Source organism: Bradyrhizobium sp. Tv2a-2 (assembly GCF_000472425.1).
In the GTDB taxonomy this organism is placed as follows: domain Bacteria; phylum Pseudomonadota; class Alphaproteobacteria; order Rhizobiales; family Xanthobacteraceae; genus Bradyrhizobium.
The window spans coordinates 56923-170698 of the sequence record NZ_AXAI01000004.1 but is presented as its reverse complement, the minus strand read 5'-3'; the positions used below and the strand labels follow the sequence as shown (position 1 = coordinate 170698).

Annotated in this window: 104 protein-coding genes and 2 pseudogenes (1 of these 106 cut by a window edge); 43 read left to right on the top strand and 63 right to left on the bottom strand. The window is 62.4% G+C overall.

Annotated features, from left to right (window positions below; all coding sequences use genetic code 11):
- Positions 1-725, top strand: partial view of an enoyl-CoA hydratase gene (locus A3AI_RS0109420; protein ID WP_024515345.1) — the 3' portion only. It extends 46 nt beyond the left edge of the window; the window shows 725 of its 771 coding nt (coding positions 47-771); its start codon lies beyond the left edge, outside the window; its stop codon occupies positions 723-725.
- 170 nt (positions 726-895) lie between these two features.
- Positions 896-1741 carry a CmcJ/NvfI family oxidoreductase gene (locus tag A3AI_RS0109415; protein ID WP_024515344.1) on the top strand — a complete coding sequence of 282 codons (846 nt, stop codon included), beginning with the start codon at positions 896-898 and terminating at the stop codon, positions 1739-1741.
- A gap of 72 nt (positions 1742-1813) precedes the next feature.
- Here the strand turns inward: A3AI_RS0109415 and A3AI_RS0109410 are convergent, their stop codons facing one another.
- Genes A3AI_RS0109410 through A3AI_RS0109400 form a run of 3 tightly spaced genes read right to left on the bottom strand, consistent with a single transcriptional unit; the run spans position 1814 to position 6163 of the window.
- Entirely contained in the window at positions 1814-2785 is a 972-nt protein-coding gene (locus A3AI_RS0109410) for an HlyD family secretion protein (RefSeq protein WP_024515343.1), read from the bottom strand.
- Positions 2772-5111 (bottom strand): ABC transporter permease, encoded by a 2340-nt coding sequence (locus A3AI_RS0109405; protein WP_024515342.1) that lies wholly within the window; start codon positions 5109-5111, stop codon positions 2772-2774. Before A3AI_RS0109405 ends, A3AI_RS0109410 begins: the two co-directional genes overlap by 14 nt.
- A complete protein-coding gene (locus tag A3AI_RS0109400) occupies positions 5108-6163 on the bottom strand; it encodes an HlyD family secretion protein (RefSeq protein ID WP_024515341.1) in 1056 nt (351 codons plus the stop codon). The genes A3AI_RS0109405 and A3AI_RS0109400 overlap by 4 nt, the downstream gene beginning before the upstream one ends.
- A gap of 231 nt (positions 6164-6394) precedes the next feature.
- On the opposite strand from A3AI_RS0109400, the gene A3AI_RS0109395 reads away from it, so the two are divergent.
- Together A3AI_RS0109395 and A3AI_RS0109390 are read left to right on the top strand one after the other, a co-directional pair.
- Entirely contained in the window at positions 6395-9079 is a 2685-nt protein-coding gene (locus A3AI_RS0109395) for a flavin-containing monooxygenase (protein ID WP_024515340.1), read from the top strand.
- A gap of 183 nt (positions 9080-9262) precedes the next feature.
- A complete protein-coding gene (locus tag A3AI_RS0109390; RefSeq protein ID WP_156927699.1) occupies positions 9263-9676 on the top strand; it encodes a hypothetical protein in 414 nt (137 codons plus the stop codon).
- Between the two features lie 42 nt (positions 9677-9718).
- Here A3AI_RS0109390 and A3AI_RS48720 read toward each other — a convergent pair whose 3' ends face one another.
- Together A3AI_RS48720 and A3AI_RS0109380 are read right to left on the bottom strand one after the other, a co-directional pair.
- Positions 9719-9907, bottom strand: coding sequence for a heme-binding protein (locus tag A3AI_RS48720; protein ID WP_063615455.1), 189 nt, complete (start codon positions 9905-9907; stop codon positions 9719-9721).
- A gap of 34 nt (positions 9908-9941) precedes the next feature.
- Positions 9942-10193, bottom strand: a complete 252-nt coding sequence (locus A3AI_RS0109380; protein ID WP_024515337.1) for a hypothetical protein — start codon at positions 10191-10193, stop codon at positions 9942-9944.
- 152 nt (positions 10194-10345) lie between these two features.
- On the opposite strand from A3AI_RS0109380, the gene A3AI_RS0109375 reads away from it, so the two are divergent.
- Positions 10346-10936, top strand: coding sequence for an NADPH-dependent FMN reductase (locus A3AI_RS0109375; RefSeq protein ID WP_024515336.1), 591 nt, complete (start codon positions 10346-10348; stop codon positions 10934-10936).
- A gap of 154 nt (positions 10937-11090) precedes the next feature.
- Here A3AI_RS0109375 and A3AI_RS0109370 read toward each other — a convergent pair whose 3' ends face one another.
- Positions 11091-11492: a hypothetical protein gene (locus A3AI_RS0109370; RefSeq protein WP_024515335.1), complete on the bottom strand. Its 402-nt coding sequence runs from the start codon at positions 11490-11492 to the stop codon at positions 11091-11093.
- 80 nt (positions 11493-11572) lie between these two features.
- Complete coding sequence (locus A3AI_RS0109365) at positions 11573-12004, bottom strand: DUF1810 domain-containing protein (RefSeq protein WP_024515334.1); 432 nt, start codon at positions 12002-12004, stop codon at positions 11573-11575.
- A gap of 278 nt (positions 12005-12282) precedes the next feature.
- On the opposite strand from A3AI_RS0109365, the gene A3AI_RS0109360 reads away from it, so the two are divergent.
- The 5 genes from A3AI_RS0109360 to A3AI_RS0109335 all read left to right on the top strand — a co-directional run bounded on the left by A3AI_RS0109360 (position 12283) and on the right by A3AI_RS0109335 (position 16202).
- Positions 12283-13392 (top strand): DUF2778 domain-containing protein, encoded by a 1110-nt coding sequence (locus A3AI_RS0109360; protein ID WP_024515333.1) that lies wholly within the window; start codon positions 12283-12285, stop codon positions 13390-13392.
- Between the two features lie 106 nt (positions 13393-13498).
- A complete protein-coding gene (locus tag A3AI_RS0109355) occupies positions 13499-13726 on the top strand; it encodes a hypothetical protein (RefSeq protein WP_245286861.1) in 228 nt (75 codons plus the stop codon).
- Positions 13727-13986: 260 nt separating this feature from the next.
- On the top strand, positions 13987-14583 hold the full coding sequence (locus tag A3AI_RS0109350; RefSeq protein WP_051382337.1) for a L,D-transpeptidase: 597 nt from the start codon (positions 13987-13989) through the stop codon (positions 14581-14583).
- Positions 14584-14741: 158 nt separating this feature from the next.
- A complete protein-coding gene (locus A3AI_RS0109345) occupies positions 14742-15626 on the top strand; it encodes a hypothetical protein (RefSeq protein ID WP_024515330.1) in 885 nt (294 codons plus the stop codon).
- A gap of 390 nt (positions 15627-16016) precedes the next feature.
- Positions 16017-16202, top strand: a complete 186-nt coding sequence (locus tag A3AI_RS0109335; RefSeq protein ID WP_024515329.1) for a hypothetical protein — start codon at positions 16017-16019, stop codon at positions 16200-16202.
- A 197-nt stretch (positions 16203-16399) separates the two neighbouring features.
- Here the strand turns inward: A3AI_RS0109335 and A3AI_RS47335 are convergent, their stop codons facing one another.
- Positions 16400-16570 (bottom strand): hypothetical protein, encoded by a 171-nt coding sequence (locus A3AI_RS47335; RefSeq protein ID WP_156927698.1) that lies wholly within the window; start codon positions 16568-16570, stop codon positions 16400-16402.
- Between the two features lie 231 nt (positions 16571-16801).
- Between A3AI_RS47335 and A3AI_RS0109325 the strand changes: the two genes are divergently transcribed.
- The 3 genes from A3AI_RS0109325 (at position 16802) to A3AI_RS0109315 (ending at position 18941) form a co-directional block, all read left to right on the top strand.
- Positions 16802-17035: a hypothetical protein gene (locus A3AI_RS0109325; RefSeq protein WP_024515328.1), complete on the top strand. Its 234-nt coding sequence runs from the start codon at positions 16802-16804 to the stop codon at positions 17033-17035.
- A gap of 224 nt (positions 17036-17259) precedes the next feature.
- On the top strand, positions 17260-18096 hold the full coding sequence (locus A3AI_RS0109320; RefSeq protein ID WP_024515327.1) for an HD domain-containing protein: 837 nt from the start codon (positions 17260-17262) through the stop codon (positions 18094-18096).
- Positions 18097-18698: 602 nt separating this feature from the next.
- Complete coding sequence (locus tag A3AI_RS0109315; RefSeq protein WP_036047810.1) at positions 18699-18941, top strand: hypothetical protein; 243 nt, start codon at positions 18699-18701, stop codon at positions 18939-18941.
- 603 nt (positions 18942-19544) lie between these two features.
- On the opposite strand, the gene A3AI_RS0109305 is transcribed toward A3AI_RS0109315, so the two are convergent.
- A complete protein-coding gene (locus tag A3AI_RS0109305; protein ID WP_024515325.1) occupies positions 19545-20528 on the bottom strand; it encodes a cell division protein ZapB in 984 nt (327 codons plus the stop codon).
- A gap of 282 nt (positions 20529-20810) precedes the next feature.
- On the opposite strand from A3AI_RS0109305, the gene A3AI_RS0109300 reads away from it, so the two are divergent.
- Complete coding sequence (locus A3AI_RS0109300) at positions 20811-21119, top strand: copper-binding protein (protein ID WP_024515324.1); 309 nt, start codon at positions 20811-20813, stop codon at positions 21117-21119.
- A 135-nt stretch (positions 21120-21254) separates the two neighbouring features.
- Entirely contained in the window at positions 21255-21713 is a 459-nt protein-coding gene (gene greA, locus A3AI_RS0109295) for a transcription elongation factor GreA (protein WP_024515323.1), read from the top strand.
- A gap of 15 nt (positions 21714-21728) precedes the next feature.
- Here greA and A3AI_RS0109290 read toward each other — a convergent pair whose 3' ends face one another.
- The gene (locus A3AI_RS0109290; RefSeq protein WP_024515322.1) at positions 21729-22118 is read right to left on the bottom strand and encodes a hypothetical protein; all 390 of its coding nucleotides are present in this window, start codon (positions 22116-22118) and stop codon (positions 21729-21731) included.
- Between the two features lie 317 nt (positions 22119-22435).
- Here A3AI_RS0109290 and A3AI_RS0109285 point away from each other — a divergent pair, with 317 nt between their 5' ends.
- Positions 22436-22954 (top strand): septal ring lytic transglycosylase RlpA family protein, encoded by a 519-nt coding sequence (locus A3AI_RS0109285; protein WP_036047807.1) that lies wholly within the window; start codon positions 22436-22438, stop codon positions 22952-22954.
- 7 nt (positions 22955-22961) lie between these two features.
- On the opposite strand, the gene A3AI_RS0109280 is transcribed toward A3AI_RS0109285, so the two are convergent.
- From A3AI_RS0109280 to A3AI_RS0109270, 3 genes are read right to left on the bottom strand one after another with little or no spacing between them, the layout of a single operon-like run.
- Positions 22962-23924 (bottom strand): alpha/beta fold hydrolase, encoded by a 963-nt coding sequence (locus A3AI_RS0109280; RefSeq protein ID WP_036047804.1) that lies wholly within the window; start codon positions 23922-23924, stop codon positions 22962-22964.
- The gene (locus A3AI_RS0109275) at positions 23921-24760 is read right to left on the bottom strand and encodes an SDR family NAD(P)-dependent oxidoreductase (RefSeq protein WP_024515319.1); all 840 of its coding nucleotides are present in this window, start codon (positions 24758-24760) and stop codon (positions 23921-23923) included. The genes A3AI_RS0109280 and A3AI_RS0109275 overlap by 4 nt, the downstream gene beginning before the upstream one ends.
- Entirely contained in the window at positions 24757-26352 is a 1596-nt protein-coding gene (locus A3AI_RS0109270; RefSeq protein ID WP_024515318.1) for a flavin-containing monooxygenase, read from the bottom strand. Before A3AI_RS0109270 ends, A3AI_RS0109275 begins: the two co-directional genes overlap by 4 nt.
- Positions 26353-26466: 114 nt before the next feature.
- Between A3AI_RS0109270 and A3AI_RS42475 the strand changes: the two genes are divergently transcribed.
- The 4 genes from A3AI_RS42475 (at position 26467) to A3AI_RS0109245 (ending at position 29358) form a co-directional block, all read left to right on the top strand.
- A complete protein-coding gene (locus tag A3AI_RS42475; protein WP_036047801.1) occupies positions 26467-27081 on the top strand; it encodes a TetR/AcrR family transcriptional regulator in 615 nt (204 codons plus the stop codon).
- 90 nt (positions 27082-27171) lie between these two features.
- The gene (locus A3AI_RS42470; protein WP_036047799.1) at positions 27172-27516 is read left to right on the top strand and encodes a hypothetical protein; all 345 of its coding nucleotides are present in this window, start codon (positions 27172-27174) and stop codon (positions 27514-27516) included.
- A gap of 327 nt (positions 27517-27843) precedes the next feature.
- A complete protein-coding gene (locus A3AI_RS0109255; RefSeq protein ID WP_024515317.1) occupies positions 27844-28728 on the top strand; it encodes a DUF2066 domain-containing protein in 885 nt (294 codons plus the stop codon).
- 288 nt (positions 28729-29016) lie between these two features.
- On the top strand, positions 29017-29358 hold the full coding sequence (locus A3AI_RS0109245) for a hypothetical protein (RefSeq protein WP_156927726.1): 342 nt from the start codon (positions 29017-29019) through the stop codon (positions 29356-29358).
- Positions 29359-29530: 172 nt separating this feature from the next.
- On the opposite strand, the gene A3AI_RS42460 is transcribed toward A3AI_RS0109245, so the two are convergent.
- Positions 29531-30160: a nuclear transport factor 2 family protein gene (locus A3AI_RS42460; RefSeq protein ID WP_051382336.1), complete on the bottom strand. Its 630-nt coding sequence runs from the start codon at positions 30158-30160 to the stop codon at positions 29531-29533.
- A gap of 163 nt (positions 30161-30323) precedes the next feature.
- Here A3AI_RS42460 and A3AI_RS0109235 point away from each other — a divergent pair, with 163 nt between their 5' ends.
- Complete coding sequence (locus A3AI_RS0109235) at positions 30324-31124, top strand: lytic murein transglycosylase (protein WP_024515314.1); 801 nt, start codon at positions 30324-30326, stop codon at positions 31122-31124.
- 9 nt (positions 31125-31133) lie between these two features.
- Here A3AI_RS0109235 and A3AI_RS0109230 read toward each other — a convergent pair whose 3' ends face one another.
- Complete coding sequence (locus A3AI_RS0109230) at positions 31134-31334, bottom strand: hypothetical protein (protein ID WP_024515313.1); 201 nt, start codon at positions 31332-31334, stop codon at positions 31134-31136.
- Positions 31335-31437: 103 nt separating this feature from the next.
- Between A3AI_RS0109230 and A3AI_RS0109225 the strand changes: the two genes are divergently transcribed.
- Positions 31438-31707, top strand: a complete 270-nt coding sequence (locus A3AI_RS0109225) for a DUF2312 domain-containing protein (RefSeq protein WP_024515312.1) — start codon at positions 31438-31440, stop codon at positions 31705-31707.
- 187 nt (positions 31708-31894) lie between these two features.
- On the opposite strand, the gene A3AI_RS0109220 is transcribed toward A3AI_RS0109225, so the two are convergent.
- The 5 genes from A3AI_RS0109220 to A3AI_RS0109200 form a co-directional block, all read right to left on the bottom strand.
- Complete coding sequence (locus tag A3AI_RS0109220) at positions 31895-32545, bottom strand: hypothetical protein (RefSeq protein ID WP_024515311.1); 651 nt, start codon at positions 32543-32545, stop codon at positions 31895-31897.
- 74 nt (positions 32546-32619) lie between these two features.
- A complete protein-coding gene (locus tag A3AI_RS0109215; protein ID WP_024515310.1) occupies positions 32620-32811 on the bottom strand; it encodes a hypothetical protein in 192 nt (63 codons plus the stop codon).
- A gap of 175 nt (positions 32812-32986) precedes the next feature.
- Positions 32987-33283, bottom strand: coding sequence for a hypothetical protein (locus A3AI_RS0109210; RefSeq protein ID WP_036047787.1), 297 nt, complete (start codon positions 33281-33283; stop codon positions 32987-32989).
- A 219-nt stretch (positions 33284-33502) separates the two neighbouring features.
- On the bottom strand, positions 33503-33637 hold the full coding sequence (locus A3AI_RS49900) for a hypothetical protein (RefSeq protein ID WP_283807219.1): 135 nt from the start codon (positions 33635-33637) through the stop codon (positions 33503-33505).
- Positions 33634-33852 carry a hypothetical protein gene (locus A3AI_RS0109200; RefSeq protein WP_024515308.1) on the bottom strand — a complete coding sequence of 73 codons (219 nt, stop codon included), beginning with the start codon at positions 33850-33852 and terminating at the stop codon, positions 33634-33636. The genes A3AI_RS49900 and A3AI_RS0109200 overlap by 4 nt, the downstream gene beginning before the upstream one ends.
- Positions 33853-34054: 202 nt before the next feature.
- Between A3AI_RS0109200 and A3AI_RS0109195 the strand changes: the two genes are divergently transcribed.
- Positions 34055-34258, top strand: a complete 204-nt coding sequence (locus A3AI_RS0109195; protein ID WP_024515307.1) for a hypothetical protein — start codon at positions 34055-34057, stop codon at positions 34256-34258.
- A gap of 666 nt (positions 34259-34924) precedes the next feature.
- On the opposite strand, the gene A3AI_RS47330 is transcribed toward A3AI_RS0109195, so the two are convergent.
- The 5 genes from A3AI_RS47330 to A3AI_RS42455 all read right to left on the bottom strand — a co-directional run bounded on the left by A3AI_RS47330 (position 34925) and on the right by A3AI_RS42455 (position 41768).
- A complete protein-coding gene (locus A3AI_RS47330) occupies positions 34925-35689 on the bottom strand; it encodes a hypothetical protein (protein WP_156927697.1) in 765 nt (254 codons plus the stop codon).
- Between the two features lie 240 nt (positions 35690-35929).
- Positions 35930-36700 carry an outer membrane protein gene (locus A3AI_RS0109180; RefSeq protein ID WP_024515305.1) on the bottom strand — a complete coding sequence of 257 codons (771 nt, stop codon included), beginning with the start codon at positions 36698-36700 and terminating at the stop codon, positions 35930-35932.
- 383 nt (positions 36701-37083) lie between these two features.
- Positions 37084-38466, bottom strand: coding sequence for an MFS transporter (locus A3AI_RS0109175; protein ID WP_084800870.1), 1383 nt, complete (start codon positions 38464-38466; stop codon positions 37084-37086).
- A 1082-nt stretch (positions 38467-39548) separates the two neighbouring features.
- Entirely contained in the window at positions 39549-40517 is a 969-nt protein-coding gene (locus A3AI_RS0109165; protein WP_198030085.1) for an ABC transporter substrate-binding protein, read from the bottom strand.
- A gap of 474 nt (positions 40518-40991) precedes the next feature.
- Complete coding sequence (locus A3AI_RS42455) at positions 40992-41768, bottom strand: outer membrane protein (protein WP_051382334.1); 777 nt, start codon at positions 41766-41768, stop codon at positions 40992-40994.
- A 585-nt stretch (positions 41769-42353) separates the two neighbouring features.
- Between A3AI_RS42455 and A3AI_RS48715 the strand changes: the two genes are divergently transcribed.
- Both A3AI_RS48715 and A3AI_RS0109150 read left to right on the top strand, forming a co-directional pair.
- Complete coding sequence (locus tag A3AI_RS48715; protein ID WP_051382333.1) at positions 42354-42545, top strand: hypothetical protein; 192 nt, start codon at positions 42354-42356, stop codon at positions 42543-42545.
- A gap of 58 nt (positions 42546-42603) precedes the next feature.
- Positions 42604-42792, top strand: a complete 189-nt coding sequence (locus A3AI_RS0109150) for a hypothetical protein (protein WP_024515301.1) — start codon at positions 42604-42606, stop codon at positions 42790-42792.
- Positions 42793-43054: 262 nt separating this feature from the next.
- Here the strand turns inward: A3AI_RS0109150 and A3AI_RS46115 are convergent, their stop codons facing one another.
- The 4 genes from A3AI_RS46115 to A3AI_RS0109135 form a co-directional block, all read right to left on the bottom strand.
- Entirely contained in the window at positions 43055-43336 is a 282-nt protein-coding gene (locus tag A3AI_RS46115; RefSeq protein ID WP_084800882.1) for a DUF3551 domain-containing protein, read from the bottom strand.
- 119 nt (positions 43337-43455) lie between these two features.
- Positions 43456-44250, bottom strand: a complete 795-nt coding sequence (locus tag A3AI_RS0109145; RefSeq protein WP_024515300.1) for a transglycosylase SLT domain-containing protein — start codon at positions 44248-44250, stop codon at positions 43456-43458.
- Between the two features lie 430 nt (positions 44251-44680).
- Entirely contained in the window at positions 44681-46090 is a 1410-nt protein-coding gene (locus A3AI_RS0109140; protein WP_036047782.1) for an ATP-dependent nuclease, read from the bottom strand.
- A 38-nt stretch (positions 46091-46128) separates the two neighbouring features.
- A complete protein-coding gene (locus A3AI_RS0109135) occupies positions 46129-46971 on the bottom strand; it encodes an LAPAL motif-containing putative phage structural protein (RefSeq protein WP_024515298.1) in 843 nt (280 codons plus the stop codon).
- 214 nt (positions 46972-47185) lie between these two features.
- Between A3AI_RS0109135 and A3AI_RS42445 the strand changes: the two are divergent.
- A pseudogene (locus tag A3AI_RS42445) lies at positions 47186-48333 on the top strand (IS4 family transposase).
- Between the two features lie 78 nt (positions 48334-48411).
- Here the strand turns inward: A3AI_RS42445 and A3AI_RS0109125 are convergent.
- Positions 48412-52173, bottom strand: a complete 3762-nt coding sequence (locus A3AI_RS0109125) for a vitamin B12-dependent ribonucleotide reductase (protein WP_024515297.1) — start codon at positions 52171-52173, stop codon at positions 48412-48414.
- Between the two features lie 683 nt (positions 52174-52856).
- Here A3AI_RS0109125 and A3AI_RS0109115 point away from each other — a divergent pair.
- Positions 52857-53756, top strand: coding sequence for a DMT family transporter (locus A3AI_RS0109115; protein ID WP_024515295.1), 900 nt, complete (start codon positions 52857-52859; stop codon positions 53754-53756).
- A gap of 55 nt (positions 53757-53811) precedes the next feature.
- Here the strand turns inward: A3AI_RS0109115 and A3AI_RS0109110 are convergent, their stop codons facing one another.
- The gene (locus A3AI_RS0109110; RefSeq protein ID WP_024515294.1) at positions 53812-54417 is read right to left on the bottom strand and encodes a BA14K family protein; all 606 of its coding nucleotides are present in this window, start codon (positions 54415-54417) and stop codon (positions 53812-53814) included.
- 177 nt (positions 54418-54594) lie between these two features.
- On the opposite strand from A3AI_RS0109110, the gene A3AI_RS0109105 reads away from it, so the two are divergent.
- Positions 54595-55005 carry an NADH:ubiquinone oxidoreductase subunit NDUFA12 gene (locus A3AI_RS0109105; protein ID WP_024515293.1) on the top strand — a complete coding sequence of 137 codons (411 nt, stop codon included), beginning with the start codon at positions 54595-54597 and terminating at the stop codon, positions 55003-55005.
- Between the two features lie 371 nt (positions 55006-55376).
- Here the strand turns inward: A3AI_RS0109105 and A3AI_RS0109100 are convergent, their stop codons facing one another.
- Positions 55377-56075, bottom strand: coding sequence for a DJ-1/PfpI family protein (locus A3AI_RS0109100; RefSeq protein ID WP_024515292.1), 699 nt, complete (start codon positions 56073-56075; stop codon positions 55377-55379).
- A 116-nt stretch (positions 56076-56191) separates the two neighbouring features.
- Here A3AI_RS0109100 and A3AI_RS0109095 point away from each other — a divergent pair, with 116 nt between their 5' ends.
- Positions 56192-57142, top strand: a complete 951-nt coding sequence (locus tag A3AI_RS0109095; RefSeq protein ID WP_024515291.1) for a GlxA family transcriptional regulator — start codon at positions 56192-56194, stop codon at positions 57140-57142.
- 214 nt (positions 57143-57356) lie between these two features.
- Here the strand turns inward: A3AI_RS0109095 and A3AI_RS0109090 are convergent, their stop codons facing one another.
- The 8 genes from A3AI_RS0109090 to A3AI_RS0109055 form a co-directional block, all read right to left on the bottom strand.
- Entirely contained in the window at positions 57357-58181 is an 825-nt protein-coding gene (locus A3AI_RS0109090; protein ID WP_198030084.1) for an F-box protein, read from the bottom strand.
- A 748-nt stretch (positions 58182-58929) separates the two neighbouring features.
- The gene (locus A3AI_RS42440; protein ID WP_084800867.1) at positions 58930-59889 is read right to left on the bottom strand and encodes an efflux RND transporter periplasmic adaptor subunit; all 960 of its coding nucleotides are present in this window, start codon (positions 59887-59889) and stop codon (positions 58930-58932) included.
- Positions 59890-59896: 7 nt separating this feature from the next.
- Positions 59897-60100 (bottom strand): DUF1656 domain-containing protein, encoded by a 204-nt coding sequence (locus A3AI_RS0109080; protein ID WP_024515289.1) that lies wholly within the window; start codon positions 60098-60100, stop codon positions 59897-59899.
- A 2-nt stretch (positions 60101-60102) separates the two neighbouring features.
- The gene (locus tag A3AI_RS0109075) at positions 60103-62154 is read right to left on the bottom strand and encodes an FUSC family protein (RefSeq protein ID WP_084800866.1); all 2052 of its coding nucleotides are present in this window, start codon (positions 62152-62154) and stop codon (positions 60103-60105) included.
- 192 nt (positions 62155-62346) lie between these two features.
- Positions 62347-62721, bottom strand: a complete 375-nt coding sequence (locus tag A3AI_RS0109070; protein WP_024515287.1) for a nuclear transport factor 2 family protein — start codon at positions 62719-62721, stop codon at positions 62347-62349.
- Between the two features lie 76 nt (positions 62722-62797).
- Positions 62798-63742, bottom strand: a complete 945-nt coding sequence (locus A3AI_RS0109065) for an aldo/keto reductase (protein ID WP_024515286.1) — start codon at positions 63740-63742, stop codon at positions 62798-62800.
- Between the two features lie 15 nt (positions 63743-63757).
- Positions 63758-65251 (bottom strand): MFS transporter, encoded by a 1494-nt coding sequence (locus A3AI_RS0109060; RefSeq protein WP_024515285.1) that lies wholly within the window; start codon positions 65249-65251, stop codon positions 63758-63760.
- Positions 65248-66315 carry an HlyD family secretion protein gene (locus A3AI_RS0109055; protein ID WP_024515284.1) on the bottom strand — a complete coding sequence of 356 codons (1068 nt, stop codon included), beginning with the start codon at positions 66313-66315 and terminating at the stop codon, positions 65248-65250. The genes A3AI_RS0109060 and A3AI_RS0109055 overlap by 4 nt, the downstream gene beginning before the upstream one ends.
- 240 nt (positions 66316-66555) lie before the next feature.
- On the opposite strand from A3AI_RS0109055, the gene A3AI_RS0109050 reads away from it, so the two are divergent.
- Positions 66556-67197: a TetR/AcrR family transcriptional regulator gene (locus A3AI_RS0109050; RefSeq protein ID WP_024515283.1), complete on the top strand. Its 642-nt coding sequence runs from the start codon at positions 66556-66558 to the stop codon at positions 67195-67197.
- 244 nt (positions 67198-67441) lie between these two features.
- Here the strand turns inward: A3AI_RS0109050 and A3AI_RS0109045 are convergent, their stop codons facing one another.
- Positions 67442-67651, bottom strand: coding sequence for a hypothetical protein (locus A3AI_RS0109045; protein ID WP_024515282.1), 210 nt, complete (start codon positions 67649-67651; stop codon positions 67442-67444).
- 287 nt (positions 67652-67938) lie between these two features.
- Between A3AI_RS0109045 and A3AI_RS49895 the strand changes: the two are divergent.
- The 3 genes and pseudogenes from A3AI_RS49895 to A3AI_RS0109030 form a co-directional block, all read left to right on the top strand.
- Positions 67939-68415 (top strand): annotated as a pseudogene (locus A3AI_RS49895) (NAD(P)-binding domain-containing protein); the annotation flags it as partial.
- Complete coding sequence (locus A3AI_RS49890; protein WP_283807223.1) at positions 68389-68835, top strand: NAD-binding protein; 447 nt, start codon at positions 68389-68391, stop codon at positions 68833-68835. The pseudogene A3AI_RS49895 and the gene A3AI_RS49890, both read left to right, overlap by 27 nt.
- Before the next feature lie 85 nt (positions 68836-68920).
- Complete coding sequence (locus tag A3AI_RS0109030; RefSeq protein ID WP_024515280.1) at positions 68921-69193, top strand: hypothetical protein; 273 nt, start codon at positions 68921-68923, stop codon at positions 69191-69193.
- A gap of 12 nt (positions 69194-69205) precedes the next feature.
- On the opposite strand, the gene A3AI_RS47320 is transcribed toward A3AI_RS0109030, so the two are convergent.
- From A3AI_RS47320 to lipP1, 3 genes are all read right to left on the bottom strand, one after another.
- Entirely contained in the window at positions 69206-69364 is a 159-nt protein-coding gene (locus tag A3AI_RS47320) for a hypothetical protein (protein ID WP_156927696.1), read from the bottom strand.
- A 122-nt stretch (positions 69365-69486) separates the two neighbouring features.
- Entirely contained in the window at positions 69487-70740 is a 1254-nt protein-coding gene (locus A3AI_RS0109020; RefSeq protein ID WP_024515278.1) for a cation:proton antiporter, read from the bottom strand.
- Between the two features lie 63 nt (positions 70741-70803).
- On the bottom strand, positions 70804-71751 hold the full coding sequence (gene lipP1, locus A3AI_RS0109015) for a LipP1 family hormone-sensitive lipase (protein WP_024515277.1): 948 nt from the start codon (positions 71749-71751) through the stop codon (positions 70804-70806).
- Between the two features lie 234 nt (positions 71752-71985).
- Between lipP1 and A3AI_RS0109010 the strand changes: the two genes are divergently transcribed.
- The gene (locus tag A3AI_RS0109010) at positions 71986-73017 is read left to right on the top strand and encodes a DUF2155 domain-containing protein (RefSeq protein WP_024515276.1); all 1032 of its coding nucleotides are present in this window, start codon (positions 71986-71988) and stop codon (positions 73015-73017) included.
- 151 nt (positions 73018-73168) lie between these two features.
- On the opposite strand, the gene A3AI_RS48710 is transcribed toward A3AI_RS0109010, so the two are convergent.
- The 4 genes from A3AI_RS48710 to A3AI_RS45180 form a co-directional block, all read right to left on the bottom strand.
- A complete protein-coding gene (locus A3AI_RS48710; RefSeq protein WP_198030083.1) occupies positions 73169-73384 on the bottom strand; it encodes a hypothetical protein in 216 nt (71 codons plus the stop codon).
- 203 nt (positions 73385-73587) lie between these two features.
- On the bottom strand, positions 73588-75447 hold the full coding sequence (locus tag A3AI_RS0109000; RefSeq protein ID WP_024515275.1) for a GMC family oxidoreductase: 1860 nt from the start codon (positions 75445-75447) through the stop codon (positions 73588-73590).
- A gap of 13 nt (positions 75448-75460) precedes the next feature.
- Complete coding sequence (locus A3AI_RS0108995; RefSeq protein WP_198030082.1) at positions 75461-77818, bottom strand: c-type cytochrome; 2358 nt, start codon at positions 77816-77818, stop codon at positions 75461-75463.
- Between the two features lie 170 nt (positions 77819-77988).
- On the bottom strand, positions 77989-80370 hold the full coding sequence (locus tag A3AI_RS45180) for a patatin-like phospholipase family protein (RefSeq protein WP_024515273.1): 2382 nt from the start codon (positions 80368-80370) through the stop codon (positions 77989-77991).
- A gap of 376 nt (positions 80371-80746) precedes the next feature.
- On the opposite strand from A3AI_RS45180, the gene A3AI_RS0108985 reads away from it, so the two are divergent.
- On the top strand, positions 80747-81121 hold the full coding sequence (locus tag A3AI_RS0108985) for an amidohydrolase family protein (RefSeq protein WP_036047772.1): 375 nt from the start codon (positions 80747-80749) through the stop codon (positions 81119-81121).
- Positions 81122-81238: 117 nt separating this feature from the next.
- Here A3AI_RS0108985 and aat read toward each other — a convergent pair whose 3' ends face one another.
- The 10 genes from aat to A3AI_RS0108935 all read right to left on the bottom strand — a co-directional run bounded on the left by aat (position 81239) and on the right by A3AI_RS0108935 (position 91036).
- Positions 81239-81919 carry a leucyl/phenylalanyl-tRNA--protein transferase gene (gene aat / locus A3AI_RS0108980; RefSeq protein ID WP_024515271.1) on the bottom strand — a complete coding sequence of 227 codons (681 nt, stop codon included), beginning with the start codon at positions 81917-81919 and terminating at the stop codon, positions 81239-81241.
- 88 nt (positions 81920-82007) lie between these two features.
- The gene (locus A3AI_RS0108975; protein ID WP_024515270.1) at positions 82008-83102 is read right to left on the bottom strand and encodes a sensor histidine kinase; all 1095 of its coding nucleotides are present in this window, start codon (positions 83100-83102) and stop codon (positions 82008-82010) included.
- The gene (locus A3AI_RS0108970; RefSeq protein ID WP_024515269.1) at positions 83099-83539 is read right to left on the bottom strand and encodes a response regulator; all 441 of its coding nucleotides are present in this window, start codon (positions 83537-83539) and stop codon (positions 83099-83101) included. Before A3AI_RS0108970 ends, A3AI_RS0108975 begins: the two co-directional genes overlap by 4 nt.
- Entirely contained in the window at positions 83536-85062 is a 1527-nt protein-coding gene (locus A3AI_RS0108965) for a sensor histidine kinase (RefSeq protein ID WP_024515268.1), read from the bottom strand. Before A3AI_RS0108965 ends, A3AI_RS0108970 begins: the two co-directional genes overlap by 4 nt.
- A gap of 100 nt (positions 85063-85162) precedes the next feature.
- On the bottom strand, positions 85163-86512 hold the full coding sequence (accC, locus tag A3AI_RS0108960; RefSeq protein ID WP_024515267.1) for an acetyl-CoA carboxylase biotin carboxylase subunit: 1350 nt from the start codon (positions 86510-86512) through the stop codon (positions 85163-85165).
- Positions 86513-86515: 3 nt separating this feature from the next.
- The gene (accB, locus tag A3AI_RS0108955; RefSeq protein WP_024515266.1) at positions 86516-87007 is read right to left on the bottom strand and encodes an acetyl-CoA carboxylase biotin carboxyl carrier protein; all 492 of its coding nucleotides are present in this window, start codon (positions 87005-87007) and stop codon (positions 86516-86518) included.
- A 43-nt stretch (positions 87008-87050) separates the two neighbouring features.
- Complete coding sequence (aroQ, locus tag A3AI_RS0108950; protein ID WP_024515265.1) at positions 87051-87524, bottom strand: type II 3-dehydroquinate dehydratase; 474 nt, start codon at positions 87522-87524, stop codon at positions 87051-87053.
- A gap of 269 nt (positions 87525-87793) precedes the next feature.
- Positions 87794-88594, bottom strand: coding sequence for a DUF1236 domain-containing protein (locus A3AI_RS0108945; protein WP_024515264.1), 801 nt, complete (start codon positions 88592-88594; stop codon positions 87794-87796).
- 182 nt (positions 88595-88776) lie between these two features.
- Positions 88777-89532 carry a DsbA family protein gene (locus tag A3AI_RS0108940; protein ID WP_024515263.1) on the bottom strand — a complete coding sequence of 252 codons (756 nt, stop codon included), beginning with the start codon at positions 89530-89532 and terminating at the stop codon, positions 88777-88779.
- A gap of 94 nt (positions 89533-89626) precedes the next feature.
- The gene (locus A3AI_RS0108935) at positions 89627-91036 is read right to left on the bottom strand and encodes a M48 family metalloprotease (protein ID WP_024515262.1); all 1410 of its coding nucleotides are present in this window, start codon (positions 91034-91036) and stop codon (positions 89627-89629) included.
- Positions 91037-91210: 174 nt separating this feature from the next.
- Here A3AI_RS0108935 and A3AI_RS0108930 point away from each other — a divergent pair, with 174 nt between their 5' ends.
- A complete protein-coding gene (locus tag A3AI_RS0108930) occupies positions 91211-92398 on the top strand; it encodes a pyridoxal phosphate-dependent aminotransferase (RefSeq protein ID WP_024515261.1) in 1188 nt (395 codons plus the stop codon).
- Positions 92399-92543: 145 nt separating this feature from the next.
- Here A3AI_RS0108930 and A3AI_RS0108925 read toward each other — a convergent pair whose 3' ends face one another.
- Complete coding sequence (locus A3AI_RS0108925) at positions 92544-95684, bottom strand: Rne/Rng family ribonuclease (protein WP_024515260.1); 3141 nt, start codon at positions 95682-95684, stop codon at positions 92544-92546.
- A 696-nt stretch (positions 95685-96380) separates the two neighbouring features.
- On the opposite strand from A3AI_RS0108925, the gene A3AI_RS0108920 reads away from it, so the two are divergent.
- The 5 genes from A3AI_RS0108920 to A3AI_RS0108900 all read left to right on the top strand — a co-directional run bounded on the left by A3AI_RS0108920 (position 96381) and on the right by A3AI_RS0108900 (position 103776).
- Positions 96381-97670, top strand: a complete 1290-nt coding sequence (locus tag A3AI_RS0108920; RefSeq protein WP_024515259.1) for an N-acetylmuramoyl-L-alanine amidase — start codon at positions 96381-96383, stop codon at positions 97668-97670.
- Positions 97671-97857: 187 nt separating this feature from the next.
- Entirely contained in the window at positions 97858-100362 is a 2505-nt protein-coding gene (locus tag A3AI_RS0108915) for a penicillin-binding protein 1A (protein ID WP_024515258.1), read from the top strand.
- 121 nt (positions 100363-100483) lie between these two features.
- Positions 100484-101615, top strand: a protein-coding gene (gene prfB / locus A3AI_RS0108910) for a peptide chain release factor 2 (protein ID WP_156927695.1) whose coding sequence is annotated in 2 segments (ribosomal slippage) — positions 100484-100552 and positions 100554-101615 — 1131 coding nt in all. Because the reading frame shifts where the segments join, the coding sequence is not laid out codon by codon here.
- 3 nt (positions 101616-101618) lie between these two features.
- Positions 101619-102494, top strand: a complete 876-nt coding sequence (locus A3AI_RS0108905; protein WP_024515256.1) for an NAD(P)-dependent oxidoreductase — start codon at positions 101619-101621, stop codon at positions 102492-102494.
- Between the two features lie 49 nt (positions 102495-102543).
- A complete protein-coding gene (locus tag A3AI_RS0108900) occupies positions 102544-103776 on the top strand; it encodes an NAD(P)/FAD-dependent oxidoreductase (RefSeq protein ID WP_024515255.1) in 1233 nt (410 codons plus the stop codon).
- Here A3AI_RS0108900 and A3AI_RS0108895 read toward each other — a convergent pair.
- A complete protein-coding gene (locus A3AI_RS0108895) occupies positions 103755-105845 on the bottom strand; it encodes a carbamoyltransferase C-terminal domain-containing protein (RefSeq protein ID WP_024515254.1) in 2091 nt (696 codons plus the stop codon). The genes A3AI_RS0108900 and A3AI_RS0108895 overlap by 22 nt on opposite strands.
- Before the next feature lie 235 nt (positions 105846-106080).
- Between A3AI_RS0108895 and A3AI_RS0108890 the strand changes: the two genes are divergently transcribed.
- Positions 106081-107316 carry an ABC transporter substrate-binding protein gene (locus A3AI_RS0108890; protein ID WP_024515253.1) on the top strand — a complete coding sequence of 412 codons (1236 nt, stop codon included), beginning with the start codon at positions 106081-106083 and terminating at the stop codon, positions 107314-107316.
- Positions 107317-107479: 163 nt separating this feature from the next.
- Here A3AI_RS0108890 and A3AI_RS0108885 read toward each other — a convergent pair whose 3' ends face one another.
- The 3 genes from A3AI_RS0108885 to A3AI_RS46105 are packed head-to-tail and all read right to left on the bottom strand — an operon-like array spanning position 107480 to position 109755.
- The gene (locus tag A3AI_RS0108885; RefSeq protein ID WP_024515252.1) at positions 107480-108850 is read right to left on the bottom strand and encodes a M23 family metallopeptidase; all 1371 of its coding nucleotides are present in this window, start codon (positions 108848-108850) and stop codon (positions 107480-107482) included.
- Positions 108739-109035, bottom strand: a complete 297-nt coding sequence (locus tag A3AI_RS48705) for a hypothetical protein (protein WP_198030100.1) — start codon at positions 109033-109035, stop codon at positions 108739-108741. The genes A3AI_RS0108885 and A3AI_RS48705 overlap by 112 nt, the downstream gene beginning before the upstream one ends.
- A gap of 15 nt (positions 109036-109050) precedes the next feature.
- A complete protein-coding gene (locus A3AI_RS46105) occupies positions 109051-109755 on the bottom strand; it encodes a peroxiredoxin (RefSeq protein ID WP_024515251.1) in 705 nt (234 codons plus the stop codon).
- A 206-nt stretch (positions 109756-109961) separates the two neighbouring features.
- Between A3AI_RS46105 and A3AI_RS0108875 the strand changes: the two genes are divergently transcribed.
- Positions 109962-113729, top strand: a complete 3768-nt coding sequence (locus A3AI_RS0108875) for a YhdP family protein (protein WP_024515250.1) — start codon at positions 109962-109964, stop codon at positions 113727-113729.
- Positions 113730-113776 lie beyond the last annotated feature (47 nt).

The following is a 113776-nucleotide window of genomic DNA, read 5'->3' as shown; positions in this document are numbered from 1 at the left end:
TCACACTGAGGCGCCCCGACAAGAAGAACGCGCTGACCAACGAGATGTATGGTGCGCTTGCCGACGCCATCGAAGGCGCCGAAAACGACGCTGCCGTGCGCGTCATCCTGATCCGGGGCGAGGGCGATTCCTTCACCGCCGGCAACGATCTCGGCGAGTTCGCCGCCGTCGCCTCGGGCAAGGCGACCGGCGAGCGCCATGTCACCCGCTTCATCCATTCGCTGGGAAAGGCGACCAAGCCGTTGGTGGCGGCCGTGCAGGGGCGGGCCGTCGGCGTCGGCACCACCATGCTCCTGCATTGCGATCTCGTGGTGCTCGCGGAGAATGCGCTGCTGTCGACGCCCTTCATCAGCCTCGCGCTGGTGCCGGAAGCGGCCTCGAGCATCCTGATGCCGCTGCGCATCGGTTATGCGCGCGCTTTCGAACTGTTCGCGTTGGGCGAGCCGATTGCCGCGAACGTCGCATTTGAATGGGGGCTGGCGAACCGCGTGGTGCCGCTCGACAAGCTCAATGCGGAGGCCACCGCGCTCGCGCAGCGCCTTGCCCGGCAGCCCCTGGGATCGCTGGTTGCGACCAAGAGGCTGATGCGCAACGGCGAGATGCTGGTGAAGCAGATGCAGGCCGAAGGCGAGCATTTCGAGGCACGGCTGAAATCCGCCGAGGCACGCGAGGCCTTCCAGGCCTTCGCCGAGCGCCGTCCGCCGGACTTTGCGAAGGTCGCGTAAGTCACGCGCGTGTGAAGCGGGAATAATTCTTTCGGCACCGACCGCCCCGAACAAGATCTTTCCCGCTTTCTGCTCTGCAGCGGAAGCAACGTTGCTATTTCGCAGATGCACTTGTCGAGACGCGTGCGCCCGCAAACATGCAGTCAACCGTGTCGTTCGGGAGATTGGCCATGGGCCTGCAAGAGACAAAAATCGAATCGCTTCCTTTCGTCAAAGCCGAGCTGAACTATCTGGCGCCAGTTGCCGGCAAGCCGCGCACCTACGCCTTCGATCCGCCGCCGGGCGAGCCGAAATCGACCGCTCTGCCGGAGCCGCATGTCCTCCCGATCTTCGACGGACGCGTTGTCGCGAACAACTTCTCGCTCGACCGCCAGGGGTTTGAGCTGGTGCGGCACCCGACAGTGGTGCGCAATTTCTACGACGACGAGGAGGTGAAGCGGGTCTACTATCCCGCTGTCGAAGCCTTCCTCAAGGCGACGCTGAAAGCCGATCGCGTCCTCATTTTTGACCATACCGTGCGCAGGCGCGTGGAAGGCGCGGCCGATATTCGCGGCGCCGGACCGCGGCAGCCGGCGACGCGGGTCCACGTCGACCAGACCGCAAGCTCGGGTGCCAACCGCGTCCGCGAGCATCTGCCCGATGAAGCCGAGGAGCTCTTGAAGGGGCGTGTGCAGGTGATCAATCTGTGGCGCCCGATCCGCGGACCCTTGCGGGATTCACCGCTTGCGATGCTTGACGGGACGACGGTGAAGGACGGTGACCTCATCGCCTCCGACCTGATCTATCCGAACCGGCAGGGCGAGACCTATTCGGTGAGATTCAATCCCGGACATCGCTGGTTCTATTTCCGCGACATGACGCCGGACGAGGCGATCCTGCTCAAGTGTTACGACTCTGCAACCGACGGCCGCACCCGCTTCGGGCCGCACACGGCCTTCGTCGACCCCACTACGCCAACGGATGCGCCGCCGCGCGAAAGCATCGAGCTGCGGACGCTGGTGTTTCATAAGAGGTAGTTGCTGCGCTTTCGGTGTCGTCCCGGCCTGCGCCTATCGAAAGCCGGGACCCACACTACGGTCTGCGAGGCGTCACCGCGCGATCCATACTGTCATGCCGGGCTCGAGGCCCGCTGCATTGCTTTGCGGATCGAGCCGAAGGCGCAGCGTGTTGCGGTCGTGATCGCCGATGACCCGCTCGGCCTGCCAGGTCGCAAACACGCCGAGCGGGTGCATCTCGGTGACGACCGCCTTGATTGGGCCCGCGGCGCCGCTTCGTGTGACGTCGACGGTGCTGCCGATCGAAAGGCCGCGGAGTTCGTCCTCGCGCGCATTGAATGACAGCCATTGCTTGCCGGCTTCCTCGATCACCAGGATCGGCTGTCCGGCACGCACGTTCTCGCCGATCTCGGCCGCAATGACGCTCACAACACCATCGGCAGGCGCACGCAGGATGGTCTTGTCCAGGTGACGTTCGAGAACCGCGAGGGCTGCTTGTGCCGCCTGTACCTCGGCATCCGCGATGCTGCGTTCCTCCTTGGTCGGGCCGGCGACGGCGGCGTCGTAATTGGCCTGTGCGGCCGCCACGTCGGCGCGAGCTCCGGCTGCGTCGTTTTCGGCCTCATCCAACGCCTGCTTCGATGCGAAGTTCTGACTTGCGAGCGTCGCGGCCCTTGTCAGCTGCAGGTCCAGAAATTCGCGGCGCGCATTGGCCTTCGCGATCTCGTTCTTCAGGGATTCCACTTCTTCGTGACGCACCCCGGCATAGACATTATCGCGGTTTGCCGTCGCTGCCGCCAATGCGGCCCGCGCCTGGGCGACCTGTGCGTTCAGCTCGATCGCGGAAAGCTTGGCGACAACATCGCCGGCGTGCACATGCGCGCCTTTCTCGACCGCAATAGAGGCGAGCTGGCCGGTCACCTCGGGTTCGACGTGCACTTCGGTGGCACGGACCACACCGATCAACGACGCCGCGGCGCAGGATTCGCGTGTAAAGGAAATCAGGGCGCCCAAGACCATGACGAGGCCAACCGCAACGATGGCAATACGCTTAAGCCCGCGCATACGCCAGCCTCCGTTTCATCCTAAAAGCCGAGATGACTGCGAGCACAAAATAGATGAGCGCGAGCGTCCACAATCCAAACCAGTCGTGTGAAACTTCCCAGATATTCGCGCCGAGCTGGTTGATGCGGACGATGCCGTCGATCGCAAAGTCCGCGGGGAAGATGCGGCCGAGTGCGCTTGCTACTGGCGGAACGGCCTCGCGCGGCCACGCGAAACCCATGGTGAAGAATTGCGGAAGGCTGGTCGCGATCAGGACGAGAGTAGCGTTCTCTGGTCGCGTGAACCACGTCCCGATCGCCTGTCCCATGAAGCTGGTCGCGAGCAGGAACACCGACGCCAGCGCCAACGACTGGCCGACCGATCCGAGCGTCGAGAATCCATAGACATGCGGTAGCACGATCAGATAAAGCGCAAGTGCCGGCAGATAGATGGTAAGGTGCGCCACGCCTCGGCCCAATACGCCGGATATCATGCTCGCGCGGCCGACTTGTTGCGCTAGCGCCGTTCGCGTCAGCATTGCCGAACCGATCAGCAGCGTCTGCTGCAGGATCAGGAGGAAGGCAGCCGGCACGATGTAGCTCGCATAGCCGCCCACGGGATTGAATATCGGCTGCAACAGCACGTCGGCCGGGCTCAGGCTCGCCAGCCTGGCCTGCGCCAGACTGCCATCGGGGCGTGCGCCACGAGCGACAAGGTCGGAGGTCAAGTTCCCGATCGCTGTGGCGATGCCGCTTGCCGTCGATCTCAGGATGAAGAGGTAGGTCGCATCCGCATAGATCGGCACATGAACGATCAGCCCCTTGAGCGCGTCGCGTTCCGCGCCGGGTGGGATCTCCACGGCGGCATAGGCATCGCGACGGTCGATTGCAGCTTTGGCGTCAACTAGCGTGCGAGCGCGAACCGCGACGTTCACGGCGTTGCTCGCGTCGAGTGTATCGACGATCTGGCGGCTCAGCTCGGTCAAGTCATTGTCCACGACCGCGATCGGTATTTTGCGCAGGATCTGGCTCAGATAAGGTTGCGGATAATAGATGCCGTAGATCAAGGGCGCGAGGAATAGCAGGCTGAACGCGCTGCGCATCGACAGCACGCGTCGCCATTCGGCGGCAAAGGCGCCCCCAACCCCGCGCGGCGGGGCGATGGTCTCCGTTGCTTCGGCTGGTGCGGGCGCATCAAACCGGCGGTTGCGCTGGAGCGCGCTCATGCGGAGGAGGGCAAGCGCGGCATAGAGCAGAGCAAGCCCGGCGAGCGCGGCAAACGGGAACGCGGATTCGCTTGGCGGCAGCCCGCGCGCCGCCTGTCCCATGAGGACGGCCATATACCAGCGGATCGGCAGGATCGCGCTCCAGGTTTGGGCGAAGGCGTTCATCCCCAGCGTCGGAAAGCCAACGCCCGCATAGCCGAAGGCGGGCGAGACCACGATGCCGGCAAGCCCGAGCCCGCTCGCAAGATCAAAGGTCAGGAGCTGCAGCAGTGCGCCCAGCGACAAATGGGCGATAATCAGGAGCGACCCGGCGGCGACCATCATCGGTACAGCGCCTCTGAACGGGATCTGCAGAAATCCCTCGAGCACGAAGGGTTCCGCCAGCATGATGAAGAAGAGGATGACGAATAACGGTGCGAGTTTGCCGGTCAGCGCAACAATCGGATTGCCGCCGGCGGCTTCCAGCCACTCGCGCGCATTACGGCGGCGAAATTCGGAACCGACCGCATAGCCAGCGGCGAGTGTGATGACCACGTGGATGATCATCGGCAGCAATGCGCGCAGCAGGAATTGCGCGTAGTTCTTCTGTGGATTAACCAGCACGATGGTTTCGCTGGTCAGTTTTCCTATTCCAGCTGCCGTGGGCGCCGCGTGGCCGGCGGGCGCCGCGGCCGCGGCCGTAGCGGAGAGCGTATCGCCGAGGCCAGATGATGCGATGCCGGCAGCGGTCAAATATTGCTGGTTATAAAAGCCGACGACCTGCGGCCGGCGATTGGCTTGCAGGTCCCGTTCGAAATCGGCCGGAATGTAGATCGCTCCGATCGCCTTGCCCGAGCGGATGTCGCGCGCTGCCTCCGAGAGGTCCGTGGCGCGATCGGTAATGCCGAGGCTCGGAGATGCCGCAACATATTCGACAAGGGTGCGCGAGGCCGCTGAATGGTCCGCATCGACGATCGCGACTCCAAGCCCGCGAATGACGGGTTGACTGAATACCGTCGCGAGAACGGTGAAAGCGAACAGCGGTACACCGAAGATCAGGATCAATGCCACGCGGTCATGCAGCAGCCAACGGGCCTCGCGCTTGGCGACCCGCCAAAATCCCGGATTGGCGCCGAGCGTCATTGCCGCGACCGCCAATCGAGATAGGCACTCATGCCGGGCCGCAGCTCCGGCACTGGCTTGACCGGATAGGCACGGATCGAAAACGTCCGCAGATCGAAATCGCCGGTCGCGCGCGTGGCGCGCCAGCTCGCATACTCGCCCTTGGTCGCGATCAGTTTGACCTCGACGGTGATGCTGCGGTCCTCGAGCGCGGGAATGCGTACATCAAAGCGATCGCCGACCTTCAATGTCTTCACGAGATCCTCGCGAAGATCGAAATGGATCCAGACGTCGGATAGATCGATCAAAGTGACGAGCGGCACACCTGGCGACACATATTCGCCAGGCTCGACGTTGCGCTGATAGACCTGTGCGGCGACGGGGGCATAGATCGTCATCTGATCGACGATGGATTGAACCGTCTCGATATCGGCGTTGGCCTTGTCGACGTTGGTCTTGGCGATCTGCCGCTCTTCCTTGGTATAGCCATTCACCGCCTGGTCGTAGGCGGACTTGGCCTGGTCGACCGCTTGTTCGGCCTCATGTAAGGAATCCGTCGCCTGGTCGAGGCGGGCCTGCGGGGCGTTACCTTGCCCGGCCAAGATCTGGGTGCGGTCGAAAGTCTTTTGCGCCAGCACCCGGGCCGCCTCGGCGCGCTCGAGCGCGGCTTTCTTGGCGGCGATGACTTCGACCCGGGTGCCGACCAAGATATTCGCAAGCTGTGCCTCAGCCACGGCTTTCGCAGCCACCAGTTGCGCGTTCTTGGCGAGTGTTTCCGGATTGTCGATGCGAACGAGCACGGCGCCCTTGTCGACATTCTGGCCGCGTTCGACGGGGATGGCCTGAACCCGCCCGTCCACGCGCGCGGCAATGTCGAGCCGCGTCGCATCGACTTCACCCTGCACGAGCAGCGGTTGGGGCCGCAGAAGATAGAAAACGGAAAGCCCTGCGACGACGAGGGCAACGATGCCGACAATAATGGAAGGAATGCGTGTCGCCGATTTTTTGCTGTCTTCCGGCGTTTGCGGCCGGGTTTCGGGCCCAGTTTGAGATGCGCCGCCAGGGTCCGACATTCCATGCCTCGCTGCATTGTCGTGAACAGCAGAACGATTCTGCCACGACAGCGCACGGGCGTCCACTGTTTGACCTTCGCGCGACTGCGCGGAGAGCGCCTATCACGACATATTGCGCAAGTGCAACATCCGTGCGCCGCTCAGTGACGACCGAACGCTGCATTGCCCTGATGACAAGGCGCGCGCGTGGGAATAGCTTGTCGCCGAAATCAAGCGCACGAGAGGAATGCCATGCCAGATGCAGCAGTTGCACGCGCCTCGGAAACCAACAACCCAAGCACAACGCAACAAGTCGACGTCGCCGTGATCGGCGCCGGCTTTGCCGGCCTTTACGCTCTGCATCGGCTGCGCAAGGCAGGCTTCACGGCGGTGGGCCTCGACGAGGCCGGCGATGTCGGCGGCACCTGGTACTGGAACCGCTATCCCGGCGCGCGCTGCGACATCCAGACCATCGACTACAGCTACACCTTCGATCCGGAGCTGGAGACCGCGTGGACCTGGTCGGAAAAATACGCAACCCAGCCAGAGATCCTGCGCTATCTCGGCTTCGTCGCCGACCGCTACGACCTCAGGCGCGATATCCGCTTCCAGACCAAGGTCACCGCGGCGACATGGGACGAGGCGGCCGCGCGCTGGCTGCTGGCAACCGATAGCGGCCCGAGCGTTTCCTGCCGCTATTACATCATGGCCACAGGGTGCCTTTCCGCGCCAAAACCGCCGGAGATCGACGGCGTCAAGGACTTCAAGGGCGAGGTCTACTTCACCAGCCGCTGGCCGCATGACGGCGTCGATCTCAAGGGGAAGCGTGTCGGCGTGATCGGCACGGGTTCGTCGGGCATCCAGGCGATCCCGCTGATCGCCGAACAGGCTACGCAACTCACCGTGTTCCAGCGCACGCCGAACTTCGCCTTGCCGGCCCATAACGGGCCCGCACCTGCAGACCGCATGGCCTTGCTGCAAGGCGACCGCGCCGTGTACCGCGAGCAGGCCCGCTGGTCGATGGCGGGCGTGCCCTGGCCGCAGCAAGCGGCAGTGAGCTGGCAGCTCAGCGATGCAGAGCGCCGCGAGCGTTTTGAAACTGCATGGGGCAAGGGCGATCTGGTCTATATCCTGACCCAGCTCTGGGCCGACCAGGCTGTGGATGTCGACGGCAATACGCACGTCGCCGATCTGGTCCGCGAGAAGATCCGCAGCGTGGTCAAAGACCCCGAGACCGCGGCTGCGCTCAGTCCGCACGACCATCCATTCGGAGCCAAGCGTCCCTGCCTCGATACCAATTACTACGCGACCTATAACCGTCCCAACGTCACGCTGGTGAACCTGCGGCAGGAGCCGATCAAGGCAATCACGGCGTCCGGCATTACGACTGACAAGCGCAGCTTCGACCTAGACGTCATCGTCTTTGCCACCGGCTTCGACGCCATGACCGGCGCGATCCTTGCGGTGCACCCGATCACGGGCCGTGGCGGCAAGCGGCTCGCCGAGGCCTGGGCTAGCGGTCCGCAGACCTATCTTGGTCTCACCGTTGCCGGCTTCCCCAATCTGTTCATGATCACGGGGCCCGGCAGCCCCTCGGTGCTGTCGAACATGGCGGTGTCGATCGAGCAGCATATCGACTGGGTCGTGGATCGGCTGGCAGCGGCGCGCGAAGCCGGCTTTACGACGATGGAGGCGACCGACACGGCGCAAGCAGGCTGGGCGCGCCACATGGCCGACTGCTCGATGCTGACGCTGCATCGGCTGGCAAACACCTGGTACACGGGCGCCAACGTCCCAGGCAAAGTGCAGGGGGTGATGCCTTATACCGGCGGCGTCGGCCCCTATCGCAGTATCTGCAACGAGATCGTTGGCCGTGGCATGCTCGGCTTCAGGCTCACTGGCCCTGATGGAGCCGAACAGTGCAATGACGGCGAGATCGTGCGCCTGCAACCGGACGTGCGGCTGGTCCTCAACATGATGGCAGAGATGAACCTGCCGCCGGTCGAGACGATGGGTGCCGCGGGTGCACGCGCTTTTGTTGCCGAGTTCAACAAGGCGAGGCCTGCCGGAAGGCCGGTCGGAGAAGTGGGCGAGGGCCTGCTACAGGGCGCCGAGGGTCCCTTGCCATATCGCCTGTACCGTCCGGCGACGCCGGGGCCGCATCCCATCGTGGTCTATTTCCATGGCGGCGGCTGGGTGCTGGGCGACGAACTGTCCGACGATCCGTTCTGCCGCGACATGTGCCGGCGCACCGACATGATCGTTGTGAGTGTCGGCTATCGCCATGCGCCTGAGCACCGCTTCCCGGCCGCTCCCGAGGATGGCTATGCGGCCACGCGCTGGATCGCCGAACATGCCGCCGATCTCGGCGGAAGGCCTGGTCCGGTGCTGGTCGCGGGCTGGAGCGCGGGCGCTAATATCGCGGCGGTGACTTGCCAGCTTGCGAAAGCCCGTGGCGGTCCAGAGATCGCGGGCCAGCTTCTGGTATGCCCTGTCACCGACTGCTCGTTCGATCGCCCGTCCTACACCGAGAATGCGACCGGCTATTTCCTGACCCGCGGATTGATGTTCTGGTTCTGGGACATCTACTGCTCGCCCGCCGACCGCACCGATCCGCGAGCCTCGCCAATCCGCGGCGAACTCAACGGCCTGCCGCCGGCGTTCATTGCGACGTGCGAGTTCGATCCGCTGCGCGACGAAGGCATCGCTTACGGCGAGGCCCTGGCAAAAGCTGGCGTCCCGGTCGAGCAGCTCAAGGCCGCCGGTCAGTTCCATTCGTCCTTCACAATGGTCGATGTCGTGATCACGGGCGTCAGCGGTCGCGCACAAATGGCTGAGGCGCTCCGCGGCTTTGCCGGATTGCCCAAGCAATTTGACGAGAGCACACGAACGGGGCGGCCGGCTGCTCCGCTCGACATCAATGCGGCTGCGGGATAGGGCGCACGCATGAAGTCGTCCGTTGCGCGGCGGACGACTTCGGCTGCTTATTTTTCTTTGCAGCGACACGGATAGATTTTTTATAGCTTCCTGATCGATACATCCGTCGACGTGCCAGCGCCGTCCGCGCAGCACGGTCCGCTCTCTACTGCTGAGAAGGAGCGGCCGAGAGGCCCGACGATCGTGATCGATCTGAAATGTCTTGATACCCCCGATGGGCATTACGCCAGAATGGTGCGTGCATGGCACCTGGCGATCCTGCGCTTTGCGGTCACACGGGATAATGCCGACAGGCTCGGGGTCTTTGCCATCGCCAATGGCATGGACCGGCTTGGCGGGGATTGTGCCGAGACGACACGGTTCGGATTCTTCCGCAGGATCAGCGTCGGTCTCTGCGTCTCGATCGTGCAGAGGAGCGAAGCCGACGATACCGAGTTACGGCAATATCTTGCGCGCATCGAGGACATCAGGCTGAGGCGCACGCTGGCAGCGGCCATTGAGATTGAAGAGCCGGAGATGGTGGCCGTCAGGCGCCGTCGCAGGCCGGAAGACGATCTGTGGAAAGGATTGCCTCCACGCATCGTTGCTGGCCGTTGACGGGCACGCGTGCCGGTGCCAGGCGCGCGTGCGGCACGGTTGTCACAGCTTGATGTCGGCCTGCACCAGCACGCGGTGCTTTGTGCCAAGATGCTCCTGCAGCGCTTTCAACGCAGCAGTGCCGCAGGCCATGTCCTGCTCGCCGTTGCCGCCCGACAGGCCCACGCCGCCGACCACTTCGCCGTCGAAAACGATCGGGAAGCTGCGCGGGGCGAAGCCGCAGAAGCGCAAGAAGCTCGCCTGATCAGACGGGTTCGACGCGGAATTACCGCGTCTGGGTCTCGCCCACGCCGCCATGCGCGGCGGATTTGCGCGGAGCCTGCGCCGGAGCGCCCGCCTCCTGGCAAGGCTGCTGCCGCCACGCGCCATCCGGCCCCATTTCATAGGCATGGCAGGGCGTGGATGGGGCCGCTTCTTCAGCGGGCTTCTGGGCGTCAGAATTCCTGGCCAAAGCGGGCGTTGCGAGCGCGATGGCGCCTGCAATCGAGCCCGCGAAGATCACTGCCGCGATCCGCATCTTGAGCTCTCCTTCTGAGGTAGGCTCCATTCGCAAAATGATTTGGGCGGCTTTGGGGCGATCGGAACATCAAGCGACAGTTTGCTTAATGATCGGAAAAGTAGCCGGTCGGGCTTCATTGGCGGCTTATTCCAAAGTAGCATGCATCAGCCATGAACCATCGCATTCTCGTCTTCTACGGTTCTTACCGCTCCGACCGGATGGGCATCCGGCTCGCGCATTTCGTCGTCGAGGGTTTTCGCGCCCGCGGTGATGACGTCGGGTTCATCGATGCCAAGACGGTCGGGCTGCCGATCATCGATCGCATGTACAAGGAATATCCGAAAGGCACTGCGCCCGAAGCGCTGGAGACGCTTGCCGGCCAGATCCGCAACGCCGACGGCTTCGTCTTCATCACCGGTGAATATAATTGGGGCGTGCAGCCGGGGCTGAAAAACCTCACCGATCATTTTCTCGAAGAATGGTTCTGGCGGCCGGCCGCGATCGCAAGCTATTCGGCCGGCCGCTTCTCCGGCGCCCGTGCCGCAACCGCCTGGCACGGGACGCTCTCGGAAATGGGGATGGTGGTGGTGTCGAGCACGATTGCGGCAGGCCCGATTGCGCATACGCTGTCGGCTGAAGGCAAGCCGGTCGGCGATGGCGGCAAGGCCCTGGAACACGCTTTCCCGCGCTTTGCCGATGATTTTGGGTGGTGGGTCGAAGCTGCCAAGGCGCAGCGGGCGAAGAGGCCGCCCCCTTATTGAGGACGCTGGCCGTGAAGGCATTTCTGCCGGCCAGCCGGGTCGCGCCGTCTCGCGCTTGCGCCATTTCTTGATGAACACTTTCGGCGCCGGTGCATCGCCCCGGTGCAACCGATCGAGCGAGATCGGTTGTGTGCTCTCCTCAACGATTCTGGACTCACTCCAAGGTCTGGACCGGCGGCGCGCCCGGCGCACCTGTGTTCGCCGTGCTCGTGTTCGCAGTCGTTGCTTGCGCGGACGAAGGCGGCGCGGTGACGGGAGATGGCGCACTCATGCGGTCTCCTGCGGTTTGCTGATTCGCGCTCGCGGAAGCTCGCGCTTCCTGTGCATTTGTCTTGGTGCGCTGATGCGCGGCACGCGCTCGCCCGGAGCTCCAGGAATGTGAAATCGACGGTCCGGCGGAGTAACCGACAAGGGCGCCAGCCACCGCGCCAATTGGTCCAAATACGACGGCGCCCGACACCGCTCCGATCGCGGCATCCGTCGTGCGCTCCGCGGCAACCGCCGCTGACGAGATCAGCGACAGTCCCAGCGCGGTCATGGCAATCATCTTGTTCATCGTGGTTTTCCCTGGCTCGTCGGAGCCAACAATAGGCGAGAATGGGGCGAGAAAAGTACGACGTCGCGCGAATCGCCGGTTTAGTGGCCGAGCCGCGCGAGGCGATCGAGTGTCGCCTGGTCCCTGCCGTCGCGGTAATATTTCGCGATCGCCTCGCCAAATATCGCATTGTCGGAGACTTCGCCGAAAAGCGTCATCGACGAGCGGAACTTCATGTCGTCCGGCGCGCCCAGTATCTCGCGGATCGGCTTGCCCGTAATATCGAGCACCAGGCGTGTGCATTCGAAGAGACGCGGCCCGAGCACATCGTGCGCCAGATAGGCGAGGCCCTCAGCGCGGGAGGCGATGGCATAGCGCTGTGCCATGGCGGAAAAGCCGAGACCGGCGATCTGCGGAAAGATGAACCACATCCAGTGGCTGCGCTTGCGCCCTTGCCCGAGCTCAGCGACGACGTTGCCGTATACGGCCTCCTGGGCCTCGACAAAGCGTTGAAGATCATAGGAATCTGACATGGCGACAGCTTTCGTGGCGACAGCTTGCGGACCGGGTAAGGGGCCTTTCGAGCCCGGGACCGCCGGTATCCGGAGGGGTAGGGGCCTCTTTAAGCTCAGGGGTCGCGCAGTTGGTCTCGAATATGCCTCACTTTTGGTCCCCCATAGAATACGCTATGGTAGGATTCCCCGGCTTGGGATTTCTGACTTGGGATTTCGCACTGGAACTTGAACTTGGGGAGTTCAGTGCGTGGGGTTCGGACTAGGTTGGGCTTGGGGATTGAGACTTTGGGGACTTGATGGCTTTCGAGGTTGCGGAGGCTGACAGGCTGCTGTCGCGCGGTGGGCTAGGGCGGTCCGAGAAGGGCCTGCTCGCCCTTGCGGCCATCGCGCTAGCGCTTGGAGTCGCTGCCTGGATCACCGATGCCGGGCAGGGCGTGCCCTTTGCGTCCGCGGCGCTCCCGGGCCCGCAGGATAGCGCTCAGGACGCCCCCCAGGATGCCCAACAAGATGCCCAAGATCAGGTTTCGTTCCGCGATCGCTTCCTCGGCGCCCCTGTGCGTGCCGGACAGGCCGTCGGCACCACCTTGCAGGCGCTAGACCGCACAGCCCTGAACAACATCGAAAGCAAGATCTGGGACGCCAAGGCATTGCTCGCCCGACAGCTGATGTACGGCAATTGGCGGTCAGCCACCGTGGATGACGTCAGGTCAACGATATCAGCGGACGACACGCCGCCAGCCACTGCTTCCCAGATCGGTGTACCGCTGCCCCGGCCTCGGCCGACCTTGGCGAGCCAGGATCCAGAGACGACACAGGCCCTGCAATCGGTCGCCCAGGCCGATACTGGGTCCAAGGCGGACAGTCGGACCCTGATGGAAAAGCTCTCCGACCTCCTGCCGGGCAAGGTAAGGCTTGCCTCGCTGACGACGGACGGCGGGATGTTCCGCCAAGGGCCTGATCTCGCCGCGCTCGGCTACCAACCGCAGACCGCAGTCTACGACATCTCCGCCCACGCGGTTTACTTGCCGAACGGCCTGGTTCTCGAGGCCCATTCCGGTATGGGCAGCCTGCGGGACGATCCCGATCATGTCGACAGGCGCATGGTCGGCGCGACCCCGCCGGCCACCTACGATCTGAAGCCGCGTGAATCACTGTTCCACGGCGTCGCCGCCTTGCGTATGACACCCGCGGGCGGCGCCACGATTTTCGGTCGCGCCGGGCTGCTTGCGCATCCCTACATGCTGGGACCGCTTGGCGACTCCAACGGCTGCGTCTCGTTCAGGGACTATGAGCGCTTCCTCAAGGCGTACAGTGACGGTGAGGTCACCCGGATCGTCGTGGTGCCCAGCCTGCGGGGCGCCACCGCGACCTCGCAGCGCGCTTCGGCGCAAGCATCGCCATCATGACGCTGACCTGCGCAAGGTACGGCCTGCGCGTTGTTGTTTGATCGTGCGCGCTCCGAACCAAGCTACGCCCAAGGCCGTCTCGAAGGCGGCTCTGTCCGAGACGTTGTTGCGCACGACATTCCGTATCAGGCTGAACGGCGAGACAGTCGCAATCACGACCGTTGGTCAGGCCCATCGCTTCCTGACCGAATACTCGTCCATCGAGTGGATGGAGTTTCGCACGCTGCACGGCGAAGCCATGGAGTGCCTCGAGCGCGCCGCCGAAAACGCGATGCTGACGGTGCAGGCGACCGATGCTGTGCGCTCGCTGCTCGTCTCCACCAAGCTGTTGTGATCTCTGCCGCAGACTTGATGATTTGTTGCCATCATTTCAGCGCGTTTGCAGCCGCAAATTACAGCTTAGGGATGATCCGGAAAAGTGCGTAGCGGTTTTCCGACGAGATCATACCCAATTGGGGAAGCTAAAGTGCAATGATCATTTGACCTTTTGTCATTGCGCTCTAGTGGCACTTCGGAGGGCGAGCAGTGTCAGAGCGGGGCGGGAAGCTTGGACGCGCGTTGGGGCTCACAGCGGTGTTACTGCTCGGTGGGTGCATGCAGGCAACGCTTGCGCCGTCCTCGACGGCCAGTCTGACCCCGCGGGACCGGCAGCTGTTGGCTAATCCGCCGTATGCAAAGGCAAGCATACCCCAAGAATTTCAACGCCACATCGTGGACTACACGCGCCGGGAAGCTCCCGGCACGATCCTGGTCGATACCGATGCGCGCTTTCTCTATTACGTGCTGCCCAATGGCAAGGCGATCCGCTACGGGGTGGCTGTTGGTGAGGAGGCGATGGCCTTCTCCGGCGTTGCCACGATCGGGCGCATGTCGGAATGGCCGGACTGGGTACCGACCCAGGAGATCCAGGCGCGGCTGGGTCCTTATCCCGCGCGCGTTCGCGGCGGCCCGGCCAATCCGCTCGGTGCGCGGGCGCTTTACCTCTATGCCGACGGTAAGGACACGCTGTATCGCATCCATGGCACCAACCAGCCGGAATATATCGGCCAGGCCATCTCGTCCGGCTGCATCCGCATGACCAATGAAGACGTCATCGATCTCTTTGATCGGGCGAAGCAGGGCGCGACCGTGATCGTGCTGGCGCCGAGCCAGAACGCCTGGGCCAGTCCCACCGTGGGGCGCCGCGGCTGAAGCCGATCGCGGCGCACGCGAATTACGCACAGGCAAGCGGCGCTTTAAGCCGCAATCTTATCCCACTTTCCCACTAGCGCTCGCATAATCAGTTCGCCGGCCGATTCGGCGGGCCGCCGCGCATTCGCCAAACGGGATTTCGTAAAAGGGATATTGCCATGGCGTTTTTCAAGCGAGACCTCAGTCCGGTCCAGCGGTTCGAGGCGGCGCTCAAGACCAAGCAGGCCGAGCGCTCAAAGCTCGCCGACCGCTTGAGCCTCGCCGAATCCGTGCTCGGCGAAAAGCGTGCCGTGGCTGAGCGGCTTGCAGTGGCCGGTGCCAGCAACGCCAAGCTCGAACGCGCGGATGCGACGCTGCGCACGGTGGAGGACCGCGCCAAGACCTTGCGCGCGGCGCTGGCCGAACTCGACGCACAGATCGCCTCGAACGAGCGCGCGCTATCCGAGGCGCGGGCGCAGCGCGAGCGCGAAACGCGTGCCGACCAGATCGAGCAGCTTGCTGCGGCGATCGAGCAGGCCTTACCCAGATTCGCTGGAGGCGCCGCCGCCCTCGTCGAAGTTGTCGCAGGGAGCGCGGTGACGATCGCGGAAGCCGCGGGCTTTTCGGCGAGCGTAGACGCGGTGCGGCGCGAGGTGCTCTCGGCTGCGGACCTCGTCTGCTGGGAGCTGCGGGCGCTTGCGGTGCGCACGCGCGTGGGCAACGTCAACGTTCCGCTATTGGCGCCGCCGGTCGCCGCGCAGCCGCGGCCGCCCGAGATCGAGCGCCAATCGATCTATACGCTGAACGCGCTGTTGTGGCGGGAAGGCGGTGTCGTGCGCAAGGCGCCGGCCTTTGCGCTGGTCGAATTGCCCAAGACCTTGTTGCCGGTCGCGCTGCGCTATCAGCACGTCGATCATCTCAACGCCCGCCGCGTGCAGACTTTGATGCATGTTCACGGTTCCGATGCGCTTGAGAAGAGCGGTGAGCCCGACGAGGCGCAATGTGTCGACCTTGACGCGCTCGCTGCGGACGAGCAGTCGAGTACGCGCGCTGATGTGGCCTGACGCGCTGCTGATCGGGGCCAAAAACGAATAAGCCAGCCATCGTCAAATGGCCGGCTCGGCAAGCGCAACAAACTCAAACCGAAGCACACCACCGGGGAGGCTAGGGGCCATGCCTCACTGATGCAGCCCACTAAACCTTCGCCCGGCGTGCCGTCCGCGGATTTGGCCGCTCTGCGGTGGTCCGAACGTCTACCGCCGCATTAAGCGGCTTGTCTCTTCGGAGGTGGTGTCATCAAAACCTCCTTCGCGCTGGATTTGCCGCTCATGGCGACATGCAGGTAATGCTCCTCCCATTGCGCGGCACTGTCAAGCCGGATCGGCGTTAATTGGTAGCGGGTCAGCAAATTCCGCCCCGCCATTTACCCAACGGAACTGCACCGGGAGATCACCATGATATCCGAGCTCAAGGTTCACGAGATCGCTCGCCAAATGCTGGAGAAGCATGGTTTTGAAGCGATTGCACAAGCAGCACGACAGGCGCAGGCGTGCGAGGCGAAAGGCGATGCCGATGAAGCCAGGGAATGGCGTCACATCGAGGACGCCATGAAGATCATGCGTGGACCGCATCAGAGCTGAAGTCGATTTGGCGGTAACAATTGACGACCGCAGTCGTAACGCGACGAGGCCCGGTGTGCCTAGGAGTCCGGGCCTCGTTTACCAGCATGACTCTCTTGGCAAGTCACCCCGGCATGGATGGACACATAATGGTGAAGCGACGCGGCCATATTGATCTGGCGCAAGCCGCAGGCTGAATTGCAAGCCGCAGGCTGAATTCAGGAGAGCGCACCGCCGGCCGCAAAAAACGCACCGACCGCACGCAGCAAGCGAGCGAGTCGGTCCGCGATACCGTGGAGGATTTCGCCTTGGACGACAGGGCGACCGGAAGCGCGGTCTTCCTCAAGCGTGATCTCTGGGTGGGCAATCGGGATCGCGCGCTCGAGCATAGGGTTTCTCCGCGGCGGGTCGTTCAAGTCGTTCAACGCAAACAAGATATATCATGTTTGCTTCGGATCGATTGATCAAGCAGGCCCGCGAGAATGGTCTGCGCCACAGTCGCGGAAAGGCCAGCATTGGTGCCGCACGCCGCGTGCGTTGCAACAAAGTTGATCCTGGTCAACATGCGGGATGAAAACTGGGTTGAAAGCAACAGTTGAGGAAGCGGTCAGGAATGACTCATGAGTGAGGTCACTCAGTTCATCGCAGTACCGATCGACCGGACCGATGAGGGATTTGTCGCCGGTGAAGCCTTCAAATGCGCAAGCCCAGCTGCGGCCATCGAGCGGGCGAAAGGCTTCTGGAAAATCTTCGGCCATGCTGGCGCGGTCGCGTTAGTTCGGGCCGGCTATCCTGATACCCAAACCACGGTGCTCAGGCGATTTGGCAGCGTACCTGACGAACTGAGTTTCTAAGTGCGGGTCACTGTTCTCGGGATCGTGCCCGCGTCGTGCATGATCCGCTCTTTGCCCCTGCAGGCAGCGCTGCATTTTTTGAGACTGCAGCGCCGCAATATAATTCCGCGATCTCCGTGATTCCCCCGTGTTGGTCTGCGGCGCGGAGTTGCGCTATCCTGACCTTGCAGAGTGAATGAGGCGTCGGGTAGCGGTTGGCTGTTGGCGAAGCAGGGGCGGCGTCCATGATGACCTTACCGGAGCTGGCGGCGGACTCCCTGGAGCAGTTTCTGGGCGACTATATGCGCCGCCGCTACGGCGCGTCGCAGGCTCATTTCGTGGAAATCGTGACGAGCGCGACGCGCGTCGCCATGGAATGCATCGGAACCAGCGACGCGCTCTATCACAACATCGAACACACCATGCTGGTGACGCTGGCCGGGCACGACATCCTGCGCGGGCGCGGGTTGTACGCGCACGTCCCGGCGGATGATTACGCTCATGTCATCATCGCCTGCCTCGCCCACGACATCGGCTACGTGCGCGGCCTGTTCAAGGAAGACGGCGAGGACGGATTCCTGATCGATGCGACAGGCAAGCGGGCGATATTGCCGCGCGGCTCCTCGGATGCCTCCTTGATGCCCTACCACGTCGACCGCTCGAAGCTTTATCTGGCGCGGCGGATCGAGGACATCCGGCCGCTCGACAGGGAGCGCATCCTGCAGGCGATCGAAGGCACGCGATTTCCGCCGCTCGAGGGCCAGCAATATGACGAGGAGGCCTCGATCGTTCGCGCCGCTGATTTCATCGGTCAGCTCGGCGATCCCAACTATATCCGCAAGGCCAACGCGCTCTATTGCGAGTTCGAGGAGGTCGGCATCAATCGTCAACTCGGCTATGAATCGCCCGCCGACATCGTCGAGCGCTATCCGCACTTCTATTGGGACAGCGTCGCTCCTCACATCCAGACCGAGATCGGCTATCTCAACAGGACCTCCAGCGGCCGGCAGTGGATCGCGAACCTCTATGCCAATGTCTTCCGTGCCGAGCGCGAAATCTCGCTGTCGGGGCCGCAGCAATAAGTTTGGGCAAGCGCCAAGGTGCGATGCGGCCCTCGCCACGAGGGACAAAGCCGACGCGGACCTGCTTCTTGAGCTCGCGGATGAATGCGACCGGGGGTTTCTCTGGACGGCTCAACTGCTTTCGGCCCGGCCATCCGCCAAAATGAGCAGCCGAAAAGAGCAGGAGACGTCAAGGTTTGAGCGAGACCCATGAGGGGACATTGAAAAAGTAGTGCGGGACCGGAGCCCCCCGCGCGGTTTTGCACCGCCAGATCACAGTGTGATCCACATGTTATGAACATCGGCGGCCCGGCACGCTTCCCCCGCCGAAGGCGTGCCGGGCCTAACCTGTCAGTGCGCTGGTCGATGCCGACCGGTTGAATTGAAGTATGACAGCGACGCGACATCGTGAGAATGGCGCGGCGGCAACAGTGTTGAATTAAAGCGAAACCCGCCGACGTTGCGCACCCGCGGGGAGAGCTGAGTGTCATCAGGATGGGTCACGGGGTACCGCAGGCGGGTTGGGGCCCGGTCTCCTAGGCACACCGGGCCTCGTTCTTACCGCGTCAGCCGGCGGCATGTGTTGCCAGCCACATCCAGGAGGCCGGGCCTGGACCCGCCGAATGACCATGAGACATCCCCTCGATTTCAGCCTGGTCGCGGTAACGCTCTGGTTGCTGGTGTCTATGATCATTGATGCGGTGACGCCCAAGTGGCTCACGGTCTACGTGATCGGAGCAGCACTCGCGCCGCTGATGCTGACAGGTGTCATCTTGCACGTTGTAAACTGGCGCGCACGGCACGCGCGTTCGCGCAAGAGCCGATCGGCGACGTCGTTCTCAGAGAGGCGCCGCCTCGGCGGCTGAGCACCGAAGCCGTGACCAGCCGTGTGAGAGCGGGGCGATCGGTCGCACCGACCGTGTAAAGCGCTTCACATATCGTTGGCATTACCCTTGGTAATTTGCCGATGCGCGAATTGCAGGCGGGCCCCCGCCAGAGCCACGTCGAGCCTGGCGGCATTGATAGCCGTGGTGGCCTCGCTGAACGGCGAGACCGACCAAAGCGCGCCCGCCAAATTTCCGGAAAAAACCGGGCATTCGCCTCCCGAACATTCTCAGAGGGTCTGCAAGGATGATCACGTTAAAAATCTCTGCCGCTATTGTCTGCGCCTTGATCGCAATCGGCCTTGTTCTGACGTTTGCACCAAATTTCTGCGACGATTTTGCACTCGCTGTTATGGCGTGCCTCTCGTAGCCGTCGGAGATCCTGGACGAAAGGAAAGCCCGCCGACGCTTGGGGTCGTCGGCGGGTACTCTGGGCTAGGTGTCGCGGGTTGCGCGTTCGCGACACCTTCACGATATCGACGATCAGTTGAAATCCGGTTAGCGATTCAACCATCTGCGGTGTATCGCCAGAAGTTGCTTGTACCGGACTGCATCGGCGCTTCTTCATCACGCACAGCATTCAGGCTAGGGCACCGGCTTCGGCGGCCGTGGCGCGTTAGGCAAGGCCGCGTCATCAGCCGGAGACGACGCGACGGCTTGTGGCGGCGGCGCGATGGCCTGTGGCGGCGGCAGCGTCGAGACCGGCGGTGGCGGCGGCCTATGCGCCGCGGCGAGGGGCGGCGGCTTTGGCGACGCCGGCAGCGGCGGTCTCGGATGCATGCTCGCCTCGGAGGCGCGCGCCATGACGCGACTCAACTGCTCCTGGTTCGCCTTCAACTGTTCGCTCAGCCTGGCATTATCGCGGGCCATCTGCTCCTGGCCAGCCTTAAGCTGGTCGATGCCTTGCTGAAGGCTGGCAATATCGCGCGCCATGTTTTGCAGCATCTGTTCGACATCGCCGGCCGGCGCCGGTGCGGCTGCAACTGCGGCGGCCGGCGATGCGCTTGGCTGCGCCGGAGCTATTTGCTGAGCGGAAGTCTCGGCGGTTGCGCTTTGCGTTGGTAGGGTGCCTTGCGTTGCTGGGGCGGTTCGCTCGCCGTTTAATCCGAGCTTTTCCGACACCAATGACCAGGTCGCTCCGATCTGTGGTGTCCAGCTCGCGATCAAGGGCTTTACGTCCTCGCCATAGGCGGCCCAGGCCGCACCGGCGCCGACGATGGCGCCGGCCACCATCAGGCCGGTCAGGACGCGGGCGACGCCGCGCCTGCGCGACGGTCGTACATCTCCACCCTCGACACCACTGACGTCCGCCGCGCGAAACGCGGTGATGTTGGCATCGAGCCCGTTCGCGTTTGAGGCGTTGGCGCTGAGAGCATCAGATGCAATTTTCACGTCCGGCGGTGGCGCAGCGGAAAGCATGCCGACTGGCGCCAGTTGGGAGAGTCGCTCTTGCACCCGCGCGAGCTCCTCGCGCACAATCCGCTCGTAGTCCCCGTTCGGCCTCGTATCGCCGTGCGCAAGCAGGAGATCCTCCGCTCCCGCCGCGGCCGGCTTCGCTGTGGAATCCATTGGCGCTCCTATTGGTCCCAAACTGCTCAAGCACCGCGTTATCCCAACCAGGGGCCGCTGACGAGTCACCCCCCTATCGTCAACGGATTACCCAAGACTCATTCAGGTTTTGACCAAAGCAAGGCCGCAGCGTGGTAACTATGGGGCCGACTGTGGAGAGCCTCTGGAACCCCGCGGGGCCATGACCCACGCGGCGGGTGCAATGCCGTGATACAATGCCTGTCCTGCGGAACTAAATCCTGCCGCAGCGCCTTGTGCCACGAGCGAAACCGGGAGAGGCCGATGAAGACAGTTAGCGCAATGATCACAGTCGCGGCCATCGCCTTCTGTGGCGCGGCGTTGGCCCAACAGCAGGACAGCGCAGGGACGATCACCGGCATCAACCGGCTTACCGGCATGGTCGCGATTACGCCGACGCAAAGCGGCACGGTTGGATCGAATGCGCCCGCGTCCGCGCCTGCACCTGCCGAGGAGTTCAAGGTCAAGGACGGTGCACTCCTGGATTCCGTGCATGCTGGCGATCGCGTGACCTACACCCTCGCGGAGACGGGTGGCGTGAAGACGATTACGAAGCTCGATCGGCAGAAATAGCGTTGCACCGGTAACCGCTGGGTTGGTGCGCCGCTGGCTCTCGGCGGCCGCTCAGTCGCACCCTGGCGTTGCAGCCAACGGGACCGCCGCGGGGCCGGGCATGAAAATTCGTCCCCAGCACCATAGATGGCTTATATGAGCAGAGCATTCGTCAACGAAGACAGCTTTATTGAGGAGCTGCCGGATCGGCCGATCTCCCGGCATCCCAACCTTGTTACCGAGCGCGGGCTTGCGCTCATCGAGCAGGCGCTCGAGACGGCACGTCGGGAGTACGGCGAAGCCCAGATCGCCGGCGACCGTGAAGGCCTCGCCAGGGCCGGGCGCGACCTGCGCTACTGGAATGCCCGTCGCGCCACGGCACAGCTGCGCAGGCCGCAACCGGGCGCGGACGCCGTGCAATTCGGTCACGCCGTGACCATCCTGCGCGACGATGGACGGCAGCAGACGTTCCGCATCGTCGGCGAGGACGAGGCCGATCCGGCCACGGGATCGATCTCGTATGTCGCACCCATCGCCCAGGCACTGCTGGGAAAACGCGTCGGCGACACCTTGCGCGCAGGCAAGGACGGGGCCGAGATCACGACGATCGGGTAGGGCAGGCGCGGGACGCTAACTCTTGCTGCGGATGAAGCCGGCGAGGCTCGACTTCTGGGTTTCGCACCAGGTCGGCATGCCCAGCCGCCGCTGGTCCATGTCCGTCGATTGCACGGCGATGGCGATCTCCTGCATCAGCTCGTCATTGCCGCGCTCGCCCATCTTGCCACCGGTCAGCATGTAGGCAATGGCCTTGCGCACCGTTTCGGTGGTGCCGTCCGGCTGCTGCATCTCCTGCGCCTTCTTCACGAGATCCTGGTAGACGACGTCGGTTCCGGGGCATTCGACCTTGGCGGCGAAGGCCTGCAGGACCAGGGTCACATAGGCAGTGCGTGGCTCAGCACGAGCGGGGGCCGCAAGGGCCATCGCCCCAAGCGTGAGCACGATAAAGGCGCCGTGGCGCATCTGAACCTCCCTAGGACCTTGCCTGCGTGTGCAGTGCTGTTTCGAGGAGGCTAGCGCCGGCGGAGCGCGGGACGCAAGAGCCCGCGCTGGTTGCATGATGCACGGCTTCGTTGTGGCCTACCTGCCACACTCGGCGCGGATTCGTCACGCTGCAATCGTGCCAACCTCAGCTGGCCACGGTTCTGCCCCCATTCACTGCGGAGTTGTATGTGCTGGAGGCTGGTGCTTATGGGGGGGACGGCATGTCTTCCGATCGTGCCAGAATGTTTCAGGTAGCGCGTTGCGTAAACCGCGTTGCGTGGCGTGAGGCTGTCGACTTGCACGGTCGTGCGTTGGGGAGGCTGGCTGCGGCGAGTGTCGCGGCAGGCTGCCTCGCGGCCTGCGCGCAGTCCTCGGTCGTTTCCGACCGAACGGCGTTCAGATCGTCGTCATCTCCGACCCGGCAGGCCGCGCTGGAGCACCATCGCATCGTCCGTGTCGCGCGGCATCAGCCGGTGAGCGTCGTACGGCGAGAGGTGCCGGCGGAATCTGAGCCGACAGGCGAGAAGCCGCCGCGCGCGTCGCAAGGGATCGCGTCCTTCTACACCGAGGGAACGCAGACCGCGAGCGGCGAGAAATTCGATACGCATGAACTCACCGCGGCGCATCCGACCTTGCCCTTCGGCACCCGGCTGCGGGTGACCAATGTCAGCACAGGTAAGTCGGTGACGGTCCGCGTCAACGACCGCGGTCCGTATGTGCACGGGCGCGTCGTTGATGTCTCCTATTCGGCCGCGGAGGCGCTGGGCATGGTCGGGCAGGGTGTTGCGAAGGTGAAGCTCGACGTCGTGCAGTAACCAGAGTTCACGCGACGCGCGCCACCTCCCGTTGCCGCGCAGCCACGCGACGGATCAACGCCGCGCAGCGATCCGGTGCGGTCATCGGCAGCATGTGACCGCCCTCCATCAGTTCGAGATCGAGCGCAGGGCAGGTTGCCTTCATTGCTTCCCCTTGCGCGCGATAGTCGAGCAGCCGGTCACCCCAGGCGAACAGCATGCCCATCGGGAGCGTGAGCGACGCATAGCGGGCGACATATTTCGGCAGCACATATTCGGCCAGCACGGCATCCGACGACGCCGAACAAAACGCCTTGGGGCGGAGACCGAGCAGCCCGCCGGCGCGAACCGGAAAATCTGAGGGCGCAGGCTCCGGTCCGAAGACCTCCTTCAGCGCCGCAGCGCCGCGCAGAATGCCGAGCGGCGTCGCCAGGGTCCAGGCGATGACCTTGCGCAAGGTTGGCGAACGGATGATCAGGCCCTTGAATACATCCGGCACGGTCTCGGGCGCATGCGTGAGCGGTGCGATCAGCGCCAGCGCGCCGGCGCAATCGGGATGGTCGAGCGCGATCGCAAGCGAGAGCGCTCCGCCGAGCGAATGCCCAACGACCAGCGGCTGCTTCAGCCCGAGCGCGCGCATGAATTTTGCGAGTGTCGCGGCCTGCGCGGTCAAGTCCGCGGGCGCGTCGTCCGGACGCTCCGAATAGCCACAGCCGGGGCGGTCGACCATGATGACGCGACAATCGCCTGTGAGTTCGTTGGCGAGCGCGTAGGTGAAATGCATGAGATTGCCGGCAAGTCCATGGATCATCACGATCGCTGGCCCCGTGCCGCCGCTATCGACATAATGGATGCGCTCGCCATCGATCTGCATGAACTTGCCGCGCGGCGGCAGCGCTGCCTCGACCTTGCGCGCAGTGCGGGCGGTGAAGACGACCAGTCCCAGGATGACCACCGCGAGGATGACGACCAGTGCTATCAGGATGCTCATGATGGATTCCCTTTCTCGGCGTCCGCCGAGCGGCGGAGCAGGGGCCCCAGAATATTCCAATACGAGACCGGCGCGAGCCTTTCCAGCAGCGCCATCATCTTGGCGTCGCGGCCGACCAGGACGCGGGCGGCGCGTCGTTCGACCGCCTTGACGATGATCTGCCCGGCTTGCGCCGGCGGCATGGTGAGCACGCGGCGGGCCCGCTCGATCTGCTCATTCACCTCGGCATTGCTGGTACCAGCGGGACGGCGGGCATTGTCGGCGATTTTGGTGGCAACGCCGCCCGGATGCACGACGGTGACACCGACATTGCTGCCTTGCAGCTCGAAGCGCAGTGAATTGGAGAAACCACGCACCGCGAATTTGCTTGCGGCATAGGCGGTCTGGCCCGGCGGCGAGATCAGGCCGAACAGGCTGGACAGGTTGATGATCCGTGCCTCGTCGTTCGCCTTCAACAGCGGCATGAAGGCACGCGTGAGTCTGACCACCGCCCAGAAATTGATCTCGAACAACCATTCGAAATCGCGCTCACTCACCTGATCGAAGGTGCCGCCAATCGCAACGCCCGCATTGTTGAACAAGAGCGCCACCCCGCCATGCGCGGCAGCCACAATGTCCGGGAATGCCGCGACCGCCTCGCGATCGGCAACGTCGAGCTTGTGACTGGTCACGCGCAAGTTTGCGCTTTTCACGAGGGCTGCGGTCTCGGCAAGGCCCGCCTCGCTGATGTCGGCAAGCGCGAGATGACAGCCGCGTTGCGCCAGCGACTGCGCGATCGCCCGGCCGATGCCGGAGCCTGCGCCGGTGACGACGGCGGTGCGGTCCTTCAGTCTCATGCGCGCTTGCCAGCCCGCTGCTGCAGCCTGGAAAACACCAGCGTGCCGTCGTCGATTGTACCGAAGCGCAACGCCAGCATGTCCTTGGCGTAGTTCTGGTACAGTTTCCACGGACGCTTCGAGCCTTGTTTCGGCATCACGTCCTTGCCGCGCTGCATGTAGCCGGACGATAGCGGCGGTGTCGCATCTGGCGTCACCGTGGGATCGGTATTGCGCGGCGTGCAATAGGCATAGCCGCCGCGCTGCATCTTGTTCAGGATACGACAGAGATATTCGGCCGTCAGGTCCGCCTTCAGGGTCCATGAGGCGTTGGTGTAGCCGAAGGTGGAGGCGAGGTTTGGCACGTCCGAGAACATCATGCCCTTATAGCTCATGCTCGTGCCTGAATTGACAATCTTGCCGTCGACCACGAGCTGCATGCCGCCCAGCGCTCGCATGACGAGTCCGGTTGCGGTGACGATGATGTCGGCGGGCAGCTCATCGCCGGAGCGAAGCTTGAGGCCGGTCTCGGTGAAGGTCTCTATCTCGTCGGTGACGACCACTGCTTTGCCGGCGCGGATCGCCGTAAACAGGTCGCCATCGGGCACCAGGCAAAGCCGCTGATCCCAGGGATTGTAGCGTGGCGTGAAGTGCTTCGCCATGTCGATGTCGGGGCCGAGATTGGCCTTCGCCATCGCGATGATGCGCTGCTTGGCGCCATCCGGATTTTTGCGCGCGGCGTTGTAGAAATACATCGAGAGCAGGATATTCTTCCAGCGGGCGGCGGTGTGCGCCAGTCCCTCGGGCAGTTTGGCGTAGAGCCAGTTGGCGATCGGATCCTTGGCAGGACGCGCCACGATGTAAGTCGGCGAACGCTGCAGCATCGTGACTTGCGCGGCCCTGTCGGTCATCGCCGGCACCAGCGTCACCGCGGTCGCACCGCTTCCGATCACGACCACACGCTTGCCCGCGTAGTCGAGGTCTTGCGGCCATTTCTGCGGGTGCACGATCTCGCCCTTGAAGCGGTCCATGCCCGGCCAGCCTGGCATATAGCCGCCGTCGTAATCATAGTAGCCGCTGCACATCTGCAGGAAGTTGCAGCTATAGGCGACCGTCTTACCGTCGGGGCCTTCGACGTCGAGTGTCCAGCGTGCGTCCGTCGACGACCACGACGCGCGCTTCACCTTGTGGCGGAAGCGGATCTTGCGGTCGATGCCGTATTCGCGGGCGGTGTCGTTGAGATAGTCGAGGATCGCAGGGCCGTCAGCGATCGCCTTCTCGCCGCGCCACGGACGGAAGCGAAAGCCAAGCGTATGCATGTCGGAATCGGAGCGGATGCCGGGATAGCGGAACAGGTCCCAGGTCCCGCCGAGCGCCTCACGCCCCTCCAGGATGATGAAGGACTTTTTCGGGCAGTCGCGCTGCAGGTGATAGGCAACACCGATTCCGGAGAGGCCTGCGCCGACAATGATGACGTCGAAATCGACCTGGTCGGGCTTGGGCTTGAACGCGGTGACGTTGGCCGCAGTGTTTGCCGCGTCGGCCTTGGCGGCCGGCTGTGCGATCGTACCAGCGTCGCGTGCGGCGACCTGCTCTCGTGCCTGTTCGAGCATTCCAAGAACCTCCCGGATTCGACCTCTGCTCCAGCGCGCATCTGTTTTCTTCTTTTGACATGCGCTATTGTCAGAATTAAGCATCTGACAATGTGGCATGTCAAGTAGGTTAATATGGCGGAAGCGGCGGGACAGCGGCACTATGGCGGGCATTCGACCGAGCAGCGGCGCCTGGCGCGGCGCGAGCGGCTGATCGAGGCGGCGACCCGCGTCTATGGCGAGGTCGGCTATCGCAATGCCACGGTAAAGGCAGTGTGCGAGGCTGCGGGGCTCACCGAGCGGTATTTCTACGAGTCCTTTGCCAACAGCGAGGCGCTCCTGATCGCGGCCTTCGACGTCGTGTCGCACCGGCTGATCGATTGCCTCGAGGCCATTCGCAAGGACCACGCGGGTTCCACCGACGAGCGGGGCCATGCGGTGTTGCGGGCCTATTACCAGGCGCTGAAGGACGATCCGGTCGGCGCGCAGCTGTTCGTGGTCGAGATCGCCCGCGTGGGGCCCGCCGTCGATGAGGTGGGGGCGGCATTGTTGCGCGAGTTCGGCGAATTGTTGTCGCGCTCCTTGGCGCCAGAGGCGAACGCAAAACTCAAGAGCACGGAGCTCGTGCGCGCGGGGGCAGTCGGAGCGATGATCCAGATCGCCAAGGCATGGATCAGAAGCGGCTATGCCAGAAGTGTCGACGCGGTCGCCGCCGATGCACTGAAGATTTGTCGCGTGCTGGCGGAGTAATCTCGGCGCTCGCGTGGAACCCGAAGTCGCGTTCGCCGTTGGTGTATCGGCGAAAGCGCAAGTACCGATTTATCATTAAGGGAGAGGCGTATGCCGGACATCGGCGTGTCGCCATCAGTCGTGCCGTATGGGGCCGATCAGACGATCTACCTTGTGGTGGATTGCATCGGTGCCGGCAGGGCCAGCCGCGAAACCGAGACAGAGCGGTCCGACCTCGACGGTCTCATTGCTGACTTGCTCGCCGGCCAGTTCGGCGCTCCTGTGCGCGTCATCGCGTTCAACACGCTGGAGCACTGGCGCAAGGACATCTCCAAAGAGGTCGCGGAGGAAATCCGCATGCTCTGCGACATCGAAGGTACTTCGGTGCCTGAGCATCTCGACGACTTCGTCGAGCGCCAGACAACGCGGGCGTCCCAACTCGCGCTTTGGGCCTAAGATTCCAACAGATTTGATTCAAGGTGGTTTCGTTCCGCTCTGTTGCGTCGCGGAAGAGCCCAGCAATTGTGCGCGTCTCGCAGAGAGGCCTTGTCAGCGACGCGAATCTTGCCGCTAGAATAGCCGGCGCGGGAAAGGCGATCTGATGAGCCTGCTCGATAGATCTTGCGTGCGACGCGTCGGGCTTTTGCTAGCCTTGGCCCTGGTCGTCGTCGCCTGTTCCCAGCAGGAACCCGACTCCACCGGCTCGATCGACGATTGCGCGCGCAATCTGTTTCCGTCCTACAATCCCAAAATCTACGACCAATGCGTCGCGGTCTGCAAAAAATGTCAACGCGGCATCACCACAACTTGTACGACCTCCTGCACGTTGAAGGGCGCGCGGTAGCGGTCGCCGCCGCGCTTGTCGTGGCGTTGTCGCTCTCGCTGGCTGCGGCAGGCCGGGGCGATCCGCTCGCCGCCACGGCGGATCAGCTCTATCGCGCCCAGACCGTCGTCACCGGGCAGGGCGAGGCCAATCGGCTCACCGGTTTCGCCGCGTGCCTGGAGGATGTCGTGATCAAGGTTGCGGCCGCGGGAACGCTTGCCGACGGTCCGCGGTTGCAAGCCGCCAAGGCGAATGCACGCGACTATGTCGAAGCTTTCTCCTATCATGACCAGATGTCCGGTACGCCGACGCGCGACGAGCAGGGCACGCGCGACCGGCCTTATGATCTCACGGTCAACTTCGACGAAGCCAAGATCGATGGCCTGCTCGCAACGCTTGGCCTCAGACCCTGGTCGTCGCATCGCCCGGTGCTTGCTGTCTTTGTCGAGATGGAACAGGGCGCGCGGCAATACATCGTGACGTCTGACATGCGGCAATCCGATCTGCAGCGGGACTCGCTCCGTGCGGCCGCCGACAAGCGCGGCATGCCGATCGTGCTGCCGAACGCCGCCGAGCTTTCGAAATCGGAGATAACGGTGGCCACACTGCCGACCCTGTCGGCCGCAGCGCTCGCGGCCGCGACCGCCGAGCAGGGCGGCGAGATTGCGCTGCTCGGCCGCCTCGTGTGGAGCGATCAGGATCTAGGCTGGGCTACCGAGTGGCGGCTGGAGTGGCAGGGTGAGCCGCACCGCTGGCAGCTACGCGGCATCACCTTCGATGAAGCCTTCCGCCGCGGTATCAGCGGCGCGGCGCAGATTTTATCCGGCAACGGTAAGCCTGGATAGGCGCCTGGTCTGCGCGCGCAGCAGGGCCGTAGAGTCCCGGATATCCCTTTCGCTCATCCGCCCTGCAAGATGCGCAATCGTCATCTTGCTCTCGCGCGCGCCATGGATAGCGGGCTTCTCCAGGCCTTGCGGCTCGCTACCGCTCATCTCAGGTTGGCACCGGCTTTGCAGCGGCGAGGGCAAGGGGCTACGACTTTCGGGGGCTGCTGCATAATGAAGGGGACTGAACGATCGACGGTAAGTTTGCGCGACTGGATGATCCCGGTCGTCGTGGTTTTCTCGACCGCCATGGCCGGTCATGTGCTTGCGCCTCTCGACGCGGCCGCCCGCGATCTCGAGGGGCGCTATGCGAACTCTCCGCTCAAGAGCTGGTTCGAGAGTCTGCATTCGAGCAAGGGCGCCTGCTGCTCCGATGCCGACGGCACCGCATTGTCGGACGTCGACTGGGAATCGAAGGACGGCCACTATCGCGTCCGCATCATGGACCAGTGGTGGGACGTTCCCGATGAGGCCGTGATCAAGGAGCCGAACCGGGTCGGGCGGACCATGGTGTGGCCGATCTACTACTGGGTGGTCGGCGCGCCGCTCCGCATGGAGATCCGCTGCTTCATGCCGGGCAGCATGACATAGAGCGTTACATAGAGCGTTTTCGAGCGAAGTGGACACCGGTTCGCGTGAAGAAAACGCGTCAAAACAGAACATAGAGCGTTTTCGAGCGAAGTGGACACCGGTTCGCGTGAAGAAAACGCGTCAAAACAAGAATCCAGAGCTTCGGTTCTTTCAATCAGAACCGGAAATGCTCCTAGTCCCCGCGCAGCCAGCGGCGTCCGCGCTCGTAGAGCGCCTCGACCTCGGGGCCCTTCAGGCCGGGCATGTCGCGTTTCACGGGATAGCCGATCCCGGACTGCAGATAGGCGAGATGGCGGTAGCCAGCCGGAAATTGTGCGAGCAGATTGCCGTCGAGTTTCAGGCTCACGCTTGGATCCACCGGATCCATGCGGTCCTTCTCGTAGATCGGCTGGCGCTCGACCACGCCCCAGCGTCCGCCGCGCTTTTCGAGGAAGTCGTAGAAGCGGCCGGTGCAGACCACGTCGCAGAGGACGCCGTGAACCTCGCCACGCTGCGAGATCGTCATCTTGGTCTGGGCGATGGCGCGGGGAGTTGCGAGATCGATCGCGATCCCGCCCAAAAAATGCAGGATGCTGACGCCGCGATTCCAGCCGTCAATCGACGCCTTGATGAACTCGTCGGCGGTACCCTGCTTCCAGGTGGCGTTCATCCGGCCGTCATCGTGCCAGACGGTGCGGAAGCGCTCCCAGTCGCCCGCATCGCGCCATACAGCCCAATTCTCGATCAGGTCGCGAATGAGCGACCGGTCTCGCGCTTGCTCTGCCCGCCCTCTTTCGGAATCGTCCGCGGCTTCCCTGCCCATCGTTGCCCTGCTCGTTCTGCGCCCGCGCTCTTGCGGCCGGGACATTTCCACGCGCTGAAGGTCGGTTGTCAATGCTGGCGCCATTCCGGCCTGCGATCCTGCGATCGCCGTGATAGAATGGGCCGATATTGGCCGGCCCGCGTGCCGACAGGGAGTTTTTTGAATGATCAAGCGCAGAGAGCTTGCGATCGCGACGTTGACCGCCTGGACGGTGCTGGCGGGTCTCGCACCGGACGCGCGGGCCGCACAATGTGGCAACGGGCCTGGCGGCTTTGAGGCCTGGAAGCGGGAATTTGCCGCGGAGGCGCAGGCCAAGGGCGTCGGCGGTGCGGGCATCGCCGCGCTCCAGCAGACCAATTACGCAAGCGCAACCATTGCCGCAGACCGCAGCCTGCGTAGTTTCAAGTTGTCGCTCGATCAGTTCATGGTCAAGCGCGGAGCGGCTGCGATCGTGGCGCGTGGCCGCAGCATGAGGCAGAAAAACGCGGCGCTGTTTGCGTCAATCGAGCAGCGCTACGGCGTGCCGGCAGGGCCGCTGATCGCGATCTGGGGCATGGAGACGGGATTTGGCAGCCAGCGCGGCAATCAGAACATGCTGTCGTCGATCGCGACCCTTGCCTATGACTGTCGGCGGCCGGAATATTTCACCGACCAGCTCTACGCCGCACTGAAGCTGATCGATCGCGGAACGTTGTCGGGAAGCCAGCGCGGCTCCATGCATGGCGAGATTGGCCAGACGCAGTTCCTGCCCAAGACGATGCTGGAATACGGCGTCGGCAATCTCGAATCCTCGTCCGGCGCGCTGTCCTCGACCGCCAACTTCCTGAAGGCCCATGGCTGGCGTGCGGGCGCAGGCTACCAGCCGGGCGAGCCGAACTTTGCGGCGATCGAAGCCTGGAATGCGGCAACCGTCTATCAGCGGTCGATCGCGATCATGGGCAAGCAGATCGACGGGGGCGGTTAGGCGGCGGCATCATCCGCGCAGGCGACGCTCCTGCTCCTTGAGCAGGCTTTCCAGCTCATCGTTGGACCGCGCCAAGCGCTCGGCGTTTCGATCTTCGTCCGCGGCCCCTGACTGCGATGCGGCCTGCTCGGTGATCTGGCGGATGTTGTCGCGCAGGATGGCGATTCGGTCGGCGAGCTCGGATGTGGACAAGAGGCTGAAATCGGTCATGGCGTGTTCCCGGGGTCGATGCGTTTTACTGCTCGGCCTCGGTTAATACATTCGTCACCTGTTTGCGTCCATTTTTCCGCGTCCCATCAAACAGAGAGTGACCATGTCTGACATCACCATTCCGGGCGGACGTATTCGTTCATTCGTGGAGCGGGTCGAGCAGCTCGATGCTGAGCTGCAGGAGCTGAACGAATCGAAAAAGGAGGTCTTCTTGGAGGCCAAGGCCGAAGGCTTCGACGTAAAAATCCTCAAGGAGATCATCAAGCTGCGCAAGCAGGACCAGGACGAGCGCGACGAGCGCGATAGTCTTCTCGATCTCTATATGCGTGCGATGGAAGGCTCTGAGGCCGAGCCCAAGGCCAAGGCAGCGTAACAAAGCGGCGTGAGCTGGCGGACAGCTAAAGCGCGATGAGATTTGGTTGAATCGTCATCGCGCTTTAGGTCTTTGATTGAGCATGATCTTTTCGGAAAACCGCTACACACTTTTCCGGATCATGATTTAGGCATCGACGCGAACGGGGTGGGTTCGCCGAAGGCGTGACCCACCTTGCGGATCGCTCTTACTGCTGCTCCGACAGCCGCACGATCTGCCGGCCGCTGTTGAGGGCCTTGAGCTCGTTGACATACCCCTCGGGGCGGATCCAGCGGGAGGGCGTCTTCAATCCCATAAACTCGGCGATTTGGCCGATGAAGCCGTTGCAATTGGTGGTCTCAGCGTTCCACACCGGCGAACTCGCTTGCAATTTCTTGATATAGGCGAACACCCGCTTGGCGTCGGCCTCGTTCAGATAGACCTTGTAGTGCGCGGTCAGATATTGCGGGTCGAGGTCGCCATAGCTCGCGCCGGTCTCGGATGGCACCCAGGTGAAGTAGCCGACGATATAGGACGTGGTATCGCCCGCCGGCGTGAGGCCCGCGACGTCGACCGCCCGTTCGCTGGTCTTGCCATACCAGACGAAGGCGTGACCCCAGCTCGCGGCTGTGCGCGCCCTGAAGTCGACATAGTAAGGGCCTTTTGCGGATGTCGACCCCGGCTTTCGGGTCGCCGCTTTCGCGGCCTCGCCCGACGTGTCAGCAGAAGCGAGCGCCTTCGCGTCGACCGCGCGGGATGCAACGCTATCATTGGCAGCGGCGGGCTGGATGGCAGTCACAGGTGCCACACAAAGTCCCACGAGCAAGCACAGCGCCAAGCTGCTCAGTTTGTTCGCCATGCTTGCTCCATCTGCAATTCCAAATGTGTCGCTGGCCGAGTTCGGCCAGCGACAGAGTCCCCAGTCAATCCGGGTCAGTACCTGCCGACGACCGGCCCCGGCGCCTTGCCAATCGGCCCCTTGCCGACCGGCGACTTGCCAATCGGCATCTTGCCGACCGGGGCCACGGGATAGGCGGGAACGGGCTGCGGGCGGGGCAGGTCGGCTGCAGAAGCAGCAGTCACCAGGGCGAGCATAGCACCCGTTGCGATCAGAACTTTCACCACGGAATCTCTCCTTCGAATTAGCAGGAACAGGCAGTGTCCTGCCGTAGCTCCCATCCGTTGCGCTGCAAGCATGAACGTCCGAATTGGTCCAGAATGCGGCAGGTGTGGCTTATTCGGAAGCGCTATACGCCGCGTCCTCGCGAATTTGCCCGGAGTGTTGCGCACGCGCCGCACCTTAGCTCTGCCGCGAACTCCCCGTGTGGGAAACCGCGACTTTCACGGCCTGATCAAGGCCACTTCCATGCCCCAGGCCGCGCGCGGCGAGGATCTCCGACAGCTTCACGGCCAGTGCGCGGAGCTCGGCATTGGCCTTGAGCAGCGCAAGGATGTTGTCGACGCTGCGCTGGCGTGATTCGTCGTCTGACAGGGCTGAATCCTCGCTCAGCGGCGATGCCAGGACATCGTGGAATTCGTGATCACAGTGGTGTGATTTGCGCGTGCGTTTGACACGGTCGGCATCACGGAACGGCACAACAAGCGGTTGCCTGTCGTGCGACCGATTTTCGCTACTCATTAATAAGCCCCCAAAAACTCAAGCCACAGGCCCAGTCGCATCGACGAGCCTCGATTGAGTCGGAGGCGAATTTGAGTCCGAAAATGGGACCGGCGGCGACGTTGCCGCATCAGTCTTTGGGCAGGACGACAGTCTCCTTCGATCACCGACGAATGTCGTATCGAGCCTTAGGCATCCTCATAGCCCGAACGAGTGCCGAATTTGCTTCAGCATCGCCAGCGCGGCATCGGTGTAGTGACCATCATAGACGTACTTGTCGAGCAGTGAGGCAGCCACAACGGCGATGATGGCATTCCCGAGCCCGCGGATCATGGGGCATTGACCATCCTGAACCGCGGTGTCCATCCGCCGTCATTCTGCAGATCACTGGAGAGGCGCCAGGCGGTCGCGCCGAAATAGGCGGTCAAAGCCAGGCTCGTCGCAATCAAAAGTCCAAAGGAAATTCGAACGACCATAACGAACTCCGACAGCACCAAATAATGATGGCAATTCATCACCTCATGCTGATTCGAAAAACGCAGCAGCACTGTCCTAAGCACATCTTGTTGTTGATGCGGTGTGCTGCGCTCCGCAAAATCGCGGACTTAAGCAAACGTTAACCACTGCTAACGCAGCCTTCTGTCCGGGCGCCTGGGGGCTTTTTCGCCGATTCTGTCTCGGCACAAAGCGAGGGTGTTCGTTATGGCGTTAGACCCAGAAGAGTTCGTCATTCTTGAAGATCACGGTCCGATGACACTGCATTCGGCCGTGGCGAGGGCCATGATCCTGCCGCCCGATCAGCGGCGTCACGCCTCGATTCTGCGAAAGGGCCGGCCGTGGCTTTTGAACTTCGACGAGATCAAGCATCTCGCGATGCGCTGGGATCATGGGCCGTACACGCTGGATGATTCCGACATGGTTGCCGGTGCGTTCCGCCTCAGGCATGTGAGCTAGCGTCGCGTTGGTCGTCGAGGCGAAGAGCGACCTCGGAAGAGCGAAGAGGCACCCTTCCACCCTCATCCTGAGGAGGCGCCTTACCGCCGTCTCCAAGGATGAAGGCCCCCCGCTACCGACGGTCGGGCGCTTCACCCGTAGAGATGCGCGCCAGCGCGCATCTGATAATCCTCAAACACAGAGTATTTGGTGAACGCGCCTGACAGGAAAATCGGTTCACGCGCGGACTATTCTTTCGGCTCTAGCCCAAGGGCGTCGTCAAGTGCTCCAGGACGATTGCACATGCTCGTTCGGCCTCGACAAGCGTCTTGAAGGGTGAACCGCCGATCTTGATGGCAGACCTGTTTTGATGGGCCGGACGCCACGAGACTACAAAGCCCGGATTTCCGTGGAGGCCGGGACCGCTGCGGCTCTCATGGCTGATCACAAAAGAAAAGCCGCTGCTGCTCGCACTCCATATCTCAATGTCTTTGACAGGCGTGACCACGCGACTGAACTGCATGTTGAACCCGAGAGTTCTCCTCCCCGCCCCGGAATGGACATCGGCTTGGCGAGTCGGAAAATGCAGGCGCACTGACCTAAGGCCGGCTTTTCAACCGCTATCAACGTTGATGCAGACGTGACGGCTGCTCCCATACGCGTCCAGGCAAGCCTTGAAGGCGTGGTCTACTGGCGCAAGCCAAGGCTTTGCAGGAACGAGGGTGCCAGGGCATTTTGCGGCGGCTGGTCCTGTGGTCGGTAATCCTGTCCAGATCCGACCCCCGCATTTTGCGCCCGCTGCACCCTTGCCCGGGGCCGCTGAATGTGCCGGATCTCTGCCCGCGCATTTTGAGCGGACCTGCCCCTTCGGTGCGTTCGCACGGGCCGTGCAGCAGTGGGGGTATTTTCCGCAACCCGTGCTGGAGCATCCTGCACGGGCTGCGCAGGCTCAACCGGTGTTGGAGTATCTAGCACGGGCTGCGCAGGTTCAACCTCTGCCCGTGTATCTTCTTTGGCTGCCCATGCCTGGAATTGCTCGAGCAGGGCTCCAGATGATGGCTCGCTATCTCCCGCCTGAGTTTGCGCGGTCGGCCCTGGGGCGGCAGCAGTTCCGTCGGGCGTTTGCGCACTGTCTGTCGTCGGGGTGGACTGCTTGGTATCAGCGGGCGATTGATCAGGCCGAGCCTGAGCGATGGTCGGAGTTGTCGGGGTCGATTGATTGGCGCCATCGCCAACGGCGGTGTTGTCGATCAGCGAAGCCGCGGCGCCGGTAAAGACCTTCAACGGGTTTCCCAGCGATAGCGCAATCGCGATGCCGCTCACCGCCACCGCGGAGACCAGCATGCTCGCCTTCAGCATTGGCGACATGCCCCGCGGTTCCAGTTCATAAGCCTGACCAGAGAGGAAGCGAGGCAAGGGATCGTCCGGCTCAAAACCGTTTTCCGTCGGCATTGGGAAGGCTCCGCTTGATTGTCTTGCGGACCATTAGCCTGATATCGGGGTCCAAAAGCGGAGGAATCTTGATCTCAACTGGGCTGGGGAACCCGCCCTATCGGGGGCAGGGCGTTGTCGCACCGAGGGAGATACTGGTAAAACGAAAACGCCGCGATCCGCCGCTCGCTTGCCGAACGGCGGATCACGTTTTCGATGATTTGGCCCAGCGGTCCCGCGTCAGCTCGAGACCGAAGCCGCTCAGTAGCGGGCGGCGACCGGTGCGCCGAGGCCGCCGAAGCCACCAAAGCGGTAGTTCAGGCGGACCAGGCCGATATCGACGTTCTGGCTGATGTGTTCGGTCTCGAAGAACGCCCCGGTCGAATCCGACAGACTGAGGTTGTGGCTACCCATGAACAGATGGTCGTACTCGACACCGATTGACCAGTTCGGCGTGAACCCATACTCGAATCCTGCACCGACCGTGCCGCCCCAGCGCGTTTCGTCGGCCGAGGCCAGCAATCCGCCGGTGACTCCACTGAACGCGCCATATCGGTTGCCGACGACGGCGGCGCCGCCCTTGATGTAGAACAGCGCGTTGTTCCAGGCGTAGCCGACCTGACCTGTGATCAACCCGAACGCATCGAGCTTCGACTGGTTGAAGTCGGGTGCGAAGAGAATGCTGGTATTGCTGCCTTTGAAATCGGCCCAGTTGCCCTGGCCTTCAACGCCCCACACCACGCCGCCTGTCTGCCAGCGATAGCCGATCTGGCCACCGACCGTGCCGCCGGTTGCATTGTGGCAACCTTCCGCCCCCGGCAGATCGCCAAAGGCATCTGTAATCAGATCCCAGCAAGTGTGCGCGGAACCGCCGCCGCCGTTGATGCCGATATAGAAGCCCGTCCAGTCGTAAATCGCGGCAACCGGCGGCGGTGCCTTGACATACGGCTTCGCAGCCAGATCGGCTGCCGAAGCGGGGGCGGCAATGCCCAGTGCCACGAAGCCAATGGTGGTCAAAAGAACTTTCTTCATTTCACTTTCTCCATCCCCTTGTTCCCCCTGCCGGATCGACAGATGCGCTCCCTATCGTCAGGAGCGATTCCTGCAATTCCGAACTCAGGCTAACCTGCTGCGGCTCGAATTCCTGTGTCAAAATGGCAACGATGCGATTTTCAACTATGACGAGGAGAAGGCACATGGGTCATGGCTTTTGACCTTAATGCGTCGCGCTTTCTGCGCGCATTTCTCGTTCGGGAGAGGATCGCCGTTTCATCGACATCGTGATCGATGAGGTCGAGGGTAAGCTCAATCAAGACGAGAGAGATGAGGACCGCGTAGCGATTGCCAACGCTTGGCGCGTTCGCAGGACTCTGCGAGATTGGATTGCTGCGGATGATCGCGCGACGCTTATTCCTTTATTCGCCCTGCGTCGCGAGCCCGGGAGCAGGCCCCCTGGAGACCTGCGCCTCGGGCGCAAGCGTGAATGTCGGCCGGAGGCTCGCCAGTCGAGGGGCCGTTTCCCGCGCAGCCATCACGGCCAGCACGGTCATCGATGCGATCAGGATCATCAGGAGCGAGACCGGCCAGGTTGCGCCGCCGGTCAATCCGACGACCGCGGCGGCTGCCAGCGGAACCAGTCCGCCTCCGATGGGGGCGGCGAGCTGGTATCCGAGTGAGGCGCCGCTATAGCGCAAATTGGAAGGAAACATTTCGCTGAGGAAGCTCGCCTGGACGCCGTACATGATGCCGTGACCGACCGACATGCCGATCACGAATGCCAGCACCACCACGACTGGATCGCGTGTGGCGAGCGCCCAGAAGATCGGGAATGAAAGCAGGATCGCGGCGATGCATCCGAGAAGATATATCGGGCGCCTGCCGACGTGATCCGAAAGCCATCCGAACAGGGGGATGGTAATCAGCTCCACCGCTGCGCCGAGCGCGATGGCTCCGAGAACCAGGCTGCGGGGAAGGGCGAGGGTGGTGACGGCGTAACTCAGTCCGAAGATGGTCAGCACGTAGATCCAAGAAATCTCGGTGATGCGCGCGCCGAGCCCGATCAGAAGGTCTTTCGGATGACGTCGTACGGTCTCCAGAACCGGCATGCGCGCAACCTTGCCTTCGCGCACGACACGCTTGAAGTCAGGAGTTTCGTCGATCCGCAGCCTGATGAAAGTTCCTATCGCCACCAGTGCGGCACTTGCCACGAACGGAATCCTCCAGCCCCACGACATGAACTGCTTGTCGTCGAGATAGGCCAGGGCAAAAAACGACGCCGTGCCAAGGCTCATGCCCAGCGGAAAGCCGATTTGAACCAGGCTTCCATAGAAGCCTCGCTTGTCGGCTGGCGAATGTTCGGTGGCGATCAGCACGGCGCCGCCCCATTCCCCGCCGACTGCTATTCCCTGCACCAGGCGGCACGCGACCAGCAGGATCGGAGCTGCAATGCCGATGCTCGCATAGGTGGGAAGCAGGCCGATCAGCGTGGTCGCGATGCCCATGCTCACCAGCGTCAGGATCAATGGCGCCTTGCGGCCCAGGCGGTCGCCGAAGTGGCTCAGCACGACGGCTCCGATCGGCCGGGCGAAAAAGCCGACGCCGATGGTGCTGATCGAAATGAGCTTTCCAACCAGCGGGTCCTCGGTCGGGAAAAACAGCTTGTTGAGAACGAGCGAGGCCGCGGTGGCGTAGATCAGGAAATCGTACCACTCGATGGTCGTGCCGATGGCGCTGGCCGCCACGATCGTGCGGATCGAACTGGGCTGGGCATTGGGTCGTATTGTCGGACGCGAGTCCATTTCCACCTCCACCATCGTCCCGCCGGCACGGGCTGTGTCCGGCCTTCCAAGCCGGGCCGGCATCGCGACGCGCGTCAGGACGCGGTCGGATGCGCGGCATTGCCATCGTATCGATGCTCGCGCCCGGAGATCGAATCTGTCGAGGGGCCAAAGGGATTTCAGTTCTGAACGGCGGGAGCCCAAAAGAGGTAGCCCGGAGGTGTACAGGAGGGCGGGGTTGGTGCCTCGTTCGCTATGGCGTGGCGCAGTGCGCGCGTTCACTGCGGCTCGGTTGTGATGATGTGCAGCCTGCTCCAGTCGGCGGGCGATAGCTCGGTGTTGCGATGCTGCTCCGTGTTGCGGTCGACGATGTCGAGCAATTCGGTGTCGACCCCATCTGGCGCAGATAGAGACGGAACTGCTGGCCGAACCGCGTGGTCAGGCCTTCGCGGCGCTCCTCGGGCGTGCTCATGACGAGAAGCCCCCCTTGCTCCTGACGTTGCCATACAGTCATCGTGATGTTCAATCGTGAAGCCGCTGGCGTGACAGGCGTACGACACGCCGCTCCGTTCTCGCGGCGCGTTTCGCCCGAGTGTTGTTTCATCGTTGTCCCCCCTTTGAAATCGGAGGGCGCAGGGAAGGCCGGGTGGCCGCTGCACCCGGGGCCCTCGCGCAGAAGGAATTTGCGCGAGCGCAAAGACCACAGGTACAGGCGGTGATCACACCGGCCTTCCCCGCGCAGTGGTTTACGGCTTACTTCGGGCTCTCCTCGGTGAACCAATGCTTGTTTGCCACCGTCGCCTCGCGACTGCCTTTGGAGCACACGCGAGACTTGGCGCCAGCGTCGGGGCGCCAGGACCACACGACTTCGCCGTCCGCAATCTGTGCCGCTCGTCAGTCAGCATGATCACGTCCACCGCATTCCGCTCCACGTTCGTGACGACGCGTACGCCCCTGATCGGAGTGGAACGAGGACACCATACACTTGATTGTTGTTTCTGAAAAGAAGAATATTTTTGAAGGGCGGGGTTGACAGGATTTTGCGGGGGGTCTTGTCGGTTGCCAGTCCCGGATATTGCTGCGCTCATCCGGGCTGCCTATGTTCACTCGATCACCTTGTCGGCCATCAGCAGGACCTGCTCTGGAATCGTGACCCCCAGAGGCTTCGCGGTCCGCAGATTGACCACGAAAACAAATTTGGTCGGCTGCTCGACCGGCATCTCTGACGGCTTCTGTCCGTCGAGGATGCGAATGGTGTAGTCGGCGGCGCGACTAAGGAGCGCCTGCAGGTCCGGCCCGTAGCTCATGAGACCGCCGAGATCAGGATAGGTGCTAACCTGGTAGACGGTCGGCAGCCGGTATCGAAGCGCGATCTGGGGCAGGGCGGGTCTGGGTGGATCGGCCAGAACGTAGACCACCTCGCAACTTGCGGCTTTCATGTCTGCGAAGGTCTTGTCGAGGTCCTCGGGATCAGCGGCTGTGAAGAGTTCGGCCGCGACACCGATCGCGGCGGCGCCTTGCTTGGCAAGCTTTGCCATTGCTGGATGGGTGGCATTGTGCGAGCCGAGCAAGCCGATCTTTTTCACCGAGGGGAAGACGAGGCGGACGATGTCGAGTGTCTTGGTTAGCTCGCCGAACATGTTGGCGACGCCCGTGATGTTTCCGCCCGGCTGCGCGAAGGTCTTGATGAAGCCGGAGCCGACCGGGTCGGTCGCAGGCGCCATCACGATCGGGATGACTGACGTGGCGTGCTGGGCGACCGCGACGGCTGGTGTCGCCTCCGCAATGATGACGTCGGGCTTTTGCGCGAGCAGTTCGGCGACAAGGTTGGGCAGGGCATCGTAGTGGCCGCCCGCCTCACGGACGTCGATGATGAGGTTCTTGCCTTCCTCATAGCCTCGCTCCCTGAATGCGTCGCGCAGCCAGGATAGGATCAGCGTCGACCGGCCGGACGTCACCAAGGCCACGCGCCAGGGCCGCGAGGTATCGGCCACCGCTATAAGTGGCGAAAGCACAAGGCCAAGGCTGCCAAGAAATGCCGCTCGCCGTGTTACCAACGGAGCTACCATCATATCCTCTGTCCGAAGCATGGTGAGGGACGCTAGCACAGGCGCGGCCGCCATGACCTGCCCCAAGACCTCGGAATGGCGGACTATCTCGTTGGCAGGAAGCCCGGATGAGCGCAGTGACATCCGGGAATGCTGGCCGACAACCCGGTTATCGCTGCGCTCATCCGGGCTTCTGTAACCGGCCCCTCGTCAGTCAATCCCTTTTTGCGTCTTCCACTCGCCGGGAATCTGCTTCTGTGCGGGATCGGCGCGACGCCGTCGCCTACGTTTCCTTGTGAGCCGAGAGACGCCCAAACGCAGCGAGCATTATCGACCGATCTTGCAAGTGTGGGTCTTGCAAGTGTGGGTCTTGCAAGTGTGGGGTCAATGTCAGGTGCCGATTCACAATAGAAGGAAGAGCGGAGTCGGGAGACTCCACCCTCTTTCGATGGCTGAGTGCAGGCGCAGAGAACCTGCGCTGCTCGGTCTTGACGTCGATCAGAACTTATAGTTGATCCCGGCCCGGGCGATGTTGCCGACGTCCTTGAGCTTGACTGACGCCGCATTCAACGGCCCCGCGAAATTCAAGCTGGTGTCGTCGAGTTCGTAGCGCAGGTATTCCGCTCTCACCGTGACTGCGCTTGTACTGGACATGTGGAAGAATGTGTCGACGGGCAGCGCATATTCAAAGCCGCCACCGTAAGTAAAGCCGGTTTCGGTCGTCTTGAGGTTTGCGTTCACGAATGGGACGAATAAATCCAGCGTGGCACTGTGCTCGACGGTTCCATATGCAAAGCCGCCGGTCCCATAGACCAGGAAGCGATCGTATGCGTAGCCCAGCCTGCCGCGAATAGTTCCCAGATAATCCAGGCGGCTGCTGACGTTCCCCGTGATGAGGCCGGCGGCGATCGGGAGATTGCTCGACAGATCGGTGTAGGCCGCATCGGCTTCGAGACCGATCACGATACCGTTCAGATTGCCAAGTGCGAACTCGTAATTGTAACCGGCCTGGCCGCCCGCCGTGATGCCGCTGCTCTTGTTACGAAGCGAGAACGGATCGGAACCGAAAAGAATACTCGTCACGGAACCGTCGATGCGGTCGGAGTTGTCGAATGCGCCGCCGACGTTCACGCCCACGTAGAAGCCTGTCCACGAAAACGCCTGTGGCAAAGGGGGGGCCTTCACGGCCGGCTGATAACGAACCGGCAAATCCGCGGCGAAAGAGACGCCCGGGGCGGTGAGGAGCGCGAGTGCTAAGATCAGTTTCTTGGGCATGACTAGGTCCTGCATGATGAAGATGCTGGTCCTGACGCCTCCCCTTGATGACAACGAGGTGCCATAAATGACGACTTTCGAGGACCATGCTCCTCTTGCGTTGCGGGTGTTACGCTTTCATTGCGGAAACCATGCCTCCCATTGCGGTTGAAATCCTGCCCGGGATTCGCCGCAGATTGCGCAGATCTGGTGCTGTTGAGCAACACATTCGCCACGCGAGGCAAGATCCTTTGGGCTTACGAAACATATCCGGCGTCTATTGAGCGGCTCGACCTCCTCGAGCAGAGAATCTGACCATCCTTCGAGCGCATGCCCGGACGCGGTATAGACCGACGCGATATCCGGGGTTTTGTCGATTGCCAGTCCCGGATATCGCTGCGCTCATCCGGGCTCCGCGCGCCAATCCGACCTGGGCTTGTCAGGAGCGGCCTAGCGGCTGCCGTCGCCTGCAAGTTGCAGGAATTCTCGCCGCATTGAATTGACTGTCGCGACATAGGCCGCGACGAGGTGATCGCCGCAGCGCTCACCGGCGATCATGTGAAGCCTGCGGCGCGCGTAAGCCGTGGCGGGGCCGGAGCCACAGAGATGGATGAAGGCCGCGAGATCCTGCTTCTGCGCCGGACTCGCCGACGCTACCCCGGCGCGGGCGAGCGTGGCCGCAACATTGCGGTCCAGATAAACGGAGGTGAGCTCGATGGCATGGCTTGGGATAACCGGAAAGTGAGCGTGGTGAACCCGCAGCCGGTATCCACGACTTCGTTGTCCCGTATGCTGTAGCGAAGAAATTCGGGCAACTGGCAGATGCCGGTCCTCAACGTATAGGGGCGTAGTCGAAATGGATATCGTTTCGGTTCTCTCGATGCTTATCGCTATACTGAGCATTGTAGTCGTCGGCGCAATCGGTTTCTGGGCGGTCGAGCGCTTCGTCGCCGACCGCCGGCTGGCGCTCCTGCTCAAGTTGCTTGTCGTGCTTGTCTGTCTGGGCTCCATTGTGCACCGTTTGCCTGCGCTGAGTATTAGTTAGCAGGCGGCTCGGGATGCTGGCGCCCGCATCGCTGCAACAAGCGGCGAGTAATCACCGTTAGTCGCAGGTATGTTACACTTTCCGTTTATAATGGTGGATGCCGTTGGGTGACAGGGCGAGTTAGCGGAGCGTAACCCGCCGCTCGGCTGCAGAATGGCGGATTACGCTATCGCCAATCCGCCCCTACGGACTTGGTCGGGGTTGCCAAAGGTCGACGAAACCCGGATTCGCACACTCGTCCGACCGCCTTAGGCTGCCGGCATCAATACCCTCGCCAACGCCCTTGCGGATACCCTTGCGGATACCCTTGCCAGTATCCTGGCCGCTGGGCGGCAAAGGCGTAGTGCGGGTCGATCTCACAATACGAGTGGGTACCGGATGCGCTTGCCATGCATTGTCCGTAAGTCGAGAAGTAGCAAAGGCCCGGCCAGCCCCAGTCTCCGCCTGTCAGGCAGTAGGGGTAGCCTTGAGCGGCGGCGGGGTCTGATCCGGCTACCGTAAGCAATGCTGCAGCGGAAACGGCGGCGAACAGATGACGTGGCATGAAACAGCTCCTCAGCATTGGTCTCGGAGCCCCTACAGCAACCAATTGTCGCCATTATGGTCATAGGCTAACGCGTTTGCAGACGTGGCGTTGATCTAGATCAAGGGATCGCTAGCTGACTAGCGGGTGCCGTCGCCTGCAAGGCGCAGGAATTCCCGTCGCATTGAATTGACTCTTGCGACATAGGCCGCGACGAGGTGATCGCCGCAGCGCTCGCTCGCGATCATGTGAAACCTGCGGCGCGCGTAAGCCGTGGCGGGGCCCGCGCCGCAGAGATGGATGAAGGCCGCAAGATCCTTCTTCTGCTCCGGGCTTGCTGTCGCAATGCCGGCGCGGGCGAGCGTGGCCGCAACATTGCGGTCCAGATACACCGATGTGAGCCCGATGGCATGGCTCGGGATGATTCGGATGGTGAGGCTGGTGAACCCGCAGCCGCTATCCACGACGACGTTGCCCCGGATACACGACTGTCGAGCTTCCAGGTAGGCCGCATCGATCGTCTGGAACAGGCCGACGGCGCTGGAGGCGGGCTTATAGATCGCGAAAGGATTGAAGCTCCATTGCCAGCGCCAATAGGTGCGCGCCACCGGATTGCCGCTGCTCTCGACCTGCGCCAGCGCAGCCAAGAGTTCAGGCGTGATCGTGCTGGTGGAATAGGCGCGGAACAGCGGCCCGTACTGCTGCCACGTCTCGGCCGGCTCCTTGTCGAGCCTGTGCCCGACAAAGAAGAACAGCTCGGTCGGCTTGCGGATCACCTGATAGGCGATGTTCAACGGCGCGAGGACCGCAAGCAGGATCACGATGCTCGCCAGGATTTGAACCGCGCGCGGTGCGCGCGCGAACTGCCGCCTCGCCCATCGCGCGTGCCGTCGCCAGCGGCGAAGGCGAAAACGGCGACTGCTTTTTCTTGGCATGCGGCCTGTGGGAGCGAGTAGGGCGGGTTAGCGCCAACGTAACCCGCCGTCTGCGCGGACGGAATGGCGGATTCCGCTGTCGCTGATCCGCTCGCCTGGAACGAATGCATTTTTGATAACGGATCGTTAGCATGTCGTCGACGCCGCAGTGCGTGTTTCGATTCGTTCTTTCGGAACGAATTGGAGTCAGATGATGAACAAAGAGCGAGTGGCGCGAGCTGGCGAAAGATTCCTTGAATTGCAGCTAAGAAAGAGGCCGCCCGAGCGACCGGCCCGTTCGGCTCCGATCTAGCGAGTAGCCCGGATGAGCGCAGCGACATCCGGGACATTGGCCGACGGCACCCGGGATATCGCTCCGCTCATTCGGGTTACGCTTGCTTTTTTGGGCATACGTTTGTAGGACGGATTCGTCCCGGTCCATCCGCATTCGTTAGATCAGGTACGCCCGGACTTGTTCAACCAAGGTCTGAAATTCGTCCCGTCGAGTTAGATGGATAGCGCCATCGCGACGAAACACTCCTTCTTTAGCAATAGTGCTTGTTTCCGCCCCCGAGGGTGCACGTTCATACTTGTCGCGGATGTCGTCCTTAAATAGCAAAAAGGGCTGCGCACAATCGCTCTTGGCCGCAAATTCGTTTACTGCAGCTTCATACTCTGATTTTCTATCGCCATCAAAGATGGCCGCGCATTTGATGCCGAGATCGACGCACAATCGCATCCACGGGCGAATAACGCTAGCGCCGCCACATCCGTAACCCATAATTGGGAGTGGCGCCTGATTAGTAGCTTCTAAAAAATTTTCTATGTAATGAACGTCTTCAGAGCCCTCCAACAGGACAGCCCGATCCGCAAAGAACAATTCTTTGCAAACCGAGTCATAGTACTTTCTGCTCATCACGTCCGAATGCGCGTTGACTGCGTTAAATGAACTGCTGGTTGGGCTTGCTATTCTGGATTCGCCAGCCTCATCAATAGACACCCGGAATAGCTTCGCTGGACCTGATATCTCTCGCCAGCCAACGAAATGGGGTGAGTGCGTGACGCAAACCACTTGTCGATCCTGACTGTAGTCGAGCAACACTTTAAAGAGGTTGCGCTGCAGTTGGGGATGCAGCGAAAGTTCTGGCTCGTCGATAATAATACAGGAGCCAGGCTCGCTCGTTACAAGCGAGTAGATTATCCTCACGAGGTTAGTTATTCCATCACCTGTATCCGACACAACGTGAGGTAGCTTGGATGGGCCTGTGTACAGAAGGACATTCCTGCCGCCGATGTTGTCGGTTGAAAACTTGGCAGTACTCGGATCAACAGCGGCTAATGCTTTAAGAAAGGCTGCTTTTGACGACTCTTCACCAAAGAGCGTTGCGATTGAAGTCGCAAGGTAGCCATCAAAGTAGGCCGGATTGCTCAGTCTGGCGCTGAGTTCATTTGCCTCGTATTCCGATACGCGTAGTGGGCTAACGTTATAGTCCGATCCGAAAGGTCGGCGTGAGGGAACAAATCTAGTCTTCCCGCGAAGCTTGTGCCTGTTTCCGCTCTTCTGAAAAATTGCGCCCTCAACATTGTTGTTGATCCAGACTTGCTCCTCGGTCGTCTCATTTTGCCAAGTGATTTCGAGAACGGGCTTCTGAGGTTCGCGACGAGCTTCCTGACCGATCGTGATACGGTCATCGTTCGATAGGAGCAGGCGAGTCATGGTGATCAACGTGCTCTTGCCGGTATTGTTCTGTCCAACAATTACGTTGTAGCCGCTTCCTCGCTCCCCATTCGGTCGGGCAAGCTCAATGGATTGCGGCTTCGCAAAGGATTTGATGTATCCAATGGAGATTGAAGTAATCACGATAAGACTCAGAGGCTGTTGATTGGACGCGTAGACGCCTAGGCAACTCGTTGAACGACTTTCGTTATAAAGTGCTTGGTGCTTATCTTGTTTCCAAGGTTTTCCTGCACTGTTCTTAGCCTCACTAACAGGCGATCGCCGTGGCTGAAGCTTTCCTCTCCGTGCTCGACGCGCCTTCGATAATCTTCATCAGTGAGCTTTGCGGCGATCGACATACGACCGTACTTGAATCTCCACATACCTTCCCCCTCGAGCACGGGGGCTTTCACCTCAAGAATTGCTTCAACCTCGCTCTCTAATGGCCTGTCCTTTGGTTTCACGGCCTTGAAATTAGAGAGATCAACTGCATCGTAGCTCGCTATTTTCTTTCCTTGATGTCTAAGTTCAAGCTTCTTCGCGCCGAGTTTGGTCGGGATATCTAATTTCTCGGCATCGTTTCCGATTCCGCTCAAGAGGAAAGTGTTATAGATATTGCCATTTATGATTGTTGTCTCGCCATGAACGTTTTCGATCTGAAGGGCACTTCCATTGTCGACATTTTGAATTCTCTGCGGAGGTTGTCCTTTTAGAAATTTCAGCAGATCGAGCCACAACTTAACCAGCGATGCGACATCTTTGACACCCAACAACAGCCCCGGAAAGGCTGGGAAGGCAGATTGAGCTGTTGCGGCTACGTCGTAGAGCCAATGCAGGTCTATCGAGCCAGGTTGGATTCGTTCGATGCGGACGGACGTTTTTGCTTTCGCTCCGTGATACGTCTGGTTTGCTTTTGTCGCTATTCGCGTGAAGGCGCTTAAGAGGCGGATGAGTTCGTGTGCCTCCACGGTCGCTGGCACGACCCTACCAAAGTAGTACAAGGACAGGCTTTGTTCGCTCGGCATATGAGATTGACCCCGTGTCACACGCGTAAGTTGCCATGGATTGGTTCCTCGATGGAAGTAAGAAAAAAGGCGGCCTTTCGGCCGCCCTTTCGTGGATGCCCGGGTCAAGCCCACGGCTGTCCGGTTTAATTTGGGTGGACAGGGCGCATGGCGTGGATTCTTCTGCGGTCTTGAGCATCGCCAAATGTTCGAGACACGCCAGGAAGATCCCGCCATGCGCCACCACAATACAGTATTTCACGGCATTCTGAACTTAGTGCCGTGGCGTGTTCTGGATCGGCTTGTGGACAGATATCGAGCCAATAAGCGGGTGCGCCGGCTCAGTACGCAGAACCAATTTGTCGCGATGCTCTATGCACAGCTTTCGGACGCCCAGAGTCTGCGAGCGATCGAAGCATCGTTTGAGAGCCATGCCACGCGGCTCTATCACCTCGGAGCGAGAGAGTTGTCGCGCTCGACCTTGGCTGACGCCAACGCCAAACGTTCCTGCGCGGTATTTACGGAGTTGTTGTCGGAGCTGATGGGCCGGTGTGAACGCGGCCTCGCCGGCAAGGTCGCGGACGCCGTGTATCTGGTCGATTCCACTGGGTTCCGACTGAACTCGCTGAGCGCCGATTGGGCGCGGTTTTGTTCCGGCTGCACGGGGCCAAGCTGCATATTGTCTATAACCCAGACAGCGAGCGCCCGAGCTTCGCCGAACTGACCCCGGCCAATGTCAACGACATCACCGTCGCCAAAACCATGCCGATCCGACCCGGTGCGACCTATGTCTTCGACCTCGGCTACTACGACTATGGCTGGTGGGCTGAACTCCATGCCGCGGGATGCCGCCTCGTCACCCGTCTGAAGGCCAATACACCGCTGTTGGTGACGGCCGAGAACAAGGTGCCTAAGGGCTCTTCGGTGCTTTCCGACCGCATCGCTCTGTTGCCGGCACGGCAGGCCAAGTCCCGCAAGAACCCTTTCCAGGACCCGGTGCGCGAGATCAGGGTCCAAACCGAGACCGGCAAGATCCTGCGTATTGTCACCAATGATCTTGATGCTCCGGCCGATGAGATCGCCGAACTCTACAAGCGCCGCTGGCACATCGAACTGTTCTTCCGCTGGATCAAGCAAACCCTCAAAATCCGCCACTTTTTCGGTGCTTCCGAGAACGCCGTGCGCATTCAGATCGCCATCGCACTTATCGCCTTCCTGCTCTTGCGCATGGCCCATGCCACCCAGAGCAGCGTCACAACTCTCCTGACCTTCACACGGCTGGTAGCTCAAAATCTCATGCAACGGCGGCGGATTGATCGTCTCCTCGATCCACCTCCGCCGATCCTTAAAGATCACCGACAGATGAACCTCAGCCTATGCTAAATTTAAACCGGACAGCCGTGGGTCAAGCCCGGGCATGACGTTCTTCGCTACTACAGCAGCAAGCCCTTAGCCCGCGCCTCACGAACACCCCGTCGTGCTGCCGCACGTATCGCACTTCATGCACGTGCCATTCCGCACCAGCGTGAAGTTGCCGCACTCCGAGCACATCTCGCCTTCGTAGCCCTTGGCTTTGGCCTCGGCGCGCCGCTCTGCCTTGGTCGCTACGTGCGCCACCGCTGCCGTGCCGGGCTTGCTCCATTGCATGGCTTCCAGCTTCTCGGTCGGCGAGAGGTCGTGGCTGGTCTCCTGCTTCAGCGCGACGGCGCCTTCGACGGCATCGCCGGCACCGGCGCGGTTGAGCGCCGTCACCTTCGAGCCGCCTGAGGGCGCGTTGTCAGCGCCCTGGCTGACGGCGGCGCTGCCGCCGCGCATGACGACCAGGTTGTCGGTGCGGGAGCGGGTGAGGCCGCGGGAGACGTATTTGGTCGCCTGGGGCGCGGGGCCGTCGTCGGGGGTCTTGCCTTCCTCGACGCCCTTGCCGAGCGCATCGAAGCTCGACTCGGTGGGATCGACATGGGCGAGGTCGAAGCGGCTCATATAGCTCACCGCGAGCTCGCGGAAGACATAGTCGAGGATCGAGGTTGCGTACTTGATGGAGTCGTTGCCCTGCACCGGACCCGCAGGCTCGAAGCGGGTGAAGGTGAAGGCATCGACGTATTCATCGAGCGGCACGCCGTATTGCAGGCCGAGCGAGACTGCGATGGCGAAGTTGTTGATGAAGGAGCGGAGCGCCGCGCCCTCCTTGTGCATATCGATGAAGATCTCGCCGAGACGCCCATCGTCATATTCGCCGGTTCGCAAGTAGACCTTGTGTCCGCCGACCACCGCCTTCTGGGTGTAGCCCTTGCGGCGATCCGGCATCTTCTCGCGCTCGCGCATCACCACGATGCGCTCGACCAGCTTCTCGACGATCTTCTCCGAGACTTGCGCCGCGCGCGCGGCCATCGGCTTCTCGTAGAGCCCCTCCACCGCATCATCCTCGTCCTCATCGTCGCTGATGAGCTGCGAGTTGAGCGGCTGCGACAGTTTCGAGCCGTCGCGGTAGAGCGCGTTGGCCTTCAGCGCGAGCTTCCAGGACAACAGGTAAGCAGCCTTACAGTCCTCGACGGTCGCATCGTTCGGCATGTTGATGGTCTTGGAGATCGCACCCGAGATGAATGGCTGCGAGGCCGCCATCATGCGGATGTGGCTTTCCACCGACAGATAGCGCTTGCCGATCTTGCCGCAGGGGTTGGCGCAGTCGAACACCGCGTAATGTTCTGGTTTGAGGTGCGGAGCCGATTCCACCGTCATGGCGCCGCAGATGTGCACGTTCGCGGCCTCGATCTCGCGCTTGGTGAAGCCCAGCGCTGCGAGCAGGTCGAAGTTCGGCGCGCCGAGGGCCTCAGGCCCGATGCCGAGCTGGTCGCGGATGAACTCCTCGCCAAAGGTCCACTTGTTGAAGGCGAACTTGATGTCGAAGGCGGTCGGCAGGGCCTTCTCGACCTTGGCGATCGCTTCATCCGTGAAGCCCTTGGACTTCAGCGTCGTGACGTTGATGCCCGGCGCATTGGCGAGCGAGCCGTGGCCGACGGCGTAGGCCTCGATCTCCGCGATCTCGCTTTCGCGATAGCCGAGCGCGCGCAGTGCCTCAGGGACAGCGCGGTTGATGATCTTGAAGTAGCCGCCGCCGGCGAGCTTCTTGAACTTCACCAGCGCGAAGTCGGGCTCGATGCCGGTGGTGTCGCAATCCATCACAAGGCCGATCGTGCCGGTCGGCGCGACCACGGTGACCTGCGCGTTGCGATAGCCGTTCTGCTCGCCGAGCGAGAGCGCATCGTCCCAGGCCATCTTGGCGTGGGCGATGAGGTCGGCCTGCGGGCAGGAGGCATGGTCGAGCGGCACCGGGTTGACGGAGAGCGCCTCGTAGCCGCGGCTTTCGCCATGGGCCGCGCGGCGGTGGTTGCGGATCACGCGCAGGATGTGCGCGGCGTTCTTCTTGTGGCCGGGGAAGGGGCCGAGCTCGCCCGACATCTCGGCCGAGGTCTTGTATGCGATGCCGGTCATGATGGCGGTCAGCGCGCCGCAGAGCGAACGGCCTTCCTTGCTGTCATAGGGCAGGCCCATGGTCATCAAGAGGCCGCCGATATTGGCAAAGCCCAGGCCCAGCGTGCGGAACTCGTAGGAGAGCTCGGCGATCGCCTTGGACGGGAATTGCGCCATCAGCACAGAGATCTCGAGCACCAGCGTCCAGAGCCGGCAGAGATGCTCGTAAGAGGCGACGTCGAACTGCTTGGTCGTGGTGTTGTAGAAGGTGAGCAGGTTGGCCGACGCCAGGTTGCAGGCGGTGTCGTCCAGGAACATGTATTCCGAGCACGGATTGGACGCACGGATGTCGCCTGACGCCTTGCAGGTGTGCCAGTCGTTCATCGTGGTGTTGAAGTGCAGGCCGGGATCGGCGGAGGCCCAGGCGGCGTAGCCGATCTTCTCCCAGAGATCGCGCGCCTTCAGCGTCTTCATCACCTTCTTGTTGGTGCGCCCGATCAGCTGCCAGTCGCCGTCGGTCTCGACCGCGCGCAGGAAGTCGTCCTTCAGCGAGACCGAGTTGTTGGAGTTCTGGCCTGACACCGTGAGATAGGCTTCCGAATCCCAGTCGGTGTCATAGGTGTCGAACTGAATGTCCTTGTAGCCTTGCCTGGCGAACTGGATGACACGCTTGATGTAGTTGTCGGCGACCAGCGCGCGGCGCGCGAGCTTGATCTCGCGGCGGAGCGCCGGGTTCTTCTCGGGGTCGAAGCAGTCGTCGCCTGAACCTTCGCAGTTCACGCAGGCCTTCATTACGGCCTTGAGGTGCTTCTGGTTGACCTTGGAGCCGGTGACGAGGGCAGCAACCTTCTGCTCCTCCTTCACCTTCCAGTCGATATAGGTCTCGATGTCGGGGTGATCGGCGTCGACCACGACCATCTTGGCCGCGCGGCGCGTGGTGCCGCCGGACTTGATCGCGCCCGCCGCGCGGTCGCCGATCTTGAGGAAGCTCATCAGGCCGGACGAGCGGCCGCCGCCGGAAAGGCGTTCGCCTTCGCCGCGCAGCTTCGAGAAGTTCGAGCCGGTGCCGGAGCCATATTTGAACAGGCGCGCCTCGCGCACCCAGAGATCCATGATGCCGCCGTCGTTGACGAGGTCGTCCTCGATGCCCTGGATGAAGCAGGCGTGCGGCTGCGGATGCTCGTAGGCCGACTTGGATTTCGTCAGCTTGCCGGTCCTGTGGTCGACGTAATAGTGGCCCTGGCCGGGACCGTCGACGCCATAGGCCCAGTGCAGGCCGGTGTTGAACCATTGCGGCGAGTTCGGCGCCACCATCTGCATGGCGAGCATGTAGCGGAGTTCGTCATAGAAGGCGGACGCGTCGTCTTCGCTCGAGAAATAGCCGCCCTTCCAGCCCCAATAGGTCCAGCAACCGGCGAGACGGTCGAACACCTGCTTGGCGGAGAGCTCGCTGACATAGCGCTCTTTCTCCGGCAGGCTCTCCAGCGCCTCGGTGTCGGGCACCGAGCGCCACAGCCATGACGGGACGCTTTCTTCCTCGATCCTTTTCAGCCGCGCGGCAACGCCGGCTTTCCGGAAATATTTCTGCGCAAGCACGTCGGAGGCGACCTGCGACCAGGCCGAGGGGACCTCGACATTGTCGAGACGAAACACGATGGAACCATCCGGGTTCTTGATCTCAGATGTCGTCAATCTGAAATCAATCCGTGCGTACGGTGTTTCACCTTGCGTGGTGTGGCGACGTTCGATTCGCATAGTTTTCTTGCCCCGTATTTTCTCTTGGACCGCGCCGTCAACCCACGGCTACGGTTCGCTATTGCCTTGCGCGATCCGCCCAAGCCGCGGGTGTCTCCCACGCTCGTCCGTTTCGCAGTTCAGACCGGTTGGCCCGGTCCCTTCTCTTCAACGCCCCAACTTCAAACAACGTCACGCGGGCCTTTTCGGCCTCGTCTTGGCACCCCGGATTTCCCTCAAGTTTCAGGGCGCAAAAGCCCTGCACCCGCTGCCCGAACCGGCCGACGGAGTGGTCATTTTGGAACCCTGGTGGGAGCGACCGGCGGGACCCAAACTCACTCGCGCCGAACCGGTCCAAAGCTAGGCCAAACCCGTCTCGCCCGTCAAGGACTAGTGCGATTTCCTGAATCAAATACTAAATATGGTGGAAAGCGTGGGATAACAGGGGCCAATGCCACGCCTGTGATGGGGTCAAGTATCAGTGAGTCCTCAAGGATTCGGAAGCCAAAAAATTATCCCCAAGGGGCCTGTCCGAGCTTCACCCCACTATGCACAGGCAAGATTTTGTTGGGCGCAACGGCTTGCATCCGGAAGACTCAGCTAAGGGTGCGGGCAAGTTTTAGCTGACATCTCCTACAGCGTGTGGTGAACAGGTCCGGCGGCGGCAAGGGAGCCGCCAATTTCAGTTTCAGCCCAGCCATCCCATGACAGAATCAGTCGCAAAACCGGCGCGGCCGGGCCTCGCGCCGGCAGGCCTTGCCTTCCTCGCCATCACCTCGATCGGCTGGGGCTTCAATTGGCCCGCGACCAAGTACCTGTTGTCCGAACTGCCGCCGCTGACGCTGCGCGGCGGTACCGGCGTCGTGGGCGCCGTGCTGCTTGCGCTCCTGGCCATCCTGCGCGGGCAGTCCTTGCGCGTGCCGGACGGGATGTGGCCGCGGCTGGTGCTGGCGGGGCTCCTCAACGTCACCGGCTGGATGGTCCTGATGGGGCTGGCGCTGGTGTTCCTGCCGGCGAGCGAGACCGCGCTGATCGCCTACACCATGCCAGTATGGGCCTCGATCCTGGCCTGGCCGGTGCTGGGCGAGCAGCCGACCCCGTTGCGGGCGCTTGCGCTTGTGCTGGCCTTTGGCGGGCTGCTCGCGATCATGGGCGGCAACGGCGTTGCGGCGAGCATGGAAAAGCTGCCGGGAATCATCATGGCGCTGTGCGGCTCGATCGGCTTTGCCGTGGGCACCGTGCTCGCCAAACGCTGGCCGCTGAAGATGGCGCCTATCCCTGCCGCCGCCTGGCAAATCGGCATTGGCTGCGCGCCGGTGGCGGTCGCCGGCTTTTTGCTCGAAACCGCCTATTTCGATGCGGTCACGCCGGTCGGCTGGTGGGTCCTGCTCTACAGCACCTTGGTGCAGTTCTGCATCGCCTATGTCGCCTGGTTTGCCGCACTCGCCCGGCTGCCCGCGTCGGTCGCGGCGACCGGCACCATGGCGGTTCCAGTGATCGGGGTTGTGGCCTCCGCACTCGCTCTGCACGAGCCGCTCGGTGCCGGCCAGATCGCGGCGCTGGTTCTAACGCTGGCGGCGGTCGCGCTGGCGACGCGGAGTTAATAGAAAGCGGCGCCCGAAGGCGCCGCTCGCAAAGATTTCACCCCGAGGCTTGCGATTACGGGCAGGGGTGCCGCATTCCGTCATAGCCGAGATAGGTGCCGCTGGAGGGATCGTAGGAGCGGTAGCGCTGGGCGCAGTAGCTCGCGTCGCCGCCGACCGGCGCCGGCACCACAGCCACGCCGCTGTCATAGTAGTCGGGGCCAGCGTCGTCGTCATAGTAGGTATCGCCATAGTAACCCGGATAGCCGCCATCATAATAGGCGTAGCTGCCGAGCGCTGCGCCAGCCGCAACTCCTGCCGCGACTGCACCGGCGCCATAGCCCCAGCCGCGATTGCGCCAGCCGTTGCCGTGCCAGCCGCCATTCCAGTTGCGGCCGCCATTCCAGGCGACACCGCCGCCGCCGACCGGTCGCGAGGCCGCGAAGCCCGCGCCGCCAACCGGTCGTGAAGCGGCAAAGGCTGCGCCGCCGCCCGGGCGCGCAAAGCCGCCACCGCCCATGTGCATGCCGCCACCGCCGCCGCCGAAATGCATGCCGCCACCGCCGCCGATATGGCCGCCGCCGCCACCGCCACGACCAAAGGCGAAGCTGGCCGAAGGCATCGCCGTCGCCAGCGCAAGAGCAAGCGCGGTTGAGGCACTTAAAAGCATTGATTTACGCATGATTGAAGCTCCATCGAATGACGCTGACTTAATGGCCTTGCCGCCCCAATGTTCCCCGCGGAGAACCCTGCCAAAGCGCTTGTGAAGCGCACGTGAACGGGATCTCCGCCCGACTGGACAATTCGTCGCGCCGGTGGCATCAGGGCTCTCAGGATCCAAGGTCAACCGACAGCCCGCATGAAACAATTCCTGCTCAAATTCTTCACCTGGTGGAATGGCCAGACCTTTGGCACTCAGCTCTGGACCTCCAGGTTCGGTGAACTGGTCGGCGAGGATGAGCAGGGCAACCGCTACTACCGGACCCGCGGCGGCAAGATCGACCCCACCCTGAATTTCGAGCGGCGCTGGGTGATCTATAACGGCCTTGCCGAAGCAAGCCGCATCCCGACAGGCTGGCATGGCTGGATCCATCACGTCGTCGACACCCCGCCGACCGAGGACGGCTACAAGCCGCGCGAGTGGGAAAAGCCGCACGTGCCGAACCTGACTGGCACGCCCTATGCGTACCGGCCGTCGGGCTCGACTCTTGCGAGCGGCAAACGCCCGAAGGCAACCGGCGACTACGTGCCATGGACGCCGGGCAGCTGACTAATCGGTCGAGCGCTCTCGCGATTCCCTCGCGAAGATGACCCGGCGCCTCCTCATGTACCGCGCGCGCGAAGAACATTGTGCGCCGCCCACGCGTCTGTGAACAACGGTATCAGCGGGGACGGCGTGCAGGCAGCGCTTGTGCTCCAGGCGTGGTTGCTGCTTGATAATCCCATCTTACGGAGATGGGAGACCATCGCGACGGTTCGGGTGCCAGAAATCGCGACTGCCCCGATTTGCAGCGGATGCCGAGTAGGACAGGCCGGGAGATAGGCCCCTGGCGGAGAGGTCCTGAAATCGCCCGTCAATGTGCAACCGCCGTAAGACAGGAAAGGCCGCTCGGGAAACCGGGCGGCCTTTTTCTGTTGTTGTCAGGCCGTCGCAGCTCCGGCATTGAGCCGCGCCGCCGCGCGCGCCACCGCTTCGGCCCGACGGGCCTTGAACGGCGCCATGCGCTCGTTGATCAGCGCCAGCACTTCTTTCGGCGCGGTCTCGGGCGAGCCTGAGTTGAACGGGGGCGCCGGGTTGTATTCCAGGCGCAATTGGATCGCTTCGGCCGTCTTGCGGTCGACGAGATGCGAGACCAGGGTCAGCGCGAAATCAATGCCCGCGGTGACGCCGCCGCCGGTGACGCGATTGCGGTCGACGCAGACACGTTCGTCGCTGACGATCGCGCCGAAAGCGGCCAGGTGATCGCGCGCATTCCAATGGGTCGCGGCGCGATACCCCGCGAGCAGGCCGGCCGCGCCGAGCACCAGGGACCCAGTGCAGACCGAGGTGATGTATCTCGCGCTTTCCGCCTGCCGGCGCAGAAAGGCGAGCACCTCCTCGTCATTGACCATGTCGTCGGTGCCGGCGCCGCCGGGCACGCAGACCACATCGCAGGGTGGGCAGTCAGCGAAGGTCGTCGTCGGCGTCAGCGTCAGCACGGAATCGCTCGGCACCGGCTCGATGCGTTTCCAGACCAGATGCAGTTTGGCGCCGGGTACGCTGGAGAACACCTGCACCGGACCCGTGAGGTCGAGCTGGGTGAGTTTCGGGAAAATCAGAAGACCGATCTGCAGGGACATCGGGCTGCCTCCAACACATGCGCTTTTCAACAATGCACTTGACCTGGGTAGCGTGCCATGATGGGTTTTGGTCCGAAATGGCAAATTTCCCTCGTTTTGAGACATGGGAGCCTCACATGATCGGCGTGCTGATCTTTCCCGATTTCCAACTGCTCGATGCCGCGGGCCCGGTCTCGGTGTTCGAAATCGCCAGCCGCTACGCAAAACGCCCCGTCGACATCAAGATGATTGCCGCCAAGCCCGGCGCGGTGCGCTCGACGTCGGGGGTGGAGATGCTGGCGCGCAAGTTCGGCTCGCCCAACGCCATCTCGACGCTGCTCATCGCGGGCGGAGAGGGCGTCGATGCCGCCGCGCGAAACGAGTGCACGCTGCAGTTTGTGCGCGCAGTGGCCAGGCGCGGTGCTCGGGTCGCCAGCGTATGCTCGGGCGCCATGATGCTGGCCGAAGCTGGCCTGCTGGAGGGGCGCCGCGCCACCACGCATTGGCAGCGCACGCGGCAGTTTCTCGCCGCCTATCCCAACGTGAAGCTCGAGCCCGACCAGATCTTCGTGCGCGATGGCAATATCTGGAGCTCGGCCGGCATTTCCGCCGGCATCGACCTTGCGCTTGCCATGGTCGAGGAGGATTTCGGCAAGGAGATCGTCGAGAAGACCGCGCGCCAGCTCGTGCTCTATCACCGCAGGAGCGGTGGACAGTCGCAGTTCTCCTCGCTGCTGGAATTGAAGGCACCGACCGGCCGTTTCGGTCCGCTGCTCACCTGGGCGCGCGAGCATCTCGAGGAGAAGCTGACAGTCGACGACCTCGCCGAACGTGCCGGAATGAGCGCGCGGCATTTCACCCGCGCCTTCATTGCGGAGACCGGTACCACGCCATCGAAAGCGATCGAGCGGCTGCGCGTCGAGGCTGCGCGCTCGCGCGTGCAATCGTCACACGAGGCGATCGAGCGAGTCGCCGAACTCACCGGCTTTCGCGATCCCGAGCGCATGCGCCGCGCCTTCATCCGCGCCTTCGGCCAGCCGCCGCAATCGCTGCGCCGGGCTGCAAGGGAGAGCAGGCTTCCGGGCTGATGAGCGTGGGCCAAGTCGGGAAGGGCGCATGCTTCGAGGGAGATTACGGAAGGGTTCTTCGTGCTTTACCAATCGGAGCGGTATGAGACGCTGACGTCCAAATGCTATCCGGCCGGCTGAATGCTCGGACCACCTGGTCGACGAAGATGATGCCTTGTCACCTGAACATGATCCGCAGCCAAGTCGCGTGTCGATTTATTCGGTCATCAATCGCTTACTCCTGACCGGCAGGAGGTTTAAGCTTAGCGAGAGCCCCTTCCTGCAACTGGGACGCGCGCATCGCTGAGATTCTTTTATAAAGCTGTGATTGTGCCTCGCCGCGCAATGAACCAAGATTGTCGAAAGCGACGTGTAGAACGTAACCAAGTGGAAAATCGTGAAAGCCAGCGAAGGCGCTAACCCAACTCATTTGCTGGCCTTGAGTCAGCCGAGGTAACAGCAGCTGTCCGGCCGTTCCGGCTGTGGTGTATGCTAGCGTAGTATTTCTAAACGACTGCAAGCCATCGAGGAGGATGTCTTGCTGAGGCTCAGGTAAATTATTCCAGCCGTTAAAGGCAAGAACCATTGTAGTTCTGCGCTGTTGCTCGTCCGGTATACCGACTATCCCCTGCATAAGGGCATCGGCCTGCCCCTCTTCGAGGTATCTCATGTGAGGGCCAAGCAGCTCATAGCGTTCGTTGAAGGAATCACTGTTTGGATCAAGGGGCCCATTGCGCTCCAACCCGCTCATCGCTCCATGTGCCTGTTGAGCTCCCGTAAGGCGCAGCCTGAGGGTAGAGTCGCTCCTCGCGAGGGTACGAGTAGCTTTATTTGTCTCACTGAAACGCCGCAGATCCTGGGGCGGCATCCGCCTCATGATTTCTAGCTTAAGCTCGGCGGGTAAGGAGTCCAGTGGCCTTTCCTTAAGGCGCTGGCGGAGGGTGGGGTTTTGCTTCACGAGTTGACGAACGTGTTTGTTTATCTCACTGAATGGCTGGAAATCCTCACGCGGCATCATTTCCATGGTTCGTTGGATAAGTTCGCCAGGCAGAACTTCCATGGTGCCTAGACCTCGTGTCGACGTGGTATGAACTGCGGCAGAAGAAAATTCATCCGCCTCTGCCGATCCTTCGGCATCAGGTGTGCGATCGGCAGTTAGGGCGAGGTCGTCAGACAGTCGCAGAGTGATGCTTGGCAGGACGATCCCTCCATACATTCAAGTGAAGCGAGGCCGCTCCCATGATCTGCCGCCGCTGAATAATTTACAAGCCGAAGATCGTTACATTCGTAGAAACTTCGCGAAAGTCTACGAATAAGCAGCCCTCGGGGTGCCTTGCGTCAGCCTGCTGATGGCCGAGTCATATCAGGAACGATACTGCACATCATGTATAGGTCTTTGACACCGACCCGCAGCGATGAAGAGGCTGCTAGTTTTGCTGATCTGCGTCTTTGCAGAGGAGCAACGCAACGAAGCCATCCAGACTGTGGTCGCGGCGAATGTCTGGATTGCTTCGCGTGAACCCGCCAACGGATGCCCGTATGAAGCCGGTGGTCCGCAATCACGGGATGGGAGGCCGGGTGGCGATGCCAGTAGGTTCAGCTGGTCGATGGATCTATTCGGTTATCGATCGCCTGGTCCTGCCCCCTCGGCACGAGGAGACGCAAGCTTTTCGAGAGCTCGCTCCCGCAACGGGGAAAAGTCATTCGCGGGTGAGCGTATCACCGCGCTTTAGGGCGTGTACGGATACCGGACTCATGCACCGCAGCAAACAGACATGACTCGCTCGCGATAGCAGAACAGTCGACGCCTAGCGGGGCTGGGATAGCGGCTCGACCTGAACGGTCGCCGTCAATCCGGTAACGAGGCGAACACCTTCGGGTACTTGCTTTATGTTGATCCGAACCGGGATTCGCTGCGCTAGCCGCACCCAGGTGAAGATTGGGTTGACATTTGCAAGCCCCGCCAGATCGGGTTGCGCGTTCGCCACGGTAATGCCACGCGCGAGGCCGCTGACTTCGCCCATGATAATGTTCCTGTGTCCCATCAACTTGATTTTCGCAGTGTCCCCTTCTTGGATGGATGGAAGGCTCGTCTCTTCGAAATAGGCGTCGATCCAGAACGAGTCGGCGTCGACCACCGAAATGACATTCCGTCCGACGCTTGCGTAGTCTCCTACTTGCGTCAGGAGATTAGTCACCCAGCCATTCACGGGAGAGCGGAGCTCTGTACGTTCGAGATTGACCTTGGTCTGATCTCGACTGACCTGGGCGCCTTGGTATTGAGCCTTGCTCGCAGCGGCGTTCGCCTCATGGATCTGTCGGTCCTCGACCGTCTCCGCGAGTTCGCTCAGCTTCTGCCGTCGCTGCAACTCCAATTGGGCATTGAGCGCATTTGCCCGAGCCTGCTCGACATTGGCCTCCGCCAACTGCAGTGCGTTCTTATAGTCGGTGGGATCGATGACGAGCAACAAATCGCCCTTGTGAACGAACTGGTTGTCCTTCACCGGCAGTTGCACGATACGACCCGCGACTTCCGGAGCCATGGTCACCACGTAAGTCCGCACTGTTGCGTCGCGCGTCCATGGCGCAGCCATATACGCGTCCCACATGAGGGCGCCCATGACGATCGCAACCGCGGTCGCTGCAAGCGTGATCACAAGCGGAACGGCAGCTATTCTCGGCTTGGAGACCTTCGCGGTCGGCGAAGCCGCTGTGGGATCAACATGGTCGGGTTCGCGTCGCTCCAGTTTTGCGTCAGCTTCGGACATGGCAATCTCAGCGTGCGATGAAGAGAACCATTGATGAAAGCACGATAATGTAGACGTCGAACACGAGCAGCGCCGGATGCCAGACGTAATGGAATAGACCAAATCGAGCCGCAGCGCGACGCAAGCCGACGGTCACGATCCACGCCGCGATCATCAGCAGCGAGATCGGGGCAACGTAGACGCCGAGCAGGTTGATCTCAACAAATTTCAATCTTAGGCTCCGGTTTCAAAATAGGCACGATGATCGGACAGAGCATCACGGATGGCTAGGAGGTGCCCTCTCGCGCGCATGGCCGCCGGGTCGTCGTTGCCCGCAAGCCCGCGTTCTGTCGCCTCAAGCTGCGTCATCATGGCCGAACAAGTTCCCGAACGGAAGTGTTTCAGGGCTGCCTCGAATTCGCCGGCAAAACCCAGTTGAGGGGCGATTTGCTGAAGTGCGACCATGCTTTCGCCGACGGTCAGCGACGTGACAAGGACAGCTCGTTGCCGAGGGTCCGCGCCGTCGGGCAATGCGACGATGCGGCTGTACAATCGTCCCTCCCAGGGCACTTGGCGCCGGTCGGGATCGGCCGCGAGACGGCGCAAGTCGCGCAGGCTCAAGGCCAGCAAGCGCTGCGACCGCAGCTGTGGTGAGATTGGTGGGATGAGGCGGAAGGACAGTGCGCCGGCCGCGCATCCTGCGACGATCGCGAGTGCCGAGTTATAGAATTTTATCGTGTCGTAGCTCATCTGATTGGCTGGACCGATCATCGGTATGAAATTGGCGACGATCGCCACGAACACAGGGGTGTTCCAGGGTTGAGCGATCATCGCGCCGGCCGGAATGAGGAAAAGGCCCAACACGATCGCAAAGCCGACAAAGCTATCCATAGCCGGCAAACCCGCAAACAATGCGATCGCGGCGGCAAGAGCCGCGATGGTGGCGCCCGTAGTAAATTTGATCGCCGCGGCGTAGGACTCGTCAGCCCGCGGTGAAAGCAGGATGACGGTGATCGCCGCAAACGTGATCGCGAAGGCCCCATTGGGCCACTGGGTCCAAATCCAGAAGATCTGAACGGCGACGATCGTCACAAACGTCCGTCCGGCGTTGACAAGGGGCGGCAGCCAATCAGCGACATGCAGTTTCAGGCCGCGATCTGATGTATGCTCTTGCGCAATATCACCCGCCAGCAGCGCAAGTCCGTCGAGGATTTGGGCGAAGCCCGTGATCACGGCGGCGGTCTGGTCTGCGAGCAGCCGCAGCGTTATCGTCCGCGAAGGCATCCCGGCAAGCGCATGGATCGCTGCACGGCAAAGCCCACGCATTCTGGCCGGATCGCTCGACCAGGACGAGGGTTCGTTGGCTTCGAGGGCTTCACGCAGCTCCGTTGGAATGTTGCGCAGGACGTGGAGCGCTTCGTGCGCGCCTGACGAGGCCGACACGCGCCGCAGTCGTGCATCGATCGTTCGCCACGCCGCGAGCACCGTAAACATCGCATGGACGGCTTGCTGCAACACCGGCGAATGGTAGCGGAGCGTCGACGACTCGCCTTTCACCTCGTCGATGACAGAATCAGTCGCGATGACCTTGCGGATGAGCTCGCGTCGGACTGTCTGCGCCGAAGGCTCCGGGCGGCCCCGTCGCAGGGTCGACGTGAAGCGCGTAGCGATGTCTCCTGCCAGTTCCGCCAGATGACGGGCAAGTCGGCGCCGCGCGCCGCCAAAGTCCGTTCCGGCCAGGACGATCCCGGCGCACACGATGCCGATCCAGATTTCGCTTACGCGGTCGATGGCAAGAGTGAACGCCTGGCCGTTGACACCGCCGACCGCACCAAGTTCATCTCCGGCGATGATCGCGGCTGTAAACCCGGCAAGCGCCGCGGCATACGCCGCGAAATTGCGCAGCAAGGTTGCGATAAGCGAACAAAGACCGCCCCACAACGCCAGGCTAAGGAGGAAACCAGCACGATTTTGCGGGAAGAGGGCTGTCAGAGCCACGATCGCTACCGCTCCGATGAAGGTTCCGATCATTCGGAACCATCCTTTGCGCAATGATGCGCCGAGACTTGGTTGGCAGACCAGCGCCGCTGTCGTGCCTGCCCAAAAGGCGGTATCAAGTTCGAGCCAGAATGCGACGTACAAGGCGAGACACACAGCCGCCCACAGCCGGATCCCAAACAGCAGTGGCGGAGCAGCCCACGCCGCTGCCGCAAATGGTGTGCCCCATCGCCCCGTGTCGACAAATCGATATGAGGACGATATGTCCGGTTCCCGCTTGGCTACCATCTCACCGAGGTTTGCTGGCAGGCTGTTGAAAGAAGTATGCCACGGTTTGGCGATGAAGTCCGCCTCGTCGCCGCGTCTCCTGCGCTCAGGTCACAGCCGGTAAAGCTCTTAACGAGTATAAGATTTCCGCTTTGTCGTAAAACCCGACATCTGCGCCATTATGAGCACACACCCTGACAAGATCAGTCGCACTCAACGTTCAACCAGATGCGCGCGGGAGGGCGAGGGTTCAAATGGGTCGGCGAAATATTGCGTTTCGTGCGCCACCAATCCTTCGCGGAATTCCATGATGCTCACCGTATAAGATGGTCTATCGTCATAGCTAAGCGTGAACTCGGTGACCCAGAGATCGCCGCTTCCGACAATCCGCCGGACCTTGAAGCGCTTTTTGTTCGGCTGAACGTATCTGCTCTCCTGAATGTTGCGCCGACCGCGAATGCGTTCGCCTGATTGCGGATAATCAAGCACGGCATCCTCGCGGTAGATGTCATGCTCGGCATCGAAATCTCCCGCATCGGAAGCAGTCCAGTGGCGCTCCAACGCCTGGCGCACGGTCCGGTCATCCATGTCGATCCTCCCATCTCTGCTGTGGCGATCATCGTGCCGTTAAGACCTGCCGCGAAGACTCGTCGTGAAGGCTTCGTTAAGACTTGGCCCGGGGAATAAATCCAGGCACGCCAGTCTCCACCACTGAATTGAACCTGACGTTTGTGGTGATGGAGTCCCGGATCTCCTGCATGGCGTCTTCAGGCAGGGCCGAAATATCAAAATTCTCCAGGATGCGGCCGGGGTTCGTGGAAGTGGTCAGGAAGGAGGTGCCGCGCTGCACGGCCCAGGCGAGCAGGACTTGAGCAGGTGTCTTGCCGACACGATGGGCGATGGCTCTGACCACGGGGTCGTCGATCACTCTGGGCTCCATGGCATGTCCCAACGCCGCAAACGCCTGCAATACAATCCCATGCTGCCGACAGAAGTCGAGCAGATCCCATTCGGGCAGGTATGGATGCGATTCGACCTGCACAACGGCTGGCTTGATCCGCGCGGCCGCAACAATTTCCCGCAGCTTCTCCAGGGTAATGTCCGACAGGCCGATCGCCTTGCAGTGTCCGTCGTCCACAAGGCGTTCCAGCGCGTGCCAGGTCTCCACCAACGTAACCCCTGAGTCATAGATCACGCGACCGCTCGCGTCGCGTGGGTCCTGCTCGTCGCCGGGCTGAAAGGCGAAGGGGGTATGAATGAGGTAACAATCGATGTGGTCGAGGCGCAGCCGCCGACGGCTCCCGTCGAATGCGGCCTTGACTCGCTCTGGACGATGATTGGTGTTCCACAACTTCGTGGTCACGAACACGTCTTCGCGTCGAACCGTGCCAGCTCTGAACACGTTCTGCATGGCATCGCCAACCGCTTCTTCATTGCGGTAACGCTCCGCACCATCGAGATGCCGAAAGCCGGCCTCCAATGCGGCTTTGGTCGCCTGCCTCGTCGCGACAGGATCGGGAATGAGTGTACCAAACCCGGCAGCGGGGATCGCGCCAGATCCGTTGTTAAGTGGAATTCTCGTGTAGCGAAGGGCATCGGGTGTTGTCATATTCGTACTCCTTGTTTAGGCCGGGCGCGGCTTGCGGAGAAAGAGCACAAGCGGGCTCACGATCAGCATGGCGAACATCAGGATCTTGAACTGGTCGATGACCGCAACGACGGCAGCCTGCTGGGTGACCATCTCGTTGAGCATGGCAAGCCCCGGACCGGCGATCGAACCCCCGATATGAGCAGCCGCGCGGTAAGGCACGAGGTTCTTTGCGAGGGCGAGATGCATCGCCTGGGTGTTGTTGTAGAAGAAGATCTGCACGATCGCGATCCCGATCGTGCTTCCGTAGACGCGCGACAGGCTGAAGATCGCGGTGCCTTCCGGGCGGAATTTCGAGTCGAGCGTACTGAACGCCGCCTTGGAGAGCGACGGTAGCAACATTCCGAGACCGGTGCCCTGGAGCAGGGTTGCCGCGATCACCAGTCGCTTATCCATCAAGGGTGAATAGCCGAGCATCAGCGAATTGGCATAAATCACCACCACGGCGCCTCCGACTATGAACAGCCGGTTGTCGATTCCTGCCGGAGCGAAGCCCATCAGCACCACTGCACTCACGAGCGTGACACCGCGCGCGAGGGTCATGTAGCCCGCAGTGTCGACGGGATAATTGAGCAAGCCTTCCAGCATCGGCGAGGTCAAGGCCAGGGTCGGTAACAGGATGAAGCCGACGGCGAAGAACATGATCGCCGAAAGAACGAAATTTCGATCCTTGAGCAGCGCCTTGTTGAGAAAATGCACATCCCTCGTCATGACGTGCACGATGAAAAGATAGAATCCCAGCGCCGAGATGATCGCTTCGATCCTGATTTCCGTCGAGGCGAACCACTCCAGCCGCTCGCCGCGATCAAGCACCATCTGCAAGCCGATCATGCCGAGCGAGAACGTTGCCAGGCCGAAGAAGTCGAAGGACGGGCTCTGCTCCGCTCTCTTCTCGGGGAGTAACAGTTCCACTGTCAGGAAGATGAACCCCGTCATCGGCAGGCTGAAATAGAAGATCGAGTGCCAGCCGTGATATTCACTGAGCCAGCCCCCGATGCTCGCGCCGCTGCTGATGCCGAGCACGAGGCACGCCGACCACGCCAGGCTGATCCGCGGATGGCGTGCCGGCGGCAACACATCAAGCAGGATCGCCAGCGACAGAGCAGCGAGCGGCCCGCTCGCTGCTCCCTGGACAATCCGGGCGAACACGAGCTGGATGGACGTCGTCGCCAGCGTGTCGAGCATCAGCCCGAGCGCGAAGATGGCAAGCGACACCTGATAGATCGTCTTGCGGCCATAGCGCCCAGCGAGCCAGCGCGCCATCGGCATGACGGCGGCGCCCGCCGCGAGATATGCGGTAAACACCCAGCCGACCTCGTCGTCGGCCATCGATAATGTGCCCTGGATATGTGGCAGGGCCGCATTCGGGAGCGAGATATTCACCGCTTCCATGTAGGTCGCCATCAGGGCTGCCACGATGATGGTGCGATGGCCGGTGGCTGCAGCGGCCGATGGGAAGGCCGGGCTCATTTGACCTCCTTAGCGAACGCGTGCTCGAACGGGGCAGGCCAGGGGTGGCGATAGCCGGTGTCAACCCGCGCAGTGACACTGCTGCCGGAGAACAGCGGCCGGTTCGGATCGACCTCATCAAGCTCGAGACGCACCGGGAGGCGCTGCACGACCTTGACCCAATTGCCGGTCGCATTCTCGGGTGGCAGCACCGCGAATTCCGATCCAGTGCCCGGACTCATGCTGGCGACATGCGCCTTGAACGCGTGATCCGGATAAGCATCGACGTCGATCGTCGCCTCCTGACCCGGACGCATATGGGTCAGGCCCGTTTCGCGGAAATTCGCCTCGATCCAGATGCGGTGGCTCGACATCAGCGAGAACACAGTGGCGCCGGCATTGACGAAGTTGCCGACCTGGAGGTCGTCGACCCTCGCCACGGTTCCGTCGTCGGGCGCGGTGACGGTTGCATAGGAGAGGTCAAGCCGTGCACGATCGAGCTGAGCCTTGGCCGCGCGAACTGTCGGATGGCGATCGATCCCCACATCCGGATTACCGTCCAACGCGACCACGGTGTTGGCGATCTGCTGTTCGATCGATGCGACGTGCTGACGCGCGACCTTGAGAGTCGTCTCGGTCTGGTCATAGACCTCGCGCGGGGTGAAATCGTTGGCAACCAGCGCTTTCTTGCGATTATATTCGCGCTCATCATAACCGGCCGTTTCCTTGGCGGACTCTAATTCAGCCTGTTGCTCACGGTAGGTTGCTTTGAGCCCGCCGATTTGAAGGCGCGCGCTGGCGAGCCGCGCTTCCGCCAGATCCACCGCAATTTGATAGGGCTCCGGATCAATCCGGAACAGAACCTGGCCCCGGTGAACGAGCTCGTTATCTTGGACAGCGATTTCGACGGCCTGGCCCGCAACACGCGCGTTGACCGTCATCTTTGCCGCGCGCACGAACGCATCATCGGTCGAGACATAAGGTTCTTCGGCGGCATACCAGGCAAGACCAAAGACGGCCAAGACGATTGGCAGCCCCAGCATCAACGGGCGACGCAGCCGCTCCTTGAGCGGTATCTCCGGCATGACCGCGACGTGATCGGATGAGCGGCTACCTATCGCTCTGTCAAACTGTCCAGCGATAGCTGAGTCCGCAATTCCCGTTGAGGTCGCGCCGGTCGACGCAGCGAGTTCCGTCCATGTGGGCATCCAGCGGCCGAATGGCGAAGAAATAAACCACATCGTAGCACCTCGACCCTATTGCTTTTTTCATAACGTTCGTTACAAATACATCGTCTGTAGGTGGTAAGCAAGGGGTTACGCGACATGACACGGAAAAAAGCGGATACGGCTCCGGCACGTCGAGGGCGACCCCGTGCGTACGACGCACAGGCAGCGCTCAAGCAGGCAACAGAAACGTTTTGGAGAGGCGGTTACTCCGGTACCTCGCTCGACGAAGTAGCGGCAGCAACCGGCATGAATCCGCCGAGCCTTTATGCGGCGTTCGGCAACAAGCGCGCGATGTATCTCGAGGCTCTCGCGCACTATTGGGAGATCAGCCTGGCCGCGAACCGGGAAGCTCTTGCGAAGGACCGGCCCTTGCGCGAAGCACTGATGCTTGCCTACGAAGCGGCATTGTCCATCTATTTCTCGGGCAAGGGGCGTGCGCGCGGCTGCTTCGTGATCGGGACCGCGATAGCGGAAGCCGTCGACGATCCCGATATCCGGAACAGTGTCGCAGCCGGGCTCCGTGCGATTGACGCGGACTTTGAGGCACGTTTCCAAGCCGCACGAGAGAGGGGAGAGCTGAAACGAACGGCCGATCCAGCGGCGCTGGCGGTGCTTGCATCGGCCACGATGCACACCATCGCGATCCGTGCGCGTGCCGGCGTACCTCGTTCCGCGCTGAGGGAGATCGCCCAGAAGGCGGTGAATGCCATTTGCGCGTGCCAGCCGGATGAGAGCTGACCCGTGTATTCGGGAAATAAATCGCAAACCCAGTGGCTTCGGCGGGAAAATGCGTGAGAGCGTTCACGATCATCCGTTCTCCCTGGATGCAGGGAATGCGTCAGTGCAACTGTCCTTCAGGCGTCTTCCCTTTGGTTGCCGCCCGTAATCTGACTGTGCACCTAAATCGGATGATCGGCCCGTTATGTATCGTTAGATTTTGCGAGGCGGCGTTTGCCGCGCGAGTTTTCGAGTTGACCCAGAATCAATGGCGGCCTTCGGCGAAGTCCGCGATGGCGCGCCGCGCGATGATCCCGAGTTCGCCGCGGGTGACGTATCCGCGTTCGGCCGCCTTGATCAATTGCTCAGCCACGAATTTGCGGGCGATGTGGTCGCCCCCATGCGGCAGCCTGCGGCAGGTCTCCTCCAGGACTTGATCCAATTTCGTCCTGGTGCGCTCACTCAATTCACTCATCGGACGTGGCTCGTCACTCATTGGACGTGGCTCGCTGCAACTGAAATGCCTGAAAAGAACGACGGTCGGGCGCTTGGGATAACCGGTGCTTGCAAAGTTCTTCGGCGCTGCGGTCTTCCAATCAATGGCCGGTGCAGTTGGTTCCGGATACCCGGAATACTACGGGGGGCGGCGCAGCTACTGCACGGCGCACGGCTTGCGGCGGTGCATGGGATCGGCCGCCTTTTTGCAATTGCGGTCCGCCACTCGCCGAACGATCATGAGCTCCATCAACGAAACAATCGGGGAGGCAGCTTATGGACAAGACGGTTGGCGTCATTGGGCTTGGGATTATGGGAGGCGCGATCTCGCGCAATCTGCGCCAGCGTGGATGGCGCGTCATCGGCGTCGATGTCGACGCCCGCCGCCGCGCCGAACTCGCCGCCGATGGCATCGAAATCGTCCCGGACGTGGCCAGCGCCGCCCGCTCAGCCCAGGTGCTGCTCCTGAGCCTACCGAGCCCGTCCGCCCTCAAGGACGTCGCGGCTGAGATCGCCGCGGCGAATGTGGACAGGCGGATCGTCGTTGAGCTCAGCACATTTTCGATTGAGGACAAGCTGTTCCTGCACAGAACGATGGCAGCCGCGGGCCATGATGCGCTCGATTGTCCGCTGAGCGGCACCGGCGCGCAGGCGGCGAACAGGGATCTGGTCGTCTATGCCAGCGGCGACGAGGCGGCGGTCGAGGCATGCTGCGCGCTGTTTGCGGATTTTGCCAAGAAAAGCGCCTATCTCGGGATATTCGGCAATGGCAGCCGCATGAAGTTCGTCGCCAACCTGCTGGTCGCGATCCACAATGTTGCGGCCGCGGAAGCGATGGCACTGGCAGTGAAGTCGGGACTTAATCCGGCGGATGTGATCGAGGTGGTTGCGCCTGGTGCAGGCGGATCGCGCATGTTTGAGATGCGTGCGCCGATGATGGCCCGCGATGACTATCTGCCGGCCACGATGCGGGTCTCGACCTGGAGCAAGGACATGTCGATCATTGCCAAGTTTGCCAAAAGCCTCGCGGTGGAAACGCCATGCTTTGACGCGACACGCCCGGTCTACGACGAAGCGTTGCATCTGGGATTTGGCGAGATGGATACTGCCGCGGTCTATCGCGTCATCGCGCGCCATTCGAATTTGGGCAGCGCCGGATCGTAACCTTGCGTCCGGGCTCGAAGTTGCGTTGCAAAAGCCTGCCCGCCACTACAGATGCAGCCAACAACAATTCGCCTGCGGATCGCTCATGGCCGGCTCATCCATAGCCTTCACGATCCTGTTTCCCTCTCCCTACCAGGTGGAAATCTCGAAGCTGCGGCAGCAACTCGAGGAGGCGCATCGCGCATGGGCGGTCGAGTGGAGGGCGCGGCAGGCAGACTTCAGGATCGAAAATATCCGCTTCGACCATGATCCGCTCTGGAACCAGCGTGTCTTCAGCCTGCAGGCCGCCCGCGACGGCGAGACCTGGCTGTGGCGGGTCACGCAGATGATCGTGGTGTTCGGCGGCGTATCTGTTTGAAGCGCCGACGGCTCAGAAAAATCCCCAGCTCAGATCGAGGCCGTAAGTCGACATGCCGAACAAGGCGACGACGACGAGCATGATGCCGCCAAAAATCAACCCGGCGCTTAGCTGCTCAACGTCAATTCGGATTCCGGTCGTCCGTGAGATGATCTGGGTAAGCGTAGTCATGACGTCATTCTCCAAACTGCCCCGAAGAGTGGGGCAGACTTTCATATCCCTCACGACGACCAGAGAACGTGAGCCAACTCACGCGTGCGTCGGGCGGAGACATATTTTGGAGGTTGATTGTTTCAGGATCGTTTCGTCGGCCTCTTCGTGATCAGGCCGAGCCGATTGCCGAGCCATTGCGTGGTCGGCGCCTGGATCAGGATGGTCATCAGGATGGTCACGAAAGTGACAGATGCGATCAGAGGCGCTTCCGGCGCCTTGCTGCCGAGCAGGAGGCCGGCGAGCGCGGCTGGAATGACGCCGGTCTCGCGCGTCCAGCACATGAAGAGGAGTTCGGCGAACGTCCAGCGCGCGCGGCGATCGGGTAGGGCGCAGACGAACACGGTAATCGGGCGGGCCACGAACATCAGGACGAGGGCAATGGCGACGCCACCCTCCCAGTGCCGCGCCATCTGTGCGAAATCAAGCTGGGTGCCGAGCAGGATGAAGATGAACAGGCGCATGATGAAAGCCGTGGTCAACACGAACTCGTTCAGCGTCCGCGCTTCGCCGTCCTCCATGCGAAAGCCGAGTTGCTCCTTGTTGCCGAGCACGATGCCAAACACGAACACCGCCATGAAGCCCGAGGCCTGCAGGCCGCTTGCAGCGAAATAGGCGCCGATCACCGCGACCAGCGTTACCACGGGGGCATATTCGGCAAGCACCGCCCAGCGCTCATGCGCAATCAGGAGTGCCGCGAGATAACCGAACGCAAGGCCGGCGGCGATGCCGATTACGGCTTGCTTGATCAGATCGAGGAAGGCGCCGCCGGGCGAGAAGTGCCCGCTGCCGGTCGCGACGGTCAGCACCGAGAAGGTGAGGATTGCGGCCATGGCGTCGTTGAAGGCGGATTCGCTGATCACGGTCTGGGCGACGCGCTCCGAGATCCGGATCTGGCGGAAGATCGGCACCAGCGCCGCAGGATCGGTCGAGGCGATGCATGCACCGAGCAGCAGCGCAAGCACAGGCGCTAGTCCGAACACGAGATGCGCGGCAAGCGCGACGATTGCCGCCGTGATCAGGACGCCCAGGGTCGCCAGCACCACGATGGTGATCCACACCTGCTTCAACACCGGAAGCCGGAGCGCAGCGCCGCCGTCGAACAGGATGTAGCTCGCGCCGAACAAGAGGATGGTCTGGTTCAACGCCGAGTCCGCTGAAATGTCGATCAGCTTCAGCCCGTGCGGCCCCAGCGCGATCCCCGCAAGCAGGAACAGCGCGATGTCGGGGATCCGGATCTTCTGCGCGATAAGGCCCGCGATCGTGCCGATCGCAAGGATCAATCCGCAGCTGAGCAGGGTGTGCTTGGCGATCTCGATCGAGACAGAGGTGTCCACGCGTCAAAAAATCCAGGAAGCGAGAACGGTGCTGCTTCAACAAGGCGCTCTCGACAGGTGCCTTCAGCCAAGCGCCTTCAACCAAGTCCCGATCTCGTGGATGGCGATATTGGACTGCTCCAGAAACTTGCCCATCGTGAAGAAACCATGGAATTGGCCGGGAAAGTGGCGATATGTCACAGCAACGCCAGAATCCTTCATGCGCCGCGCATAATCCGCGCCTTCGTCGCGCAAGGGATCGGCGCCTGCGGTGAGCACATAGGCCGGTGGCAGGTTGGCGAGACTTTTGGCGCGCGCGGGCGAGGCACGCCAGTCGTCGCCATCGGCGGGGCCGTTCAAATAGTGATCGCTGAACCAGCGGATCACGCTGTGCGTGAGCAGCACCGAGGTCTCTGGTTCGCTGTGCGAGGGATGGCGCATTGCGAAATCGGTGGCGGGGTAAATCAGGAGCTGTGCGGCGAGCGCAGGACCGCCGCCCTCGCGTGCGGACAAGGCCACCACCGCGGCTAGATTGCCGCCGGCGCTGTCGCCGCCGATCGTGAGGCGGGATGCATCGATGCCGAGCCGTGTTGCGTTTGCCGCAATCCATTGCGTGGCCGTGATCGCGTCCTCGACGGCCGCTGGGAATTTGTGCTCCGGTGCGAGGCGGTAATCAACCGCGATCACGATCATCTCGCCCTCATGCGCCAGCTTCTGGCAGGCGACGTCATGGGTGTCGAGATTGCCGATCACCCAGCCGCCGCCGTGAAAGAACACGAGCGCAGGCGCGAGCCCGGATTTGTCGCGGCGCCGCTGCGGCGTGTACACGCGCGCCGGGATCGTGCCACGCGGGGAGGGGATTTCGAGCGGAGCGATGCTGGCGAGCTCAGGCGGTTCGGGGCTCGCTGCCTGGCAGCCCTTCAAATAGAGTTCGCGCGCTTCCTGCGGCGTGACGGTTTCATAGGGCGGGCGGCCGGACTCCTGGAACAGCTTGTAGACAGTGGCGGCATCGGCATCGAGGGCAACGGGCATTTCCTGGCGAACCTGTGTTGGCTTTGTTGTTGGTTATCGTCATTCCGGGGCAATGCGACTATTCCATCCGGAACTGACTCTGGCCAGTGCCCCGGGGTGGCCGGCGGCCCTTTCCCCGCCGTATTCGGCGTGTTAACCCGACAACTAGCGAGCGGCGGCTGGTCCTGTGTCGCTGTACAATGACCTTAAGCCAGATGCCCTGGAGCCTGATTCGCTTAAATCATGCCGCGCGAGATGATTCGAACCATTGCCCTGACCGGTTTTGCGGCCCTTTTTGCCGCCACAGCGATCCCGTTTGCGCCGCCGGCGCGGGCGCAGATCGGCACCATCTTTTCCGATCCGCCCCCGCCGCGCCCGCCGGGCGGCATTCCCAGGGGACAGCAGCAGGCCCAGCCCGACGACGAGGAAGAGGTTCCCGAGCTGCCGCAAGGCGGCCGGGTGCTGCCAGCGCCCAACCGGCCCTATCCAGGCCAGCGACAGGGCAATGCCCTGCCGGGTCCGGTGCAGTCGGAGCCCTTGGCGCCGGTGCCAGGCACGACCGTGGTGCCGCAGAACGTGCCGCCCGGTATCGCGGTGACGCCGCCGCAGCCAAGGCAAGGCGGCAGCCAGCCGCCGCAGCAGGCCAACGTGCCACCGGGCGCCAATCCGGCGCTGCCGCCCGGACAGCCCCAGGCCAAGGGAGGCGTGCCGCCGGCGCCGGCCTCGCTGCAGCCCGGTGACGAAGTCGTCACCGAGCCGCCGGCCCAAAAAATCATCAACAAGAAGGCGAGCTTCGCCGGCCTCGACAAGATCACCGGCCGCATCATCAATTTCGACGAGGACATCGGCGAGACCGTGCAGTTCGGCGCGCTCCGGGTGAAGACCGATGCCTGCTACACGCGGCCGGCCACCGAGGCCGCCAATACCGATGCCTTTGTCGAGGTCGACGAGATCACGCTGCAGGGCGAAGTGAAGCGGATCTTCTCGGGCTGGATGTTCGCCTCAAGTCCGGGCCTGCACGCCATCGAGCATCCGGTCTACGACATCTGGCTGACCGACTGTAAGGGGCCCGAAACCACCGTGGTCAGCGCAGCGCCCGCCGCCGACCAGCCGAAGCCTCAGCCTTCGCCGGTCACGCAGCAGAAGAAGCCGCCGGTGGCCAAGCAGCCAGCCGCGCCACGGCCGCCACCCCTGCCGCAGCAGCAGACCCAGCAGCTGCCGCCGCCACCACCACCCCCGCCGCAGCCCCAGCCGCAAGGCGGCGGGCTGTTCGGGATTTTCAGGTAGTTTGAGCTCCGTTGCCGAGCAGGCGGCAATCTTGTGCTCGCCGCGACGACCGGGGGACCGTCGCCGAAGCGATTGTCGCTGGCCGGAGCTACGATCATCGCCTCGCGCCCAGGCCAGGTGACACCATCACTGCGGATCAAAGCGTCGCTGGCTAGAAGTGCAGCGCGAAATGAAACAGCCGATTCCTTCCCCCGAAGACCTGCCCCAGATAGATGGCAGACTCGATCATCCTGATCTCGTCTCGGATCCATCCCGCAACGATTGATGTTTCGGAATAGTCGAGCACAATGCATCCCTTGCCATCAAACCAGCTTTCCGCCTTGTAGACCCTGGCGACGATAGCGGCGATACCGAAAGGCGAGATCATATTCTTCAGAAGACCGGCTTTCGCATCGAAGATCTTGCCTTGCCAGGCGAAATAGCTGATGAGGCGGGCGATCTCAGGCGTAAGAGGCGTCCCCCTCGACGATCAACGCAGTTCCTTGCCCCTCACCGTCGGGTATGCCGCCTGGAGGACTCCTCGTAAACAGTTCGTTGAGGTCATCTTCAACAATTGCTCGATTTGATACGTCATCTCTCACGTTCTCCGTCCCTTTTAGCATCGGCCAAAACGAGGTCCGCCGCCTTCTCGGCGGCGATGTACACAGCGCTCGCGATGAAAAATCCGGGAATGCGCGTAAAGATGGAGGCATCGACGACACGGAGGCCGCGCGTCCCGTGAACCTTGAAGCGGGAATCGACGACGCCGTTGCGACTGCGTGGACCGATCGCACAAGTACCGCAGGCATGATGTCCCCACGCATTATCTCGGACAAATTGAGCCAGTTCCTCATCACTCTGCAGCGAGCGGCCGGGCAGTTCCTCGACGACGATGGGCTTCGGGTCATTGAGCGCGTCGACCATACGCCGAACGACACGGATGCCTTCGACGACGGCTCGCAAGTCCTCGCCGTCGGCATCGTCGCTGGCGTCGAAATAATTGAAGTCGATCTTGGGCACGGAGCGAGGATCGCTGGACACAAGCGTCACCGTTCCGGCTCGATTGCGAGTATATGCCTTCAGCACCACCCAACTCAGGTAGTCGTGGTGATCGACGATCTCGCGAGAGTAGCCCGGAAAATAGCCGAAGAACTTCGCGATCAGCGCCATCATAAATAGATCAGGTATGGGCTTCTTCGGATCCGAGCGCTGTATTACCGCAACCGCAGCGCCGGCCGAGGTGTACATTCCGGTCCGCCGCTCGGCCCATTCGCGATACAGCGGATCGCTTGCTTCGAATTTGGCGCCGTTAAGCACCGACCAAGGCTTTGCCAGCCGGTTGACCACGCTGATCTCGTAGCGATCCTGCAGGTTGCGCCCGACACCGGGAAGATCAACGCGAACTTGAATACCGTGGTTGTGGAGTTGCTCAGCCGGCCCAATTCCCGATAACATCAGGAGCTGCGGCGAATTGAAGGCGCCCCCTGCGAGTATGACTTCTCGTCGTACCCGGACACGATCGACCGTGCCGGCTGTGGTCGACGCAGATGGATCGGCACCATAGAGATGCTTACCTTTGAGATATTCAACGCCGGTCGCACGACCGTCCTCATCCAGAATCACGCGCGTCACCAGAGAGTAAAGTCGCAATTCCAGCCGATCACGATGACGGGCGATGACATCGCGGAGTCGATCGCGTGTGCCAAAGCGCTGATGATGATTGGTCGAAAGCGGGGTAAAGGAGAGCCCTTCGAAATCCCTCCGTCCGGGCAAGCGCGAATTGGGATCGCCCTCTCCAAGCACGAGCATTCGCAACACCCGGAGCGGCTGCCTTGCGGCACAGAAAAGCGAACGGGCGGAAGATATGATCAGGCGAACCAGCTGGTCGTCCCGAAATGCCTCTCTCGTACTGGCCCTCTCCGTGGAGAGCCACCCAGCCCATCCACGGCCCATTATGTTAAGACCGATCCGAGCCATCAACCGTAAGAAAGGCCTGTACTGACACTTCTCCACCAATCGCTGATAGCGCCGCATGTTGGAGGCACGCCAGGAAGCGTCTCCGGTGAGCTCGGCGATGGCGTTCCAGTCCTGGTCATGCGGGACGACAAATATCATCGCATTATGGGCGGTGCAGCCACCGAGAGTACCGGCCCGTGGGTAGAGGATGCCACGCTCGTCACTCTTCGGATCGCGGCGATGGTGTGCGTCGTCGGCGTAATGACGGACGAAGAAATCCCAGCGCATGGCCGGATGCTCCGTGGCGAACGGATGGAAAGCCGGCACGTCGTATGCATCCGGAAGCCCCGGCGTATCCATCAGGTCGGAATCGCCGCCAGCTTCAAGCAAAATAACGTGCCAACCGGCTTCTGCGAGACGAGCAGCGACCGTTCCACCGCCCGCCCCTGAGCCGACAACGACGTAATCGCAATCGACCGCGCCCGGAATCGTCATCGGACGAAATCACCTAGAACGTCTTGACGAATTCGATGAGCGCGCGCTTGTCATCGTCGCTCAAAGGCGATTCATCGGGAGTTAGGGCCGTACCGAAATAATGCCCTCGATTGACCACGAAATCCGGGCACTTATTGAGCTTTAGCAGCGGCTCCTTGAGGTTGGAAAAGATCTTGAGCAACTCTTGGTCGCTTGCCGATTTCGGCATGGCGATCAGATCGAGCTTCAATTTGACCAGAAGCTCGACCACTTGCGCGAGGTGCTCGGCTCGACGCAGGGGGGCCGACGTTTCCGCCAAGGGCTGGAGATTGGCAAGCAGATTGACCGGCACACCCGCAGGAATGGGGCCGATCACGATTGTGCCGTCCGGGTCCAAGATTTTCGGCAGCAGTTTGCGCACCGGCGCGTCGAGAACGCGCAAAAGATCCGGCTGGAAGCCGACAGGGATCCTGATGTAGCTCCGTGTCGTGGTACGATCGATGAGACCGGGAACCTTATTGCCCAGAACAGGGTCTTTCGCCCGCTGCTCTGGCCAGAGAAGTTGTTCGATCGAGGCATTGAAGACCCTCATCCGCGCATCCACTGAGGGCTCCTGTTCGAACGGGCCCAAACTGTTGTTGAGCAGGAATGGCGCGGTCGACCAGGCGCTGATGAGTGAAGCCGGCCTTGTGTATCCGCGCCCGCCTGCGGGCATCTGGTAGCTCTGCGGCGCTCCCGTGAACGGGTCGTGGATCGTGATCGACCCAACTGAGGGGAGATCCTTGTAGGACTGCGAAGAGAAATTATCCCAAATATTTCCGGAAAGCGCGTTGGTCGCAAGCGGGCTGCAGGCGTTGGTCTGCAACAAGGTAACCGGCACACGCAGCTCACTTGACAGGTAGTTTCCGTCCAGAAAATCCGGAGCGTTGACGATCGCCCGCATCCGCTGCTTGAACTCATCGGTCTTCGTCGATGCCCAATATTTGTTCCAGCACGCAAGATAATCCGGCTTGTTGCACCCTCTCGGATCGAGCCCTTCTGCCATCGGTGGCAGCTTGCTCGAATGACATCGAGCACAGGTGTCGGCAAACACTCGCTTGCCTCGATCGAGCACGGCCCGATCCGTCGATAGGTATCTTGCGCCTCCCGGTGCGTCGGCCAGATGATCGACAGAAGCCGACGCCTTGGCCAGAAACAGTGCCATTGACGGCGTCGTCGCCTCCGTGACGCGCCAGTAAACGGAATTTCGTTCGGCAACAGCGATCGACATCGGGCTGATCGGCTTTCCGCCCACCACCGCATTGAAATGGAGCAACCATTCTTCACTGAACAGACCAATATTCAGGTAGACGCGGTTCAGCGCTCCCAGCACGCCGACCGAGTCGGAGCCGTCTTTGAGCACACGTGGCGTAAAGACAACGTCCGGCTTGACGAAATAACGTGTCAGTGGTCCGTCAGGAAGGAAGTCGTTGAACTGTTTGTTGAGCAGCTGCGGTCCGGCCAACGTTTCGCGCCCCCGGCGCAAGGAGTTGTCAAGCCGAGGACCGAGCGCGTAGATTGCGTTCATGGTTCGAGGGTTGTTGATGTTGTCAGTCGAAATCAATGAGGTGTCCATGGCTCCCGGCCGGTACGTATGGACCAACTGCTCGATGAAGTTGGAGGCCTGAGAGCCATAAACGAAAATTCTGTCCACCCACATGTACTGAGCGCCGACGGTTGAACTCAGGTTTGACCATTGTGGATGTACCGGATCCGCGGGCGGTTTGGTTGGACTCGGGCCGACGTGACAAAATCCGCACGACATGCCGACGCGATAGGGCCGGACGAGGTTCTTGTCGTTATAGTAGGCCGGGTCGTTGAAGTAGCGAATCGGGTCCCAGCGTTTTGCGGCAATCTCATCAAAATCGGGGTTGGGAAACAGCCGAAGGCCGACGATGCCGCTCGGCTCACCATAATACGAGCCAACTGGGACCGTCTTGCCACGCGCTCCGATCGCTACGCCAGGATATTTGTCAGGACTGGTGAACGGATCGGCCGGACAATCCTCGCGCCGCGCATCGAGGAGCAGGCCAAACCGCTGAGGATCGGGTGCGCTTGGTGCGTCAAAGCAAGGCTCGTTGATCACCCCAAAATAGGTCCATCGTCTGCCGCGATCGATCTTCTGTTTAGGATCGTAGGCGACGATCTTCAGCAGGTCGAGCGCACCGAACGTGCTCTTTGTTATGCCGTTCCAAAGCCGGTCGTTGCCACCAGTCCAGAGAATCCACATATTGCGGCCCTTGACTTCCTCCGGAGTGAGCTTGATGCCGCCATCCATGTCATGAAAATAATCTTCGTCCGCGGGGGGAAATGACGTGACGTTACGTCCGGCCAATCGTGCTTCGTCGACCACCTGTCCGGATCGTGGCGAACTGTCGAATGCCATCAACGGAAAGCACAAGAGCATCGCCGAACCAGCTAATATGGCAGATCTTATTGACATTGAACCCCTCCTGATGTGATTTCGAGCATTGGTCGGGCAGCTTTTCCGCTGCGGCCAAGAAGATATTTTGCGCAGCATCGTCATCTGAATATGTCGAGCATCTTTCTTTCGAGCGAGATGGCGGTCTTGTCACCCTGCCACGGCACCGCATCCGGTTTCATGGCAACCTTATCGGCGCAGCTGAACGCAGAATGGACGGCGTGGAATCCAAGCGCGCGATAGACCTCGAACTGTTCCTCGGAGAAGAACTGATCCAATGTCGTCTCGTGAGGGAATTCGGGATGGCGTCGCTTATAATCCACGATGTAGTCGTTCTCGTCGCCGGTGAATGACGACTTCACAAAAAGCAGAACGCCAGTGCTATCATCCTCGTGTGTCTCGCCGGCCTTCCCGGGATAATGGATGGTGCCGAGGGCACAGTGGGGTCCATGTGATTCCTGGCCCGGCGACAGTCCGCTGCTTTTAACAATCTCCTGCGAAGCTCGCCGGCTCTCATCGCGCAAGGCAGCCCATGGAAGATCAATTCGAACGCCGAAATCAATGCGCGCATAACGCTCAAGAGTGACCAGATCCCCAAACGACATCTCTGGATCCTCGTCACCATCTATAGCAACGATCAACTTGCAGCGTCGGCGCAACAGCTCATAGAGGCCGAGGTTTTCGATGTGTCCTCCATCAGTGAGGTATACGGTCTCACTCTCCTCACTCAATAAGCCGAAGAGTTCCTTGAAAAAATACAGGCGATCGAACGACCGCGCGATCAGCGATTTTTTCAGCACACCGGCGACCTTGCGGGGATTGATGAGCCAATAACCCAAGCGAACATTGAGAATGGACAGTGCCGGCACCGCAGGCTTGATCGTGTCCGATCCCATATTTGCCGAGGTCGCCGCCCCCGACACCGCCATGGCTGTTGCGACCGTAATTCCGCGCTGCTCCTTCTCCATTAGTAGCGTTTCAACATAGCCGGTGGCTTCACTTCCCGTGAATAACGGACTGAAGATGAAGAAATCAGCATTCCGACCACGCCGATTGGCATATTTAGACGCGCCGATATTCAGGGCTGTGTTGATCAGATGATACGGCGCATGCGCTGTGGTCAAACTACTGATGCGCTTGTCCTTCAACGGAAGCAGATCAGAGTTGCGCAAAGCGGCATCAGTTTCGGCGCCGCTCATCTCGGCCGGGCACCTCCAGATGCCCTCCGTCAGCCGCCGATTGGGATCAAATAAGAACGCCTTGCTCAGGCGATCCCGGTAAATCCGATGGAGGGAATTTGCGTTTGCGCGGAAACATGCACCGATGGCCAAAAGAAGAACACTAGCTCCAACATAGAAGGTCGCAACGTTTCCGCCGAGGTACGGAGTTGCCTGGGAGAGCGCTTTCAGCCAGGTCTGCTGATGGTTCGGATCGCCAGCCTCGATTCCCCAATAGGCGAGATAGAAGTAGATCAGCCACAACGCCAACGGCACGGCAGCGCCTGCCATATACATTGCAAGTTTGATCGCGATCCCGGCGAGGAGCGTCCGCGAGGAACCGAGCTGTTCTTCCGCACGCCTTAGAGCGTTGGCAAGAGTGCTGCTCGAAAATCCAACGAGAGTCCCGAAGCTGGCGAGCAACCCCGCAACGGTACTTAGCCACTTTGCCACGGCGGCGAAGAGGCCACCGGCGTCGTGCCCAATCAGAAAGAAGCCGGCCAACAGCAATGGCTGGACCTCGACGATTGCGGTCGCAAGCAGGATGACCAGCAGGACTCCAAAGAAGCGGGCTCCGACGCCGACATCGGAAGCATGACGTCCCAAGGGCATCGATCGCCACAACGCCCAAAGGGCCAGAAGGACGCCGACAATCAAAACACCGCCAAGCATGAACGTGAAATCGCTAATGGCTACGCCGCGAACGCCGATCGCCGGCAGGGCGGCCTGATCTGGATAAAGCGCGACCGTAACTGCCGCTTCCAGCAGGAGCCAAGGCATCACGAGCACGGCATTTGCGAATAGGCCACGCAGATAGACGGCAACGTTTGCGAAGATGTTGAGAACGCCCTTCGGAAAAAGAAAGTTCGCGTGATCGCGGATGTGTTGAACGCCAGCTTGCTCGCCCTCGCATAATTTGCTCGCAAACGGAAATCTCTCAGTGGCGCTTTCGCTCATGGCGGCCGTCATCGATAGTCCGACATAGCCTCCGCCGGATACGCTCGAGAGATAGTCAAATTTGTTCATTAAGCCGCGAGAATCGAGCGCTTGCATGGCTCCAAGGCAGAACGCCGCTGATCGCATTCCACCACCGGAGAGCGCAAGGCCGATCAACTTTGACTCGGGTGTCGGACGCAATACCGGCGTTCCATCCCGCTGGCGCTCCTCTTCTTCCAGTAGGACGGGGCCTCGCTGCTGCAGCCTGCGGCGCTTATTGATTGCGTTGACCTCATGCGCAAAGATCTCATGGAAGCTCTTGATACTCATCCGCCGCACTTCCGATCAGCCTTGCGAAATGGCAACGTCGAAAAACCTGAGTCCTGCACCGCCTGCCGATCAAAAGGATCGAGCACCCTTCGCGTCCCGGCCGAATGCGAGAGTTCATTGATTTGCCCAAGGACGCCGATTTGATCCTCGACGGATCTGTGGGAAGAAGTCCGCTTTGCTCGCCTGCGATTTAGATTCATTGACAACTTTCAGACGCTTCTGGCTTAGCGCGTTCGCGCGATCGACTGCTGAGAATGCCACCTAAGATAGACGCTCGGTGGCTACGCAAGTATGTCGCTTATGGCGAATGACGTTACAGACGAAATCAACATGATCGATTTATCGAACTAAGCCCAACTCTCAATCTATGCGAGTGATGAACTACCTCGAGTCGAAGATGCCGAACGTAAACGTCGCTCTGCATGCGGGAGAGCTGACGCACGGACTCGTGACGCCCGAACGCTTACGCTCCCACATTCGAGCAGCGGTCGAGACGTTCGGTCATGGCGTTGATGTCATGTACGAAGACCGACCGTGCGAGCTGTTGCAAATGCTTGCCGATCGGCACATTGCGGTGGAAATCGCTCTCACCGCTCATTTTGGGCGTGGCGGGCAAGCAGCACCCGTTGCCAATCGATCGGCGCTTCCTCTAGTCATTGCGACCGATGACGAATTGTGGTCCAGAACCGATATGACCAATGAGCTGGCGGCTGCGCCGATTGGCCAGCGCGCCGCTGAACGGCCGGAATAGGGATTGGGGCTATAACAGGCCGAATTGCGCCAACACTTCGCCGATAAAAGAAAATCACTGGCCGATAAGGACGGTCCAGAACCGGATCCGCCAGTTCTGTCCGGGATCATACATTAGCTACCCCCGCGCCGCGATGATGGCGAGCGCTTCAATGCCCGGGATCGGCCGGTCGACCGGAAGCCTTGCAAAATTTGCGGATTCTCCGAGCAGTGCCTTGTCGAGCAGCGCGGTATAGCGGCGGCGAGGCACTTCGACTGCGCCGAAGGTCTTCAGATGGTCGGTGACATATTGGGTGTCGAGCAGCTCGAAGCCGCCTTCGATCAGCCGCGCGACCAGATGTACCAGCGCGACTTTGGAGGCGTCGCGGGCGCGGTGGAACATGCTCTCGCCGAAAAAGGCGCGTCCCAGGCTGACGCCATAGAGCCCGCCGACCAGCTCGTCACCCTGCCACGCCTCCACGCTGTGGCAATGGCCAAGGGCATGCAACCGGCCATAAAGATCGCGGATCCGCTTGTTGATCCAGGTGTCCTCACGCCCTTCCTGGGGAGCTGCGCAGCCGGCCATCACCGCCTTGAAGGCGGTGTTGACCCTTACGGTGAAGACATCCGCGCGCACGGTACGGGCGAGGCGAGAGGTAACGCGAAAGCCCGCCAGCGGGATGATGCCGCGCATTTCGGGCTCGACCCAGAACAGGCTGGGATCGTCTGCGCTCTCGGCCATCGGGAAAATGCCGCAGGCATAGGCCCGCAGCAACACTTCGGGCGTGATGTCGGAGGAGGCGGAGTCGCGGGACGTCATGACCGCAAGCTTAGCAGGTTGAGCGAATCTGCGCGATGGCTTTGCGCTGCACCGTACGATCGGGATTCGGTATCGGGCGCACTTGACCTCAGCTCGCGACGGCGGCGCTGGCGGATTTGGCGGGCGAAGCCTTGATGCGGGGAAAGCGGAGCACGATCCTGGTGCCGCTATGGACGGGGTCGCGCGCCACGTCCGCCTCGAGCTTCGCCGCCATCGCGGTGACGATACGTTGGCCCATGCCGGTCGAGCGGGGGTCGGATTTGCCATTATCGCCGACACCATCGTCGGCGATCGACAGCACGAGCTCGTCGCCCTCGGCGCGCAAATCCACATGGATCGGACCTGAGCCGTCGGGATAGGCGTATTTCACCGCGTTCATCACCAGCTCGTTGACGATGATGCCGATCGCGACCGCGCGGTCCGGATCGATCTCGATCGGCTCCGATGTCAGCGTCAGACGCGACATCCGGTTGCCCTCGGCCGACCGGCGCAGATCGTCGAGCAGCGATTCCAGGTATTGGTTGAGCAGCACGTTCTTCAGGTCATGGGAGGTGTAGAGCCGGCGATGCACCTGCGCGACCGCAGCAACGCGGCCCATCGCATTGGTGAGCGCTGCCTTGACATCCTCCTGCGCGGCCGAGTTGGCCTGCAGGTGCAGGAGCGAAGCGATGATCTGCAGACTGTTGCCGACACGGTGGTTGACCTCGCGCAGCAAAAGCTCGCGCTCGGCGGCAAGCGCTGCAAAACGGTCGCGCGAGGCGTGGACCTCGGCTTCGGCCTCGTCGCGCGCCTTCTGCAGGCGGGCCTGTTTCAGCGCGCCACTGGCTGCGACCTGCAGCAACGGAATGAACTCGCCCTGGACGTCCTTGACGAGATAGTCGGCTGCGCCCGCCTTCAAAGCGGTGACCGCAATCGAGGAATCCTGCGAGGCCGTCACGAACACGACCGGGGGTGCGTCGGGGATTGCCAGAATCCGCTGCAGCGTGTCGAGCCCGTCGAGCCCAGGCATATATTGATCGAGCGCGACCACGTCGACACCGCCTTCCGCGATGCGCGCAAGTCCTTCCTCGCCGCTCGTCGCCTGCAGCACCTTGAATCCGAGGCGCGTCAGGCCGCGATCGACCAGACGCGCCAGTACCGCGTCGTCATCGATATAGAGCAGCGTGGGCGTGTTGGCGTTCATATGGCGGCCGGCGGTACCTGAATGACTGAGAAGAACAGACCGAGCTGCCGGATGGCGTTGGCGAAGCTCTCGTAGTTCACTGGCTTGGTGATATAGACGCTGCAGCCGAGTTCGTAGCATCGCTTGATCTCCTGGGCGTCGTCGGTCGTGGTCAAAACCACCACGGGCGTGCTCTTGAAATGCTTGCTCTCCTTCAGCTGCCGCAGGATCTCGGTTCCAGTCATGTCGGGCAGGTTGAGATCGAGCAGGATCAGGAGCGCCTGTCCCTTGTGCGCGGAACCGCTGTGATCCTTAGCGAACAGGTAGGCTAGGGCGTCTGTACCGTTGCTGAACGGGATGATCTCGTTGTTGACGCCGGAACGGCGGATGTTCCGCTCGATCAGCCGGGCATGGCCTTCGTCGTCCTCGATCATGATGATGGTGACGGGTGTCGTCATGCTTCCTCGTTCCGGTTGCCGGCGGTCCACTGCAGGGGAAGTGTTATCGTGAAGCTCGAGCCGCTGTTAAGCTCTGAATTGACCGACATGGTTCCTCCAAGCCGGCGCACAAGCGTGCGGACATGTGCCAACCCGATTCCCTGGCCGGGCTTGTCCTGGGTTCCGGCGCGACGGAACAGGTCGAAGATGCGCTGGTGATCCTTCGGATCGATGCCGCGGCCGTTGTCGGCGACCTCGAAAACGGCAAACCCAAGTTTGGTGCGCCCCTTCACCGTGATGATGCCGGGGATGTCCGGTTTCAGATATTTGATCGCATTGTCGATCAGGTTCGAAAAGATTTGCTCCAGCGCAAGACGGTCGCTGGTCAAATTCGGCAGGTTCCCGATTTCGATCCTGGCCTCGGCTTTGGCCGCCTGGTGCGCGAGCGTCGAGACAATGGTCTCGATCAATTGACGCATGTCGATCCGCACCGGCTCGAACTGGCGCCGGCCCTCGCGGGTGAGGTTGAGGATCGCCGAGATCAGCCGGTCCATCTTCCCGATTGATGATTTGATGAAGGAGAGCGCCTCGGAAAAATCCTGCGCCAACCGCTGGTCCTCGCCTTCGAGCGCGGGCTCGGCGTCCACGGTGGCGATCGGTTCGGGTGAGGCGGCAGCGGCGCGGCCCAGCGCGGCGACGCGCTTGAATATGTCCTGGCGAAGCTCGTCCAATTCGCTGGTGAAGCCCATGATGTTGACCAGCGGCGAACGCAGGTCGTGGCTGACGATATAGGCGAAGCGCTGGATTTCATTGTTGGCTTCGCGCAAGTCCGCGGTACGTTCGTCCACGGTGGCCTCGAGGTTGAGATTGGCGTCGCGCAGCGCCGCTTCGGCGGCGTCACGCGCCTGTGCCGACCGGCGCAGCAGCACGATCGATATTGCAGCGAAAGCAACAACCAAGCCAGAGCCGGTGATGGTGACGGTCGACGACAGCTGTTGCGTGCGATCAGCATTGGTGCTGCGCAGGACGAACAGCCGGTTCTCCTCGGCAAGCATCGCCTCGGCGAGCTTCTGGATGGCTTCCGCCGTGCTGCCTGTCGCAGCTTCGCGCACCATGGCCGTGGCCCCGGCCAGATCGCCGTGGCTGACGGCGTTGATTTCCCGCTCGAACAGCGCGAGACGGGTTGCGATGGCGCTGCGCAGATTGTCGATATTTTCACGCTGCGCCGGGTTGTCCACGGTCAGGCTGTCGAGCTTGTCGACCTCGGTCGGAATTGCTGCCGCGGCGTCCCTGTAGTCGTTCAGGAATTCGGGCGCTGCCGTCAGCAGGTAACCACGCGCCGAGCTTTCGGCGCGGCGAAGCTCGAGGAGAAGGGCGTTGGTCTGGTTCTCCACTTCGATCGTATGGATGACCCAGGCGCTGTCGTTCCGCGCCTTGTTGACCAGCAGCACGGAGGCGGCGCTGATCGCCACCAGCACCAGGAATGCCGCTGTGAGCAGCAGGATTTGCAGCAGCGCACGCCTGTGCCTGCGTTCAGGCGTCACGGCCAGATCGCGTCGTAGCTGATGGATATCGACGTCCCCCGAAGCGGCAATCACTTAACATGGCTTAACGCCTCGGGGCGGGATCGGTTCCCGACCGCCTTTAGCCCGGCTGCTGGCCCGCCAGGTACTGCTCGAGCCAATGGATGTGATAGTCGCCATCGATGATCGCAGGCTCCCGCACCAGGGCGCGGAACAATGGAAGCGTGGTCTCGATGCCGTCGACCACCATCTCGTCAAGCGCGCGGCGCAGCCGCATCAGGCATTCGCCGCGGGTTTTGCCATGTACGATCAGCTTGCCTACCAGCGAATCGTAATAGGGCGGGATGACATAGCCCTGATACACCGCCGAATCGATGCGCACCCCGAGCCCGCCGGGCGGATGGTACTGCAGGATCTTGCCGGGTGACGGGCGGAAGGTCACGGGGTTCTCGGCATTGACCCGGCACTCGATGGAGTGGCCGGTGATGGTCACCTCGTCCTGCCTGAGCGGCAGGTCGCCGCCGGCGGCAACCCGGATCTGCTCCAGCACCAGATCGAGCCCGGTGATCATCTCGGTCACGGGATGTTCGACCTGGATGCGGGTGTTCATTTCGATGAAATAGAACTCGCCATCCTCGTAGAGAAACTCCACGGTGCCGACACCGAGATATTTCATCTGCTGCATGGCCTTCGCGACCGTGTTGCCGATCTTGGCGCGGGCTGCGGCATCGATGACCGGTGAGGGGCCTTCTTCCCAGACCTTCTGATGCCGCCGCTGCAGTGAGCAGTCGCGCTCGCCGAGATGGATCGCGCCGCCGCGGCCGTCGCCCAAAACCTGGATCTCGATGTGGCGCGGCTTCTGCAGATATTTTTCCAGATAGACGGAGGCATCGCCGAAGGCGGACTTCGCCTCGTTGGCAGCGGTGGTCAGCGCGAGCGCGAGATCGGCTTCGGTGTGCGCCACCTTCATTCCGCGTCCGCCGCCGCCGGCCGCGGCCTTCACCAGCACCGGAAAGCCGATTCCCTTCGCAATCGCCACTGCGTCCTGGTCGGGACTGACGGCGCCGTCGGAGCCCGGCACCACGGGAATGCCGAGCTTCTTTGCGGTCTTCTTGGCCTCGATCTTGTCGCCCATCAGGCGGATGTGCTCGGCCTTCGGACCGATAAAATGCAGATTGTGCTCGGCAAGGATTTCCGCGAACCGCGCGTTTTCCGACAGGAAACCGTAGCCGGGATGCACGGCGTCAGCGCCGGTGATCTCGCATGCCGCAAGCAGCGCCGGCACGTTGAGATAGGAGTCCTTGGAGGGCGGCGGGCCGATGCAGACGCTCTCATCCGCAAGCCGCACATGCATGGCATCCGCGTCGGCGGTCGAATGCACCGCGACCGTGGAAATGCCGAGTTCCTTGCAGGCCCGCAGAATTCGCAGTGCGATCTCGCCGCGATTGGCTATGAGGATCTTGTCGAACATCCTCTACTCGATAATTACCAGCGGCTCGCCGAATTCGACCGGCTGGCCGTCCTCGATCAGGATCTGCGTCACGGTGCCCGCGCGAGGCGACGGAATCTGGTTCATCGTCTTCATCGCCTCGATGATCAGGAGCGTCTGGCCCGCGGTGACCCGCGAGCCCACCTCGATGAACGGCTTGGCGCCGGGCTCGGGCGCCCAATAGGCGGTGCCAACCATGGGCGAGGGCACCACGCCCGGATGCTTTGCGAGGTCGGTCGCGGCCGCTGCTGCAGCCGGGGCTGCGCCCGCAGCCACGGGCGCGGCATGGGCAGCCACCGCGACGGGCACCGAGGTCGCGACGCTGATGTTACGCGCGACGCGCAGCCTCAGACCGGCACGCTCGATCTCGATCTCGCTGAGATCGGTTTCGTCGAGCAGGAGGGCGAGTTCGCGGATCAGTGCGCTGTCCTCGCTGGAAAACTTTGCGGCTACTTTGTCGTCCGGCTGGCGCGCCATGATCTCTGATCCAAACTCTCTGTTCCGTTGGGCGAGGGTGGCCTTAGGCCTTGCTCTGGGCGTTGGCCTTGATGCGGGCAGCAAGGCCGGTGATCGCGAGCCGATAGCCGTCGATGCCGAAGCCGCACAGGCTCGCAAACGCGGCGCGGGCGGTAAAGGAGTGGTGACGGAAACTCTCGCGGGCGTAGACGTTGGAGATGTGCACTTCGACGGTCGGAATCTGCACACCGACAATCGCGTCATGTAGCGCGATCGAGGTGTGCGAATAGGCGCCAGCGTTGATGACAATGCCGGCCACCCCCTTGGCGTGCGCCTCGTGGATGAAATCCACCAACTCGCCTTCGCGGTTGGACTGCCGGCAATCCGCCTTGAGGCCGAACTGCGCGGCGGTGTCCACGCACAATTTTTCGACGTCGGCAAGCGTGGCATGGCCATAGGTCGCAGGCTCCCGTGTCCCCAACAAATTGAGGTTCGGGCCGTTCAGCACATAAATTATCCGCTCAACCGTCTTGGCCATCCTGTTTCCGGCAATGATCGTGCAGGTGGCGGCCCTTATAGGTAACAAAGTTGGTGAGGGGAAGCCTAAAGGGTGCGAAGAATGGCCCTCAAAGCCTTCATCCGGCTTGAAAAAACCTCAATAGAACCAACGAAAAAAGCCGCATTAACCAACGCCTGTGGACAACCTGTGGCGGGCGCCTGCGGAAGAGGGCCGGCGGTACGGCCCCGGGGACAAAAAACAAAGGCGGGCCGTTCCGCCCGCCTTTGCTAGCTCGAACGCAAAACGCGTTACACGTTGAGGACGGCGACGATCTCGTACGTGTTGGGATCGATGATGACGATCTCGTCGCGGACCATGATGAAGTTGTAACCACGCCACTCCGGATAGATCGTGACCACATCGGCCGGGAGCGTGCGGAAGGCGACGCCCTCGCGCGGCACGCGGGTGCCGACCGCGATCGAGAAGTTCACATTATTTACCGGCGCGACATGCTCGTTGCGGATGATGGTGGTGATCTTGGTGCGTTGCTCGGTCGAGAGCTTCGCAGCCGCGCCTGCCTGGCCGACGGTGGTGTTGGACTCGTTGCGCGACTGTGCATTCTTGTCGGCATCGCGACCCTCGCGGTTCTGGGCGTTCTGGTTGGTTTCGCGCCCTTCCTTTTGCGCGCTCTTCTCGTTCTCGCGGCCCTGGGTCTGCGCGTTCTTCTCGGTGTCGCGGCCCGGCTGCTTGCTCTCGGCGGCCTTGTTGGCGTTGCGGTCCTCGCGGCCTTCCGCCTTCATATTGTTGGGCGCGCTCTTGGTCCCGTTCTCAGAGCTCATGCTCTTCGACTTCTGACCCTGCATATTTTCTTCAGCGCGCTGGCCCTGGCCAGCCGCAGGCGACTTCTCGGACTTCATGCCCGACGCGCCCGCGCCGGCTTTGCTGTTTTCATGTTCCGTCGCTGCACCGCCAGCGCCGCCGCCAGCAGACGACGGAGCGCTCTGCATTTGCGCGCCGCCGCCGGATTCGCGGCCACCCTGTGCGTTGGCGAGACCCGTCCCAGCAATCAGCGCAAGCGCGGCGACCGAGACCAGAAAGCGATTAGTCATTCCTCTCTCCTCACAAATTTGGCATTGCCCGCGCCGTCAACAGCAGGCGCGTTGAGAGGTTCCTGCTCCAGCTGCCTCGTTTTTTTCTGGGCGCGCAGGAACAAAATGAGAGACCAAAATGAAAAAGGGCCGGCTGCAATTCAGCCGCCCCTTTCGTGGCCTTGACGGTCTCGCGTCGTACTTCAGCAGGTGGCCTTGCCGCACCGCGCAATGCCGATCTTCTCCTTCAAGCCGTCGAGCCCGACGGCGCCGACCACGATCTGCTTGCCGATCACGTAGCTCGGCGTGCCGTTGAGGCCCATCTCCTCGGCAAGCTTCATGTTCTCCTCGATCGTCGCCCTGACCTCGGGGCTTGCCATGTCCTTCTCGATGCGCGCGGTGTCGTAGCCCGCATCCTTGGCGACGGCCATGGCGCGCGCCTTGTCCGCGGGGCCGCGGCCGCCAAGCAGCTTGGTGTGGAAGTCGAGATACTTCTTTGGGTCTTGCATGCGTGCGGCGATCGCGACCTTCGCCGCCTCCACCGAGCCTTCGCTCAAGACCGGAAATTCCTTCAGCACGACCTTGAGCTTCGGATCACTCTTCATGAGGTCGAGCATGTCGGCCATCGCACGCTTGCAGTAGCCGCAATTGTAGTCGAAGAACTCGACAAAGGTGACGTCGCCGTCCTTGTTGCCAAGCGTCACGCCGCGCGGCGAGTTGAAGATCGTATCCGCATTCTGCGTGATCATCGCCTCATGCTTGGCCTGGTCCGCGGCCGCCTGGCGCTTGGACAATTCGTTCATCGCCTCCTCAAGCACCTCGGGGTGGGTGACGAGATAGTTCCTGATGATGCCTTCAATGTCGCTGCGCTGGGCGTCGTTGAAACTCTGGGCCGAGGCCGGCGCGCCGCAGAATGCGAGAGCGAGCAGGGCAGGGACGAACGAACGGTAGAAACGCATTTGCAGATCCTTTTTGCGTGAAAGCCGGTGTCCTGAAACGTCCAGCAACCGTACTTTGTCTTTCAGTATCTCAGCGGGATTAGGACGAGTATTGTCAGTTGCTTTTCTGGCCCGGCAGCGGCTTGGCCGAGACAATGTCGTCGGCCTTGACCCACCCGGGCGTGCCGATCGCGAAACGTGTTTTCGCCCGCGAGGCGAGCTCGCGTGCGGTCTTGTTGTCGCCGCGCAGGTAAGCGGCCTGGGCGGAAGCGAGGTCGGCCTCCGCATAGTCTCCCTTTCGGCCATAGGCCATGGCGAGCTGGGTAAAGCCGAGCGGCGCCTCGCCCTCGCGTCCGACCGCCGCACGCAGGATGGAAATCGCCTCGTCAGTATAGGCCTTGTTCTCGGTGGCGACCAACGCTTGCCCCAGTAACATCTCGATGAGCGGTGCGTTGCCCGAGAGCTGCACAGCCTTGCGCAGCGGTGCGATCGCCTCCGCCGGATGACCGCCTTCCAGCAGTGCCTGGCCAAGCAGCTCGTGGAAGTAGGGGTTGTTGGGCTGCGCCTGGATCAAGCCCTCGATCTGGGTCGCGGCGCTGCGTGGATCGCCGTGCAGATAGGACGCGATCGCCCGCGCATAGCGCGCCGGCAGGCTGGTGTTCGACGGCGGATAGCGGCGATAGACGGTGTCCGACCGCTCCATGAAAGCCGAGATCTTGGCACGCACCATGTCGTGCCGGAATTGCAGCTCGGGTGGATCCTTCTTGTCCCAATAGGGGCTCGCGCGGGCAACCCCCTCCAGCGCCGCGACACGCTCGGCGGGCATCGGGTGGGACTGCAAATAGGGATCGGCGCCGCGCGCGGCGAACAGGCTGTCGCTGGTGAAGCGCTTGAAGGTCTCGTACATGCCCTTCGCGGACTGACCGGTCGCGGTCAGAAACTTGACGCCGGCGCGGTCGGCCTGGTCCTCCTGCTGGCGCTGGTAGGAGAGCAAGGACCGCTGGATCATTGACTGAGGACCCACGACGGCCGCCGCGCCCGCATTGGCGAGGCCGTTATTGGCGCCGCCGCGCGCACCAGCCACCATGGCGCCGGCGCCGAGCAGCATCGCGATGATCATGCCGGTCTGAGCCCGCGCCAGTTCCTCGCGCATCTTGGACAGATGCCCGCCGGCCAAGTGGCCGGTTTCGTGCGCGAGCACGCCGATCAGCTGGTTCGGCGTCTCCGACTGCATGATTGCCCCGTAATTGACGAAGATGCGGCGGCCGTCGGCGACGAAGGCGTTGAAGGAGCTGTCGTTGATGATCACGACATTGATGTTCTGCTTTTCAAGCCCCGCAACCCGCAGGATCGGCCGCGTGTACTCGCGCAACAGCTGCTCGGTCTCGGTGTCGCGCAGGGTCGACGGGCCCTTGCTCTGCTCCTGCGCAAAAGCAGGCGCAACCGGGGCGAGCGAAAGCGCCGCAGCGACGATTGCGGCCACAAGACCAGTCGTCTTCTTCCGGAGTGTTAGGCGGAGCAGCATTGCGCGGTCTTTGATGATGCGGATTAGGGTTGGATTCTAGTGTTCAGTTTTGGCGATTGGCGACGGGCCCGATACCGGCTATGCCCTAACAAACCGCCGAATGCGGCTAGTCTGGGGCACCCCTCACTGGTAATGGGATGCCTGTTCCGGTTTGAACCGAAATAGCAGATATCGATGCGCGACGCGACAGTGCGAGATCACCTGGAACTCCTGAAGGCAGCCTCCGCGCGCAGCGACGTCCCGCCGTTCATGGTGATGGACGTGATGGCCGCGGCCGAGCGCATCGAGGCCGCTGGCGGCCATGTGATTCACATGGAGGTCGGCCAACCCGCCGCGCCCGCGCCGAAAACTGCGATTGCCGCGGCCCGCCGGGCGCTCGATGCGGCGCGAATCGATTACACATCGGCGCTCGGCGTCCTTTCCTTGCGCGAGCGCATCGCCCGTCATTACCGAGAAGCCTATGCTTGCGACGTTGACGTGGGGCGTATCGTGGTTACCACGGGCTCCTCCGGCGCGTTCATCCTGGGGTTTCTGGCGATGTTCGCGCCCGGTGACCGCGTCGCGGTCACGGTGCCCGGTTATCCGCCTTACCGCCATATCCTGACCGCGCTCGGCTGCGAGCCGGTGTTGATCGAAACTTCGGGCGACACGAGGCATGCTCTGACCGGCGAGGCGCTGCTCGCCGCCCACCGCAAGGCGCCGCTGAAGGGCGTCCTGGTGGGCAGCCCGGCCAATCCGACCGGTACCATGATGTCGCGGGACACGCTGACCGGGTTGATCGCGGCGGCCGAGGGCGCGGGGATCCGCTTCATTTCCGACGAGATCTATCATGGTCTCGACTATGCCTTTCCCGCGGTGACCGCGGCCGAGCTCTCGCCGTATGCGCTCGTCATCAACTCGTTCTCGAAGTATTTCTGCATGACCGGCTGGCGGGTCGGCTGGATGGTGGTGCCGGAGGCGCTGGTGCGCCCGATCGAGCGGCTGCAGCAGAATCTCGCCATTTCGGTGCCGACCCTGTCGCAGCTCGCGGCCGAAGCCGCCTTCGACGGGCGACAGGAGATGGAGGCGGTCAAGCGCGGTTATGTGGAGAACCGCCGCATCCTGATCGAGGGGCTGCCGCGAGCGGGGCTCACCAAATTCCTGCCCGCCGACGGCGCCTTCTATCTCTATGCCGACGTCTCCGACTTCACTGCCGACAGCTACGCCTTTGCCAAGACCATGCTGGAGGAGGCCCATGTCGCGGCGACCCCCGGCATCGACTTCGATCCCATCCATGGCCGCAACTTCATCCGCTTTTCCTACGCCCGCTCGGCCGACGACATGCGGGAAGCGGTGGCGCGGATCGCGTGCTGGTTGGGCTGAGTCGTTTTACGGCCTTCGCCGGCGCGTACGCCCACAAGGCTGTAGATTCCGGATTCGCGCCCCGGAATGACGAGAGCAAATCGAGCAAGAAACCGCCCGGCTTTGCCGGGCGGCTTTGGTTCGATTGCTTACATTATTATCGCGATTATTCGCGGTTGCCGAAGCGACGCGACCACCAGCCGGCGCGACGCGGGCCGGCTTCTGCGGCCGGCTCGGCCGGTTGCGCCACCGACGGCTCCGCCTCGACCGGGGTGGGCTGCGGCTCGGCCTCGCTCACCGCGACCGGCGCGGGTGCCGCTTCCGGCTGAGCGGCAGACAGGAAGCTGACCTTCTCGCGCACCGTGGAGCGCCGCGGCGCCTTTTCCGAGTGTTCGGCTTCGGCCTGAGGTGCGCTCGCCACCTCGGGCTCGCTGAAAGTCGTGATCGGCTGCGCCGCCGCCGGGGTAACCGGCTCGGGCAAAGCCTCGGGTGCGCTCGGCGGGGCGCCATCGCCGTCGAAATCCGCGACCGCCTCGGTTACTTCGGGCGTCGGCAGCGGCACGAACTCGTCGCTGATCGAGCCGGCCAATCCTTCGTCCAAGGCACTGTCCGCGCCTCCGCCACCACGTCGGCGGCGTCCACCGCGACGGCCACGACGGCGCGGCCGCCGTTCGCCCGGAGGCTGATCAGCTCGCGCCACGCCCGCAATGTCCTCGGATTCCTCGTCGTCGCCCTCGGCCTCTTCGAACGCGCCTGCTCCCTGGCCCTCGGACATCGGTCGCTGCTCGGCCGCAAGACCCTCCTGCTCCTCGCGCGGGGAGTCTTGAGCCTGAGCCGCCTCGCGGGCCTCGCCGCGGCCACGCCGGCGCCGGCGCCGCTTGCGGCGCTGACCGTCGCCCTCGGCTGAGGCTTCCTCGGTAAGCCCTTCGGTCTCCTCGGTCTCGACCTCGGATTCGCTCTCGATATCGAAGGCCTCGTCGTCGTCGTAAGCCTCGTCCGCCGCGGGCGGTGGAGAGGCAGCCGCCTGCGCCGCAAGCAGCGCCTTGGCGGCCTCCAACGTGTGCACCTGCTCGCCGCGGTCGATGATGTAGGATTGCTGGCCGCTGACGGAGGGATCGGCGATGACCGCGAGCGTGACCTTGAAGCTGTTCTCGAGGTCGCGCAGGTGGCCGCGCTTGTGATTGAGCACATAGAGCGCCACGTCGGTGCGGGTGCGGACCACGAGATTGTGGGTCGCGCCCTTCATCAGGGTCTCTTCGAGCCCGCGCAACAGCTGCAGCGCGACCGAGGAGACCGAGCGTACATGACCGGTGCCGCCGCATTGCGGGCAGGGCTCGGTCGAGCTCTCCAGCACGCTGGCGCGGATGCGCTGGCGCGACATCTCGAGAAGGCCGAAATGCGAGATGCGGCCGACCTGGATGCGCGCGCGATCCTGCCGCAGGCAGTCGGAGAGCTTGCGCTCGACCGCGCGGTTGTTGCGCTTCTCGTCCATGTCGATGAAGTCGATGACGATGAGGCCGGCCAGGTCACGCAGGCGAAGTTGGCGCGCGACCTCCTCGGCCGCCTCCAGATTCGTCTTCAGCGCGGTGTCCTCGATGTGGTGCTCACGGGTGGCGCGGCCGGAATTCACGTCGATCGAGACCAGCGCCTCGGTCTGGTTGATTACGATGTAGCCGCCGGAGCGCAACTGCACGACGGGAGAGAACATCGCATCCAGCTGGCTCTCCACCCCCATGCGGGAGAACAGCGGCTGACCGTCGCGATACTGCTTCACCGCCCTCACATTGGTCGGCATCAGCATCTTCATGAAGTCATGCGCCTCGCGGTAGCCGGCCTCGCCGGCGACCAGGATCTCGTCGATCTCCTTGTTGTAGAGATCGCGCAGCGAGCGCTTGATCAGCGAGCCCTCTTCATAGACCAGGGTCGGCGCCTGCGATTTCAGCGTGGTGTCGCGCACCGTCTCCCACAGCCGGATCAGATATTCGAAGTCGCGCTTGATCTCCGGCGGGGTGCGCGAGGCGCCCGCGGTGCGCAGGATGATGCCCATGCCCTCGGGCACGTCGAGATCCTGCACCACTTCCTTCAGGCGTGAACGGTCCTGTGCGGAGGTAATCTTGCGGCTGATGCCGCCGCCCCGCGCGGTGTTGGGCATCAAGACGGCATAGCGGCCGGCGAGCGACAGATAGGTGGTCAGCGCCGCGCCCTTGTTGCCGCGCTCTTCCTTGACGACCTGCACCAGCATGACCTGCCGGCGCTTGATGACTTCCTGGATCTTATACTGACGGCGCGGACGGAACGAGCGCTCCGGCACCTCTTCCAGCACATCGTCACCGCCGACGGATTCGACGAGATCTTCTTCCTCGGTGTCCTCGCCGTCCTCGTCATCCTCATCGGTGTCGTCGCCCACGGGGGCTGCGTGCTGTTCACCCACCGGCGCGGCGTGATCCTCGCCGGCGGCAGGTTCGTCGGTGTGGACGTCGGAGGTCACGGACACGGCCTCGCCGTGCTCGAGGGTCTCGACCTCGTTCTTGGTGTGGTCGTGGACCTCGCGGACATCAGGCGATTCAAGCACGTCGGGGGCGACTGCGGCGAGCGAAGCCGGAACTTCGGGAAGTGGCGGCGGAACGCCGGTTCCGCCTACGGCGTCATGCGCTTCGTGCTCGATATGCTCATCGTCATGGCCTTCGTGGCCGTGGTGATCTTCGTCGTGACCGTGATCATCAATGCCTTCGTCGTCGTGGGCATGCGCGCCGAGTTCCGCCGCGATCGACAGTGGCGGCGTCGGATGCTCGCCGGCCTCGTCGTAGCCATGTTCGGGCAGGGTGTGTTCAGCGTCGTAATGTGCAGCATCCTGATGTTCGCTGTGCTCGACGACCGGTGCTTCGCCATTGGCCGGCGCCTCAGCGGCTTCGACCACCGCGCTGCGGACACGGTCGCCATGGCCGCGGCGGCGCATGTTGCGGTGGCGCGAGCGGCGGCGGCTGGAACGATTCTCGGTCTCTTCCTCGGCCTCGCGATGGGCGCGTTCCTCGGCCTCGATCAGCGCCTGCCGGTCGGCGACTGGGATCTGGTAGTAATCGGGGTGGATTTCGCTGAAGGCCAGGAAGCCGTGGCGATTGCCGCCATATTCGACAAAGGCCGCCTGCAGCGACGGTTCGACCCGCGTGACTTTCGCGAGGTAGATATTGCCGCGCAGCTGCTTGCGCTGGGCGGTCTCGAAATCAAACTCCTCGACGCGATTGCCGCGGACCACGACAACCCGGGTCTCTTCCGGGTGGGTGGCATCGATCAACATTTTGTTCGGCATCTTTAAACTCTTGAAGGCGGGGCGCGTGGGTCAAGGGAAGCGCATGCCGCGCCGCCGGGTGACGCGACGGTCCACCTGATTCGGGGGTGAGGGGAAGGCCGAAACGCAACCCGGGGCGCCCTGCCGAGCCTCGCGAAGGAAAGCGACGGACGGAGCCTTGGCTCCGCATCGGCGCGGGTCTTCCGCTAGCTTTGGTCGGCATTACAGTCTGGCGCATCAAGCGTCGGCCCGTCTGGAACAGTTGGCGGCAGAATTGGCCGCCTGGTCGGTTGCTGAAGGCCGTTCGATGGCGCTTTCAGGCGCTCACCTTCGGATGAGGCCCTTGTCGGGGGCCCCGGTATCTGGCTATGCCGCTGTCCCCAAAACAAACGCGCCTGGGACTGAAGGCCGCTCGGGCTTGAGAACCACGTCTCCGATCGGCCGCGCGGCACGCGCTGGCTTTACGGAGAGTGGAAAACGCTGGAATCTTAAAAATTTAAGGTTCCGGCGCCACACGGGCGGCTGAACGCGACACAACTGGCAGTAAATGGCCGTCAGCACGTGTTACATACGTGGATTGGCGCCCCCGCGCAAGGGAGCGTCGGGAGAGCGTCATATGCCTGCCACACTCCGTTTTATTCACGCAATCAACATTAGGGCGCCGTTAACCCTGTGGTTCTATTGCGCTAAAAGGCCTGTTCGGAGGCGAGGGATTCAGTGACTAGCGGCACAAAACAGGGCCTTTTGCTAGGCCGCGCGCTATTGTGCGCCGCAGCATTGTCGTGCGCCGGCACCGGGCCGGCGCGCGCCGACGAGCAGGCGCCGATGACCGCCCCAAGCCTTCCGATCGTGTCGGATGCGCGCCTGGCGGGCGATACCAAGCAGACCCGATTCGTCCTGGATCTCGACAAGCCGGTCGCCTTCCGTGCTTTTGCGCTGCCCAACCCCTACCGGGTGGTCCTGGACATGGGGCAGGTGAGTTTCCGCCTGCCAACGGGGGTTGGTGTCAACGGGCGCGGCTTGGTCCGGGCGTTCCGATACGGCATGGTGATGCCGGGTGGCTCCCGATTCGTGTTCGACCTCACCGGCCCGGTGCGCATTACCAGCGCCAAGATGATGGAGGCCGCCAACGGCCAGCCGGCGCGGTTAGTGCTTGAATTGGAAGAGGTTGATCAGGCGGCCTTCACCGAGGCCCTGAACCAGGACGCCGCCCTTGCACTGAAGCCCGCGGTCCCCGATGCGCCGCCCTTGATCACTCCGCCACAGACCGTGCCTGCCGCCAAACCGGCGCAGCCTGTCGATCCCAGGCCGGTTGTCGTAGTCGATCCCGGCCATGGCGGGGTCGACAACGGTACCCAGTCGGGTAGCGAGGCAGAAAAGAACGTCGTGCTGGCCTTCGGCATTGCCCTGCGCGACCGCCTGGAGAAGAGCGGCAAATACCGGGTGGTGATGACCCGATCCGACGACACTTTCATTCCCCTGAATGACCGGGTGAAAATCGCTCATGACGAGAAGGCCGCGCTGTTCGTCTCGATTCATGCCGACGCGCTGCCCAAAGGCGAGGGCGATGCACAGGGCGCGACCATTTACACCCTGTCCGACAAGGCCTCCGACGCCGAAGCCCAGCGCCTGGCTGACGCGGAAAACCGGGCAGACGCCATCGGCGGGGTCAATCTGACCGACGAGCCGACTGACGTGGCCGACATCCTGATCGACCTGGCGCAGCGGGAAACCCGCACCTTTTCAAATCGCTTTGCGCGAACGTTGATGGGAGAGATGAAGACCTCCACGCGGATGCACAAGAACCCGCTGAAGTCGGCAGGCTTTCGGGTGCTGAAAGCTCCGGACGTGCCTTCCGTGCTGGTCGAACTCGGCTATGTGTCCAACAAGGGCGACATGGAGCATCTGGTTTCAGATGGCTGGCGCAGCAAGACGGCGGCGTCGATGGCTCAGGCAATCGACGCCTTTCTGGCCAAGCGGCTGGCCACCGCAGGTCCGTCGAACTAAGGAGAGATTGCCTTAAGCCCTAGTTTGGCCACAGCGGCGGACGTATAGGTGCGGGGCGCCGGGAATCGTTTTGAAAGGTTCCGGCCTCGCCGACAAATGTAGCCGGCCCGAAGGAACGCCGGAACGTCCTTTTTTGAAAAGCGCCAAAGACAATCACGGCGCATGGGTTGGAGCGGATTGATTTAGCATGCGCTTGCTGGTGCGGTTCCTGGGTTTCCTGTTCGCCGCCGGAACGGTCGTGTTCCTCGTGGGCGTGGCTGGCGTCGCCGGGCTGATCTGGCATTTCTCCCAGGATTTGCCGGACTATTCGCAGTTGCAGGATTATGAGCCGCCGGTGATGACGCGCGTGCACGCGGCCGATGGCTCGCTGCTCGCCGAATACGCCAAGGAACGCAGGCTCTATCTACCGATCCAGGCGGTGCCAAAGCTCGTGATCAACGCTTTCCTCGCGGCCGAGGACAAGAACTTCTATGAGCATGGCGGCATCGATTACACCGGCATGGCGCGCGCCGCGATCCTCTATGCCCAGAACTACGGCTCCAACAGGCGTCCGCAGGGCGCCTCCACGATCACCCAGCAGGTCGCGAAGAATTTCTTCTTCACCAACGAGGTGTCCTTCAGCCGCAAGATCAAGGAAGCGCTGCTCGCGATGCGGCTTGAGCGCACCTATTCCAAGGACAAGATCCTCGAGCTCTATCTGAACGAAATCTATCTCGGCCTTGGCGCCTACGGCATTGCCGCGGCCTCGCTGGTCTATTTCGACAAGTCGGTGAACGAGCTCACCGTCGCGGAAGCGGCTTATCTCGCGGCGTTGCCGAAGATGCCCGGGGCGCTGCATCCGGTGCGCAACCACGATCGTGCGGTCGAGCGGCGCAATTATGTGATCGACCGCCTGCAGGAGAACGGTTGGATCAGTGTGGCGGACGCCGACAAGGCCCGCAAATCGCCGCTGACTGTCACCAGCCATCCCACCTCCGCGCACATCTTCGCCGGTGAATATTTCGCCGAGGAAGTGCGTCGCGACATCTTCGAGCGGTATGGCGAGAAGAAGCTCTATGAGGGCGGCCTGTCGGTGCGCACCACGCTGGATCCGAAGATCCAGCTGGAGGCGCGCAAGACCATGGTCGCCGGCCTTGTCAATTATGATGAGCAGCAGGGTTATCGCGGTGCGATCTCCAAGCTCGACATCTCCGGCGACTGGGGCGTGAAGCTCGCCGACATCAAGGCGCTGTCCGACATCTCGCCATGGCGGATGGCGGTCGTGCTCGAGACCAGCGAACAGTCCGCGCGCATCGGCTTCCAGCCAGGCCGCGAGCTCGGCGGCGCAATCTCCAAGCAGCGCGAGACCGGCATCGTCACGCTCGACGGCGTGCGATGGGCCAGGCCCACCTATGGCGCGTTCAAGGGCAAGACGCCCACGGCGGTGTCGCAGGTGCTGCAGCCGGGCGACGTGGTCTACGCCGATCCGCTCTTCAAGGATGGCAATCCGGTCGAGGGCCAATACAGGCTGCGGCAGGTGCCGGAAGTCTCGGGCGCCATGGTGGTGATGGATCCCTGGACCGGGCGCGTGCTCGCCATGGTCGGCGGCTTCTCCTTCGACCAGAGCCAGTTCAATCGCGCCACGCAGGCCTATCGGCAGCCCGGCTCGTCGTTCAAGCCGATCGTCTATTCAGCAGCGCTCGATAATGGCTATACGCCCTCGACCCAGGTGATCGACGCGCCGATCGAGATCGATCAGGGGCAGGGCGGCGGAGTCTGGCGGCCGGAAAACTTCTCCAACGGAAAATATCAGGGGCCGACCACGCTTCGCAATGCGCTTCGGCTGTCGCTGAACACGGTGACGGTGCGGCTCGCGCAGGACATCGGCATGCCCTTGATCAGCGAATATGCGCGCCGCTTCGGCGTCTATGACGAGCTGCCGAACTATCTCTCCTACGCGCTCGGCGCTGGCGAGACCACGGCGCTGCGCATGGTCACGGCCTACTCCATGATCGCCAACGGCGGCCGGCGCGTGAAGCCGACCCTGATCGATCGCATCCAGGATCGCTACGGCCACACCATCTACAAGCACGACGCCCGCGAATGCCGCGGCTGCGACGTGCCGGATGGCTGGAAGAACCAGCCCGAGCCGCAGCTCGTCGACCGTCGCGAACAGGTACTGGATTCCATGACCGCCTATCAGATCACCTCGATGCTCGAGGGTGTGGTGCAGGCCGGTACCGCTACTGCGGTGAAAGAGGTCGGCAAGCCGATCGCCGGCAAGACCGGCACCACCAACGAGGCCAAGGACGCCTGGTTCGTGGGCTTCTCGCCCGATATCGCGGTCGGCATCTATATGGGCTATGACAAGCCGCGTCCGCTGGGCAGGGGCAACGCGGCCACCGGCGGTCACCTGGCCGCGCCGATCGCGCGCGATTTCTTGAAGCTTGCGCTCGCCGACAAGGCAGCGATTCCGTTCAAGGTTCCGGCCGGCATCAAGCTGATCCGCGTCGACGCCAAGTCCGGCATGCGCGCCGGTCCCGGCGACTCCGGTCGAACGATTCTGGAAGCCTTCAAGCCGGGCACGGCGCCGCCTGACAATTACAGCGTGATCGGTGTAGCCGATGCCGACGGCAACCGCACCATGGTTCCGCAAGGGGTGACACCGGACGCCGGCAACATCATGCGGCCGGGCACCGGCGGGCTTTACTAGAAAATTCGGTCGCCTGGCAGTTGATCGCGGCGCTTTGCGCGATTGCGCTTTGCGCGCCGCGCCGTTACATCGACAGCAGCATTATTCGGGCTGGCCCAAGCTGTCCGTTAGAGAGAAGACCATGCGCGCCGAAGTCGAACGGTTGGTAGAAGAGATCAAGCAGTCAGTCGGGCTGCTGAGGAGGCATCTTTGACGTCGAACAATCGACGGCACGACTGGCTGAGCTGAACAAGCTCGCCGAGGATCCCAATCTCTGGAACGATCCGCAAAAAGCCCAGAAGCTGATGCAGGAGCGAACCTCGCTGGAGGATGCGCTGTCCGGCATCGGCAAGGTCGAACGAGAGCTTCAGGACAATACCGACATGATCGAGCTCGGCGAGGCCGAGAACGATGCCGGCGTCGTCAAGGAAGCCGAGGACGCGCTGAAGGCCCTGAAAAAGGACGTGGCGCGGCGCGAGCTCGAAGCGTTGCTCGGTGGCGAGGCCGACCGTTTCGATTCCTATCTCGAAGTCCATGCCGGCGCTGGGGGCACCGAGAGCCAGGACTGGGCGCAGATGCTCTTGCGCATGTATACGCGCTGGGCGGAAAAGCACGGCTTCAAGGTCGAATTCCTTGAGGAGTCGCAAGGTGAAGAGGCCGGCATCAAGTCGGCCACGCTGCAGATCAGCGGCCACAACGCCTATGGCTGGCTGAAGACGGAGGCCGGAGTGCACCGCCTGGTGCGCATCTCTCCGTTCGATTCCAACGCGCGGCGCCACACCTCGTTCTCGTCGGTGCAGATTTTCCCCGTGATCGACGACTCCATCAAGATCGAGATCAAGGAATCCGACGTCCGCACCGATACCATGCGGTCCGGCGGCGCCGGTGGACAGCACGTCAACAAGACCGAGTCTGCGGTTCGGCTGACGCACATCCCGACAGGCATCGCGGTGGTGTGCCAGGCTGGCCGCTCCCAGCACAAGAACCGCGCCCAGGCCTGGGACATGCTGCGGGCCCGGCTCTACGAGATCGAGCTGAAAAAGCGTGAGGAGAAGGCGGCGGCCGACCAGGCCGCCAAGACCGACATCGGCTGGGGTCATCAGATCCGCTCTTACGTGCTGCAGCCCTATCAGATGGTGAAAGACCTGCGCACGGGCGTGCAGACCTCCGACACCTCAGGCGTGCTTGATGGTGACCTCGACGAGTTCATGGCGGCAGCGCTCGCGCAACGCGCCTTCGGCGAAGCGCCTGGCGAGGTCGAGGACGTGGACTAAGCCATGCCGCATGTCGCATTCATCGGTCTCGGGAGGATGGGGCACGGCATGGCCGGCCGCTATCTGGATGCCGGCTTTTCGGTCGCGGTGTGGAATCGGAGCCGTGCCAAGGCCGAGGATCTGATCATGCGCGGCGCGCGATGGGCGAGCTCGCCAGCGGATGCCGCGATCGACGCCGATGCCGTGGTGACCATGGTCGCCGATGACGAGGCCTCGCGCGCGGTCTGGCTCGGAACGGACGGCGCGGCGATGACGATGAAAGCCGGCACGCTCGCGATCGAATGCTCCACGGTGTCCTATCAGCACGCCCGCGAGATGGGGCGCGAGCTCAACGGCCGCGGTCTGATCTACGTCGATTGCCCGGTCACCGGCCTGCCGGATGCTGCTGCCGGCGGCAAGCTGACGCTTCTGGTCGGTGCCGACGCCGCCGATCTCGAAAAAGCACGGCCGTTCCTTGAACCGATCGGATCGACCATTCGCCATTTCGGCGCCGTCGGCTCCGGCACCGTCTACAAGCTGATCAACAACCTGATGGGCGCGATCCAGATCGCCGGCATCGCCGAGGGCCTTGCGATTGCGGAGCAGGCGGGCCTCGATATGAAGCTTGTGCTGGAAGCCGTCGAGACCGGGGTTGCCGCGAGCCCGCAGGTGATCCGCCATTCCAAGCGCATGGTCGCGCGCAATTTCGCCGGCGCGACGTTTACGTCGGCGCTGCGTCACAAGGATGCGGCCTACGCGGTTGCGCTGGCGGAAAGCCTGCTCGCGGAGAAGCCGTTGATGGGCCGCGCCGCCGTGGATGTCTATGCACGCGCCAAGGCTGTCGCACCTGACGATGACGAAGCCAAGATGATCGAGATCGTCTCGCGGCCAAAGGGCTAGATGATCGTAATCACCGAGGAAAAATAAAGCAGACGGGCAGGCTTCGGTGATGAAAAGCGCGATCGTTCTCGGCGCCGGCATGGTCGGCGTGGCCACGGCAGTGCATTTGCAGAAGCGCGGCTGGTCGGTCGCGCTGGTTGACCGCAAGGAGCCCGGTCGCGAGACCAGCTATGGCAATGCCGGGATCATTCAGAGCGAGGCGCTGCGGCCCTATCCGATGCCGCATAGCTGGCGCGAGCTTTTGAAGATCGCGACAGGTCGCACCAATGACGTGCGCTATCATGTGGCCTCGCTGCCCGATCAAGTCGGGCCGCTGTTCCGCTATTGGTGGAACTCGTTTCCAACGGCGCATGCGCGTGCGTCTGCCGCCTATGCCGAAATTATCGCTCAGGCCGTAGGCGAGCATGAACGTCTGATCCTGGAGTCCGGGGCCGGCAATCTCGTCCGCCGCAACGGCTTTCGCGTCCTGCATCGAGAGCAGGCGATGTTCGATGCTGAGGCTGCGGCGGCCGAAGCCTTGCGCGAGGCCTATGGGGTCAAGTTCAGCGTTCTGACGTCGCGCGAGCTGCAACAGGCCGAACCGGCGCTCACCGAAGGCGGCGTAGGCGGGCTGCACTGGCAGGACCCGTGGACGGTGTCGAGCCCGGGCGCCTTGGTCTCAGCCTATGCCGATCTCTTCACGCGCTCGGGCGGCAGCATTCTGCGCGGCGAGGCGCAAACGCTGCGGCAATGTCATAACGGCTGGTCAGTCGTCACCGAAACTGGCGAGATCGAATCCGAGGCCGTCGTGGTCGCGATGGGGCCGTGGTCGCCGGAGCTGTTGAAGCGGTTCGGCTATCGCATTTCGATGGTGCGCAAGCGCGGCTATCACCGTCACTATGCGGGTGGCGGCCCGCTCGATCTGCCGTTACGCGATGCCGCGAACGGCTATGTCATGGCGCCGATGCAGAACGGCGTGCGCATCACGACCGGCGCCGAACTGACCTCGCCCGACGGCAAGTCCGATCCCGTCCAGTTGACCTATGCCGAGCAGGCTGCGCGCAAGCTCATCGACCTTGGCCGCCAGGTCGAGCCCGAACCGTGGTTCGGCACAAGGCCGTGCATGCCCGACATGCTGCCGGTCATCGGCCGGACCGCGCGCCACGAAGGTCTGTGGCTCAACTTCGGACATGGCCATCAGGGCTTTACGCTCGGCCCGACCACGGGACGACTGGTCGCCGAATTGATGAGCGGCGAGCCGCCGATCGTCGATCCCTCTCCCTATCGCCCGGATCGGCTCTGATCAGGTGCCGCGCGCCCAGCCTTCCATTCGGCGAGCCAGCCCGTGAACCGGCCGCTGTCGCGCGCACCGCCGTGCCAGGCGGCATGGACCGCGCCGTCGCCTGCGACCAGGAGCACGGCATCCAGCCCCTTGGAGCGGCGCAGCGTGTCGATCGCCTGCTGCGGCGTCTGCGCGATGGGACCTGCGACATTGAATGAGGTGTTCACCGACATCTCCACGCCGATGCGGCGACCGAGCGACTTCAGATAGGCGTAGGTGAGGGGATCATCCGCCTCGCGCACGATCTGGAGGCGGCCGGTGCCGTCGGCGTGAATCACCGCCGGAATCTTGTCGCGCGCCCCTGGCTTCGAATGCGCGGTTAGCACCATGTAATTGTAGGCGTTATAATCGGAGTCGGACGCGCCGTCTTCCAGCTCAAAATATTGCCGTGCGCCTTCGAGCGTTGCCATTGGCGCGAGGGGGCGGATTGCCTCGCGATATTTGACGCGCTCGTTGAGCTTCTCGCGCGCGTCCGGATCGCAGGGATTGGCGAGAATGGAGCGATGGCCAAGCGCGCGTGGGCCGGTTTCCGCCGCGCCCTGGTAGAGCGCGATCACGCCATCGTTTGCCACCATGAACGCCATCAGGTCGGCAATCTCCGCGCAGCCCTGCTGCGTCGAGACCTCGCCGACCTGTTGTGAGGCGACATCGTCGGCGGCAAGCGCGGTCTCGATCTCGGCGCGCGCCGGCGGCTCGCCGCAATAGAATGCATGCGTCAGCGGCGCACCGCGCGGCGCGCCGGCGAGATGGGCGAACAGCCAGGCCGCACCGATGGTGACGCCGGCATCGCCCGGCACCGGCGGCACCCACAGGTGCAGCCGCGCCTTGCGACCCTGGTTGTTGGCAAACCAGGCCTCATCAAAATGCTCGAGCAGCCGCATATTGCCGAGCGCGTTGAGCGCGACGCCGCCGGTCAGCACCAGCCGCTGCGCACCGGTCTGCCGCAACAGATGATCCACCACATGGATCATGGCGTCCTCGAACACGAGTTGGGTTGCGGCCGCCTTGTCGAGACGATCCTGCGTGTCCGGCCGATGCTTGATGTCCTCGACCCGGAGCACGGCGTCAGGATTCCAGAGCTGCTCCGGCTTGAGCGGCTCGCCCAGGATATCAATCAGCGCGCGCTTGTACGGATTCTGGAACGGGTCGCAATGCCAGTTTGCCAGCGCGCGGTTGAGTTTCACCTCGCCATTCGGCTCGAACTGCAGCACCTCGCGCAGCCGTGCATAATAGGGATTGCTGGCGCGGTTCATGTCGCCCCAGGCGGCAGCGCCCATGTAGCGGCCCTCGCTGGAGAGCCAGGTCCAGCCGCCTTGGGTGGAGGAGATCACGCTGTAGAAGGCCCCTAACGAGTCGAACATGTTCTCGTTGCAATAAAGCCGCCGCATCGCGCCGCCTTGCGCGACATAGAGCGAGACCGAGCCGAGATCGCCGGTGCCGTCGAGCACGGCAATCGCTACCGGCTCGCCGTCATCCGCAAAAGGGGAGGCGGCGTAGGAGAACCAGGCGTGATTGTCGTGATGCGGCAATGCGATCAGCGGCACGGGCGCGGCGAGGCCAAATTGACGCGCGACAATCTTCGACGTGCGGGTCATCTGGTCGAGCCTGCGACCGTCGAAGCCGGTCGCTTCGAGCGTGCGCATCAGTTTCAAGCTTTGCGGCAGCTCCTCAAGCACGGTGCGGAAGATGGTGCCGGCGAGCGTCGGATAGTCCCATGACGTCACCCAGGCGAAAATGTCGGTGACGTCGAGCCCTCTGGCGCGTAGCGACGCCGCCATCGCCCGAAGCGACCCTTGCGGAAATTCGCTCGTATGCTTGTTGCCGGAAAAGCGCTCCTCTTCATTGTTCAGGATGAGCCGCGGCCCGGTCGCCTGCGTCACCTCGACCAGCGCCACACCGGAGTTGTGGGTGCCCGGCAGGCCGAGACCGGCGATATAAAGCGTCTCGCCGTGGGCGAGCTTTTGGCGCGCGAGCGACAATTGTGCCTTCGCATGGCTGGAGTCGAGCTGATGAATACCCGCAGCCCCCATGGTGAGCTTGGCAAGCCAGCGCGCAAAATGGAATCCCGCTCGACCAAGCCTCGGATGTCGCGGGCCAACTCGCCTCTCAAGTGCCAAACCCAAAATCCCCTGTTTCGGTCCTGCATCAAACACAAATGTCCGCGCCCAACAATGCCGTTTCGAAAACTCCGACATAAGCCGCACTTGCCAGCCGGGACGGACCTTGCAAGACTGGTCGGCAAAACAAAGCAAAGGGGAGATTGCGATGCCCGGGTGTGTCAGGAACCTTGTTGCCTGGGCTGCGGCCGGGGCGTTGTGCGTTGCGGCCGGCGCGGTCCACGCCGAGAAGAAATACGATCCCGGCGCCAGCGACACCGAGATCAAGATCGGCAATATCATGCCCTATAGCGGCCCGGCGTCTTCGTATGGCGTCATTGGCAAGACGGAAGCCGCTTATTTCAACATGGTCAATGCCGAGGGCGGCATCAACGGGCGCAAGATCAATTTCATCTCCTATGACGACGCCTACAGCCCGCCCAAGGCGATCGAGCAGGCGCGCAAGCTGGTCGAGAGCGACGAGGTGCTCCTGATCTTCCAGTCACTCGGGACCCCGTCAAATTCCGCGATCCAAAAATACATGAACGCCAAGAAGGTGCCGCAGCTCTTTGTCGCGTCCGGTGGGACCAAATTCGGCGATCCCAAGAACTTTCCCTGGACCATGGGATTTCAGCCGAACTACCAGAGCGAGGGGCGCATCTATGCGAAGTACATCCTGGGACATTATCCGGACAGCAAGATCGCCGTGTTCTGGCAGAATGACGATGCGGGCCGCGACCAGTTCAAGGGGCTGAAGGACGGATTAGGCGACAAGGTCAACATGATCATCGCCGACAAGTCCTATGAGGTGAGCGATCCTTCGATTGACTCCCAGATCGTGACGCTGCACGATTCCGGAGCGGATATCTTTTTCTCCTGGGCCGCGCCAAAAGGCTCCGCGCAGGCCATCCGCAAGGTCGGCGAACTCGGCTGGAAGCCGAAATTCTTCCTCGCCAACACCGCAACCACCATTGCCTCGGTGCTCAAGCCCGCCGGCCTGGACAATTCGAAGGGGATTATCTCGACCGTCTATGTCAAGGATCCGACGGATGCTCGCTGGAAGGATGACCCGGGGGTGCAGAAGTGGCGTGCCTTCATGGACAAGTATTATCCCGACGGCGACAAGGCCAACGCTAACAACGCCTATGCATATGTGGAATCGCAGGCAATGGTGCAGGTCCTGAAGCAATGCGGCGACGTTCTCACACGAGAGAATGTCATGAAACAGGCCGCGAACCTCAAGAACTTCACCAGCGACATGCTGCTGCCGGGCATCACCGTCAACACCTCGCCCGACGATTATTTTCCGATCGAGCAGATGCAGTTGATGCGGTTCAATGGCGAGAGCTGGGAGCTGTTCGGCGACGTCATCACCGGCGAAGTCGGCCACGACGCGAGCCATTGAGGGCTACGCGTCGGCGGCCGCGATCGTCATGTCCCGTGCGCGGCCGGGCCTGCCATGACTGGCTCGACTTCGCTCGAGAACGCTCTACCGCCGTCAAAAAAGAATACGCCCGCATTGCGGGCGTTGGTGGATCGTCCAAGACTGATGGGATGGTTGGCTTGGGCTAACCGGCCGCCAGGCGAACGCCGGCGCGCAAGAACTTCTGCGGATCCACCGCTTCGCCATCAATGCGCGTTTCGTAGTGCAGATGCGGACCGGTCGAACGTCCAGTCGAGCCGACGGCGCCGATCACCTGTCCGATCTTCACATACTCGCCGACCTTGACGTTGATCTCCGACAAGTGGCCGTAGCGCGTGGACAGCCCGTTGCCATGGTCGATCTCCACCATGCGGCCATAGCCACCGGCCCAGCTGGAGTTCACCACCTTGCCGTTGGCGGTGGCACGGACGGGATCGCCAGTCTGGGCGCGGAAATCGAGCCCGGTGTGCATGGCGGGCCGGCCGACAAACGGATCGACGCGCACGCCGAAACCAGAGGTGAACTCGACCTCGCCGACGACAGGCTTGCGATAGGGCACGAGCGCCAGCGTCCGGGTCAGCCGGTCCATCTGGGCACGCGTGATGTTGATGCGGTAGAGCTGGCGCTCGAAAGAGCCTGCATTCGGCGGCAGTTTGACCGGAATGAACGGGCCGCCCATCGGCGCGCGCGGCGTGGCCGCTTCGAGATGCGCCATGTCGAGCCCGAGATCGCCAATGATGCCGCGCATGCGCCGCACCCGCGATTCCATGCCGTCCTCATAGGAGTTCAGTGCCGCCATCTGGCGGGTCTCGACCTGGTCCAGCGACTGCTCCAGCCGAACCAGCACATTGTCGAGGCCACCGTTCTTCGCGAACTGGCTCGGCGCAGCACCGCTGACGACAGGCGTGCGCGATTCCAGCCGCGCCTCGCGGTCCGGCGGCGCAACGAAGATCACGGTGTCGCTGATCGGCGAGGGCTTCGGCGTAGCTGTCGGCGCATCCGCAGGCGAGGCACCGCGCGTCGGCGCTGACGGCCTGATCGATCCCGTGACATCGGGCATCGCGCCGAGCGCGGTGGCACGCGCTTCCAGCGCGGTCTGCCGGCGCATGATCTGATCGAGTTTCTTGTCGAACTGTTCCTGGTCGAGCAATTGCCGGCTGGTGGTGCGGTCGACCTTGGCGCGTAGCTCGGAGATACGGTCCTCATAGGCGTTCTGCATCTCGGTCTGCCGCGCGATGAGTCGCGTCAGCACGTCGTCGCGGAACGCGAAGTAAGTTGCGGTTGCGGCCGACCAGAGGCCGAGCAGCGTGACCGTGCCGACCACGGTCCAGAACGCCACGGGACCGAATCGGACGCGCTTTCCAGCATGGACGAGGGTGTAGCCGTTCTCGCTGTCCGCTGCCGCTACCGGCGACGCAGCACCGTGCTGGGGCTGCGGCTGACGCTTGAGCGTCCTGCCATGATTGTGCGGATGGTGTTGACGGTATTGGGAATATTGACCAGACCGGTGCAAAATCGGCACTCCCGCGCCGGTCGGAAGAACATCCGTACGGCAGAAAAACGTGGAAGCGATTTGACCTGGCCATGGTTAATTTTCCGGAAACGGTATTTCTCGGAGTAAAGCGGGATGCGATCAGGCGGGTATCGCCGTCGCTTTGAGATTTTTTTTGGAAGCATGATCATCTCGGAAAGCCGCTGCACTATTCGGATCATGCTCTAGATTGATCGTGCGGCCTCCAAGACGGCCTCAGCATGGCCGTCGACCTTCACATGACGCCAGATCCGCTTCACGAGCCCGTCGGCGCCGATCAGAACCGTGGTCCGAATGATCCCGAGGAAGATCCTGCCGTACAAGGATTTTTCGCCCCAGGCGCCATAGGCCTCCAGCATCTCATGTTTCTCATCGGAGATCAGAGGAACGTCGAGCTTGTGCTTGTCGCGAAACGACTCCTGCGCCTTCTGGGAGTCAGCGGAGACGCCGAGGACCGCGGTTCCCGAGTCCGCGAACGCGCCGGACAGGCGAGTGAAGTCCATTGCCTCCTTGGTGCAGCCGGGGGTGTTGGCTCGGGGATAAAAGAACAGCACCAATTTCTTGCCGGCGAAGTCCGACAACGAAACCACCTCGCCACCGTCGCGCGGCAGTCGGAACGCGGGTGCCTTGGCGCCCTCGGCGAGGACACGCGAATTGCCGGCTGGTGATTCGGTCTTGGCGGCCGGTTTGGGGGCTGTCTTCGCCTTGGCGGCCTTTAACGGTTTTGATGCGGCCTTATGCGATAGTCCGTTGCTTGCTTTCGTTGCCGATTTGCGTGCCGCAGGCTTGAGCGTTTGTCGCAGGTTTGTTCCAGCCTCTGCCGCTGTTTTTGCCCGGGCTTTACCGGAGGAGGCCGATTTGGAGGATTTCTTGCGCGATTTCTTGGACATACGCCTTCCTTTCGTCGCTTTCGGCGGATCAATCATTGGACTATTGCGGGACTTGCCCGAACTCCTGGAATCGCGCCTTTGGCCGGGCAAATCTGACGGCACCGGAGTATGGTGACAAGGAATTCGACGCGTCCCCGACTGCTCGTAGGATAGCTTCTCTTTGGGGATTGATGACGGGCAACTGGATTAATCGAGGATGGGCAACCATGCTGCCACAGGAGCGCGCGTTACCCGTCAACGGGCGCCAAGGCGGCGAGCCATCCTGCAGTGAACGCCAACACCGAGAGACGACCCACCGAGAGGCAATGGCCAGGACTATGTCGCCTCAAGGGACGGACAACCGGGGGCAACTCAAGGACTCCTCGAAGCCCGGATCGAAGCGGACTTCCGGTTCGCCCGCTGCCACCGTGCAACAGTTGCACTGGGACGATCCGGCGTGGGAGCGCGACCAGGACGAGGCGACCGGCCACCAGGCGCGGCAGCTATTGTCGCGTTCGAACCTCGGCTTTCATCGGTTCGGTGATCGGTTCGCGGCCGTGCAGCATTGGCTTGTCGGTGAACGCTGGGTGCGGCGGCTTGCCGTCGTCACCGCGGCGCTGATCTTCCTGTTCGCGGCTTGCTTTGGCGGCTTGTGGTGGCGGCTCGGCGCGGGCCCCATCAATCTCGACATGGCTACGCCTTGGCTTGCCGAGGCAATCGAGCAGAACATCGGCAACGGCAACACCGTCGAGGTCGGCGGCACGCAGATCGAACGCGCCGGCCGCATCCGTATCGCAGTGCGCATCCGTGACATCGTCGTGCGCGATCGCGACCATGCGATCGTCGCCAGCGCGCCCAAGGCCGAGGTGCGGCTATCGGGCGCGGCCCTGTTCATGGGACGGCTGCGTGCCGAAAGTCTCAATCTGGTCGACGCGGTGCTCGCGGTGCGGATCACGCCCGACGGTTATGTCACCGTGTCCGCCGGCGATACCGCAAAGCCGCTTGCAACGGGCGTCGCCAAGCGGGTGGTGGGCGCAGCACCGGTTCCGGCCCCGCCGGGTGTGGCACCGACGGCGGTCATTCCCCCGGTGCCAGCCGCGCCGCAGGCTGGCGGCAGTGGCGGCCTGCTTGCCGGCCTCGATTGGCTCGACAGCCTGAGCCTGACCGGACTCGACGGGCAGAACCTCAACGAGATCGGCCTGAAGAACGGCAGCCTCGTGGTCGACGACCAGCAGCGCGGCAACAAATGGAATTTCGACAACATCAGCCTCAGCCTGCGCCGACCGCTCGGCGGCGGCGTCGCATTCAGCCTGGGCGAGGACGGAACGCATCCCTGGTCGTTGCGCGTGACGGTCGGACCGGCCGAGAACGGCGTGCGCAGTGTCGACATCCGCGCCGACAAGGTCTCCACCAGCAACATTCTCCTCGCCCTGCGCGTCAAAGATCTGACCTATAGCGCCGACCTGCCACTCTCGGGTGAGTTGAAGGGCGAGATCGGGCGCGACGGCATGCCGACCTTCTTCCGCGGCAAGCTCGTCGCCGGAAGCGGCACCATCATCGACAGCGACACACCGGATTACCCGATGGCGATCGATTCGATGGAGCTGAACGTCGAGTGGGACGCGGCCCGACGCGTGCTGGTCGCCCCCTTCAAGGTTGTTTCCGGCGCCAACCGCGTCACGCTGCTCGCCCATCTCGAGCCGCCGAACGACATCGTCAACGACTGGCAGCTCGGCTTTTCCGGCGGCACCATCCTGCTCGGCGGCATCGACAACGAGCCGCCGCTGATCTTCAACCGTATCTCGATCGCGTTCCGCTTCGACACCGACCACAAGCGGGTGGTGCTCACGCAGGCCGATATCAGCAATGGCGAGGTCGGCGTCGCCGGCAGCGGTTCGATCGACTATTCCGGCGAGCCCCAGCTGACGCTGGGCTTTGCGGGCACGCCGATGTCGGCGTCCAACCTGAAGCGGATCTGGCCGATCCTGATCGTGCCGGAGGTGCGCGAATGGGTGATCGATCGGATCGAGCGCGGGCAGCTGCAGCGCGTCGAGATCGGCGTCAACACCGCGGTGAAAAACCTGCCGCGCAAGGGACCGCCGATCCCCGACGATGGCCTGTCCGTCAATATCGTCGCGAGTGGCGTGACGGTGCGTCCGGTGGACGGCCTGCCGTCGGTGCATGATGCGGACCTGAAGGCGCACGTCACCGGCCGCACTGCGACGGTGACGATCGGGCAGGGGATCGCGGATACGAACACCGGGCGCAAGCTCACGCTCTCGGACTTCATCTTCGAGGTCCCCGATACCCATCCAAAGCCGCCGCCCGCGCGCGTCAAGCTGAAGATCGACGGGCCGGTGCCGGCCGCGGCCGAGGTCCTCTCATCCGACCGGCTGAGCGATCTCGCCTCGATGCCGATCGATCCGAACACCAGCAAGGGCACGTTCTCGGCCACCATCAATCTCGGCGTGCCGGTCAAGGGCGAACTGACCAAGGCCGACACGACATATGCGGTCGCCGCCGATCTCAACGGTTTTGCTGCCGACAAGCTGGTGATGAACCAGAAGCTCGAGGCCAATGCGCTGAAGATCACGGCCAACAACCAGGGCTACCAGGTCAAGGGCGACGTCAAGATCAACGGCCAGGCGGCCTCGCTGGATTACAAGAAGCCGGCGGACGGCGATGCCGACATCAAGTTGCAGGCGACGCTCGATGATGCGGGTCGCGCGCGCCTTGGGCTTGATCTCGGTTCCGCCGTGAGTGGCGCGATCCCGATCAAGCTGACCGGCAAGATCGGCGGCCCCGATCGCGACAGCAAGATGGGAATCGAGGCCGACCTCACCGCGCTCAAGCTCGACAACATCCTGCCCGGCTGGGTGAAAGCAGCGGGCAAATCCGGCAAGGCCACCTTCAACCTCATTCCCAAGGCGCAATCGACGCGGTTCGAGGACATCGTCATCGAGGGCGGTGGCGCCTCGATCAAGGGGGCGCTGGAAGTCGACCAGAACGGCGATCTCCTGAACGCCAATTTCCCGACCTATTCACCTTCCGAAAGCGACAAGACGTCGCTGAAGGCCGAGCGCGGACCTGACGGCGTGGTGAAGGTCGTGATGCGCGGTGACGTTTTCGACGGCCGCGGCTTCCTCAAGTCTGCAATCTCGGGCTCGGGCAAGGACGACAGCAAGAGCAAGATGAAGAACATCGACCTCGATGTCGATCTCAAGCTCGGTGCCGTCGCGGGCTATAACGGCGAGGCGATCCGGAGCGTCGACCTGAAATTCGTCCGCAAGGGCGGCGTGATCAGGACCTTTGCGCTCAACGGCAAGATCGGGAAGGATGCGCCGTTGACCGCGGAACTCAGACCGCGCGGCCAAGGCGGGTTCGGGCGCGACGTGATCTATCTCGAGACTAACGACGCCGGCGCATTCTTCCGCTTCAACGACATGTATTCGAAGGTGGTCGGTGGTCAGCTGTCCCTCGCCATGGATCCGCCGACGATCGAGCCGAGTGCCAAGGAAGGCCTGTTGAATGTGCGCGACTTCACAGTGAAGGGCGAGGCCTCGCTTGACCGTATCGCGGCCGGCGGTCCGGGCGGTATCCAGAACGGAATCTTCTTCTCGCGCCTTCGCGCCGAGTTCAGCCGCCAGAACGGCCAGCTCACGGTACGCGAAGGCGTCGCGAAGGGCCCGGCGATCGGCGGCACCATCGAGGGTACGCTGGACTACAACACCAACCAGGTGCGTATGAGTGGCACCTTCGTGCCGCTCTTTGGAGTTAACAACATTTTTGGCCAGATCCCCGTACTTGGCCTCGTCCTCGGCAACGGTAACAATGAAGGCCTGTTTGCCATCACCTATGAAGTGGTCGGTAGCCCGAGCGCACCGGTGCTGCGCGTCAATCCGATCTCGGCGATCTTCCCCGGCGTGACGCGCAAGATCATGGAATTCAACACCGGCAAGCAGCAGAACCAGATCGAACTCCCGCCGAACAACTGAGCCTTTTGGCTAAGGCCGGAAAACGCGTTCCATGAGCTTGGCATCGT

Coding starts and splice junctions, on each gene's coding strand:
- greA (WP_024515323.1), top strand. CDS start 21,255: ATGAGCAGAGCATTCGTCAACGAAGACAGCTTTATTGAGGAGCTGCCG.
- A3AI_RS0109220 (WP_024515311.1), bottom strand. CDS start 32,545: ATGGCGAACAAACTGAGCAGCTTGGCGCTGTGCTTGCTCGTGGGACTT.
- A3AI_RS0109245 (WP_156927726.1), top strand. CDS start 29,017: ATGGCCGGTCATGTGCTTGCGCCTCTCGACGCGGCCGCCCGCGATCTC.
- A3AI_RS0109165 (WP_198030085.1), bottom strand. CDS start 40,517: ATGATGGTAGCTCCGTTGGTAACACGGCGAGCGGCATTTCTTGGCAGC.
- A3AI_RS0108915 (WP_024515258.1), top strand. CDS start 97,858: ATGCGCTTGCTGGTGCGGTTCCTGGGTTTCCTGTTCGCCGCCGGAACG.
- A3AI_RS0109235 (WP_024515314.1), top strand. CDS start 30,324: ATGATCAAGCGCAGAGAGCTTGCGATCGCGACGTTGACCGCCTGGACG.
- A3AI_RS0109195 (WP_024515307.1), top strand. CDS start 34,055: ATGACACTGCATTCGGCCGTGGCGAGGGCCATGATCCTGCCGCCCGAT.
- A3AI_RS0109225 (WP_024515312.1), top strand. CDS start 31,438: ATGTCTGACATCACCATTCCGGGCGGACGTATTCGTTCATTCGTGGAG.
- A3AI_RS0109060 (WP_024515285.1), bottom strand. CDS start 65,251: ATGAGCCCGGCCTTCCCATCGGCCGCTGCAGCCACCGGCCATCGCACC.
- A3AI_RS42460 (WP_051382336.1), bottom strand. CDS start 30,160: ATGGGCAGGGAAGCCGCGGACGATTCCGAAAGAGGGCGGGCAGAGCAA.
- A3AI_RS45180 (WP_024515273.1), bottom strand. CDS start 80,370: ATGAGTATCAAGAGCTTCCATGAGATCTTTGCGCATGAGGTCAACGCA.
- A3AI_RS0109400 (WP_024515341.1), bottom strand. CDS start 6,163: ATGTCGGACCCTGGCGGCGCATCTCAAACTGGGCCCGAAACCCGGCCG.
- A3AI_RS42470 (WP_036047799.1), top strand. CDS start 27,172: ATGCCGGACATCGGCGTGTCGCCATCAGTCGTGCCGTATGGGGCCGAT.
- A3AI_RS0109150 (WP_024515301.1), top strand. CDS start 42,604: ATGGATATCGTTTCGGTTCTCTCGATGCTTATCGCTATACTGAGCATT.
- A3AI_RS42455 (WP_051382334.1), bottom strand. CDS start 41,768: ATGCCCAAGAAACTGATCTTAGCACTCGCGCTCCTCACCGCCCCGGGC.
- A3AI_RS0109000 (WP_024515275.1), bottom strand. CDS start 75,447: ATGACGATTCCGGGCGCGGTCGATTGCGATTACGTCGTTGTCGGCTCA.
- A3AI_RS0109275 (WP_024515319.1), bottom strand. CDS start 24,760: ATGAGACTGAAGGACCGCACCGCCGTCGTCACCGGCGCAGGCTCCGGC.
- A3AI_RS0109410 (WP_024515343.1), bottom strand. CDS start 2,785: ATGCGCGGGCTTAAGCGTATTGCCATCGTTGCGGTTGGCCTCGTCATG.
- A3AI_RS0109145 (WP_024515300.1), bottom strand. CDS start 44,250: ATGCCAAGAAAAAGCAGTCGCCGTTTTCGCCTTCGCCGCTGGCGACGG.
- A3AI_RS0109100 (WP_024515292.1), bottom strand. CDS start 56,075: ATGTCCCTGCAGATCGGTCTTCTGATTTTCCCGAAACTCACCCAGCTC.
- A3AI_RS0109365 (WP_024515334.1), bottom strand. CDS start 12,004: ATGTCAGATTCCTATGATCTTCAACGCTTTGTCGAGGCCCAGGAGGCC.
- A3AI_RS0108900 (WP_024515255.1), top strand. CDS start 102,544: ATGAAAAGCGCGATCGTTCTCGGCGCCGGCATGGTCGGCGTGGCCACG.
- A3AI_RS0109115 (WP_024515295.1), top strand. CDS start 52,857: ATGACAGAATCAGTCGCAAAACCGGCGCGGCCGGGCCTCGCGCCGGCA.
- A3AI_RS0108985 (WP_036047772.1), top strand. CDS start 80,747: ATGAACTACCTCGAGTCGAAGATGCCGAACGTAAACGTCGCTCTGCAT.
- A3AI_RS0109125 (WP_024515297.1), bottom strand. CDS start 52,173: ATGCGAATCGAACGTCGCCACACCACGCAAGGTGAAACACCGTACGCA.
- A3AI_RS0109325 (WP_024515328.1), top strand. CDS start 16,802: ATGAGTGAGGTCACTCAGTTCATCGCAGTACCGATCGACCGGACCGAT.
- A3AI_RS0108925 (WP_024515260.1), bottom strand. CDS start 95,684: ATGCCGAACAAAATGTTGATCGATGCCACCCACCCGGAAGAGACCCGG.
- A3AI_RS0109270 (WP_024515318.1), bottom strand. CDS start 26,352: ATGCTCGAACAGGCACGAGAGCAGGTCGCCGCACGCGACGCTGGTACG.
- A3AI_RS0109305 (WP_024515325.1), bottom strand. CDS start 20,528: ATGGATTCCACAGCGAAGCCGGCCGCGGCGGGAGCGGAGGATCTCCTG.
- A3AI_RS0109255 (WP_024515317.1), top strand. CDS start 27,844: ATGTCAACGCGGCATCACCACAACTTGTACGACCTCCTGCACGTTGAA.
- A3AI_RS0109180 (WP_024515305.1), bottom strand. CDS start 36,700: ATGAAGAAAGTTCTTTTGACCACCATTGGCTTCGTGGCACTGGGCATT.
- A3AI_RS0109175 (WP_084800870.1), bottom strand. CDS start 38,466: ATGGACTCGCGTCCGACAATACGACCCAATGCCCAGCCCAGTTCGATC.
- A3AI_RS0109375 (WP_024515336.1), top strand. CDS start 10,346: ATGAACCATCGCATTCTCGTCTTCTACGGTTCTTACCGCTCCGACCGG.
- A3AI_RS0109315 (WP_036047810.1), top strand. CDS start 18,699: ATGACCATGAGACATCCCCTCGATTTCAGCCTGGTCGCGGTAACGCTC.
- A3AI_RS0109345 (WP_024515330.1), top strand. CDS start 14,742: ATGGCGTTTTTCAAGCGAGACCTCAGTCCGGTCCAGCGGTTCGAGGCG.
- A3AI_RS0109415 (WP_024515344.1), top strand. CDS start 896: ATGGGCCTGCAAGAGACAAAAATCGAATCGCTTCCTTTCGTCAAAGCC.
- A3AI_RS0109055 (WP_024515284.1), bottom strand. CDS start 66,315: ATGCCGGAGATACCGCTCAAGGAGCGGCTGCGTCGCCCGTTGATGCTG.
- A3AI_RS0109395 (WP_024515340.1), top strand. CDS start 6,395: ATGCCAGATGCAGCAGTTGCACGCGCCTCGGAAACCAACAACCCAAGC.
- A3AI_RS0109370 (WP_024515335.1), bottom strand. CDS start 11,492: ATGAACAAGATGATTGCCATGACCGCGCTGGGACTGTCGCTGATCTCG.
- A3AI_RS49900 (WP_283807219.1), bottom strand. CDS start 33,637: ATGATCCGCGGGCTCGGGAATGCCATCATCGCCGTTGTGGCTGCCTCA.
- A3AI_RS0108875 (WP_024515250.1), top strand. CDS start 109,962: ATGCTGCCACAGGAGCGCGCGTTACCCGTCAACGGGCGCCAAGGCGGC.
- A3AI_RS0109065 (WP_024515286.1), bottom strand. CDS start 63,742: ATGACAACACCCGATGCCCTTCGCTACACGAGAATTCCACTTAACAAC.
- A3AI_RS0109010 (WP_024515276.1), top strand. CDS start 71,986: ATGATTCGAACCATTGCCCTGACCGGTTTTGCGGCCCTTTTTGCCGCC.
- A3AI_RS0109105 (WP_024515293.1), top strand. CDS start 54,595: ATGAAACAATTCCTGCTCAAATTCTTCACCTGGTGGAATGGCCAGACC.
- A3AI_RS0109095 (WP_024515291.1), top strand. CDS start 56,192: ATGATCGGCGTGCTGATCTTTCCCGATTTCCAACTGCTCGATGCCGCG.
- accC (WP_024515267.1), bottom strand. CDS start 86,512: ATGTTCGACAAGATCCTCATAGCCAATCGCGGCGAGATCGCACTGCGA.
- A3AI_RS0109350 (WP_051382337.1), top strand. CDS start 13,987: ATGCAGGCAACGCTTGCGCCGTCCTCGACGGCCAGTCTGACCCCGCGG.
- A3AI_RS42440 (WP_084800867.1), bottom strand. CDS start 59,889: ATGTCCGAAGCTGACGCAAAACTGGAGCGACGCGAACCCGACCATGTT.
- A3AI_RS42475 (WP_036047801.1), top strand. CDS start 26,467: ATGGCGGAAGCGGCGGGACAGCGGCACTATGGCGGGCATTCGACCGAG.
- A3AI_RS0109230 (WP_024515313.1), bottom strand. CDS start 31,334: ATGACCGATTTCAGCCTCTTGTCCACATCCGAGCTCGCCGACCGAATC.
- aat (WP_024515271.1), bottom strand. CDS start 81,919: ATGACGTCCCGCGACTCCGCCTCCTCCGACATCACGCCCGAAGTGTTG.
- A3AI_RS47330 (WP_156927697.1), bottom strand. CDS start 35,689: ATGCCGACGGAAAACGGTTTTGAGCCGGACGATCCCTTGCCTCGCTTC.
- A3AI_RS48715 (WP_051382333.1), top strand. CDS start 42,354: ATGGATGAAGGCCGCGAGATCCTGCTTCTGCGCCGGACTCGCCGACGC.
- A3AI_RS0109360 (WP_024515333.1), top strand. CDS start 12,283: ATGGCTTTCGAGGTTGCGGAGGCTGACAGGCTGCTGTCGCGCGGTGGG.
- A3AI_RS0109380 (WP_024515337.1), bottom strand. CDS start 10,193: ATGCGGATCGCGGCAGTGATCTTCGCGGGCTCGATTGCAGGCGCCATC.
- A3AI_RS0109075 (WP_084800866.1), bottom strand. CDS start 62,154: ATGGTAGCCAAGCGGGAACCGGACATATCGTCCTCATATCGATTTGTC.
- A3AI_RS48710 (WP_198030083.1), bottom strand. CDS start 73,384: ATGATCTCGCCTTTCGGTATCGCCGCTATCGTCGCCAGGGTCTACAAG.
- A3AI_RS0108935 (WP_024515262.1), bottom strand. CDS start 91,036: ATGCTGCTCCGCCTAACACTCCGGAAGAAGACGACTGGTCTTGTGGCC.
- A3AI_RS0109135 (WP_024515298.1), bottom strand. CDS start 46,971: ATGCCGAGCGAACAAAGCCTGTCCTTGTACTACTTTGGTAGGGTCGTG.
- A3AI_RS0109050 (WP_024515283.1), top strand. CDS start 66,556: ATGACACGGAAAAAAGCGGATACGGCTCCGGCACGTCGAGGGCGACCC.
- A3AI_RS47320 (WP_156927696.1), bottom strand. CDS start 69,364: ATGACTACGCTTACCCAGATCATCTCACGGACGACCGGAATCCGAATT.
- A3AI_RS0108895 (WP_024515254.1), bottom strand. CDS start 105,845: ATGGGGGCTGCGGGTATTCATCAGCTCGACTCCAGCCATGCGAAGGCA.
- A3AI_RS0108970 (WP_024515269.1), bottom strand. CDS start 83,539: ATGACGACACCCGTCACCATCATCATGATCGAGGACGACGAAGGCCAT.
- A3AI_RS0109070 (WP_024515287.1), bottom strand. CDS start 62,721: ATGGATGACCGGACCGTGCGCCAGGCGTTGGAGCGCCACTGGACTGCT.
- A3AI_RS0108940 (WP_024515263.1), bottom strand. CDS start 89,532: ATGCGTTTCTACCGTTCGTTCGTCCCTGCCCTGCTCGCTCTCGCATTC.
- A3AI_RS0109320 (WP_024515327.1), top strand. CDS start 17,260: ATGATGACCTTACCGGAGCTGGCGGCGGACTCCCTGGAGCAGTTTCTG.
- A3AI_RS0109110 (WP_024515294.1), bottom strand. CDS start 54,417: ATGCGTAAATCAATGCTTTTAAGTGCCTCAACCGCGCTTGCTCTTGCG.
- A3AI_RS0109045 (WP_024515282.1), bottom strand. CDS start 67,651: ATGAGTGAATTGAGTGAGCGCACCAGGACGAAATTGGATCAAGTCCTG.
- A3AI_RS46105 (WP_024515251.1), bottom strand. CDS start 109,755: ATGTCCAAGAAATCGCGCAAGAAATCCTCCAAATCGGCCTCCTCCGGT.
- A3AI_RS0108930 (WP_024515261.1), top strand. CDS start 91,211: ATGCGCGACGCGACAGTGCGAGATCACCTGGAACTCCTGAAGGCAGCC.
- A3AI_RS0109300 (WP_024515324.1), top strand. CDS start 20,811: ATGAAGACAGTTAGCGCAATGATCACAGTCGCGGCCATCGCCTTCTGT.
- lipP1 (WP_024515277.1), bottom strand. CDS start 71,751: ATGCCCGTTGCCCTCGATGCCGATGCCGCCACTGTCTACAAGCTGTTC.
- A3AI_RS0108890 (WP_024515253.1), top strand. CDS start 106,081: ATGCCCGGGTGTGTCAGGAACCTTGTTGCCTGGGCTGCGGCCGGGGCG.
- A3AI_RS47335 (WP_156927698.1), bottom strand. CDS start 16,570: ATGCTCGAGCGCGCGATCCCGATTGCCCACCCAGAGATCACGCTTGAG.
- A3AI_RS0109280 (WP_036047804.1), bottom strand. CDS start 23,924: ATGAGCATCCTGATAGCACTGGTCGTCATCCTCGCGGTGGTCATCCTG.
- A3AI_RS46115 (WP_084800882.1), bottom strand. CDS start 43,336: ATGCCACGTCATCTGTTCGCCGCCGTTTCCGCTGCAGCATTGCTTACG.
- A3AI_RS0109090 (WP_198030084.1), bottom strand. CDS start 58,181: ATGGAAGTTCTGCCTGGCGAACTTATCCAACGAACCATGGAAATGATG.
- accB (WP_024515266.1), bottom strand. CDS start 87,007: ATGGCGCGCCAGCCGGACGACAAAGTAGCCGCAAAGTTTTCCAGCGAG.
- A3AI_RS0109290 (WP_024515322.1), bottom strand. CDS start 22,118: ATGCGCCACGGCGCCTTTATCGTGCTCACGCTTGGGGCGATGGCCCTT.
- aroQ (WP_024515265.1), bottom strand. CDS start 87,524: ATGGCCAAGACGGTTGAGCGGATAATTTATGTGCTGAACGGCCCGAAC.
- A3AI_RS0108905 (WP_024515256.1), top strand. CDS start 101,619: ATGCCGCATGTCGCATTCATCGGTCTCGGGAGGATGGGGCACGGCATG.
- A3AI_RS0108945 (WP_024515264.1), bottom strand. CDS start 88,594: ATGACTAATCGCTTTCTGGTCTCGGTCGCCGCGCTTGCGCTGATTGCT.
- A3AI_RS0109335 (WP_024515329.1), top strand. CDS start 16,017: ATGATATCCGAGCTCAAGGTTCACGAGATCGCTCGCCAAATGCTGGAG.
- A3AI_RS0109030 (WP_024515280.1), top strand. CDS start 68,921: ATGGCCGGCTCATCCATAGCCTTCACGATCCTGTTTCCCTCTCCCTAC.
- A3AI_RS0109405 (WP_024515342.1), bottom strand. CDS start 5,111: ATGACGCTCGGCGCCAATCCGGGATTTTGGCGGGTCGCCAAGCGCGAG.
- A3AI_RS0108975 (WP_024515270.1), bottom strand. CDS start 83,102: ATGAACGCCAACACGCCCACGCTGCTCTATATCGATGACGACGCGGTA.